A 110,224-nucleotide genomic window follows, 5' to 3' on the forward strand; every position below is an offset into this window, starting at 1 on the left:
GCGGTGAATACCGTACCACCAAAGATAATGCGCAGAAGCCCTCATTTGGTCAGGGTACCCTGGCCTGGGGCGTGTCAAACACGCTTACTCTTTATGGCGGCATGCTGGGCGCAGATAACTATCTTGCCGGCGTACTGGGTGCGGGCTTAAGTTTTGGTGAGATCGGGTCGCTTTCTGCGGATGTTACCCTGGCCGACAGCAAGCTTAAACAGGACGAAGTCAGGCGAAGCCGTGGACAATCCTATCGGGTGCAGTATTCGAAAACGGTGACGACCACTGATACCACGGTAACGCTGGCCAGCTACCGATATTCCACCGAGGGGTTTTATACTTTTCAGGAGGTAAACGACTACGCCAGCCAGCGCTACAACAAACGAAGCCGACTACAGCTTAATCTTAATCAGTCCTTGATGAGCTGGGGGAGCTTTTATATTAGCGCCTACCAGCAGGACTACTGGCGACGGGAAGGGTATGAACGCAGCATCAGTACGGGCATTAACACCAGCATCAACGAGATCGGCTATTCGCTGAGCTACACCTACAGCGAAACCCCTGGCGTGGCGCAAAAGGATCAGATCCTCGCCTTCAGCTTGCAGGTGCCGCTCAGTAAATGGTTGCCGAAAAGCTGGGCCAGCTACAGCGTGAACGCCCAAAAAAAGGGCGGCGAAACGCATCAGGTGGGGCTGAGCGGTACAGCGCTTGCTGATAACAATCTCAGTTATTCGCTTCAACAGGGGTATACCTCATCGGGGAGCCAGTCCAGAAGTTCGGTCAGCGGCACCTATAAAGGCGGCTACGGCACCGTCAGCGCAGGTTATAACTACAGCCGGGATAACAGCCAGCTTAACGTTGGTGTGCAGGGCGGTATTGTCGCTCATGAAGACGGCATCACGTTCTCGCAACCGCTCGGCGACACCGTTGCGCTGGTGAAGGCCGAGGGGGCATCAGGCCTGAAGGTGCGCAATAATCCGGGGGTGAAAACCGACTGGCGCGGCTACGCGATTGTTCCCTATACCAGCGCTTATCAGGAGAACCGTATCGCTATTGATACCCGTTCGCTCGGGCCTGATACCGATATCGCAGAATCTGTGGTTAACGTGGTACCGACCCGCGGCGCGGTTGTGCGCGCAACGTTCAATGCCAGAACGGGCTACCGCGCGTTAATTAAACTGCGCTACAAAAATGGGCCCGTACCCTTTGGATCAATGGTCAAGCTGGAGAGCCGTGACGTGATGAGCATCGTTGGTAATGATGGTGAGGTTTACCTGAGCGGTCTGAATAACGGCGATCGTATTTCAGCGACCTGGGGTCAGATAAATTGCCAGACAACGATAAAACATGAAAACCGCCCCGGGGCTATTCAACGTATAACCGCGCTATGTCAGTGATAAAAAGTCAGAGAAGGAGTTATTGCGAGGATAGCTAACAAATTTTATACGCGGTTTTATAGATGAATATCGCTTCAGTGATGTTGTGGAAAAGCATTTTCCGCAACATTGCCAGACATAATTAAGGAATTCGCTGTGCGCACATTTTTTAAAATTATTATCCTCATTGCAGGCAGTTTTATCTCAGTTGATACTTACGCTTTATGTACAGCATCGGATGTCAACGTTAACTTCGATCAAAATATTCTTATTCAGCGGGATGTACCCGTCGGAAGTGTGCTGGGTTCGGTAACGGTTAGCCATCCCATCAACTGCGATGCGAAAGGTCAAACCACAGCGGAAGGGTCCTGGTTAATTCAGCTGGCACCAACAAATATTGACAATGGTGCTTCAGTGATAGCGGGCGTACGGGCCACAAACGTTGAAGGAATTGGGTTACGCTGGAAAAACTATTCCAGTACCACCGGGGCTACGGGCACCGTTACTAACGGTTCGCTGAACCTGAGCACCTGGCAGCGAGGCATATCGCAAAAAGGGGCAACCTTCAATGATACCTTTGAGCTGGTCAAAACGGCGTCAACGCCCAGGACGGGCATAATTTCCCCACTCGTCATTGCGATTCAGTACAGCACGCCAGTAAGTAAAAGCGTACAGCGACAGCCTCTGTTTAAATACCTTATATCAGGCATCAATACCAATACCGTTTCGTGTCTGGTACAGGATAGCAATTTAAATATTGATATGGGATTTGCCGTTGCCTCTAAATTTAATGGCGTTGGCAGTACCCAAAACCCAGTGAATTTTAATGTATCGCTTGATTGTGATGCACAAACATCTGTGAACGTAACGCTGGATAATGTCTCGGCACTTGCGGACGCCGCCAACGGAGTATTAGGCCTTAGCAGCGCATCCACTGCCAGCGGGGTTGGCATTCAGATTTTACATCAAGATTCTCCAGTGAAATTTGGCAGCATGATCAATCACACTACCACGACTTCGAATGGGGAAATCGTGAATATTCCATTTAAGGCTGCCTACTATCAGACGGACAAAAACATTCAACCCGGAACAATAAACGCTACGGCATCATTCACGATGACCTATCGATGATAGTTGGGTCTAAATACGTGGCAAAGACTTTTAATATAATTTAGCGCGCACGCTTATATAAATTATCAATGTCAAAAGTGCGCCTGTATAAGCAAGGGAGTAATAATCAATATGGTGGTCAGCTGCCTATCCCATTTTAAGCGAAAGCACGGGATGTACATTGTGCTTTTCATGCAGCCAGGACTGGCTGCGGGAAGTGAGATGAATACGAACGATCGCGCCATGACGGTCAGGGAGAGTGTCTATCGCGCGCTGCATGAGGAAGAAATCAGCCGTGAAGAAACCCTCTTCCGGGCAAGGGCTGGCGCAGGCGCTAAGCTGGCTCAAGTGCTGGGGCAGGACGCTTCCGCCGATCGCATCAGCGCCGTCGGCGGCAGCATGGCCTCAGGATTATTCAGCTCGGCCGTTCAGCAAAGCCTTTCTTCATTTGGCACGGCAAGAGTGAAGCTGAATTTAAGCAGCGCGCACCTTGACGGCAGTGAATTCGATTTTTTACTGCCCCTTTACGAAAACCGCAGCCATCTGTTTTTTTCCCAGACGGGGATTAGGCGGATCGACGACAGAACCATGGCGAATCTCGGCATGGGGTATCGATTCTGGCCTTCTGACTCAGCCATGTTCGGTGCCAATATGTTTTATGATTACGACGTCAGTCGCCAGCATAAGCGCCTGGGCACAGGTCTTGAATATGCACGCGATTTCTTTCGCGTTTCTGCCAATGGCTATTACCGGCTCAGCGACTGGAAGCGCTCGCGCGATCTCACAGACTACCACGAACGCGTCGCTAATGGCTTTGATATCCGGACAGAAGCCTGGCTACCGGGTTTGCCTCAGCTTGGCGGAAAAATTACCTGGGCTCGGTATTATGGCGATCAAGTCGGTATTTTTGGCCCGGATGATCTTCAGAAAGATCCTCAGCTGCTGACCTTAGGTCTGAATTACACCCCTGTCCCCCTGGCGGGAATTTCACTGCAAAAAACGGTTAACACGCGTGGCGGCGGTGACGAATTTTCCATAGGGTTGAACCTCTCCTGGCAGTTTGGTTTGCCGCTCAAAACGCAGCTTGATCCGGAGCGTGTTCGCTTTAACCGCACGCTGGCGGGCTCTCGCTATGATCTGGTGGACAGAAACAACGTTATTGTTCTGGAATACAAAAAGGATCGCCTGTTTTCCGTGGCTCCGCATCACAAGGTTTCAGGCGTTGAAAGCAGCCATCTCGCGTTAAACCTGGACATCTCTTCGCGATATGCCGTGGCCGGAATTGGCTGGCAGGGTCAGGATTTCTTCGCCGCAGGTGGCGATATCACCAATGTAAACGGCGCTTATGTCATCGTTCTGCCCGAATGGCAAACAACCGGCAGTAATCACTATCTGCTGGAGGGGCGTGCCATTGATGAAAAAGGCAACTTATCAGCGCCGTTCCGCGTTGAGGTGGATGTTTTGCCATTGGATGTCAAAATCTCGCTGGCAGGCGACCTCAAGGGTGAAGAGGAACAAACGCTGGCCCTCGGCCTTAATGTTCGCAGTACCGGCACCATCGGTAAAGTTGACTGGAAGGCACCGGAATTTCTTGCCGCCGGCGGCAAGTTTATCCAGACGCGTGCTCCAGAAGCGGACAATCTGAGCCTGAACTATAGCGTCGTTCTGCCACCCTATAAGGCTGGCGGTGAAAACAGTTATCCCATTGAAGTAACGGTGAGTGACAGCGAGGGGAACGTTTCTAACATCGCTTCAGCCCGGATCGTGGTTGAACCGCGCTCTATTGTGCTCACCGTTCCGCCAGAGGTGGAGGGTAACGAAGGAGAGCGTATTGCGCTGCCGCTGACGATTGATGCAAAAACCGCCGTCACCCGGCTCGACTGGGAGGCGCCCGAGTTTGTTGCCCATGGGGGTAAAGTCACCGTTGAAAAAGATAAAGTCTGGCTGGATCTGCCTGCATGGTCGGACTCGGGCTCCAACCAGTATGCAATTACCCTTACCGCAGGTGACGACCAAAACCACCGTTCCGCGCCGGTTACCGCCACGGTTTCTGTGGCTTCAGCGGCCATTAACCTTGTTCTTGATGAAAATCTGACGGGTAACTCTGGTGAGGAACTCATCGTTACGCCGCAGGCCAGCGCCCAGTCCAATATTGATCGCATCGAGTGGCAGGGTGAGGCATTTTTCAGCGCTGGCGGAAAAATTACGCAGGACGGCACAAATGCCTGGCGGTTCACCCTGCCCTTATGGAAAAAAGAGGGGGCCAACCGCTATTCCGTGCGCGCTGTCGCGTGGGATAAGTCTGGCCACTCATCGACACCGGTCACCCTGACAATTGTGGTTGAGCCTGGCGCGATTGTGCTCACCGTTCCGCCAGAGGTGAAGGGTGATGAGGGGGAGCGTATTGCGCTGCCGCTGACGATTGATGCAAAAACCGCCGTCACCCGGCTCGACTGGGAGGCGCCCGAGTTTGTTGCCCATGGGGGTAAAGTCACCGTCGAAAAAGATAAAGTCTGGCTGGTTCTGCCTGCATGGTCGGACTCGGGCTCCAACCAGTATGCAATTACCCTTACCGCAGGTGACGACCAAAACCACCGTTCCGCGCCGGTTACCGCCATGGTTTCAGTGCTTTCAGCGGCCATTAACCTTGTTCTTGATGAAAATCTGACGGGCAAGTCAGGTGAGGAGCTTGTCGTTACGCCGCAGGCCAGCGCCCAGTCCGGCATCGATCGCATCGAGTGGCAGGGTGAGGCATTTTTCAGCGCTGGCGGAAAAATTACGCAGGACGGCACAAATGCCTGGCGGTTCACGCTGCCTTTATGGAAAAAAGAGGGAACCAACCGCTATTCCGTGCGCGCTGTCGCGTGGGATAAGTCTGGCCGCTCGTCGACACCGGTCACCCTGACGTTAGAGGTGCAGCCTGTCAGCATTGCCGTTTCGGCGCCCGACACGCTGACCGGAACCGAGCAGGAAACGGTGGATACCACCATAAACGTGGTGTCAGAAGGAACCACCATAAGTGATGTCCAGTTCAGCGCGGAGGATTTCCTTGCCGCAGGCGGTAAGATTACCGGCACACTGCCTGACTATCATTTTGTCATGCCCGCATGGCAGGCAACGGGAAGCAACCACTACAACATCACGGTTACCGGAAAGGATCCGCACGGCAATATCAGCGAGCCGACGAAAATAGAGGTTGTCGTCAGCCAGGCGCCCTTCACCATCACCGCGGAGACGGCTGTCACGGGCTTTGAAGGCAGCACAACCGAGGTAACGCCGGAGGTTCAGAGCCTGTACGGCGTCGCAAATTACCAGATTGAGGCTTCTGCCTTCAAAACCGCCGGCGGCACCATTACGGAGAAAGAAGGGACCTTCATGCTGACCTTGCCGGGCTTTATCGTGGGCGGCGAAAACCGTTATCCCGTTACGATCCGCGCCGTTGACAGAAAAGGCACGGTATCCTCGCCGCTGGAGCTGAACGTTGTCGTCACCACCCAGCTACTTGATGCAAACGGTCAGTGCTCTGTCGTCGGTGGCGGAGAAGGCTATGCGAGCCAGATAGATAAAGACAGCGTGAATTATCAGGAGGCTACTGACTATGCCACACTAAAGGCGCTGGTCGATGCCGGCACCCCCTATATCTATATTCCCGGCGATGTTGAAATTGAATTACCGGTCCGGCAAAACGCGCTCTTCATCAAAAGCGGAACCACTATTTTTAGCGATCGTGGGGCAAACGGCAGCGAGGGAGCGCGCCTGAGTATTCCTTACATGAGCGAAGAAGAAAATAAATTCCCGATTATCATGATGGACAGCAATACGCGTATTTCGGGTATCCGATATGAAGGCCCTTACAAAGGAATCCTGACGAACAATACCACTATTGGTATCCAGACCGTTGAAGGCAGCCATAATGTTGAGGTCGACAATATGGAGCTCTGGGGATGGCCCTGGGCTGCGGTGAGCGTAAAAAAATCAACGAATGTGCGGGTTCACCACAGCTATATTCATCAGAATATTAAAAAAGAGCTCGGGTATGGAGTGGTTGTGCAAAACGGTAACGCCACGGCAGAGGTTGCCTGTAACCTGTTCAACAGTAACCGGCATTCAATTGCCGGAAGCGGTATGGCTGGAGAAGGTTACGCGGCGCACCATAACCTGGTGCTTAACGGCGGCGGAACCGGAGCTTATCATCAGTTTGATATGCACAGATATCAGTCAGCAGGCGCCGGTGCGTTTATGGAAGTAACGCAAAACTGGTTTGATTATGGGCGCTACGGTACCAGCAATCGCTCCTCAATTGGCGTGCGTGGTCAGCCTTCAAGAGGGCCTATTACCGTGACCGATAACTGGTTCAGTCAGCCCTGGAAAAATGGAACCCAGTATGCCGTCGCGGGAGAATATGGCACCTGGGTTCCTACCGTTGAATCAATACTGGCAACCAATAAATTCAGTGTTAAGTTCAACTATCTAAATAAAGGGAGCAACCAGTGCGTTATTGACTGGTTAAGTTATAGCCAGAGCATTAACTGTGCAGCGGTAAATTAACCGTGCACACGTGACACGCCCATCCACACGGATGCAGATTCGTAGTGAGTATGGGTAATGCCGATAACGCGCTGAGTAAAATAATAATACAGGGAGGTTCCCTGTATTATTATTGCGGCGGCTCATTGCCGTCCGGTCGTAGAAATTCCCGCCCTAAAGAGCGGAGAGATTGTCAAAGGATTTTCAATGTTCAAACACGTCAAAATATTTGTATTAACTTTTTTTTATTCAATTTCGTCGTATGCTTTATCCCTCGAAAATTCAGCTATCAGGTTGTTTTGCCCAATGCGCGGTCAGATCGAGGTCATCCTTCACCGCTACGAACACTCACAGGAATCATGGGGGGGAAATCAGTTTGAAACAGGAGCAGGACACTTTCGCAAGGGTTCACTTCTTATCTTCCCCTTTGCTAATCTTGACCAGATGATTTATAACCAGACCACCGGGCAATTTTCTTTCTGGTATGCAGACAGTGAAAAACTGGTACGCTGCCGCCTGATAACGCTCACAAATACTTACCCTGTCGATATACCTTATTTCCGCAATTGATGCCCCCTGTCCTAAAAAATGCCGGTCAATTTTCGCGGAGCCCAACCTAAGCTGCGTAAGTTTGAGATCATATTTTCACTCTACGGTTTACATGCTCTTACATACCTAAACGCTGTGTCCAATGAAAGCATCTATACTTTTATTTCACGTTGTGGGGCAATATCTAAGTACATCAGGAGATGTGACATGGCAGACTTTAATAAAGATGATCTCTCAGGTTTCACTGGTAAACACCTTGTCTATACTTATGACAACGGCTGGAACTACGAGCTTTACATTAAAAATGAAAACACGATCGATTACCGAATTCACAGCGGTATGGTCGGTGGCCGCTGGGTCAAAGACCAGCATGTCTACATCGTTCGTGTCGGTAAGGAGATCTATAAGGTATCCTGGACCGAGCCAACGGGTACTGATGTCAGTCTGATTGCCAATCTCGGAGACAAGCTTTTCCATGGAACCATATTCTTCCCTCGCTGGGTTATGAACAATCCAGAGAAAACGGTTTGTTTCCAGAACGATCATCTCGACAAAATGGAAGAGTATCGCAGCGCGGGTCCTGCCTATCCGACTGAAGTCATTGACGAGTTTGCAACCATTACATACGTCAACGACAGCGGTGTAAATAATGAATCTGTTATTAATTGTCCGCCTGACCAGTTGCCCGATAATTTTCCAGAGAATCTAAAAAAATAACTCTCGCGTATTGTTAATCTGATTTATTAAAAAGGCTGCTTCATTGCAGCCTCCATCACACTGTTTTTTCGTGCATTAAATCAGTCTTCCAATCCCCCCTCCCGCAACCCGGTACGCCGCAATAACTTCCCTGGTCATTCAGAAAATCCTTTTGTAGAGAGGGCGTGATTTGCCGTAGATTCAGCAAAGCGATTATTTTCATCCTTACGAATCAGATACGCTTTCTGCGGATGAATTAATGACGGTCGAACCGGAACCAATCAGCGCAATCGATGGAAAGTCAGACATAACTCACTCCCCTTTTGCACATATACCACCACGAGACGAGCGCGCCACGCCCATTGTCTATACTCAACACACAACAGACAACGGAGTGCGCCATGCCTTTACCTGATTTCAAATCGTCTGAACCCTACACCCTCGGCATCGAGCTTGAACTCCAGGTGGTTAATCCGCCTGGATACGACCTGAGCCAGGACTCTTCCGCGCTTATCGCTGCCGTCAAAGACGACATCAAAGGGGGCGAAGTCAAACACGACATCACTGAAAGCATGCTCGAAATCGCCACCGGCGTGTGCCAGAACATTGACCAGGCGGCGGCGCAGTTCTCGGTGATGCAGCAGAGCATCCTGCGCGCGGCGGCAGAGCATCACATCCAGATCTGCGGCGGCGGAACGCACCCCTTCCAGAAGTGGCAGCGTCAGGAAGTTTGCGCCGATGAGCGCTATAACGTCACGCTGGAGCGCTTTGGCTATCTGATTTTGCAGGCGACGGTGTTCGGACAGCACGTGCACGTCGGCTGCCGGACCGGGGATGACGCCATTTATCTCCTGCACGGCCTGTCGCGCTTCGTGCCGCACTTTATCGCCCTGGCGGCCGCCTCGCCGTACATGCAGGGCACCGACACGAAGTTCTCCTCGTCGCGGCTCAATATCTTTTCGGGGTTCCCGGATAACGGCCAGATGCCGTGGGTTAACAGCTGGCAGGAGTTCGAGGGGCTGTTCCGACGCCTGAGCGCTACCAGCATGATCGACAGCATTAAAGATCTGCACTGGGACATTCGCCCCAGCCCGCACTTTGGCACCGTCGAGGTACGGGTGATGGATACCCCGCTGACGCTCGGCCACGCGATTAACATCGCCGGGCTGATCCAGGCGACGTCCCACTGGCTGCTGACCACGCGGCCCTATAAGCATCAGGAACGGGATTTTCTGCTGTACCGCTTTAACCGTTTTCAGGCGTGTCGCTATGGGCTGGAGGGGGTTCTGACGGACGTGCATACCGGCGAGCACAAAACCGTGGCGGACGATATCGCCTGGCTGCTGGAGCAGGTTGCGCCGTCGGCCGAGAAGCTCGGCGCAACGAGCGCCATCAAGGAAATTGCCCTGCTGTTAAAGCAGGGCAAGAGCGAGGCGCAGCGCATGCGGGACTTCATCGCCGACGGCGGCTCGCTTATTTCTCTGGTGCAGAAGCACTGCGAGCTGTGGGCGACGAGTCCGTAAGACCGTGGCCCCACTCGCGCAGGCGCTGGAACAGCACGAACAGCGCGGGGATAAACACAATCCCTACCACGGTTGCCACCAGCATGCCGCTGAACACCGTGGTGCCAATGATGCGGCGGCTCTGGGCACCCGCCCCGGTCGCCAGCATCATCGGCAGAACGCCGATGATGAACGACACGGCGGTCATCATCACTGCGCGGAAGCGGCGCGATGCCCCTTCCCGCGCGGCATCGACAATCGCCATCCCGTCCATCCGCCGCGCGCGGGCGAACTCCACGATCAGAATCGCGTTTTTCGCCGCTAACGCGATCAGCAAGACCAGACCGATCTGCACGTACACGTCGTTGGCGTAGCCCGCCAGCCATAGCCACACCAGCGCCCCGCCGATGGCGAACAGCACCGAAAGCATCACGCTCGCCGGGAGCGTCCAGCTCTCGTACTGGGCGACGAGGAACAGCCACGCCATCACCACCGCCGCCAGCACAATCCATACCGCCTGGTTGCCGGTCTGCTGCTCCTGATACGACATGCCGCTCCAGGCGTAGTCGTACCCGGCAGGCAGGCTCTGCGCCAGAATTTCGCCCATCGCCGCCATCGCGGTGCTGCTGCTTACCCCTTCCGCTGCCGAACCGCTTACCGATACCGACGGGAACTGGTTGTACTGCTGAATAAATGGCGCGCCGACGGTCGGCGTGATGGTGACGAGGTTGCTCAGACGCACCCGCTCGCCGCTGTTGCTGCGCACGAACAGCTCGCTGATTTGCTCCGCGCGCTCACGCCACTGCATCTCGTTCTGCATCACCACGTGGTAAACACGGTTGTTGACGCTGAAATCCCCGGCGCGGGTGCCGCCGAAGGCGGTTTGCAGGCTGCTGAAGATGCGCGACACCGGCACGTCGAGCCGGGCCGCACGCTCGCGGTCAACGGTCAGCGTTAGCTGCGGCACGTTGCTGCTCCAGGTGGTGAACACGCGGCTCAGCTGCGGATGCTGGTTGGCTTTCGCCAGCACCTCACGCGTGACGCGCTCCAGTTCCGCCGGGCTCTGCCCCGCCTGTGCCTGAATGCGCAGGTCGAAACCGGAGGCATTACCCAGCCCCGGCAGCGTCGGCGGCGCGAAGGTCATGATGGTCGCTTCCGGCAGGGCCAGCAGCTGGCGCTGAAGGGTGCCCATCACCTCGTCCAGCGGCGGGCGCTCGCTCCAGTCCTTCAGCATGATGGAGATAAACCCGCCGTTGGAGGCGCTGGTGCCGTTAAGGATGTTAAACCCGGAGACCTGAATCACGTCTTCTACCGCCGGGTTTTTAGCGATCAGCGCGCGCGCGGTGGTCATTACCGCTTCGGTGCGCTCCAGCGAGGCCGCTTCCGGCAGCTGGACGCTGGCGAAGAAGTAGCCCTGATCTTCCTGCGGAAGGAAGCCCTTTGGCATCGACATAAAGCTGAACGCCACTACCGCCGCCGCGCCTGCGGTGGCCAGCAGCGCCAGCCACGGACGCCGGTTAAACACGCTCACTATCCGGGTGTAAAGCGTGCGCGTGGCGTCTAGCCCACGGTTGAACCCACGGAAAATGGCGGCAGGCTTCGCCGGACGCGGGCGCAGCAGCATCGCGCAGAGCGCGGGCGTCAGGGTCAGCGCCACCAGGCTTGAGAGCGTGACGGCGGTGGAGAGCGTCACCGCGAACTGGCGGTACAGCTCGCCCACGATCCCCGGCAGGAGCGCCACCGGCACAAACACCGCCAGCAGCACCAGCGTGGTGGCAATCACCGGCCCGGCGATCTGGCGCAGTGCCAGCGCGGTCGCCGCCGTGCGGCTCTGCCCTTCCGCCATCAGGGTTTCGACGCTTTCCACCACCACGATGGCATCATCCACCACCATGGTCAGCGCCAGAATAATGGCGAACAGGCTCAGCGTGTTAGCGGAGTAACCGAGCGCGTAGAGCACCGCAAAGGTGCCCACCAGCGACACCGGAATGGCGAGCGCGACAATCAGCGTCGCACGCCAGCTTTGCAGGAACAGGGACACCACGACCACAACGGCCAGCATGGTCAGCGCCAGCGAGACGCCAATCTCTTTAATGGTGGCGGCAACGAAGGTGGTGGTGTCGAATTTTACCTCGTAGACCAGGTCGTCCGGGAAGCGCGTCGAGAGACGCTCCAGCTCCGCGCGCACCGCGTCGGCCACGCGCAGGGCGTTGGCGGACGGCGTTGGGTAGATGCCAAGGTAAGCAGAGTCATGCCCGTTCAGCTGGGCGCCCGAGCTGTAGCTGCGCGAACCGAGCTCGATGGTGGCGACGTCCTTCAGGCGCACCAGCTGGCCCATCTCCCCGGCGCGAATAATGATGTCGGCAAAGTCTTCGGCCTGGCTTAAGCGCCCCAGCCCGTTGATGGTCAGCGTCTGCTGCTGGCCGTTGAATACCGGTGGCGTACCGATCTGGCCCGCCGCCCCCTGCACGTTCTGCTCGCGCAGCGCCTGCGCCACGTCATCGGTGGTCACGTTCAGGGCGTTCATGCGGTCCGGACGCAGCCAGATGCGCATGCTGTAGTCGCGCGCGCCGAACATCTGCACCTGCCCCACGCCGGGCAGACGCGACAGCGCCTCGCGCACCTGGGTGCTGGCGTAGTTGCTGACAAACAGCGGCGTGTGGGTGTTGTTCGGTGAGTAAAGACTTACTCCCATCATCAGGTTGGTGGCGCGCTTGCGCACCTGCACGCCGTTTTGCTGTGCTTCGGTCGGCAGCTGCGCCACGGCCTGCGCCACGCGGTTTTGCACGTCGATGGCAGCAAGGTCCGGATCGGTCCCCGCCGCAAAAGTGATGTTCAGGCTGTAGCTACCTTCATCCGAACTGGTGGACTCCATATAGAGCATGTGATCCACCCCGTTAAGCTGCGTCTCCAGCGGCGTGGCGATGGCCTCCGCCACGTCAGCCGAGCTGGCGCCCGGCCAGCTGGCAGAAACATTCACCACCGGCGGGGTGATCTGCGGATACTGCTCCACCGGAATGATCCTCAGCGCGATAGCCCCCAGCAGGGTGATGACCAGCGCAATCACCATCGCGAAGCGCGGGCGTTTGATGAAAAACGTCAGCATGATGGCTCCTTAATTGAGTATCTGGACGGCAGCGCCGGGCTGCACGCGCTGCGCGCCGTCGGTAATCGCTCGCTCACCGGTCTTCACGCCGGAGGCAATCTGAAACTGCTGGCCGATCTGCCCGGCCACGTTCAGCGGGCGCCTTTCGGCTTTGCCGTCGGCGTTAACCACCCAGGCGAAGAACCCGTCGCCGTTCTGCTGGACCGCGGCGGCGGGCAGCGTCAGCACCGGCTGCTCGCTCGCCGGACGCAGATAGACATTCACGTTGCCGCCGGGCAGCAGCTGGTGGCGCGGGTTAGCGAACTCGGCGCGCAGCATCACGCTGGCGGTGCGCGGATCGATGCGGTTGTCCACGGACGTCAGTTCCCCGCCGACGCGCTGACCGTTGCTGTCGATCAGCGCCTGCCAGGCCTGCTTCATGGCGCTGATATCCGCGTGCTGTCCGGCTTTGGTGGCAAACGCCCCCTCTTCCAGCGCAAAGGCGATGCGGATGGGATCGAGCTGGACCACCTCCACCAGCACGCCGCTGGCAGGATTCACCAGGCTGCCCACATGGAACTGGCTGTGGCCCACGCGACCGTCAATCGGTGAGGTGATGCGGGTGTAGTTCAGGGTGACGCTGCGGGTGTCGAGCCGGGCTTTCGCCTGCTCCAGCGCGGCGCTCGCCACGTCGCGCTGCATGCGGGCGTTGTCCACGTCGTGACGGCTGATAGCGTTGCTGCTGCCCAGACTTTCGAAGCGGGAAAGCTGCTGCTGCGCCTGACGCAGCGTGGCTTCGGCGCTTCTCACTTCGGCCTGCGCCAGACGCAGGGCGGCACGCGGCTCGGCGTCGTCCAGCTCAAACAGCACGTCGCCTTTTTTCACGTACTGCCCGTCGCGAAAGTTGATTTTCGTTATCACGCCTTCCGTACGCGCGCGCAGCTCAACGGTGTGAATGGCTTCGATGCGGCCCGGGATCTGGCGCTCGGCGGCATGGGCGGTCTGCTCCACGGTGGCGACGCGAACGAGAATAGCCGCGGCGAATGCGGGCGGCAGCGTGCAGGCGAGGAGTGCGAACAGAAGCGGGAATTTCATTAAGAAGTACCTCAGTGTTTTCCCCTCACCCTAACCCTCTCCCCAAAGAGGAGAGGGCCGGGGTAAGGTTTTCGTTATGCAGCCTTACGGAACCTGCGGGTCAGTCGCTTCTCGATTTCGACGATGAAGAACATCACCCCAGCCACCGCCAGCGTGACGAACCAGTAGCGCAGCGGCAGCGCTTCGGTGCCGAACAGCATCTGCATAAACGGCAGGTAGATAATCGCTGCCTGGAGCAGGAACAGTACGCCCGTCACCAGCCAGATCCCTTTGTTCGCCAGCAGGCCGCGGTTCAGGGAGAACCCTTCGGTGTTGCGGCAGTTAATCATGTACACCCACTGGGCGCAGACCAGCATCTGGAGCAGCACGGTGCGGATAAACTCCGCGCTGTGGCCGCGCGGGGCCAGCCAGGCTTCAAGCGCAAAGGCGGCGATGGCAATCATGGTACCGACGAAAGCCACGCGCCACACGGCGTAGGCGTCCATCACGTGCTGTCCGGTCTGGCGCGGCGGGCGGCGCATAATGTTGCGCTCGGCAGCCTCAAAGGCCAGGCCGAAGGAGAGCGTGGCGGAGGTCGCCATGTTCATCCACAGAATCAGCACCGGCGTCAGCGGAATGATATTCCCCGCCAGCAGCGCAATCACAATCAGCAGCCCCTGCGCCAGGTTGGTCGGCATAATGAACAGGATGGTTTTCTTCAGGTTGTCGTAAACGCGACGCCCCTCTTTCACCGCGCTGGCGATGGTGGCGAAGTTATCGTCCGTCAGGACCATGTCCGCCGCCTCTTTGGTGACTTCCGTGCCTTTGATGCCCATCGCGATGCCGACGTCCGCCTGGCGCAGCGCCGGGGCATCGTTTACGCCGTCGCCGGTCATGCCGACGATTTCGCCTTTATCCTGCAACGCTTTCACCAGGCGCAGCTTATGCTCCGGGCTGGTACGGGCAAAGATGTCATATTTCACCGCCGCTTCCGCCAGCTCGGCATCGTCCATTTTCTCCAGCTGATAGCCGGTGACTGCCTGCTCGCTGTTGGTGATCCCCAGCATCTGGCCGATGCTCATCGCCGTCTGCGGGTGATCGCCGGTGATCATCTTGACGCGGATCCCCGCCTGCTGACAGGCGTTAATTGCATCAATCGCTTCCGGGCGCGGCGGATCCATCATTCCGGCAATGCCGAGGAAAATCAGGCCGTGGCTCAGGTCGTCGTGCGTTAACGCCTGCTCGCCGTTCGCCGGCTTGAAAGCCGCAGCAACCATGCGCAGCCCCTGACGCGCATAGCGCTCCATCTCCGTTTCCCAGTACGCGCGGTTGAAGGCTTCCGCGCCGTTGCGCGTCTGCTGCTGGTTGCACAGGGCGAAAATGACGTCCGGCGCGCCGGTAATCAAAATCTGCTCCTCACCGCCAATCTGGTAGTGGGTGCTCATATACTTGTACTGCGAGTCGAACGGGATCTTGTTGATAAGGGTGGTCATCACCGGCGCGAGGTGGGCTTTCGCCGCCAGCACCTTCAGCGCGCCCTCGGTCGGCCCACCGGTAATGCCCCACAGGCCGCACTCGTCATGAATCAACTGGCTGTCGTTGCACAGGTCAACGGTGCGGAGGTACTGCTCGAGCACGGTGCCCGGCTGGATCTGTACCGGCTCATCGCTGCCTTCCAGGTAGATATTGCCCACCGGCTCGTAGCTGTTGCCGTCCACGCGGTAGCAGGTATCGGCAGTGATGATGGCTTTAACCGTCATCTCGTTCATGGTCAGGGTGCCGGTTTTGTCCGAGCAGACCACGGTCATCGCGCCCAGGGTTTCAACCGTCGGCAGCTTGCGGATAATCGCCCGCTTTCGCGCCATCGCCTGCACGCCCAGGGAGAGGATGATGGAGATAATCGCCGGCAGGCCTTCCGGTACGGAGGCGACCGCCAGGCTAATGAGGGAGAGCAGCAGCTCGCCCATCGGGATCTCGCGGAAAACCAGGCTGAAGACAAACAGCGCGGCCATCATCGCCAGAATAATGGCGAAGATGGCTTTGCCCAGCTTGTCCATCTGCACCAGCAGCGGGGTGCGGTGTTTTTCAATGCCCGCCATCATCTGGTTGATGTGGCCGAGCTCGGTCTCCTGACCGGTGGCAATGACCACGCCCACGCCGCCGCCCGCGCTTACCGTCGTACCGGAAAAGACCATATTGGTGCGGTCGCCCAGCGGTAATTCGCCGTTAAGCGGGTTCGTGTGTTTATCCACCACCGTGGATTCGCCGGTCAGGATCGCCTCTTCCACGCGTAAATTATGCGCTTCGATTAAACGCATATCCGCCGGAATACGATCCCCTGCGCGCAATACAATAATATCGCCCGGGACGATTTCCGTCGTCGGGATAGTTTCATGGTTGCCGTTACGAATTACCCGCGCCTCGCTGGAAAGCATATTGCGAATACTCTTCAGCGATTTTTCCGCGTTGCTTTCCTGAATGTGGCCAATTAGCGCATTGATGACCGCCACGCCCAGAATAACCAGCGTATCAACCCAGTGGCCCATTACCGCGGTTAATACGGCAGCCGCCAGCAGGACGTAAATCAGCACGTCGTTAAAGTGCGCGAGAAAACGCAGCCAGCCCGGCTTGCCTTTTTTCTCCGGCAGCGCGTTTGGGCCATGCTTTTGCAGACGCGCCTGCGCCTCGGCGCGGTCAAGGCCGCTGGCCTGGCTTTGGGTGTGGGCAAGCACCTGCTCTATGTTCTGCTGGTACGCCTGTCCGCCTGCGGGTGGCATATTCTGTGAGAAATTTTTTTTGGTCATGGTATTTTTCCTTCAATATCCGGTGGTCGGAAGCCGGAATTCCTTTCTGGCTTTAATTAATTCATTTTTAAGACTTGCGGGTTAAATTGATCTACCGCAATATAATGACGACAAGGTTATTCAAAACTGATTTAAATTATTTCGATACACTGATTTTTACAAAATATTTCTAAACCAACACTAAACGAGGAGGAACCATGTTTGGTATTTATCGCGGACGGCGCCTGGCGTTATACATTGTCGCAGCCATTGTTATTGCGACGTTAATTGGATATAGCACCTATAGCTTTGTAAAATTATTTTCGTAAAAAAGACGTTTATTTACATTACGCGATATTAATTTAATCGCATCGGCGTTTATATTCTTTTTTGGCTATTTATTCGCAGAATAACGGTGGGCTGTGTCTTAATTTTGCCAGCCGGGATGATATTGCTTTACGTTTCAGGATGCCGGACAATGACATTTTTAACTGACGATTAACATTACGATGAAACACCCGTTAGAATCGCTGATTACCGCGGGGGGCATTTTACTGATGGCCCTGCTCTCCTGCCTGCTGTTACCTGCGCCGTCACTTGGGCTGGCGCTGGCGCAAAAGCTGGTTCAGACCTTTCATATGGTCGATCTGAATCAGCTTTACACCATTCTGTTCTGCCTGTGGTTTTTACTGCTCGGCGCCATCGAATTCTTCATTCTGCGTTTCGTCTGGCGCCGCTGGTTTTCACTGGCGTCGTAGGCCGGTGAAATCGCGCATCCCGTGGATCAGCGCTTCGCACCAGGCCGCGTAGTCGTGGCCGCTGGACCACGGATGGAAACTGACGCGATAGCCTTTTTCCCTCAGCACCTGTTCAAAATCCTTCGTGGTGCGATAGATGCCACCGCCCGGCCCCGCGGTTTCAAACTTCCCGGCCTGTAACCAGAAGCGCACCGGATACGGCGGAGACTGTTGGTACTGACGCGTCAGCCAGCCGGGGGCTTCACCTTTTGGCGCCCACCAGTAGGAGCCGGAAAGACTCAGCACGTTGCCAAACAGCCGCGGGTAGCGTAGTGCCACCCAGGAGGAGGCGATTCCCCCGTAGCTTGACCCTGCCAGCACCGTTTTCTGCCGCTGCATCGCGATGCCCTGTCCGCGAAGCCACGGCAGCAGCTCGTGCGCCATGAAATCGGCGAAATCCGGGTTCGGCGGCAGTTCCTTGCCGCGTCGGGCATGATCGAGGCTGTCGATAAACACCACGTTAATGGGTGGCAGGTGGTGCCGGGCAATCAGGCCATCCAGCACGTTGGCAAAACGGTACTCGTCCTGATAAATTTGTCCGTCGAAAAGGATGAGCGTCCAGCGCGCGGGCTGTGCGCCGCGCGGTTTGTAGATCATCACTTCACGGGAATTGCCGAGGATAGTGCTGCTCAGCATCTGGCGGCTCAACGTTCCGTGCACCAGCGGCTGTGCCGTAGCCTGAACGGAGCAATAGCGCGCCGGGCTGAGATCGAGCAGGGATAAGCGATTCCAGCGATCCGCCTTCTGTTCGCCAAAGGTGTTCGGGTTAAGCGGATCGGCCTGCGCGCTCACCAGGATCGCGCGGCGCCTGTCGTGGGCAGAACCTTCCACGATCGGTACATCGGGGGCGAGCTTGTACTGCATCACCGTATCAGCGGGCACCACGTAGCTGCGAAACCAGACGTCGCTGTTGCCCAGGCGGAACAGCGGATCGTGATCCCCCGCCGGAGAGCCGAGAATGAAAACGTTATCGCGCGCGCCGCGCCACAGAAAGGTCACGCGCTTATGGTGTGCGTCTACCGGCTCCACCATCGGCGTGTCCTGCCGACGCTGCGCCTGCCAGAACGCCTCGGTACTGCCGCCGGCAGAAAGGTCGTTTGCCAGCGCCTTCAGCGTCGGGCTTTCAGGCGCCAGCCTCTGTACGCGCGGCAAGGCGGAGGTCTCTTTCATCCGCCACTGAAAACGCCACGGCTTTCCCGCTTCGCCGTGCAGCACCAGCGAGGTGCGCTCTTTCACCGGCAGGGCAAACAGCAGCGTGTGTTCGCCGTCGGCAGGCCCGCCTTCGACAAGCGTGCGAATGCGGCGATTTTGTCCGTCCAGCAGGCGCGCATCCGTCACGCCGTTTAGCGTGGCGGAAACGTAATTTTCACCCAGCTCGGGCAGCAAAAAGCAGACTTCGCCGCTGGCATCAAACTTTCCCTGAACATCCCCCAGCAGGGACGACTCCTCGCACGTGGCCGCCACCGCGGGCAGCGCGCCGATCCCCACCAGCAACCCACTCCATACGCTCTTCATTACCGCTTGTTTCCCAACGAAATTTGGCATCAACGCTAATGCAAATGGTAATAATTTGCAATATCACCTACAGCGTTTTACCGGTGATGTCAGGACGATCGCAGGTGGCGGCATGGGTTACAACGGCAGCGAGGCAATAAAAAAGCCGGGTGGCGGCTACGCTTTACCCGGCCTACATGCCGTCAAAATTAATGTGTCTGGCTGTGATTTTCTTTGCGGTACGCGCCGGGCGGCTGGTTGAAGGTGCGGGTGAAGATGCGCGTAAACGTCTGCTGCGAGTCAAAGCCGTAGCGCAGGCAGATGTCGTACACGCGTTCGTTTGATTCTCGCAGGTCGCGCGCCGCCATCAGCAGCTTGCGTTCACGGATATAGCGCCCCAGACTTTCACCTTTGTATTGCATAAACAGCCGCTGTAAATGCCACTTTGAGTAACCCGCATGGCGGGCAATCTCTTCAATACGTAACGGCTGGTGCAGGTTGTCATCGATCCATTCGACAATCGTATCAATGACCTGAGCGGAAATCGTCATACTGCTCTCCCCCTCTGATTCTCGCTTAAACATTATTCCCACCACTCGCGAAATTTTTGCGTGGAATCACTCACCCGGACAGGCTCGCCCAGCTCCGGCGTCAGCAGCCGGTAGTTTTTATCCTTACTGGCTTTCGCCAGCTGGATCAGCGGATCGTTCCAGGTATGTTTCGCCAGCACAAAACGCCCGTTATGGCCCGGTACGATCGCTTTAGCATTGAGATCTGTCGAGGCCTGCGCCGTTTCTGCCGGGTGCATATGGATGTACTTCCAGTCCTGGTCGTACTGGCCGTTTTCCATGATGGCTAAGTCAACTCCGCCAAACTGCTCGCCAATCGCTTTGAAGTGCGGGCCGTAACCGGAGTCTCCGCTGTAGTAAACCTTCCGCTCCGGGGTGACAAACATAAAGCTGCCCCACAGGGTCTGGTTACGCTTAATGCCGCGCCCGGAAAAGTGGCGTGCGGGCAGCACGTGAACCGTCAGCGCATCGCTGATGTGCACAGACTGATTCCAGTCCCGCTCGTCAATAATGTCCGGGTTCATGCCCCAGTAGCGCAGGTGTGAGCCCACGCCGAGCGGCGTGACCACGCGCTTCACCTTCGGCAGCAGCGCCCTGATGGTGGCGTAATCCAGATGGTCATAGTGATCGTGAGAGATAATCAGCAGGTCGATCTCCGGCATGCTCTTTGCGCTCCACGGGTACTCCCCCGCAAATGCTTTATTGAGGAAGGAGAACGGCGCGGCGTAGTTACCCAGAACCGGATCGATCAGGATGCGTTTTCCCGCCAGCTGCATATACCAGGAGGAGTGGCCGAGCCACACCAGCGTGTCCTGTTCAGGCGACAGGCTGGCCAGTTCGGTTTTCACCAGCGGCAGCGGCTGAGCAGGACGGGCGTTTTCGGTTTTACGGGTAAGAAACTGCCACCACGCCACCAGCATATTTTGTTGCCCGGTAAAGCCCGGCGTAGGGAGCGTGTTGTGGAATTGCCCGTCGCGATAGTGCGGGGAGGCTTCCACTTCAGAGAGCTGCGCACCCTGCGGCGGCTGACCAAATCCGGCATTCAGTACAAACGGTAAACTCGCCGCTGAAGCAATAATCATGACTAACACCACGCAGATGAATAGAGGCTTTTTCATTTCCTGACCCGCCAACGCGCCCCTTCCGATGGTTTGCGCGGGTGACACTTGATTATGAGTGAGTAAGCACTCATTATAGATAGGATGCTTACGCCGTCAAGAAGGTTTTCGATCTTTGACATTCCGCGTTGCAGCGTAACAAAGCACGTGTTTCAATCAGGGCTTTTACAATTGACGGGAGGAAAAATTTAGTGGCACGTCCGAAGAGTGAAGATAAAAAACAGGCCTTACTGGAAGCAGCAACCGCTGCATTTGCGCAGTCAGGTATTGCCGCCTCAACGGCGTTAATTGCCCGTAATGCGGGCGTCGCTGAAGGGACGCTGTTTCGCTACTTTGCTACCAAAGACGATCTGCTGAATGCCCTCTACCTCCATCTTAAGCAGGATCTTTGCCAGACAATGCTGGCGAACCTCGATCGCACCATTACCCTGCCGAAAGAGCACACCCGCAATATCTGGAACAGCTATGTGGACTGGGGTATTCGTAACCCCGTGGCGCATGCGGCTATCCGCCAGATCGGCGTCAGTGAAAAGCTGAACGCGGAAACGGAGCAGGCGGTGAAAGACATGTTCCCTGAGCTGCACGAACTGTGCCGCCGTTCGATTCGCCAGGTATTTATGTCCGACGAGTTTAAGACCTTCGGTGATGCCATGTTCTTATCGCTGGCAGAAACCACCATGGAGTTTGCTACCCGCGATCCGTCCCGTGCCGTCGATTTTAAAGCGCTGGGCTTTGAGGCGATGTGGCGCGGGCTTGCTGAGGAGGATAACGATGGACGGTAAAACCTTGCAGTCGCACGCAAAACGCGTCGCACTGGAGATGCCCTTCACCGAACATTGCTGGCCGTTTGGGCCGGAGTATGACGTGTTTAAGGTGGGCGGGAAAATTTTCATGCTGATGGCGACCGTGCGCGGTCGGCCCCACGTCAGCCTGAAGTCCGATCCGGAAACATCGCTGCTCAATCAGCAGATCTACCGTGGCGTGGAGCCCGGCTACCATCTCAACAAGAAGCACTGGATTTCCGTCTACGGCACCGACGACGTTACGCCTGAGCTGGTCACCGACCTGATTACGGACTCGTGGAACCTGGTCGTCGACAAACTGCCGAAAAAAGACCAGAAGCGGATACGGCCGACCTGATTGTTCGCCTGAGGCGAACAGTATAAGCGCTCGAATCGCACTTATCTTTTCCCGCTTCGCGCGGTAATCTGCTTTCCTTTCAAGCCCGCCTACGGGCGAATTTCATCACCAGGAGTTGTTATGGATATTATTTCTGTCGCCCTGAAACGCCACTCAACCAAGGCGTTCGACCCCGCTAAAAAACTGACCGCAGAAGAAGCGGAAAAAATCAAAACCCTGCTGCAATACAGCCCGTCCAGCACCAACTCCCAGCCGTGGCACTTTATTGTTGCCAGCACTGAAGAGGGTAAAGCGCGCGTGGCAAAATCCGCGGCGGGCGCTTATGTGTTCAACGAACGCAAAATGTTGGATGCCTCTCACGTAGTGGTGTTCTGCGCAAAAACCGCGATGGACGATGCCTGGCTTGAGCGCGTTGTCGATCAGGAAGAAGCCGATGGCCGTTTCAACACGCCGGAAGCCAAAGCCGCGAACCACAAAGGCCGCTGCTACTTTGCCGACATGCACCGCGTGGATCTGAAAGATGACGACCAGTGGATGGCGAAGCAGGTTTACCTGAACGTCGGTAACTTCCTTCTGGGCGTGGCCGCAATGGGCCTGGACGCGGTGCCGATTGAAGGCTTTGACGCGGCTATTCTTGATGAAGAGTTTGGCCTGAAAGAGAAAGGCTTCACCAGCCTGGTGGTGGTCCCGGTTGGGCATCACAGCGTGGAAGATTTCAACGCCACACTGCCGAAGTCTCGTCTGCCGCTGAGCACGATTGTGACCGAGTGCTGATTCAAACGGGCCGCTGCACGCGGCCCGTTACGTTTTACTGATGACCAGCCTGCGATGCGGATGGACATCGCGATCGCTTCCCCAGGCAAAAGCAATCCAGCGCTCTTCCAGCTCAGCGTAAGAGTTTACGGGCGTTAACGTCCATTCTTCTCCCACCGTACCGTCTGCCACGCTAATGCGATAGTTCATGGTGAACGCCCAGTCGATCATGCGCAGCCAGAACCGTTGCCCGTCCCCCGTTTGCTCGCTGTCGGAGACTACGATGTCGTATTCGCTAAGCACCCACTGGAAAAATAATTGCGGTAATCCGCTTATTACGCGCTGGTGGACGGCGCGCGGGGTGCGCCATACCATCACCTGCGTGGCGGCACCGTGGGGAAAGGTAATTTCTTTATGAAATGTAAGCTTCACGGCATACGCCGTATAAGGCTTACCGTCATCGGTAGTCACGAGACGATATTCATCACCATAACGCGATTTTAAAAGCCGGTATCCGACAGGTAGCAAGAACCCCGGCAGATGAAAATCCGCAGTACCCCGCGCCAGAAATGCTTCGGTATGTTCGACGTTTCGGGAGATAAGCCCGAGTTTTTGGCTGAACTCTGCGGAATCAATCATCAGTGGCGACATTCGTTGTTTCTCATCGCATAAGTATAGTCAACTTAACTTCCAATAGAAATCGCGTAAATTCAGCAAGTTGATTAAGCGTCAATAAAGCGTAATCTGCGGATGCTTTACCCCACACACCAGCGCATAACGCGTTAATGTATCGAGACTCGCCCTGGTAATATTCGCTTCCATTCTTGATACCGTTGGTGCGCTGACGCCCATCCGCTCCGCCACCTGGGCGCGCGTCAGGCCAGCATGATTGCGCCATTGCGCCAGCATCTCCCGCAGACGCTCCTTGCGCTCTTCTGCATCAAAGGAAGCGTGAACCTCTGAATCGCTTAACAGTTCAGCCCTGAGTTCATCCCAGTCAATAATCTTCTTGCTCATCCAACATCTCCTGTTGTCGCTTCAGTGCCAGACAAAGTTCAGCAGAGGGCGTTTTTTGCGTCTTCTTAACAAACACGCGCAAAAGAAAAATCGTCTTTTCCCGCTGGTAAACATAGATACCTCGGGTATGGATCAGCCCAACGGTCCTTATTTCAAACAGGCCATGCGGCAATGGTTTGCTGTCAGGTTCCTGAAGAGCCGTCGGGTTTAAACGCAATTTATCAAGCTGGCGAATCAGCTTCGCCTTCACCCCAGCAGGCAGTAAGAGAATATCTTCTCTTACCGCCTCATGAACGATATGTCTGAACACGATATTTCATCCCTGATGATATTAGCATATAAGGCAATTTGCATTAAAGGCTAATTTAGCTTTTCGTGTCCCACCTTACCCATTTTTAACAGGAAGAACCGGATCCGCTTTGATTCCCTGAAAGCGCCTCGCAAAAAACTTAATTCCCCTGCCCGGCAAGCCACGCCATCGCCCGCTCTCCCGCCTCGTCTACCGGGAGATACACCAGCAACCGCGATCCGTTTCGCGGCGCGGAGTACCAGTACATCTGCTGGAGATGGAAATCCCCCAGTTCTGGATGGGTAAACAGCTTGAGCTGATTCTCCACGCCGCGCACGTCGTTGCGCTGGTGCCACAGGGTTTTGAACTCCTCGGAAACCGCAAAAAAACGCGCCAGCTTCGCTTCCCAGAGCGGGTCGCCCCGGTGTTCGGCCATTGCCGCGCGGAAGTAGGAGACGAAAATCGGCAGCACGTCGTCACGTTTGCCAAGCCGCGCGCGCCACGCCGGATGGGTGAGGAAGAGATAAATACAGTTGCGATCTTCCGGCGGTATGGCGTTGAAATCGACGCCCATGAGATGCCCGAAGCTGTCGTTCCAGGCCACGATATCGAAATTCGGTTTCTGAATGCTGGCGGGTTTTGGCATCAGCGTATCCAGCAGGCGGCGCGTGCCTTCGCTGATCCCCTCGCAGCAGACCGCCTGCGGGGCTTCACCCGGCGGCAAACCGGCGAGCACAAAAAGATGTCGGGCTTCGGTTGGGGTGCATTGCAGCGCTTTTGCGATGGCGGCCATCACCGCGCTGGACGGGTTGACGTCCCTGCCCTGTTCCAGCCAGGTGTACCAGGTGACGCCGACGTCCGCGAGCATCGCCACCTCCTCGCGGCGCAGGCCCGGCGTGCGGCGGCGGCCGCTGCGCGGTAAGCCGAGGCGCTGCGGGTCGAGGCTTTCACGCCGGGCACGTAAAAAGGCGCCCAGCTGCTTGCGGGTGTCATCCTGGAGAGAGGTGACAGGTTCAGACATCAGCGCCATAAAATCTCCTGCATGGTAGTGCCAGTACCAGTATAAGCAAGAACTGGTACCCGTTTATCAGATGGTTGATGCTACGACTCTACGCTGTTTGACGCAATGGAGTCACCATGAATACGTCAGTTGTTTCACCGGGTCGTGCGGGCCTGATACTGCTGTTAACCGGCCAGATGCTGCCGCTGATTGATACCTCAATCACTAACGTGGCGCTGGATTCCATCACCCAGTCGTTACACGCCACTGCTACCGAACTGGAGCTGATTGTCGCCCTCTACGGCGTGGCCTTCGCCGTCTGCCTGGCCCCCGGCAGTAAGCTGGGCGATAACCTTGGCCGCCGTCGTCTGTTTATGTGGGGCGTGGCAAGTTTTGGCCTGGCCTCGCTGCTGTGCGGCATGGCGGGCAATATTGAACAGCTGCTTGCCGCGCGCATTATTCAGGGCGCGGGCGCCGCGCTTATCATGCCGCAAATACTTGCGACGCTGCACGTCACGTTAAAAGGGACGGCTCACGCCAAAGCGATCAGCCTGTTCGGGGGTATCGGCGGGATTGCGTTTATCGTCGGCCAGATGGGTGGCGGCTGGCTGGTGTCGGCGGACATTGCCGGGCTGGGCTGGCGCAACGCCTTCTTTATCAACGTGCCAATATGTCTGGTGGTGCTAACGTTAAGCCGTCGCTACGTGCCGGAAACCCGCCGCGATACGCCGTCGCGCATTGACTGGACCGGAACCGTCCTGCTGACGGCGATACTGTGCTGTCTGCTGTTCCCGATGGCGCTCGGCCCGCAGTGGCACTGGTCCTGGCCGCTGAAGGCCGCGCTGATGGCGATTGTGCCGCTGGCCGGGTTAATGGTGCTGAACGCGCGCAAAAAAGAGCGCGAGGATGCCCATCCGCTGATTGCGCCGCGCCTGTTGCAACTGCGCAGCATACGCTTTGGCGTGCTGATTGGGATGCTCTTTTTCAGCGTCTGGTCCGGATTTATGTTCTGCATGGCGCTGACCATGCAAAGCGGTCTGGGGATGGCGCCATGGCAGTCCGGGAACAGCTTTATCGCGCTCGGTGTGACCTATTTTATCTCTGCCTGGTTCGCCCCACGCCTGATTGCCCGCTACAGCACCAGCGCGATCCTGCTGACCGGGCTTGCGATTCAGCTTGTCGGCCTGGTGGCGCTGATCGCCACGTTCCGCCACTGGGGAATGCACAATACCGCGCTGACGCTGGCCCCGGCTACCGGGCTGGTGGGTTACGGGCAGGCGCTGATTGTGAACAGCTTCTACCGCATCGGGATGCGCGATATCCAGCCTGACGACGCGGGGGCCGCAAGCGCGATTTTAAGCACCCTGCAACAAGCTGCGCTGGGGCTTGGCCCGGCCATTTTTGGCGCAATTTTGCTGCACGGGCTGCACACTCATCACGGCGATTACACCCAGGCGGTCAACGTCTTTCTGATGGTGGAAACGGTCATGATGGTGGTGCTGGCGCTGGCCACGCTGCGCATGCGCTATCGCCTGAGTTTACCGATCGTCAAGGCCTGCCCGACGACAAAATAAAACAGCCGGAATTTGCATAATAGATCCGCAGCCGCCATTATGGGGCTGCATCAATACAGGAGACGTTATGCAGGAATTAATTGCTCAGGTTGAAGAGTTAGGGATTGAAATTAATCACACCACCTCTTTAGTGATTATCTTTGGTATTATTTTTCTTACCGCCATCATTGTTCATTTTATTCTGCACAAAGTGGTGCTGCGCGCCTTCGAGAAACGCGCGCAGGCCAGCAGCCATTTATGGTTGCAGATCATTACTCAGAACAAGTTATTTCACCGCCTGGCGTTTACCCTTCAGGGGATAATCGTCAACGTTCAGGCGGTACTGTGGCTGCAAAAAGGCAGCGAAGCAGCGGAAATGCTCACCACCTGCGCAAAGCTGTGGGTGATGGTATATGCCCTGCTCTCTTTCTTCTCGCTGCTGGACGTGATTTTTAATCTGTCACAGAAAATGGCCACCGCGTCGCAGCTGCCGCTGAAGGGGATATTCCAGGGCATCAAGCTGGTGAGCGCCATTCTGGTGGGGATCTTAATTATCTCCCTGCTGATCGGCCAGTCTCCCGCCATTCTGATAAGCGGCCTGGGTGCGATGGCTGCCGTTCTGATGCTGGTATTCAAAGATCCGATTCTGGGCTTAGTGGCCGGCATTCAGCTCTCCGCCAACGACATGCTCAAGCTTGGTGACTGGCTGGAAATGCCGAAATACGGCGCCAACGGCACGGTGACGGATATCGGCCTGACCACCGTTAAGGTGCGCAACTTCGACAACACCATTACCACCATCCCGACCTGGGCGCTGGTCTCTGACGCGTTCATCAACTGGAGCGGCATGTCCGCCTCCGGCGGCCGCCGCATTAAGCGCAGCCTGAATATCGACACCACCAGCATTCATTTTCTCGACGAGCAGGAGCAGCAGAAGCTGATTCAGGCGAAACTGCTGAAGCCCTATCTGGCCGCGCGCCATGAGGAAATTAACCTGTGGAATCAGCAAAACGGGGAAGGAGAATCGGTATTAAACCTGCGCAAGATGACCAATATTGGCACCTTCCGTGCCTACCTGAATGAATATTTGCGTAACCATCCGCGTATTCGTAAAGATATGACGCTGATGGTGCGCCAGCTGGCGCCGGATGCCAACGGGCTGCCGATTGAAATATATGCCTTTACCAATACGGTAATCTGGGCGGAATACGAAGATATTCAGGCCGATATCTTCGACCATATTTTCGCGGTAGTGGATGAGTTTGGCCTGCGTATTCATCAGTCACCCACCGGGAACGATATTCGCTCCCTGGCAGGGGTTATTGCCAGATAATCAGGCGCTGGCGCGGGAAATAAAGCGCCAGCCCATCATCACCCTTTCCGTGGGCGCATCCGGGTTGTCGATTTTGTTTAAGAGCAGATTGACCGCCTTGCGCCCGATATCCCGCGACGGCTGTTCGATGGTGGTAAGTGAAATCATGTCCGCCAGCTCCGTACCGTCAAAGCCGACCACGGCAATATCCTCCGGCACCCGCAGACCTGCCTGCTGAATGGCGCGCAACGCCCCCGCCGCCAGCGTATCGGAAACGGCAAATACCGCGTCCGGCGGATTATCTTTTAACAGGTTTTGCATCGCCGCCATGCCCGCTCTGGAGCTGAGCTCACTGGCGTACTCCACCGCCTGATAGTCCAGACCCCGCAGGTGGATCACGCTCTTATAGCCGCGCTCGCGCAGGCGGGCATATTTGTAGCTGAGGTCGTGGTTGATCAGCGCAATGCGTTTGCGTCCCCCGTCGGCCAGCTGGCTGACAACGTGCTGGGAGGCATCGACATCGTTTATCCCCACGCAGGAAACCGCGCCCGCATCCGCGTATTCGGCGCACTGCACCCACGGCGCAGAACCAATCAGCGCCGCCAGTTCCGGCAGTTTTGAAAATGCATCCATGGTAATGATGCCGTCGACGATTTTGCCCGACAGCAGGCTTAAGCCCGAGCGGGAGCGCTCAATGTCCGAGCCGGAGTTGCAGAGCAGAATGCGATAGCCGTTCTTTTCCGCCTCCGCTTCGATGCCCTTCACCACTTCGGCGCAGAACGGATTAGCGATGTTCGAGACCATCACCAGGATCATATAGCTGCGGGCGGTGCGCAGCTGACGCGCCAGCAGATTGGGCTGGTAGTTACTCTCCTGGATCGCCTGCAAAACGCGCTCGCGGTTTTTCGCCTTCACGGTATCGCTGTTGTTCAGCACGCGGGAGACCGTTGCCACGGAAACCCCGGCCAGCTGGGCGATTTTCTGAATTGACATAGCGACGATACATCCTGCGGTTAGCGTTTTGTGCAGGCTATCATAAATTCGTTGCCCGGCGAACCGGGCAGTGCGTCAGCGTTCAAGGCGCACCCAGCGCTGCTGCTGATGACTTTTCACAATAGCATCAATGATATACATCACGTTTGCGCCATCGTGGAAGGTGGCAAACTGCGCCGCCTCAGGCATTACACCGGCCTGCACGGCACGGTAAAACTGCGCCATCATATTCTTAAAAGCATCCGGCCAGCCTTCAATGTGCCCGCCCGGGAAGTGGGCGCTGTCGGCCACGTCACGGTTCATCAGGCCCGGATCGTCGGTGAGCGTCTGGTTTGCCCGATCGCGATGGCCGATCCACAGCTGCTGCGGGATCTCCTGATCCCATGCCACCGACCGCTCGCTGCCGTTGATTTCAAAGGTCAGACGGTTTTTTCGCCCGGCGCTTACCTGCGAGACGCTAAAGTTGCCTTTGCTGCCGTCGTCAAAGCGGAACAACACCGAGCCGAAGTCTTCGGTCGTGACCGGTTTGTCTTCATACTCCGCCTGTTCGTCATGGGAGAAGGTTTGATTCCCGCCCTTGCTGGCCCTGCGCGTCGACCAGACGATGGATAAATCAGCCATCACTTCGGTAATGCGCCTGCCGGTCACATACTGCACCGTATCGCACCAGTGGGAGCCGATATCCGCCACCGCCCGCGATGCGCCGCCGAGCACGGCATCCACCCGCCAGTTGTAGTCGGTTTCCAGCAGCATCCAGTCCTGGAGGTAGCTGCCGTGTGAGGCAAAAATCCGCCCGAGGCTGCCCGCGCGCAACATGCTCGCCGCCTGACGCACCATCGCAAACTGGCGATAGACGAAGCTCACGCCGTGCACCACGCCCGCCTGCTCCGCCAGCGCCACCAGCTCGCGCGCCTCCTCAGGCGTCATGCAGAGCGGCTTTTCGGAAAACACGTGCTTCCCCGCGCGCAGGATCTGGCGGTTAATCTGTGCATGCAGGTGGTTCGGCGTGCAGTTGTGCACCACGTGCAAATCAGGGTGCGCGAGCAGCTCCTCAACGCTGCCGTACGCGTGCGGTACGTTTAGCAGGCGCGCCTTTTCCTGCGCCTTAACGAGCGAGCCGTCGCACAGCGCGACCACCTGGACAAAACCGAGGCGCCTGAGCGCCTCGATATGTGCCGGGCCAATAAACCCGCTGCCGACGATCCCGACGTTAATCATGGCTGCCCCCTGCGGCGAAATCGTCAAACGCCCGTCCGGAAACGGGAATGATATGCCGGCGGATAAATTCGCTGCCTTCACTGGCCCCGGTATCGCCATCCTTCAGGCAGCACTCCCACTCCAGCACCGCCCAGCCGTCGTAGTCGTACTGGGTCAGCTTGCTGAAAATGCCTTTGAAGTCGATCTGCCCGTCGCCGGGCGAGCGGAAGCGTCCGGCGCGGTTGATCCACGGCTGGTAGCCGCCGTACATGCCGCTGCGCCCGCTGGGGCGGAACTCGGCATCCTTCACGTGGAACGCCTTGATGCGCGCATGGAAGATGTCGATAAAGGCCAGATAGTCCATCTGCTGGAGCAGCATATGGCTTGGATCGTAGAGAATGTTGCAGCGCGGATGGTTGTCTACCAGTGCCAGAAAACGCTCGAAGGTGACGCCGTCGTGCAGATCTTCCCCCGGATGCAGCTCAAAACAGACGTCCACGCCCTGCTCGTCGAAGACATCGAGAATTGACCGCCAGCGATCCGCCAGCGCCTGGAACGCCTCCTGAAAACGCTGCTCGTTGTGCGGCGGCCACGGATAGAAAAACGGCCACGCCAGCGAGCCGGAGAAGGTGGCGTGCGCCTTCAGGCCTAATCTTGCCGAGGCGACCGCTGCCTGCTTCAGTTTTTCGGTTGCCCACGCCCGGCGCGCCGCCTCGTTACCGCGCACGGCGGCGGGTGCGAAGTGGTCAAACGCCTCGCTGTAAACCGGGTTCACCGCCACAAGCTGCCCTTCCAGATGGGTCGACAGCTCGCTGATAACCAGCCCGTGTGCAGCCAGCTTAGCGGCGATGTCGTCGCAGTAGGCCTGGCTCTCTGCGGCTTTCTCCACGTCAAAGATGTGCGGATGGTTGCAGGGGATCTGCACTGCCTTATAACCTTTACCTGCCGCCCATTCAGCCAGCCCGTCGAGCGAATTAAACGGCGCTTCTGCGCCAATAAACTGCGACAGAAAAATGCCGGGTCCTTTCATCGTCCTCATACCACCTCCTGAACGTTACGCCTTGTCATCGTCATACTTAAACGTGAGAAGGAAAATCAGCGCGATCGCCGCGGCCGCTACCGCCGGGATCCACCAGAATGTCACCCACGCCTGCGGCACGGTCTGCCCTGCCACCAGGCGGTTATAGAGCGCGCCGGAAATCTGCGAGCCGAGCAGCATGCCGATGCCGTAGGTGAACATCACGATCATGCTCTGGGCCTGGCCTTTCACCTTTTCGCCCGCCACCCGGTCGGTGTAGATAAAGCCGACGACAAAGAAGAAATCGTAGCAGACGCCGTGGAGCAGAATGCCGAGATACAGCAGAATGCGCCCTTCCTCGCTGACGCCCAGCGCGAACATGGCGTAGCGCACGAACCACGCCAGCATGCCGATCAGCAGCATGACCTTCACCCCCAGGCGGCGGAACAGCAGCGGAATGACCAGCATGAAGACGATCTCGGACATCTGCCCGAAGGACATGGCAGTGCTGACGTCGGCAATTCCTGCATCCGCCAGATACGAGGCGGTGTAGGCGTAATAGGTGCCGAGCGGGACGGAGATCAGCATCGCGCAGACGGAGAAGACGAAGAAGTGGCGGGTTTTAAGCAGCGCAAACGCATCCGCGCAGAAGAGATCCCGCACCTGCACCGGCAGGCCTTTCGCCGGGGCTGGCGTGTGCGGCAGCGTCAGGCTGTATAGAGCCAGCAGCACGGAGCTGACTGCCGCCACCTGGAAGATGGTGACGCTGGACGCCACGCCGGTGACGCCGATGAAAATGCCCGCCACGATCCAGCCGATAGTGCCGAACACGCGCACCACCGGGAAGGTTTTATCCACGTTTGCCAGGCTATGAAACGCGATGTTGTTGGTCAGCGCCAGCGTCGGCATGTAGCAGAGCGTGTAGCCAAACAGCAGGCCAATCAGCAGCGCGCCGTTCCCGGCAATCAGCGCTCCCGGCACGAACCAGAGGATCGCCGCGCCCACGAGGTGCATCACCGCCATCACCTTCTGCGAGGCGAAGAAGCGGTCCACCAGCATCCCGAGCACGAACGGCGAGAGAATGGAGGCGATGGGCCCGGCGGAGAACGCATCGCCAATCAGCAGAGACATGTTGTGCTGGGTCATCACCAGACCAAGCGTGACCGACCAGCTACCCCAGATAAAAAATTGCAGAAACATCATCAGCGACAGCCGCGGCACCAGCAGCCGGTGCTGTGTTATCGCCTTTTCACTACCGTCAGTTGACACCATGATAAGCCTCACCCGGAAAAAGTAATCGATTACAAAACAACTCAAATGAAAAGTAATCGATTACAAAATAAAGATCCTGTGGATCGTAGAAGATTTGGGAGGGGGGTCACGATAAAGATGAAGCAGTGTTTGTAGGCCCGGTAAGCGCAGCGCCACCGGGCGTGAAGGCAGGTGCGGTCTGGTTTGGTGCGGTCTGTTGCCCTCACCCCGGCCCTCTCCCACAGGGAGAGGGAGAAAAACGGGTTACTTTTTGCGTGAGAGCTTAAACGCGATAAACAGGAACACCACCCATACCGGCAGCAGCATTGCTGAAAGTCGCATCTCATCCATGGTGCACATCAGCACCAAAATCAACGCCAGGAACGCGATACAAAGGTAGTTCCCCGCCGGATAAAGCAGCGCTTTGAACTGCGTCTCGCGTCCCTTACGGCGCATCGCCGCGCGGAAACGCAGGTGCGCGAGGCAAATCATGATCCAGTTCAGTAGCAGCGTCGCCACAACCAGCGCCATCAGCAGGCCAAAGGCCTGTTTCGGCAGCAGGTAGTTGATCAGTACCACCAGCGAGGTGATAGCGCCGGAAAGGAACAGCGAATTGACCGGCACGCCGCGACGGCTGACGCGGGTAAGAAATTTTGGTGCGTTGCCCTGTACGGAGAGGCCAAACAGCATACGGCTGTTGGAGTAGACCCCGCTGTTGTACACCGACAAAGAGGCCACCAGAATGACGAAGTTCAGCGCCGAAGCCACCACGTTGCTGTTCAGATCGTGGAAAATCATCACGAACGGACTGCTGTCGGATTTCACTTCCACCCACGGATAGAGCGCCAGCAGCACCACCAGCGAGCCGATGTAGAACAGCAGAATACGGTACACCACCTGGTTGACCGCTTTCGGTATGCTTTTGTGAGGGTCGCGCGCTTCAGCAGCGGTGATGCCAATCAGCTCCAGACCGCCGAAGGAGAACATAATGACCGCCAGCGAAAGGATAAGCCCTTTCCAGCCGGTCGCCAGGAAGCCGCCGTGCTGCCATAGGTTGTCGATAGTGGCTCGCTCGCCGCCGTGGCCGGAGAACAGCAGCCACAGGCCAAAGCCGATCATGCCGATAATCGCCAGCACCTTAATCAGCGCAAACCAGAACTCGGTCTCACCATACAGGCGCACGTTCACAAGGTTAACGGCGTTAATGATGATGAAGAAGGCCGCCGCCCAGATCCACGTGGGCACGTCCGGCAGCCAGTACTGCATGTAGATGCCGGCGGCGGTCAGCTCTGCCATGCCCACCAGCACAAACATCACCCAGTAGTTCCAGCCGGAGAGGAAGCCAGCGAACGGGCCCCAGTATTTATAGGCAAAGTGCGCGAAGGAGCCTGACACCGGCTCTTCAACGACCATCTCGCCGAGCTGGCGCATGATCAGGAAGGCGATGATGCCGGCGATGCCGTAACCCAGCAGAACCGCGGGGCCGGCCATCTGAATGGCGGGGCCGATGCCGAGAAACAGCCCGGTACCAATTGCGCCGCCGAGGGCAATTAACTGAATATGTCGATTTTGCAAACCACGTTGCAGCGTCGGATTCTGATCCGACGAAGCTTCAGCGCTACCATGGCCTGAAGCGGATGACGCGTCTTTCACGCCCTACCCCTGTCTCTTTTTTAGAAGGGGCACGTTTTAACACTTCATGCTGGTGGTAGCAAGCTTAACGCCGGGCCAGCGCATGCGCCCGGCGCGTAAACATCACGAGCCGATGATCCCGCCGTCCGCTTTCACGATCACCACCGTGGACGATCGCGGGCGTCCGTTCGGGCTGGCGTCCGGCCAGTCAGAGACGGCGCGAGGATTGGCCGGATCGGTAATATCATCCCCGCCCTCCCCCGGATGCTGAATGTTGATAAACAGCGTGCGGTTGTCCGGCGTAAACGCAATGCCGGTGATCTCACACCCGCGCGGCCCGGTCAGGAAACGGCGATACTCGTTGGTGCCCGGAATGGTCGCCACCATCTGGTTATTGCCCATCCCCTCGTACGCTTTCTTATTAATGGTGCTGGAGGAGACGTCGGTCTGGATCCACAGCACGCCCTGGTGATCAAACGACAGGCCGTCGGGGCTGCCGAATGCCGCGCCCTGCATGGAGCCTTTGGCCTTCGGATCGTCGCCGTCGGTGCGTCCGGCCATGACCAGAATATCCCACTTAAAGCGCGCGGCAGCAGGATCGGCCCCGTCTTCATGCCAGTGCATGATATGCCCAAACACGTTGTTGGCGCGCGGGTTGGCGGCATCCACCGGTGCTTTCCCCTCTTTCCCGCGATCGCTGTTGTTGGTGAGCGTACAGTAGACGCTGCCGCTGGCGTGCGGATCGACGGCGATCCATTCGGGGCGATCCATTTTGGTCGCCCCCACCGCGTCGGCCGCCAGCCGAGTTTTAATCAGCAGATCGCCCTGGCTTTCAAACCCTTTACTCTTATCCAGGCCATTTTGCCCGAAGATCAGCGGCAGCCAGTCGCCGCTACCGTCCTCGTTGAACCTGGCGACGTACAGCGTGCCGGACGTCAGCAGCTGCATACTAGCTTCCCGGTTCGCGGGATCGTATTTTTTGTCCGAGACAAACTTATAGATGTACTCGAACTTCTGATCGTCCCCCATATAGACCACTACGCGATTATCGGCGGCGAGCGTGACGGCAGCCCCCTCATGCTTGAAGCGACCGAGCGCGGTATGCTTGCGTGGCGTAGAGGTCGGGTCGTAAGGATCGATCTCCACGACCCAGCCGAATCGGTTAGGTTCGTTAGGGGTTTTATCGACGCTGAACCGGTCATCCACTTCGTTCCAGCGGTAGGACTCATCGCTGTCGCTGATGCCGTAGCGTTTTTCCAGCGGATTGAGATCGGCTTTTTTCACAAAAATATCCGACCAGTTCTCCTCGCAGGTGAGGTAGGTGCCCCACGGCGTATGGCCGTTAGCGCAGTTTTGCATGGTGCCCAGCACGCGCTCCCCCTGCGGGTCGGCGGCGGTTTTCATTAGGTCCTGATGCCGCGCCGGACCGGTAAGCTGCATAGGCGTATTGACGGTAATACGGCGCGCGAACGAAGACGGACGAACCACCTCCCAGCCGCTGCCCGCTTTTTTCACTTCCACCACCGACACGCCCATCGCGTTCTGCCCCTTGCGGGCCTTGTCGAGGCTCCAGTTCGCCGTACCGTCGGTAAACAGCATCCCGTTGTCGATGTATTCATGGTTCATCGCCAGCAGGCCATGCTCCGGGCTTTGCCCCCCCTGCGGCAGGCTAAACCACGCCATGCCGTCGTGATGCATGCCCGCCTGCGCGGCCTGTTCGTCCGTGGTATTGCTGGCATCCGGCTTAAAGGCCGGCATGTTGTCTTTGAGACCCGTCGGATCGCCCCAGCGATAGAACGGGCGGGCAATATAGCCTTCCGGCACCCTGACCGTATCTTCGGTGGAAACAGAGATGCTGGTAAACCCAAGCGACACCGCTTTTGCCAGCGCGGACGGTTTTGAGACCGCGGCAATGGCGTTCTCAGGTTTGATCAGAAACGGGAATGATACGGCGGCCCCCGCAACGGCCCCCATCTGGAGAAAACGTCGGCGGGAGAGGAACATCTTCGCAACCTCGGAGAATACCGGGTTAGCGCTGCGGTTACTGATATCGTCTTGATGTTCTTTTTTGAAAACGGATTTGAGGGGTCTGCCCATAGCGGCTTCCTGTCATTGGCCAAGAGGTAAAAGAGTTGGCGACCAGTGTAAGAAGCTTTTGTTACAATTTTATAACACGATAACGAGGGGATTGGGGCGTCCCTGCCCCGGATAACGAGGTGGAACGCTTAGAACTCGTAGCCCACCGAGACCTTAAAGGTTCGCGGCTCGCCCTGAGTGATGTAGGTACCGGAATCGTCCACGCTTGACCAGTAGTTTTCGTTGGTCACGTTGTCGATGCCTGCGCGCACCGTCATCTGGTTTTCATTGTGGTTTACCGCGAAGCGATAGCGCATGCCCAGATCCAGCGTGGTGTAGCTGTCTAGCTTTTTGCTGTTCGCGAGATCGGCATACTGCGTGCCAGAGTGGTTAACGCGCGCGGTGGCCGTCAGCCCCTCAATCGGCCTGATATCGTACTCCGCGCCCAGCACGGCGTAGAAGTTCGGAATACCGATCGCATCGTTCCCCTGATTCACGCCGTTTTTGGTTTTGGTCAGCTCGGCCTGAAGCCAGGTGGCGCTGGCATTCAGACGCATCCCCAACATGGGCTCGCCGAAGACGTTTAGCTCCACGCCACGGTTGCGCTGTTCAGCGTCCAGGCCATAGTGTCCGCTGTCGTCGAGGATCGCCGACGGCATTTTGATTTCAAACAGCGCCAGGGAGCCGCCCACGCGGCCAAAGTCTGCCTTCACGCCCACTTCATTCTGCTTAGAGTGAACGATACCGGTGCTCTGGCCGTAGTTGGTGGCGGTGTTAGGTGCAGTTTCTCCGGGCTGTAACGCTTCGGTATGGTTAGCGTAAAGGGAGATTTCCTCCCACGGTTTGTAGACCACGCCGTAGGTTGGCATCCAGCGGCTGCCGTCAAAACCGTCCGCGTCGTTCTCTGCGCCGGTGATTTTGTTGTACCCGCGAACGACCACTTTCTGATGGCGCGCGCCTGCGGTGAACAGCAGCTTGTCATCCAGCACGCCCAGGGTATCGCTCAGCAGCCAGCCCTGGGTGCGGGTGCGCCCGCTGGTCAGCGGATCGCTGTATTTACCGCCGGAGCCGTTGAAGTTGGTGCTGTCCGGCATCGCGACGCCGGTGTTGTGGTAGATGTTGGTGGTCGGGTTATCCGCCGTCGCCGACATTTTCCAGGCGATTTTTTCGTTTTTGGTCATCGCGGAGTACCCCACGTTGACCTTGTGCGATACGAAGCCGGTAGTGAAGTTACCGCGAATGCCCGCCATCCCGCTGACGGAATCGCTGATGCGGTTGGTGTCGAGACGGCTGACCGTTGCGTTACCGCTCTTGTCCACCAGCTTCGGCGCGCTGTAGATCCCTTCTTCGTGCGCGTGCTGCGCACCGAGGCCGGTATAGGCCGTCCAGCTGTCGGTGATGTCATACTCGCTGCGCCACATCCCGAACTCGTTTTCGATATCGCTGTAGGCCCACTTCTGCGAGAAGTTGCGATCGTTTTTCGGCGGTTCAGGCACGAAGTCCACCGCTGAGATGTTGACGCTGGTCGGGCTGCCGTGGAAGGTTTTCTTCTGATAGCCCAGATCCAGCGAGGTGCGGAAGCGGTCGCCTTTGTAGTCCAGGCCGGTGGAGAGCAGCGTGGTGCGGCGGCGGTCGTTCGGTACGCCGGTTTCGCCTTCACGATGCACGAGGTTCACGCGCGCGCCGAACTGGTCGTTATCGCCAAAGCGACGCCCCGCATCCAGCGTGGTGCCAATCTGGGAATCCGAGGTGTAGTCCACGCCCACTTTCGCCTGCGGTGTTTCCCCGGCATGCTTTGGCTCAAGGTTAATCATCCCCCCCACGCCCGAGCTTGCCGCGCCGTTCATCAGGGCGTTTGCCCCTTTGAAGATCTCAATGCGGTCGACCATCTGGGCATCCACCACCTGACGCGGCAGCACGCCGGAGAGGCCACCGAAGGTCATGTCGTCGCCGTCAAACTTCAGGCCGCGAATACGGAAGGTTTCCGCACTGTTGCCGTAACCCTGCACAAACTGCACGCCCGCGTCGTTTGCGACTACGTCAGCAATGGTTTTTGCCTGCTGATCTTCCACCAGCTTCGAGGTGTAGCTGATGATGTTGAACGGCACGTCCATGGCGTTCTGCTGACCGAGCATCCCCATCCGTCCGCCATTGGCCACCTGCCCGTCAAGGAAGGCGGGCACCAGCTGATCACCGCCGGGTTTAAAATCACTCCCTGCGGTGGACTGGACAACGATGGTGTCTTCTTTTTTTTCATCCGCCGCAAAGGCGGAGTGGGTAACCGCGCCAATGGCAATCGCCAGCAGCGTTTTGTGCATTGTGGAGTTGTTCATAGTTAACTCGTTTAACGTGCGCGCAAAAATGACCCGTTGTCGGGCCTTAGAATTTATTGAGAGAAATGCAAATGAGAACTATACGTATTATCCATGCGTTATCAAGCGTAAACGCACATTCCGTTCTGTGTAAACGGTGAAAGTAAGACGGGTAGGTATGCAGGCGGGGAAAGCTTGACGCACAGCCACCCCGCGTACGGGGGTGGCTGCTCAGGTATTATTTTTTCTTGTAGATATCGGCGGTGCCGTGAATTTTGTTGTTGGTGTTACCGGAGGTCAGCACCAGCACATCAGCGCCTTCTTTATCGGCTTTCTCGACCAGCTCTTTTTTCGCATCATCGACAGAGACTTCGTTAGCGGTGCTCACGGTACCGATTTTTTCGTACTGCGATTCAACTTTTTCGAATTCGTTTTTTGTCATCATTTCAGCCGCAAAGGCATTGGTGGTAAACAGAAACGCGGTGCCCAACAAAATAGCAGTCGTTTTTTTCATAACCTTTTTCCTTGAGATTAATGAGCAACTACGAAAAGGCCCCACGCGAAACGGTGAGGTGTTATGAGCATGGTAGAGGATTGGCGAAAATGCCATAGCGTAAGAAAAATACTGTTATAACAGTCAATTATGCTGTCAAAAATGTGAATTAACGCTTTTTTTGGGATTGTTGTCCCAAATATGTTCAACAGCGGAAATCAGGAGAATGTGAAGGAGGCTTAAGTGTATGATATTTAATGGCACGCCCTGTAGGATTCGAACCTACGACCTACGGCTTAGAAGAACGTAGAGTACTGTTTAACGCACTGTAATATCATTAGTTTTACCGCGCTCGCACCGCGTTTGTGTCATAACGTGTCATTACATGCTGTCGTATTTCCTTCTGATTCATCCATGCATGACACAACTGTGACACAGAGAGTACACAGCCATGCCTCATGGTATAGCTGTGTAGTTTCCTTCAAATCACCGGGCAATCATCAAACTCGCCTGTGCGTGCATCATTGATGATGTAAGTGATGACTCCGAAAACCGGGCTCTCTATACCTTCAAAGTGACCAGGTAACTTTTCCTTCCTGCCGTTCAATGCGTTCTCAAGGTGAGGCTGAGGATATGTCCGGTAAATCTTCACCTTGAACTCACCGCCTATCTCACAAACCAGCAATGAGCCATCACATGGGTTTAGTGACGAGTCGATGACAAGCAGCGCATCTTTCATGATGCCGCAGCGGTAGATAGTCTCTGACGCCTTCATGTAGTACGTAGCAGAAGGTTTGTGTATGAATCGCTCATCAAGCGACAGGCGGTTCTCAACGTAATCAGCAGCCGGGCTCGGGAATCCCATAACTCACCTCCGATAGTTACTGTATATACATACAGTATTATCGATCGGCTAAACTGATCAAGTGATCATTCTCAACCATGTGGTAAACTGATTTTTTTAAAGGAGAAAAAGATGGAGTGGCTACTCATCATGGCTGTCGTGCTGTTCGTCTTTGCGTTGCCCGGTACTGATATATGAAGGGTGGGATAAACCTACCCAGAGTGTTGGGTGTCTCGATGGTCTGCTTGCTTGTCACTGGGTCCGTAGATAACAAGTGGGTTGTGGCCATATTCTTGCTGCTTATCGCTGCCTGGCTGGCGCTTGAAGTAACTAATAAGATGAAGCGTTAGATGCACCCCTCGATATTTGAGGGGTGCATTAATAGGTCAAGCGGCTTTCTTTGGGATAATAGATGAGGCTACTTTGAATAAAAGGTACACAAAGCTTACAACAATTAGGTTTTTAAAGTAGATGAACATAAATAGCTCAAGGCTTTCTCGGGCCATAAAGAAAGTGAAAGGCACCGTTACGAAACCTGCTATTGACATAACTGTAAGTTTATTGCTGTTTATTATTATATCCAACGTCCTTACAACCAGACCTGATAACGCATAAGCCAGCCAATAAAAATATCCTCCGAACAGAACTAGTGATGATCCTAGCAATGTCGAGGCCATGTTCAATCCGCTACTCATACCCAGTATGTTCGTCGTAAAATAGTATGAGCTATTCATTGTAACGATTGGCTTCTCCTCCCAAAGGAAGCGCGGCACAAACCCAGAAAACTGACTAAACATGTAATATATGCCGCCAACAGCGTCAGGATTAGTTGTATTATCGTAGTATTTTACCGCCTCGTACTGGTAGTTTATTGGAGAGAGGCTGTCAGTGAGGTACTGTATAGCTAGACTTAGCGCGGCACCGGAGCTGGACATGGAGTTTGAGTAGCGAAGCATCCCGAGTGCCGCCACAAGGAAAAGCCCTATGCATCCAATAATCAGAAACTTAAATTTATTTATCTTCCCTGTTACGAAGCATATCAATGTTGCCATTAATAACGCTGAGAACATTACGTTCCTTGAACCGCCTATCAGTATATAAAACGCAACGCCAAACAGGATAGAAATGCCACATGACTTAGCAAATGCATATTTTGATTTAGATGTGAAGCTATAGACAATAACGGCGGGAACAAAAGCTGACATAGGCATAAGCAAAAGGCCGCTTCCCGCATTTTCCCCTAATTTAGATGCGTAGTTATCTGAGTCGAATGATGAACCTTTGGTTATGTAGAAGATGATCATTGCAAGGATAGATACCGACAATGATATTGCTACAAATAGGTTTGCAGATCCGAAAAATATCTTCCCTCTCGCCATTCCTCTTGGCTTAGGCGATAGTAAATGAGATGCCAGATAAAATATTATGATTCCGATGAATGATTTTAGTGAAACATCATTTATATACTCTACTGGCATATATACTTCAGCGGGAACAAGCGCATCAACACGGAAAGGTAAAGACGCATAGCCAACGAAATGAGTTATCACAAGGAACATCATACCTACAGATTTGAATCTGATCCCGTTCCTGATGAAAGAATGAGCAGCAAGTAAGAAAAGTATAGTGAAGTATATGATCGGAAATATGTACGTAAATATCGATGTGTAATCTGACATTTGCAAGCACCAGACAGCAAATCACCGCATTGTATCCCATGCCGATTGCAAGTAAAGCCAAATCTGGTCAAAGCATGCCTAATTCGCATCAAAAGATAGGCGGCATTAGCCGCCTTTTCTTACTTCACGCTATTACCTGGAATGTTGGCGGCGTTCCGGCAAAGTCCCCTGACTGCGAACATGACCACCCATACTTGATGGTTGTTCCTGGACTTATGAGGATTAGTATGTCACCGCTTGTCCATTTTCCGGCTGTAGGCAGGGCTGTTACCCTGAACACCCTTGAGGGGGTGTTAATTGCTGACGTTATGAGGGGAGACCCTGACACGTTAACCTGAACGGCCTGCCCTGAGGCCACCTCGATTGTTGAATTGCTTAGGTTCGTCATCCTAACAGTTGCTGATGATGTAACATACCTTTGCATCCCAATCTTACTTCCTGCTGCCTGTGTGCTCGTTGGTAACGCGAAATATGCAATATTTGACGAAGTTAATGTTCCTGTTTGGTCTACAAAATTGATATTCCAGTTACCTAGAACAATTCGTGAACAAGCTGTAAAGTCAGCCAGCCCCAAGTACGAACCTGTCACGTAATTCAATGTGACATTCATATCCCCAATGCTCAAATCTGTAATGCCTTGGGTAATGGCAAACATTGAGTTAGAGATAGAGGCTGTTACAAATCCAAGGACAAACGTGCCTTCGATCTTACCAATACTAACAACACTGTTGACGTTATCTGGACGAGAGCGAAGCAGAGGCATTGCAGAGCTGACAAGTGTTTGTTCCAGAACTAGGTGGTCTATACGCAGGCGCCCACTGTAAGAATAGGTTATGCCAAACCCCTGACATTCTTTAAGCTTCATTGTTCCGACAGTACAAATACCACCGGCGTTAACAAATGGCTCGCCAAGCACGTTATCACAGACCATCGTACCGATTGTTTGACGGCTGTTTTCCAGGGCATAAAAGCCATTATCATGTACGTATCTGGAAATTATCTCACCAAATACAGCTTCATCTGTTGAATTCCCTATGATACCGCCCTGACTGTCATAAATATCTACGTAAGGGTAATACCCTTTCGAACCGTAAGCAGTAAAGGCAGCCGGCTGGGGATCCACTCCAGAATCTCCTTTCTTAATATTTCTGACAATAACTGACATGTTATTACGGATGCCACCATCTGACACAGCGTTCTGAAGTCCATAAGTGGTACGGTTGGCTCCGTAAATATTTGATACCTTAATTCGGCCTACAGTATCACTTCCAAGATTAAGGAACCCGCCCGCCCCAAAATTCTGCATGTCGATATCAATATCATATGTGACATTAGCACCTGTGAGTGTCAGAAGAGTGCGGCCATATGCAGTAGAAAAGTCAGCGGTAGAGGCCTTCATCTGCCCAGTTAAATTGAAACGGCTGGAAGGAATGGTAACAACGTTATAATTCTCCCCCATCATTTTAACGTCAAGACCAGAGGCGCATGCCTTTAGCAGGCGTGCAGAGTTATCAGATCCTGTATTCCCATCCCAGCACCCATACTCTTCAGTGCTTACCTGTTTGTTTTTTACGCATCTACGCCACACGGCGCCGCCAGTGGTTTTGATATACAGGCCACCATCGTCTGCCAGTGTTCCGGGGTTAACGCTGCGGAAGAGCCCGCCACCCCCAAATTTGTCGGAATAGTAATTTTCTATTCTTATTAACTGGCCAATGTTCTTTGGCTCAGTTGCTTTTAGAGTGGCAATGTCTGGGCATTCTCCAAGAAGCCTAAAACCATCAACATCACTTAGCTCAGCTCTAAGCAGGCTATCGCTTACTACACCCCAAGAGACATCGCTAATACCTCCAGTAGAGGCCGGGCTTGATGCGGCAGGAACTTCCTTAGGAAGTGTTCCTCTCCAGAAATACCATGACTTACTATCTTCATCCCAGATAAAGTCAGAGCGAGAGCTTAACGAGGCCCCGGCAGCAAACGTATTCGATCCATCGATAAAGCCAGTCAGCTTATCATTTACTTCATCTACTGAAGGAACATCAAGATTCGCACGAGCCTGGCCAATGTCTGCAAGTTCTGAAAGGTTGTTTTTGGCGCGGAGGAAATGCGTTACAGGAAGTTTTTGGTCTGTGCTGTTCTGGTTTATCAGCAACTGTGCAGTATCAATGGTATCTGTTGCTGCGGGTAAATCGGTTAATTTTACTTTCTGTTCGGCCATTTATGCAGTCCTGTACCATCCGGCAAGTTTAACGTATTGGTTCGTTACGGAGAATGGAGCACCATCTCCAGCACTTCCTGTGTCACCCTTTACAGGGTGGTCATGAGCACCAATCGCTACGGTATGGGCATGTTGATAACTGGATGTGCTTGTTGATTGAGATGAGCTGATATCGTCGCTGCTTCCATCCTGTGATCCTCCCGTCCATTTGCCGATGCTTCGCAGTGGAACCGTATGGGAGTGGTTATCCTGACTTGTGTTTTTTGTACCGTAGTCAAACTGACCGGTGCGTAAATCCACCGGGTGTACATGCGGTGCAACATTGGCATTAGTGAGAGTTACTGAATCACTCCCGCCCTGTTGGAGAACGTCACTTCCAGTGCTGTTTGCGAGTCGAATGGTTTTGCCCGCGCCAGGAATCCGTGCCCAAGTAGAGCCCTGCCAGATTGCATTTGGGTTGACGTCATTTGCGAACCACTCTACTTTTCCAACCGGATAGCGCATGTTGAATAAGGCTGTCGCAAGAGCATCAAGAGTAATTGAGCGATCGTTGCCGTTCTGATTGATATGCATCAGGTCTGTTGATTCTGCATCTGACGCGGATGGTAAATCTGTAAGGTACTTAAGAGTAATGTCGGCCATTAAGCCCCCTCAAGCGCTGTAACGCGAGCCTTCAGGTCAGCTATTTGCGCGTATAAGTCGTTTAATAGTGTGTTGAGATGATTTGCTGCGAGCTTGCTGCCTGCCGAGATTGAACCATCAGGCATGCGCACTGGAGGCACGAACCCGCTGGAAAGGATTTCATCTGGTACGGGCTCTTTATTTTTCTGCCCGTCCGCATAAGTGACGTCAGTATCTGCAAATGATGTGATAGCCATTTAATTTCTCACTTAGGCATAGCGCCGCAAAGCATCGTCCCGGTGACGCCATAGTCACGGGAGAAGATAAGAAGGTAATCGTCGTCAGCGACGCCGAGATATGAGCCGTTTACTTCAAGTACACCTGACACGGACCCAGCCGCATCAAGATATGAGCCAGCAATGAATACAGACCCACGGTTAAGTCCAAGTGCCGTGTCGGTGTCTACCTGCATTGCTGTGTTATCGCCGACCTGTAACGCTTGCCCTGAATTGGTGTCTATTCCCGCCAGGGAGAAACCGTTGAGTCCATAATCATGTGTTGAATATGCTCTGACACCCGCCACAGATGCGCGGTCGACGATGGCGTTGATGTTTGTGGGGACATAAGGTCCGGTTGCGTGAACGCTGAATGCGGCAGGATAGAGCTCAACCAGTTCGACATTAGTACTTGAAGTAGTGGTTGCCGTTACGACCATGACGTTATCTGGTGTTCCGCTGAACGCAGTCGCCAGTTTCGCCTGCATGATTGCCCTGCGATAATCATCGTCAGACATTCCATCACGACCGACATCAACGTACTGTCCGAATCTGTCCAGCTCTATGCCGTGTGCGTTGTATATGCTTTGCGTCAGGTAGATGTATTTGGCGCGCACTTCAATTTCAGGATGAAGTACGCCAACAGCAGCAAAGAGATCTGGAACCTGCCCGCCTTTTTTAAGCCAGTCAGTAGGCCTTTGTCGTATCAACGCAAGAAAATCGATATCAATCCAATCATCAGACACCTGTGACCTCCACATTGGCAGCGGAGAACGAAGCAAATGAGTTTTCAGCAACGGAAATGTTACTTTCTGCAAACGTAGTTCCGTCAGTGCTGACGGTGATGGTCATTTTCCCGATGCCAGTTGTATTGGCGTAGATGTAGCCGTAAATGCGCTGGGTAATAACGTCATCTCCAAGACCAAGCGTCGCACCGTAAGCCACAACACCCTGCTTGATAGCATCCACAACAGTCGCAGGTAATGGCTCCTCAGTATCAAGAAGAACAACGTCAACTTTGACGTAAATATCCACTTCTGTTGGACGTGAGAAGTTAACCAGATGGGGTCTTTCGTACCGGTCATACACGGTGATCGCAATTGAGCCGTATGTCGATATACCTGCACCTTTGTACTTCCAGATTGCGTCAGCAATGTCCTGCTCAAGGCCGCCAGAAACGATAGTGTGGATGGCTTTTGGAGGAATGCTGTCCACTGTCGTCATGGTGTCGTTTTCAATGACTTTGGCTAAGGTTACGCCGCTGACTTCCGTAATCAGGCGAGTCTCAATTGCTGGGATGGTTGCCGCACCGCCAGATGATGCCCTGCTCTGGTATAAACGTTGGCGGTAATCTGTGTCTGATTCGCGATCTGAACCGGTGGCCCCCTGAACTAAGTTATTAACTCCAGTCCATCCTGTGATGGCACTAACCGGATTATTCAGCCCACCAACAGGAACGACAATCGGACCTGCTTCAGTAGCCTCAAAGATTGCCGGTGAACCAATTAACTGCCAAGCCAGCCCAGAGCTAAGCGAAACTGCATAACCTTCAATGAGGTTTTCAGAGGTGAGTCTGATTACTGATCCGTTTGCTGTGGCTGAATACTGGCTTGTTGAGTCCACTACTGCGGCAAGGCCTGTAGCAATGGTGTTTACCGTGTCTCCTGCGACTTTCGTGTAGGTATGATCAACGCCAGCAATCCGTACCGTGTAACTGGTTTGCGTGTTGTTAGATACCCTCACCTCTCCATCCAGAAGCGTCGAGCGTGAGATGGTATAATCTGCCGTCAGTCTGAACTGGTAATTACCGAAAGACGCCAAAGAACCAGCAGGAACTAGTCTTGATTCAGAGCCATAAATAACGGCGTTAACTTTTGTCGTGGTTTTGCCATGCCGGGTAATCCCACCCATCCAGTCGCCAAGAGCATCAAGGGCGAATCCCTCAGCAAAAGCAAGAAACCGGCTAGCCCACAACTCCTCTTCAGTTTCGAAGTGAATTGCGTTCTGCTCAGCTTCAATTCCGATCCACTGTCCGGTGGTCGAATCAGCCTCTCTGTTAATCGGTCCGACGACCGTTTCCATTGCATCACCGATTTCCTGAACCATCTCCGGTAATGTCGGCTTGTCAAAGCCTGTCGCAGTAATGTAATCAGCCATATGCACCTTATTTCAGGCATAAAAAAGCCCCGCACATTGGCGAGGCATATTGAAGGGGTTATTTATCAGGGGTACTGCACCAACCCGTACTCAGTGTTGGCTGTAAACTCTATGCTAAGCTTTCGTTCGGCACGGTCAAAGTTGTAGGAAAACTCAACTATGCCGGTAACACCTTCTACCGCTAGTATTTCTGTACGGATGGCTGATAGTGCACCATTAAGCGTTACCTGCTTCCCAAGAACATCCTGTAGGTAAGGCGTTCCGAACTGGCTATCCAGGAACCACTCTCCGCGCCACAGATTAAGCCTGAACTCCACCTGTTGCCTGACGCGCTCAGCTCCATCTACGTACTGAAGCAGGCCGTTAGTGAACACGACTTTATTATCGGTAATTCTGAAATCTATCATCTGGGACCTTATAATAAAAAAGCCCATATTTATGGGCTTATTCCTGGATCAATTTCGAGATTATTTCTAATCATCAAGGAGCCCAGACTTTGGTTCAGGCTGGTTTTTCCCTTTGTATATCCTTGATAATTCAGTTATGTCCTCATCCATTGAGCCTACACGGGAGCTGACCTTTTCCAGAAGGGAGATAATCTGCTTCTGATTGTCAATGTGCTCCTGGATTTTCCAATACCACAGGTTGAATTTCCTGAATACGATGAAAAGAACTATAAGAACTACCAGAATAATCAGCGCGTTTTCCATGTTGCCCCGTTAGTTAATAGGCTCTCCAGTGGTTCCACCACTATCGCCAGGATGTTTGTGAGTGCCTATTTTAATACCATTTATAACTACGTCACCAATTACCTGCATCGTCCCTGTAATGGTAGCTACCGATGTTTCACCGCCCGAGCCAGTCATGCCGCCCTGGTAAGTGAACAATTGCTCAACAGTCATGCTTCCTTTAACGGTATGCAGCGGGGTTGTTTCTTCCACCCCACCTGGAGCATTAATAGTCATTTTCCCGTTGGCGTCGATAGCAATGAAGGCATCGCCAAAATACATTCTCACGTCATCGTTGCCAGGAACAGCATCACTATAACCAGCACCAGGAATAACGTATGAGTCGATGATGTCGAATCGTCTTGTGTCGTCGCTTCCATCGGTTGCCTGCTGGCAGACCACCAAAAGGCATTTATCTCCTGCCTGAACGGGTCCTTTTAATCCTGCCTGTCCGTTTGCAAACTGGGGCCAGACCATGCGTAAATCGCTGAGCACCGGATAGGCGTTTGTATCGCCATCTGCGTATATTTTCTCGCCATCTGGCTTTACCGTTACCTTTCCGCCTGAGTAACTCACCACGGTACATGGAAGTGCAGTGTTTACCGTGTCCATTTCCGAGCTGACAAGCCGTCTGAGCGCTTCTACTACATCACTGTTATCAGCCATCAGATAAACCTCAATAGCGCTTCCACGCTCCATTCCTGCCCGTGTGTATCACCGGTGTAATGTGCTTCTTCAACTCTGAAGAACTCCCCGTCTATGCCGCGTGATTTAACCTGCACATAAGCGCCGGGATAAATGGCAGGGTTTAGCAGTGATTTCACCCGGTATCCCTGCACTTCAAGAGTTACCCGGTCTTTGAGCTTCGCCGTTGGGTCTTCGACATCCACCACCGTCCTGACGATACCTTTCTGACCATATTTGATGCCCTGCTTGGCGGCAGTCTTTTCGGTCATGGTTTTAGCTTCACGGCGGGGATATCCGATCATGCCAGTGTCTTTCGACAGCACGACTGCCGTGTCTGCATAGACGCCACCCTTTTTGATAATCTGTATTTCGCTATCCTGAGCGCTCCACTCCAGCCCAAGATAATTACAGACTCTGTCCATGGCATCACGAACCCTGCCGTTATAGGCATATCCGCCGACGTACTGCTTATCCTGAACCTTGCTAATGCTCTTCTTGATTGGCAGCCCGAAGTTCTTAGCCACTCCATCCAGAACAGTCATTGCTGAGGTATTTGGAGGGAAGGAAACGCTTATCTTGGCGTCACGCAAAGGTATGACACTATCCCTTAACTCCATCTCTGTGATGATGTCAGGCCCATCCTGATACGTCAGGCTGCGGCAAGTGGTGCCAGTGAAGATGGTGATAGCGCCGATATCATTGACGTAGCCAGCCTTGATGATGACCACGTTATTTACGGTTTCCATCAGAGTGATAGTTGTGGGCGCGGCGTTGTAGATTTTGAGTGATGCTTCGTTGGCGGTTTTGCTGGCTGTTTTGGTGATGTCGAACTCAAATCGCAGGTCTTTAATGCTTACTGCCTCACCCTGAGGCTGACCTACTATGATTTCACCCGTTCGCAGAAACAAACTCATCTATTTCTTCCTCAGTGGCATACACCAACAGGTGATCGCCTCCAATCGAATCGATATCAGGACGAACCTTTTCACCATACGTACGGATGAAGTAGATATCGCCGGAGAAGTTATCGAAACTGAAGTTCTTTAGAAGCGGGTAATTCTGTACAAGCTTAACTCCAGTTATGATCGGCAATGACTCACGGTCATAGATACCAAGCGACCAGAAGCCAAAGCGCTCATTCCATCGCAGGCGAAGCGTAACCGGTGTATCGTCGAAAACAGCCTGCAATGTCTGGTCAGTAAATCCAGCCTGAAAATTTAGTGGGGTCATGGGGTGACATTACCTATGATGTTGCCGAGATATTCCTGAAGTTTACCGCCCGAGCCGGATAACCCATCCAAAGCCTGACTCAGAATTGAACCCGTATTCTTGCCAACGTTTTTGGTTGGCGTAGCCCGGTTAGCCGTAGCTGGGTCTGATGAGTTTGATGTCCCGGCTTTAGCGGTAGCGCCATTACTGGTCGCATCCGTTTTCCTGACTCCTACACCAGGCGGAACCTCTGTCGTAGCTGTGCTGACGATATTTGCCTGAACAGCATCTATCGTAAAGTTTACCGCATCACCATCATCCACCCTTCTGGGAATGTTAATTCCCTGAATCAGCATATTCTCGTAGGTGTAATTTTTGGTGTAGATGGTTACCAGTTCGTTTGAAAGATAGAGCGAATCGAGCAGCTTGATAGCTGTGTTTACCCTGTCTTCACCATCGAAACCGCTAGCCAGAGCGTTTGCTGCCTGAGTTAATACTCCCGTCACCGGTGCGTTGCTTATCATGCCGGCAACGGTAATCTTTTTCGGCTGACGGATGATGTGATCGGATATTGGCGACCCGTTTTCTACGGGATTCATTGTCACATCGCGCGTCCACTCATGGGTCTCCTGGTCCAGCGTGTCGAACTCAAGATTGCCGACGCCCGGGTCATTAAGCCTAAAGGTGCTGTCGCCTGACGAGTTCCAGAGGAAGCCAAGCACATCAGTTGCCATGCTAACCTCCAGTGTTGAAGTTTAATGTGTTACCCAGCGCATTCCATCCGTAGTCACTGAATGCTGATTTGGCGCTATCCTGAAGGAATTTAACCTGCTCGTCAGACGTTCCGGCTGGCACTGAGATGTTGCCAATATTGACATCAATCTTAGGCCCAGCCGCTGCTGATGGCGGGGGCAGTGAAAGAGATTGGTAACTAGGGAGTAAAGTATTTCCACCTTTTGCGTCCTCGTTGAAACCTCTCACCCCTGCAAGCGTATCTGACCACATCCTTGGGATATCAAAAGCACCGTTGGTTTGTGCATTGCCCCATGACGCCCATTTACCCAAGTCCTCAACAAGCCATCCGGCCTTTTCTTTCAACCATGGACCGAACTTAGTAGTCCCTAGCTTATCACCCCACTCCTGCGCCTTATCCTGGCTGGAGTTAAAGAAGTTGGTAAGGCTTTTGAGGACGTTTAGCGCCCACACGGCCATGTCCTTCATGTCTGTAAGGGCCACTTTCAAAGAGTTGATTGAATCGGTGTACTCAGAAACCGGCCCGATCATGTCTCCAAGAAGCGACTTATTGCCATTGAGCCAGGAATTAATGTCCTCACCAACAAGGAACAGAGCAGCAAGTGCAGCTATCACCAAAAATACAGGACTTGTCAGCGCGGTAAATGCTGCGGATAAGAGATAAACAGAACCTACAAGGCCTGCTGCGCCAAGAGCTACTCCAAGCAGTTTTACGGCATTCTCTGCGCCACCAAGAGCATCGATAACTGAGTCCAGTGCATACTCGATTTTATCAGCCATCCACAGGAACTTATTTGCCACCCATGTGACCGCTCCGCTGCTGCGGTTAAGCCTGTTGATAAACATCGACCATCTGTTATTTACAAGAACAAGCGCCTGACCAATAGTCATCGGCATTTGTTTAAACTGGTCGACGAATTGAGGCAGTACCTTAATCAACCCCTCAGCAAGCATTTTCCCGGTAACCTTACCGGTAGAGATGAAAGACTTAAGGTTATTGTTCGCCCCTGGAATGGCTTTACCAAGCGCTCTGAACAGGTCAGGAGCCACATCGATAAGCGTGTTCATCTCTTCCATCTGGACGGTTGGAGAACCAATTGCCTGACCAAGCTGGAAGAAGGCCTGTCCCTGCGCGACTGCTGTTGAGCCAGAAGCGGCAAGCGCTATGGATACTGCATCGGTAAGCTGTAAAACCTGCTCCTGGTCTTTATAGAAATCCTGAGTGGCGTTACCAGCCTTGATGTAAAATGATGCGTACTCTTCAATGCCTTGCCTTGCTGCACTTGCCCTTTGAGCCACAGTGTCGAATGCTTCTGCACCGGTAGTGATTGTCTGCGGCAGCATTCCAATGCGTGCCTCCAGAGACTGCATCTCGTCAGCAGTTTTGGCAATGTTTGAGATCGTTACAGCACCGAATACTGTAGCAAGAACACCGCCAAGCGCATTGAATGACTGAATGGTTTTATCGACCTTCCCGTCTACCCTGTCCAGCCCTCGCCCCACACTATCTGAGCCAGTGAGCCCGAGACGGATAAGTAACTCTCTTATGACCATTTACTTCTCCATTGGCGTGTTCAGATAGTCGGTCATCTCTATGAGGGCATTAAGCTTTAGCAGGTCTTCGCATGTGATAAGGCCTGACTTAACCTCTGCAACCGTACACATATTTCTCATTATTGGACGCCATACCCATAGCTCTGTTTCAACATCTTCCCTTAGCTTTCCCGGGTCGCGCTTTTCGCCAGTGACTGAACCCGATTTGCCAGCTCTTCTGGGCTTAACCCAAACAGGGTGAGAACTTTCGTAAAAAAAGGGGTGAAGTTGAGCTTCAGCACTTCCCAGCACAGCTCGAAGAAGTCGAACAGCGTGTCTACGGTGAACACAAGGTTCATTGCGTTAGGGCTGTCGATTTTCTTCTCGTCTGTAACGCTGAATGTTGATGAGTCTCGCAGGATAGGAATGATGACCTCCTCCAGCGTTTTCTCATCGATGCCGGCCAGTAACTGAATTGCGTTTGCATCACCGCCTGAAGCCAGGCCTTTATCAAGCAGCGTCTTCAGTTTTACTAAGTGCTTTGCCGCAGCGAAGGCGTTCATTTTGGCGGCTTTGAACTCTTTGTCACCGATATGGAAAGTTGCGAATTCCTGAGACATATGGACCTCAAAAAAACCGCCCGAAGGCGGCATTGTTAAACGTTGTTACCACCGAGGGAGAATTTCAGGTCAGCACATTCAAAGGTGTAAATGCGTTCACCAACCTCGTTAGTTGAGAAGGCCACGTCGCCGAGCTGATAAAGCCAAGCCTGTCCTGCTGCAATAACAGTACGGCCAGAGAAGTCAGTTACTGATACCGGATAAACTGCCTTGCCGTCCTGCGTTAATGAATCAAGGTTCATCAGTGCAGATAGTTCGTCATTTGCTGCGGATGTCTGCAAAAGATGCAGTTCGATCTGCCCACGCTTATCCGTTACTCGCGCGCGACCTACTGAGCCATCGAGACCAGCGCGTGATTCATAGAAGTTGGCATTCTTACGAGCCGTAATGGAGTCTCCATCACTGAAGCCGGTTAGTAGCAGTGGGCCGATAGTGACAAATACTTCTGAGCCGTCATAAGAGCCAGTTAATTCAGCAGCCATAATTAGCCCTCGTAGCTATAGGTAAGTGAGCCGGTGATTTCGACCACCTGGATTGCGCCAGCCAGAAGCGCCACAAACTCGATATAAAGAGTGCGGGTAGCTTTGATATCAGCAGATACGTCGGCTGCATTTGGGTAAGTGATACGGAAGCCAGGGATTGTGTTCCCTTCGCTGTCTCGCTCATCAGGAGCGATGCCGCCTGCCTGCTGCCCCTGAATAAGTGAACCGTTCAGGTTGTTGACGATGAGGGCAATGCCGCCATTGGTGTAAGGAACCTTCTTCTGGCGGATAATCAGAGAAGCCATGTTCTTCTGAATTGTGTCTACAAGCCAGTCACGGAATCGCACAACATCAATCCATTCGCCAGATGCAACCTTGCCTTTGTTAATCAGGTAGGTGTTTTCTGCGTACTGTTCATAGGCGTTGGCGTTCTTCTGGAAGATGTAGCTCTGCTCTGTGTCGCTGAACTTGCTCGGCGTGATAGCAGCCAGTGTTTTAAGTGCCCACGTTTCGCCACCGGGCGCGATGGTGAAGCATCGACCCATCCATGCCATTTCAGGGTACTCAGTCGCGGCTGCCTTGTGAGCGATTAGTGCTGTACGCAGATATTGAAGGTCCTGCAACTGCGATGCGATATCTTCATTGGCAGAAGTCCAGATATCAACAGTGTCGCTACATGCGAAGAACATTTTGGTCTGTGTCTCAGCCCATGCTGCTGCATCCTGAATCAGTGCGTCACCACGTTCTACCAGAGCAAATCCGTACCAGCCTGGGTCTTCCTGCTGAATTGCATTAAGGTCCGCATCCAGTCCGTCTGCTGAGCCTGCGGTTGCGATTGACAGGTTGGTCACTGGCTTAACGATGGTTGCTGTCTCAGGAGCTTTCACTACCAAGTGCAGACCTTCAGCATCAGCAGTGCTGGTAAACAACGCATCAACTACAGATTGTGCCGCCAGCGCTGTTTTCAGGCCGGTATATACATCTGACGCATCATCACCACTCGCCGCTGTGTACGTTACGGTGGTGCCATTGACGCTGAATGCGAAAATGTTGCCCGTTGTGATCGTCGAATTGGTTACTGTCAGGTCTACAGAAACGGCGTTTCGGCGACCTACCCATGCCTGATTTGGGCGCGGCGTCTGACTGAATACTGCTGAGAGCGCTTTGAGCGTCTGCGGGTCAAGTCCGTCCTGCTGCGCCGCGCTGTAGCTTGAATATTTACGGATTCGCTCACTGAATGCCGTTGTCGGCGAAACTGCAAGTGGAATGCCGAATGACGCCTTCGCGATACTCGCTGTGTCCAGCGAAATATTCACGTTGGCAATCTGGCTTAGATTTGCCATTGATGAAACTCCGTGTTGATTAGTCGGATGTGGCGGCGATAGTGAGGTGTGTTTCTATTCCGCCGATGTCGCCTGTCGCATCAACGGTTTCTATGAGCCCTACGTTATCCGTGTACTTACCGGTGTAGCGGAATGTAAGGTCTACATTCGCCATCGCTTCGAAGTTTGCTTCATCTCGCAGGCCTGTAAGGTCGTTAACCTGTGTGCTGTTTGCGATAATGAATTTTTCTCTGCGCATCAGGTAGCGTGATGTGGTTTTACGGATGTTATTAATCAGATCGTCGCAATGCTCTCGTGCGCTTCCGCCGTACACATTAACCATCACCGTTCCTTCTCTAACGCCGTGTGACGGCATTACACCCTCATCATCTACTTCTCCATGCTCATCTCTGCCTAAGGTCGTGCGCGTTGATACACGAAGCGTGGCATAAGGCAGAGGGAGCCGGGAGTTATTCTGATTGGCGTAAGCGAGAGGTACGGGTAATAGCTGGGACAAAACACGGTAAGCGGCAGACTCTACAGCATCAGGAACGAAATTTGACACTGTGGTTTCAGCCATCGCGTTTCCTTACCACATAGTATTTATAATGGGGTATGATTCCGTTTTGCCATGGTTCTCGGTGCTTAACTTCGTAGTTAAAACCATCAATAACGACAAGTGCAGGCTGAGCCATGGGGAAATCATCAGTAATCTGAAGCTTAGTGTCGCTGTACAGCCGGCGATAATCAGTTAATCTCCTCCCTTCCTCCAGGCTTTCAATCTCCTGCGTATCTTTTATGCTTTGCACGCTGAAGTAAGCGGTTGACTCCGTCATTACCCCATCAACAATCACGCCGTTAACCAAAGTCGAAGGCGATGGAGTAAATACCTGATAAGGCCTGCGAAACGGATTGCTCATTGTGACCTTCCGTAATCATGAATGGCGAAGGTGACTGAATTAAGCATTACGCCAGTGTCTATAAGCGGCTTTGATGAACCCTTCAAAACTATCGTAACCGGAGAGTTTGGAGTCCAGGCACCTCCAGAGATGCTCTTCTTGACGCCATCTACCATAAATACGCCTGCCGCATTCAGAAACTGAGAGAAGTTTGCTCTGCCGAGGAGGATTTGCGTTACTCCATTTGTAGCGAACCTTTCCAGCCGAGAGACCGATGTGTCGAAGTATGTGCGCATGAATGGGCGTGATGGAATTGTCCTCGTGCCGAATTCGTTCCATGCGGCGTATTCAGCGACAAGAACTCCATCATTGACCTCACCCTTCTGGATGCCGACAACCACCTCTTTGCTTCCGGCTGCCTTGAGCTCTCGCTTGAACCTTTCCCATTGCCGCTTGTTGTCTGTGATTTTTACGGACACAAGCATCCCCCCACGACTCCGCGAGTCATAATCGAGAATCCTGCCCCCCTCTTCTTGCGGAGCAGTTTCAGCAGGTTTCCATATGTAGTCCCGCTGAGGTAACTGGAATCCCCTGATACGTTGCCATAAGTGATTGCCAGATCACCTTCCTTGCGTGAGAGGATGCGACCAGATGATGTAGAGCCGTTATCAGAGTAACCGCCAGGCGATGCCATGATATGGGCCGCCATTAGAGCCAGAGCTACGTTATAGGCGTCTCCGTACTCGTCTTCGCAGACAAACAGTGATGCAAGGTCGATGTAACCCTGAACAACCTCATCAGGAACTGCCGCAAATTCAGGCGCTAGCTTGCGGAAGATTTCCAGAGGCGTAAGACCTTCAAATGCGGCAATGTTCATTACTTCTTGTCCTTCTCTTTTTTCTCTACCTGGCTGGCGGTTACGGCTTCATCTTTATCAGCGAGTCGCAGCTCACCTTTGGTGATGGATGCCTGCACCGTTTTATTGTCCTTCCAGGAATCATCTACTTCGGCAGTCTGACCAGGAGCCAGTTTCTGGCCGGCGATGTAATACAGTCGTGCTGATGCGTTGGTAATCTTCATTGGTAATCCTTAAGAAAAGAGGCCGAAGCCTCTTAAATGCCTTTGATGAGATGCAGGGTCAGCGGCAGGTAAACCTGTACGCCAGTAGCGCGGCTGTGACATGGAATCTTGAACGCCAGGTTGTTAGCCTGAGGTGGCAGCTGTTCGAACGGCTGTGGGATTTCCATGGATGCGTTATCAGCGTTACGTTCCATTACCAGAGCGGCCTTAGTGCCTGCGCCATCGATGTCTTCCAGCTCGTTAACACGAATCCACTGCATACCAGGATACTGCTGGTTGAAGAAGGTCATGTAAGACGTGTTGGTGTTTGGCATCGGCTTGGAGAGGATTTTAAAGGCGCTTGGCGGCAGCGCGATTACGTTCGCAGAGTGCAGGCCTTTAGTTACCGTTTCGATTGCTGATACTGCATCTTCCAGTTCACCAGAAGCGATTTCGCCTGTAGTCCAGCCAGCAGAGGTAGTTACTGGAATGTTCGGGTGATCCAGAACGCCGACGATCTGATAATCATCATCGCCGTAGAACGCCAGGTCATTAACCTTCACGTCGTGCGCCCGACGGGCAGCGTTAGCCAGACGAGTAGGAAGATTCTTACCGGTTGCCTGTGATGCTCGAATTTCCATCAGGCTGTATTCGTAGAAGTTACCCAGGCTGAACACCTTGCCAGTTTCTTCACGATAGTTAACGCCGACATTTGGCAGGTCGTCAGAGTAGTCAGCGATGATACGCGCCATGCCTACGGCATCCCATACGCCGTAAGTGAACGTTTTGGCGTATGAAGGGATTTCTGATGTGACCGGGAAGAGAGTGGTCGCAGTCAGTGCAGGGTATTCGACTTCGTAAACCTTGGTTTTAACGTAGTCCAGCTCACGAGCCAGGAAGATTGACTCGCCTTCATCCAGTCGAATGCCGTTAGCCGCCGCACCGTGTTCAATAGCGAACAGGTCCGCTTCGTCGTAATTCATCTGTTCCATTATTGTTCCTTATGCGGTTGGCTGTGTGGTCTGGTTGCGGATTTGAACTTCAGCCAGGTTAACTGTTGCGCCAGCGCTATTTTTGAAAGTGGTGAAACGACCAGTAAACACCCAGCCGAGAGCCAGGGAGCCGCCAGTTGCTGCTACCTTGCCTGCGTCTGCACCAGAGGTCAGAACGTTAACGCCTGTACCCATGGTTGGTGCTGCTGATAAGGTGGTTACAGCCCAGATTCGGCCCCATGTCATCACGTTGACGGCATCGCCATCTTCATACTGACCTGTGACGCAGCCGTAGTGGCTGAAGCGGCAGATACCCATCAGGTTTGCCGCATCGCCAGCCGCTGATACTTGCTTAACTACGCGCTTGTCGTTAGCCACTGATACGCGAGCTACCACATAGCCAGGCTTGATGGCGCCTTGTGCTGCGTTGCAACCGTCTGTAATTTGATGGGTTGAATCTGAACGCATGCCGGGCATTGCGATCTGCATGTCGTTATCGTAGGAAGTCTGAACAGGCATTATGCTGTCTCCTTTTTGCCGTGCAGGCGGTCGAGGTATTTTTGGCGAGCAGCGGCAGAGCCTTTTGGTTCAGCGGAGTCACCGCGAGTTTGAGCTTTGTCCTGATTTACGATTTTTCGCTGCTGCTCCATAGGTGCGGACTCAATCGCCATGTCGAACGCGACATTGATGTAGGTGTCGTCTTTACCGTCGAGCTTGATGGATGGCTTCAGCTTGGCTACAACCGCTTTCTTGACGGCAATATCATCCAGTCCATCACACTTGATGCCGTGTTTCTCTGCTTTTGCTTCGAGTTCGGTGCGAGCTTTAATGGTTTTCTCTGCATCTTCGCGAGCCTGCTTCAGCTTGTTTTCAAACTCTGCTGCGTCAGCTTTCAGAGTGTCGCGCTCTGCTGTGATGGTGGAAATGGTTGTTTGCGCTTCGGACAGCTTGGTATTAGCGTCCTCTGCATCCTGTTTAAGGGCGTTGAACGCCACGACGACTTCAGGAGAAGCATCGTACTCAAGCCCGTTGTCGAGTCGCAATTTCTGCATTGTTTTACCTTTTGGTTGGTTGTCGTCATCGTCTAAGGTGATTTCTTCATCACCGTCGAGATTCAGTGTTGCTACATCACCGGCCCGGGCTTTAGATACGAGGGCTAGATGATTGATGCGGATGTTTCGCTGAACGGCGTCATAGGGCTGACCATTCCACTCCCCTGGGGTCTCATCGAGGTCGAGTCGGTAGCCGAGGGATAGTTGCTTTGTCCTGCCGCTGGTTGCTGAGTTAATAGCACTCTCGTCATACACCATGATGGGCACTTTGACGTTTTCACCATCCTGTCTGCCAGGCTCAAGCATGGTTCCGACCATGTGCTTTTTAGCGTTGCGGGAATTAACTGCCCCCGGGTGACCGATAGTGATTGGCTTGCCTTTGAAGCTAGCCAGTGAGTCAGCGTTGAATACTTCTTCAGGTGGTCGTAACTCACGACGCACTGAGCCGTCTGGATTTCGATATAACTGGATGCCAACGCGACCTACTACCGGCACGTCCTCAAGATAGCCATCCTCGTTTACGGACGCACGAAGCTCTCCCACATCGAAGCGAGATACTGTTTTCATGTTTTTCTCTTACGGTGTCTTTGGTGTTGTGAAGAAATGGAGGTATAAGTACCTTGCCCTGCTCCGCCAGCCATACAGATAAAAGTGAGCAGTAACCCTGCAATGACGATTACTAAGGAGAGCATTCTTTAATCTCCGATTTCGAAAACTGAACCAGACCAGTCGGGCTCTGCGTAACACCGACACCGAACAGGTTGCCCGGGATGTCCATCAGGAGGTGGATTGCTCCACTTGTAGGAATTGCCTTCTCGCGCTCTGTGCTCAGGCCTCTCGCGTTCATCAAGTACGCCTCGCCATTTGTAGCCAGTTATCCCAGCATCGGCCTGACGCTGCTTTGTGAGCGCTGAATTAGCTTTGCCTATCTGGTCAACTGCGATCAGCTTTGCGCGTCTCTCAGTGACGCCATAGCGCTCCTGAATCTGCTTCTTGATGGTGTCAGCGCTTGAGCCATTCATTACACCGCGCTGGATTATGCCTTCCATATCCGACAGTTCGTCAGCAGGAATGGATTTAATCAGCCTGGTGTTCTCTGAAACCCATAACTCCTGCATCTCTCTCAGCCATGGCTCAGCGCGATAAGCATCAACACCAAGCACGCCAGATGAGACGGGAACAGTGGTCTGTCCGGCAATAACAGCCTGCGATGGCGGGATGTCGTAGCCAGTGCCACCTTTCACAACAAGCCGCCATTGTTTGTCGTTAAACTGGCTCGTTAGCGCGAAGAATGTCGGCAGTCGTTCAATTACTGGCTGGAAGATGCGGTTTCCAGCATTGCGGAGATAAGCCAGTACAGCCGACATATCGTCCTGCCAGCCATCGAACCGGATATCGCCATAGGCTGAGTTGATTTCTTTGTTGAATTGCCTGGTGGCCTTTACAAGCGCGTTGGTGTAGTCGCGTTCTATGCCGTAGGGATGAAGCCAGACTTTAGCCATTGCTCATCTCCGGATAGACGTAGCCTCCACGTTTTTTCAGTGTGGCGACACCTTCATCGTTGCTTACCCATCCAAGCTGCGAATAGCGTTCATCAGCCTGTGACCACTGGTTAGCCGTCTCTGCCTGCTCTTTCTCTGTTGGTACTGAGAGAGGATTGAACTTAATCGTCCATGTTTTATCCGTGGTTAGGAAGTTGACCGCCTTTTCTATTGCAGGTCTCGCCTCATCCTTCTGTTTACGCCCAATCAGCTGTTTCCATGACTCAGGCACGGTGGTTTTATCCGCACCCTGACCAGATGGCGTTTTGGTGAACAGGATTTGCTCATCGATACCGGTCAGCGCTGATATGCGTAACTGCTTGCGGTCCTGTACATCGACCACCCCCTCAAGAGAGCCATTAAGCAGCTCGTATTTCTCCGTGTTCGCATCCACGCCGATCGTGTTACCGTTGCTGCGCGTCATGTCGACCATGTTGAGGCGAGCCTGGACAGCATCGCGACCTTCACCGTCTTTGCAGAGGTCAGCCAAATCAGCAGCAGACCAGACACCCTGCTGTTTGCGCTCAAGCAGGCTTGTAGCGTGTGCGTGGCTCATACCGTAATCAGTCAGCGCCTGATAGACGCCCTGCAAGCACGAAGCGCCCCACCCTTGATTCTGATGACGAATCTGGTTTGGTAGTCGCTCGCCGTCGAACACATGGCATCTGCTGGCGTGAACGTAGTAAGGCGTTCCTGATATCGGGTTAATCTGGTACTGAGTGATCTCGCCGTACGTTGCGCTTTCAGGGTTGGTATCGCGCAGGAAAGGTTGAACCTGATAGCGGTCGTACACACGGACAAACTCAAGCTCACCCTCGCCAATTTGCGACTGAAGGTCTCCGCCATCATTAACACCAAATAGCATCAACGAGCCGCCATATAAGCGAGCCCATGCCACTGCATCTGTAAACTGCTGAGTGAGGTTAAGTTCATCCCAGCGAGACTTAATCTCAGGCTCATTGTTTGCGCCGTCTACTGTGAAGCCAGCACGAAACATTTCGTCGGCTACCACGTCGATAATGCGACGACCTAAACCGTCACCGAGATAGATGCTGTCGAGCGTTGCTTTGGTTAACAGGTGCGCTGTACGGATACGGCTGTATGCTGACCTGTCACCGCCTGTTCCGATGTTCATGAACACGTTTTGATAACTGTCCATGTTCATCTTCTTGTCGATTTTCTTTTGCTGTCTGTTGTTGCGTTTAGCCATGTGAGTTCTCAGCTTGCAAGCGCCTTGAGTCTGCGTAGGGCATCACTGCCAAGGAGTAATTCCTCAGTCACGGCGTCGATAAGGTTATCCACGATGTCGTCGTGGTCGTGAGTGTCGTCGTAGGTGAAAGCACTGTGCTCAGCGATAAACTCTGAGGAGAATGAGGCGTCAGCAGGAAGATAGACACGCTGTGCTTTGACTACCGGCAAAACGTCCATTGCCCTGGTGACTTTGTCTTTGTTTCGCTGAAGAGCGGTTATCTTGATTGGAAGCTTCTTCTCAAGGTTCTGAATAAGAGCCGTGCCACTGGATTTATCTTCAACGTAGATTTTTCTCAGCGTCCCCGCTTCCCGATTCTTACGCCACGCCTGAGAGATAAACGCTTTGAAGTTTGTTTCTAGCTCTGGTGCTTTCCACTTGCCGCGCTCCATGTGGATGAGATAGAGATCGTCTTTGTATACGCCCCACTCGCACAGTACTGACCAGTCGTTATGGTTAGCCGTCTTCTGCGCTGTGTCTGCGGTAGTGAAGCGGTATTCGAAGCGTTCAGGCTCCGGTTTATCTCCGTCAGGCCCATATGTCTGCCACCATGAACCATCAAATACGTTACCGCCTAGCTTGATAGGCTTCTGCATCCCCTGAGACATGAACGTGTATTCATCCGTGTCCCATTGGCGACACAGATCGCCTACATATTCGTTGGCAGGCCAGTATGACCAGTAGCCTCGCATCTTCTCGCTGTTTTTGACGTCATTCCAGCAATGCTCCTGAAGCCATTCTGGTAATGACTCGATATAGGCTTCATCAATAAGCGCAGGGATGATGACGTGCTCAAAGTCGATACCCATTGCACCAGACAGCATGAATGCACTGCTGTCGTCTGTGTGCAGCCGCTGCTGAATGGCGACGATTGGTGTCGGATTCTCTTTTGACTTATTGGCACGACGAGAGCGGATGGTGTTGGTTAATGTCTGCTGTGCCTTTTTGCGCTTCACCTCTGAGAAAACATCAAGAGGCTTGTCGAAGTCATCAAGGTTTATCCAACCTGAAAAGCCTGGCATCTGATAACCGCCGCGCGATCCGGTAATCTGACCACTTGCCGCACGGCTTACTACTTCGGCTTTAACCTTGCCGTCATCGTTCAACAATTGCCATTCGTCAGCCTGATTTACGCCTAGCGAGTGAGGCCATAGCGCCTGAAACTCAGTTGACGTGATGATTTCTCGGCTTCTGCGGCTGTTACGCTTTGTCAGGGTGTCGCTGAAGGAAATATTGAGGTTCCTGACCTTCTGGCAGTTCAGCATTGTCCACACTGGCGCATGGATGCTTAACATCTCTGTTTTCCCACTGCCTGGAGGAACGTTGAAGACCACATTACGGCGTTTGCCGGCAACGATATCTTCAATCACCTGCGCAATGTATCGGTGATGCCAGTTAACTGACCACTTTTCGCCCTGCAACAACTGAAAGAATATGCGGTTAAAGGCCAGGAATGAGCGCTCGGACAGGACTTTGATGGCTTGGCGTTCTGCTTCGCTCAAATCTTCCCATTCGAGTATTTGGCTCATAGTTTGCTCAATATGCTGTTAAGCGCTTTTTCGTCTACAGCTACGTTATGGTTGTGCTCAATTGGTCCGCCACCGCTACCTGAATGTTCCATGGGCTGAGTGGCTTTACCGTAGGCGCGATCCATTATTTCTTTTGCTGCTGATACCTTTGCTGCGGCAGGTGCTTCGTCGTCACGTAGTATTTTCACCAACGCCTTAACCGCTTCCTCGCCGTAGGTCTGGGCAATCAATTTGACGTCCGCGGTCACCTTGTTTGGTGTTCCTTTTTGGCGGCCACCAGTCTTTGGGGTTCCTGCTGGCCTACCTGGTTGCTTATTAGTAGGCATTTCTATGTCCTTCTAAAATAGAAATTGTCATTATCGAAGCCCCTCGCAAGGAGCTTCTGTAATAACTCTGCTTCGTCTACCGCAGCGCAGATTTGCTGCCATGTGCGTAAACCCCGCGTTATGGATTAAGCGGGTAAATCGCGGTATGCCCTGTTATTGATTAATACCATCCACTCGCACGGAGGGAGACCGCTTAGGCGGCGTGGTCTTCGTTAAGATGGTGAGACAGCGACAGGACGACGCGGGAGAAAACTATTAGAGGTAATTAGCTACCAATGAGGAGTTCTGGCTGAGTGACCTGCATGATGTGTTCATGCTCCAATGCTAAAACGCGCTTCTCTTTCTTCCGTTCGTTCATCAACCGACTGCCGATCGTGCCTTTCAGCTTTGAGCGCGTTTCTTTAATGGCGTAGCGGTGCTGCATTTCTTCACCCATCGCCATGCGTCGGTTTAGCTGCTCGGCCATCCAGTTAAAGGCATTGATATAACACTCCTTTACTGCGGCAGCTGTTTTTCCAGTGAATCCCATCACTAGCATCATGCATCCGTCTCGGGTGATGTTATACATAGGCTGAACATCGCCATTTTTATCAATGAAATCAATGGGCGCAAAATTGCGCTGGGTGAAGTCATCGGAGCATTTCAGGTTACGTATGGCACGCAAAACGTCTTTGTGTCGCTTGCCAAAGTAATCCGCCACCTTGAGTGATGTGGTGATTATCTTGTTGTCGAGGGTCGTGACCATTTCGCGGAAGTCGAAGGCCGGAATAACTGACGGATTATTCATAGCGTTTACCTTATCTTTGAAATGAACCGTTGCCGCATAGGAAGTCAGTCCACCGAGGCTCGCCAGCACTAACTGATATCCTCAACGGCTCATTCCAAAGGGTTTGGTTCGGTGGTTTATATGCGCATGCGGTGCGCGGTGAAATTCGGAAACAAAAAGCCCCGCGGATGCGAAGCTGTGAGAATTTGCTACGGTTAAAGTCCAGAGGAGAGACTGTGTCAGATGCTCATGGATGAGCTTCTATCTCTCTTATGGTCCGTATCTGTCCATTGCAGATATCCAGAGAAGTAAGAAGGTTGATGTTCATCTGGATGCTGTCACCGAACGTCATCTGCTCAGGAACTACTGGCACAGGGCATTCAGTCAGAAGATTTGCCGGAATCGGTATCGTCGGCGCTTTTACCGTTTCGTACTGAATCTGCTTGTCGGCGCAACTGGTCAACGACAGAATCAGGAATAAGCTCGATAGAGCACTTATTGTTTTTGAGCGCATCTTTCACTTCTTCCTGTAGGCGTTGTGATTTCATCTCTGCTGCTGACCGGCGACGAGCTTCTTTGTCTACAAGCTTATTCATATCGCCTACGCGGTCAGCGAGGTTCTGCAAGGTATTAGCCAGATCGTCGTTTTTGCTGTGCAGCTGCTTAGCCTCTGCAATCAATGCAGCATTGCTGATTTTAAGCTGGCGGTTATCCGTGCCTAACTTAACGATGAAGCCAATGATGATTGCAGCAAAGAAGAACGGGATGAGGTTCTTGATGAATGTCAGGTTCATTGGAGGGCACCTCCATAGGAGATGTACTTATTCACCAGATCATCAATTTTGTGCTCATGCTGCCCATAACCAGCTCCCGGCAGAGATGCCCAGATGTTTGAGCATTTGGTAATTGCCGCTTTGATGTTTCCCGATTCAATGTCAGGTAAAGCGCGGCGCTCTTTTATCTGCTGGATGGCAATAGCGTCCTGGCTGGCAGGTGAAAAATCTTTCAGCCCTAACTGCTTTTTGTAGGCATCGTAATATCGCGACAGAAGCTGGTATCTTCCGGCTGCTGTGGATTTAATTCCAAGCTTCGGCAGGCTTATCAGTTTGCGAGGGTGATCTGCATAACTGGTAAAGAGTGAGCCACCAACGACAACGTTATACCCGTTATCGCTACCCTTGATTCGGCTGGTCCCTTCAGACCAGGCAAGCATGTCGAGAAACGCTTGCAGATTACTGCTTATCTTCATCGACTACTCCAGACGCCTTGTTCAGGAATCTACCTTCAAGGGCTTTGATTAGGGAAGAACCTGACCACCCAGCCATGCCGCATACGCCACCTGTGACCTCTTGAGGCCAGCCGTAGTGGATTGCGATCATGATCATGAGGAGTCCCGCGAATATCGACACGATGAGCTGTAGGCACATTGTCCTCCAACTAAACGCTTCACCGTTGAGGACTTTGAAGGAGTAACTGGCTATTGCGCCGACTAGAGTCATGCCGAAAGCGATTAGGATCGACCAGAGGTTCGGATCGCTTTTATATGGCATCTTGTTCATTTCCACCCCCAGATTTCGGGGATCTGTTCAAATTAGGAATTAACGTGGTTGTTGCATGAACAAATCCAGGATACGGTTATCTGTAACGTGGTTTGTTCGCGATTAACGGCGTGAGCAAATCTGGCAGGGGGCTGCGTCAACAGCTTCCTGCCGCCCACTTCACGAAGCCCAGCCAAGCGCTGGGTTTTTCTTTTGTGTAAAACGTCCTACCCCGTCGCCACGATTGTGCAAGGGTATCTGGATGTGTTCTGGTGATAGGTGATAGGACGCTTTCAGAAAGGTCGTGAGGGATATGGCTTAGCATCGCCAGAGGCCATACCTCTGTTAGTAGTCCGTTTCGTGGACAATTCCGGTCAGCGATCAACCTGACTCCGATATGGGATTTACTAAGCCGATATGACTGTTGTTACCCACGGTTGAAAGCACTTGTCGCCCGGATGGCATTAGTCGCGTCTACCGGTTTTCGCCTTGTTAAATGCTTTCAACCGTGGGTGCCCATTATTAATCACACCGGGCCAGTGCGCCGAATTCTTTGATGAGGAGTCGGAATACCTCACTGGTGTTTAGCCGTTAGGCTACTGCCAGGAATTGATCATCGTTTGCATTTATCTTTGTGGTCCGTTTCTTAAAAGTCCGCAAAGTCGCTAACGTGACGAAAACTGGAAAGAGCATTGATGTCTCGCATCGCAGGAAAAAGCCCACGGAAGAGAGTCGAACCCTTCCAATGCCCTTACCAGATTTCGCCAATAAAAAACCCCGACATTTCTGCCGGGGCTCATTATTTCCTGATACCGCAATTTCGAACCGTCAGGAGCGTTTCCTCATAACCGTTTAGCGGATTACGTCTGCTCAGTTCGCTTTTGCTCCGAGCATACACAAAATGTACTACTTCAATTTTGCGAAATCAAGTTATTTAGGAAAGTTTACCTAAATATTATGCTGCCTGTGGAAATTCCTTCTCAATTTCGCGCCTCATCGCATAAAAGATTTCTGAATCCAGCACGTTCTCGCACCAGACAACCCTGCGCCTGCAAGACTGGATATCCATTCCAGTGACTGCATTCATCACTCTGGCGATATCTTGCGTGCAATTGCGATTGCAATATCGCTTAATAGCTACATCGCGGACGGGGCTTTCACGGTGAAACGTCTTGACCATCACACGTTCAACGAAAGCAGCATCATCGGATTCTTTGGCGAGAGCGATGATGTTGCTGAACGATGATTGAGGGATGACCAGTTCGCGAGCTTTCTGATATAGCGCATCTCCACGCAGTCCATCTTCTTCGTAAAGGCGCATGACTACAGACTCAATCTGTTTGGCCTTGTCATCACTCCACTGACTGCGAATCATCAGGCGACCGATAACGTTGATTGCACCACCCGGGGAATCATCTCCTGCGTTGACCTTGCCCCATACCTGTAGCATGTAGTGAACCCATGCTTTCTGGCGTGAGTTGATGGTTTTCTTCGGGTGCTTCCATACGCGGCGGAAATGAGCATCGTCGAGGAAGTTAACCATGCCTAATATCGGTGTGCGTTTCACAATAACTCTCCTTTAGGCCAGCTACCCTCTTGCTTGATGATGTATGGCTTATAGTCATCGCTCTTTGTTTCCTTATGCGCGAGATTACCTACCTCGTTGGTCTCGAACATTCCTAGCGGGAGATATTGACGAGGGAATACCTTGTGCCATTTTCCGTACTCTGTATCTTCACCGTCGCTGTATTTCACCGGTCCACACGCGCTGCATAGCCTCATCCCCTTTCGTTCTGGAGCATATGACCAGTCGTATAACTTCTCGAAAAATCCATTGAACCCTTGCGATGAAAGCGCCGTATTTTCTACGCAACCACAATTCTCGCACTGGAATAGGCTCATGCTGCATCTCCTCCAGTTGGCTTATTCGTTCCCAGCCGATTACGCACTTCGCGCAACTGCTCGCGCACATAATCAAGACTGCGCTCAAGCTCATGCTCTTTGCCAATAAGCACCTGCTCGGTGTGCATATCGCGCTGACGCTGCCACTTGACTTGCTGGATGTTGGTTACGCTGCACATACGGGTTCTCCTACTAAGCTGTCTAACTGGCGACGCATCATCTTCAGTGCTCCATCAGGGAATGGCTGACGGGCTAAACCTGCGAAGATGGCGCGGATTTTCTTGTCGCGGATGCGCTTGAGTAACTCGGTCACTGTTGCGCGGATGGTGGCGTTAATCTTGCGGTCTTCGAGCTGTGCGAATCGTACGGATAGCTCTACTGTTACCAGCGCATCCAGATATTCCTCACAGACTTCTCTGCTTATGTCTGTCATGCTGCCTCCAGTAGTTCTGTAATCATTGGCAAGCTACCGCACGTCTCAGTTACTACCAGCACAAGCATCCCGCCTTTAATCGCCTGACAACGCTTAATGCGCATATCGTCTATCTGACCGTCGTCCAGCCATAAGCCCGCACTGGTGAGTGCGTCAAAAACGGCTTTGGGCAGATTGTCCAAATCTCGTTTGCGATTATCGGGAGGTGCTGCGTGGATGGTGATTCTGATGCGAGGTGTGATTTTGATGTCTAACTGTTGTTGCTGGATTATTTCGATTACTTCTTTTCGGTATCTCTTTCCCCAATCGCTGATGTAGTGGATGCCTCGTGAGTGTCGCCAGTACTTGTTGACCGAAGGTGGCCATGGAAGCTTGATAATGTATCTAGGCATAAACGTCTCCATCATTAGCGAACTCTCCATGGAATTTTGCACGTGCTTCTTTCGCTACTAGTTCAGCAAGTTCGATATCATCAAAAATTCCAAGAAAAATCCTGCGATGATTTACGCCTATTCTTACCTCCCATCCATTCCTTCCCTTTTTACGGTTAACACCTTTTACACCGGAGGTATTTCTCTTTTGCATCCCTCTATTTCTAAGGTTTTCAGCCGTGGTCACCACCCGCAGATTATTTATGCGGTTATCCTTTTTGTTGCAGTTGATATGGTCAATTTCGCCAGAAGGGAAATCTCCATGCGTGAAAAACCAAGCAAGCCTGTGGGCTTTATATAGCTTTTTGTTAAAGAATATCCCTATGTATCCACCCGTCATTTCATAACCGGCCACCTTCCCTTTCCTTGCTTTCCCGCGGCTAACGTTCCATGTAAATAACCCGCTTTCTGGGTGGTATGTCAGTAGCTCTAGAAGAATTTTTTCGTTCATCGCACTGTTACCCTCCCTTCGCGTGTTAACTTTTGCAGCGTCAAGACAATGGCTCTGTCCATTTCAGCCCTACGTTCTTCCCGGGTCATGTCCTTTCCGTTGTCTATGCGCGTATGGCATTGTTCGCATAGCGCCGCCGTTAAACAGTCATCAACCTTCATTCCTATTCCTTTCCCTTCGTTGCGATGTGCCGCCTGAACTCCATATCGACCACACAGAACGCAGCAATCTATCTCCCTGACTGCCTGAAGCCATTTACTGCTCCGGTATATTGCCATCTGAGATATCTCCGTTCGGATCACGATAAATCAGCCACTCATCCACGCATTCAGTACATGCGTAGGTTTCCTCTGGCGTTAGTTCCTTCGTGCAGCCGGCGCACAACGTTCTACGTATGCTCCAGTTTTCGTACTCTTGAGGCCATGGAGTAAGCATCAGTGAAACCTCGCTGTTTGTTCTGCTGGCTCAATGGAAATGACAAGGTCTTTGTCGCCTAACTGCCAGATAATCCCTTGCTCGTCTTCGCCCTCTGTCATTGCCTCCACATAAGCCATCAGGTAATTCATCATGATGTTTATGCCGTCGACTCCTTCGCTTTCTGCATCTTCCATGAGGTCAGAGAAACGCTCGATGTAGTCTTCTTCTGCGCTCATAGCTATTTCCTCGCGCGGTCACGCAGCCAGCGTATATCCCACAGGTGCGCGGTGTAGTTGAAGGTTGTTACGTCTGATTCGGTAGGTACTGGCTTGGGTTTGTTTCTGGAGCGCTTGGTGGGGATGAATATCATATTGTCCATTGCGATTTGAGTTATGCTTCGTCGCTGTTTCTTCATGCCGCATCTCCAAATCTGGCTTTCCACTCAAGCGCTAATCTGGCTTCATCAGACCACTTAACATTCTTCTCAGCGCCAAATGCCTGGATAAGCTCAAGAAGCTCTCCGAACTCGCTAACGCGCATCTTGCTGGTTGACTGGCCTATCACCACAAAACCGTTGCCAGCGAGGTTAGGCACAACGTCCTGCTGCTTTAATGCTGCGGTGAAGATGCACTTCCAGCTTTCAGAATCCAGCCATCGACCATGCCATTCGACCTGACGCGAGACATCACCCAGACAAGCCCAGAGTTTGCGATTCTGGTCTATACTGCGGTTGCGCTCTTGGATGGTTACGATGATTGGCTTGGTTTGGTCGGGGAAGATTTGCTGTATTGCTTGAATGGCGTTCTGCTGATGAATGGGGCTTCTTAGTTCAAACGTTATTTTCCTCATGGCATTCCTCGTCAGGTGTTAGTTCCTCAATCGCCCATGATGTGAATCCGTTACGCTCTACATAATCCCGCGCTTTGCTATAAGTGGTGAAAGCGGCCATTGACTCCATTTCACCCTCGAATCCCAAGGCGCAAACGACAAACACAGATTTACTCATACTCACTCCTTAACTTTGATTCCAGCGGCGCGGATGACTTCATCAACCTCGTCACGGTCGTACACAGCAATAGCATCACTGACAAACCATGCAGGCAACTCAATCTCGATAGCGGCGCGAGATGCCTGCCATGCATGCCATGCACAGTTTGTAGTTACTTCTGCGTACTCTCCATTGCTAAGAATTGCCATATTTGCAAATTCATTATTTGCAATCCGCCACTGCTCAAACTTCTTTCTTGATTCGTCCATATTCCTCTCCATCACATTGTCATCAAGGCGTAACCAATCAGACCATACAGCGCCATGAAAATTACGTTCATCCTGATTACTTTATTAATGCCAATCGATTTGAATTCGTTACGCCAAAGCACAAAACTCATCAGTGCCAGAGAGCCGTTAGTTATTACGAATCCGGCTACTATGCTCATCAATACTGCGTTAATCATCATTACTCTCCATCAGCGTGCTGGGGTGTTAGTCGCCTGTTTTCATGTGCGTACTGCCGGCAATCAAAATCACTGCGAACAGAAGCCATCCCCATCCGGATTTCTCGTGGTACATCAGAAATGCCACGCTGATGAACCCGCTGATCGGAATAGCTGCGAAAAATGCTAATGCAAGAATGTCTCGTAATTCCTTCACGTCCTTACCTCTCTTAATGCCTTGTTCATATCTTTCGGCTGGTAGTTGTTGCCTATTAGTTGCATCTCACATTGCGACTTATGAATTGTCGTTCTCAACTTTTTATTTGAACGTAAATTTAGAGCGACAAATTCTTCTGAATTTTTGCAGTCACTCTTAACTATGTAGTATTTGCCTGTAAGCCAAGATTGAACTAACTGACCCTTCTTAAACACTTCGCACCTCTCTCAATCTCTGGTTGATAAATGCAGTCAGTGGGTTGGCTAAGCCAAACGTAAACGGTGCATTCTTGCGATACAGCCAGACCTTCTCACGGCCTAACCATTCCCGATAAACCTCACCCTGCTTGCTCAGTGATGCCAGAATCTGAGCTGTCATTTGCAGGTCTACTCCTGTTGCTTCTGAGATAACCGATGACGTGCCCTCTCTGCCACTATCCAGCCAGTCCAGAATCGCCTGGCGACGGTTAGCATGAAGCTCAGTCAGCCGATAACGCTTTATGCCGTTATGGACGCTGTGGATTTCAAGCTGACCTGATTCTGTGAGTTCGCGGAGTAGTTGGGTGATGCGGGATTTTGGTGCGCCGGTAAGTTGGTGAAACTCTCTTGCTGATGTTGGTTTGTTGCTTTCGAGATGGTTGAGTATTTTGTCTCGTGTGTTCACTAGAATCCCCCTTTCTTTTTGGGTTTATCTTCTTGCTCCCTTCGGCGGGCCTGAGCTGCTTCCTGGTCACAGTCGTAGATAACTCCGTTACGCTGATTGCAATAAACCACACCGGTTTCGCCATGACGGTTCAGTCTCAGCCCTAACTCAGTTTCACTTTGGTCAATGCTTTCATCGTATGCTCCTGGTCGGTAGATATAGGTCCAGTAGTCGCAATCCTGTTCTATCTGCCCGGTATCTCGCGAATCGCTAGGCAGTGGGCGCTTATCAACGCGCTTTTCAAGCTCTCGGTTCAACTGAGTCAGAAGTACAACTACACAGTCCAGTTCTTTGGCCAGCATCTTGAGACCTTTGGTGATCATCCCGTAGGCCAGGTCATTCCTGTCAGCTTTCTCTGCGGTCATCAGGGTGAGGTAGTCAACCAGCACCATCCCAACCTTACCGCGCTCTCGTTTAATCCTGCGGGCCTCTGAAACTATGTGAGCAAGCCCTATGCCAGGCGTGTCATCAATCAGCAGGTTGTTCGTCGCGATAAGAGAACTCATGACACCGGTTGCTTTCTGCATGTCGCTATCCCAGTCTCCGCGATAGCCAAAGTCGTCCTTGCTCATGTCCGGGTAAAAAAGATTTGGGCTGATACGTCCTTTCTGAGCGGTAATCTTCTCGACCATCTGGCTCTCAGGCATCTCCAGAGAGAACATCAATGCAGGCTCGTTCTCCACTGTGGCGCAATTAACCGCCATCTGTGTGTAGAACGTTGTTTTACCCATCTTCGGCCTTGCACCGATAATAAACAGGCTTCCTCTGACGATTTTCTTCACGCCGAGCTTGTCATCGAACGACTTAATGCCCGTAGAGAGACCTCGTGACTTTCCGTCAGGCTTAACTCGCTCATCAAACTCGTTAGACCAGGACTCAACTGCATCGGCGAAGGTTCTGAGACCTTTGCGTGATCCAGTTTTTGCATGGTCAGAGAGTTGGGTGAAAATAGATTGAATTGCCTCGTATTTCTGGGTTGCCGTCATTCCGTTTCTAGCATAGAGAAGCTCTGCCGCTTCCGTCATTCGTTGAATGCCGTAACGCTCCATAGCCGTTTCGCGCACCTGCATAGCGTATGCAACGATGTTTGCAGCACTTGGGGTATTCTTTGCGATCTCTGCGATGTAGGCAAAGCCACCAACAGATTCAGTCAGCCCTTTGCGTTCAAGCTCGTCAAACAGGGTTAGTCCGTCGACTGGCTTCTGCTCTCGGTACATGCGGGTCATTTCTTCGTACAGGAGTTTGTGTGGTCGGCTGTAGAATGACTCAGGCTTGAGAATGGAAAGAACCTTCTGCGTCCTCTCGCTGCTGTCGTCATCCAGAAGCAATCCGCCAATCACCGCCTGCTCAGCTTCAATGCTGTGAGGTGGCGCAAACACGTTATCTGTCATCGTGCTCTCCCTCGCGTACTTTCAGGTAGGTGTTGTCATTCAGAAGGAAGTCAAATCCCTTTTTGTGCCAGACAGTTCCTCGCTGCGGATTCTGTCTTTCTTCAAACATCCAGCGGCAGTTTGAAGCGACATAGTTCAGGTAAGATTTCCAGTCTTCCAAAGTGAAGCCATGACCATCAAGCTGACGGGTGATGACTCCGGCTTTTCTCCAGAACGTCTGAATCTGGTTTTTGCGTTTGTCATTTAGCGCCCTGACTCTTGGTGCTTCAGGTATTAACTCGTGGTAGACATCGACGACTTGCTGACAACTGATAGATGATTTCTTCTTCTCAGTTTTTGGTGCTGCTACGGCACTCTCTTCTACGTTAGTAGAAGAGATATTATTAAATTCTTTATCTGTGGTAATTTGCTGGTAATCTGCTGGTACAGTGTCGCTTGCAGGCATTGGTATAACTGGCTTCGCGCTGGTAATTTGCTGGTACTCTGCTGGTACAAAATTTGACTGATAATCGTCATATTTTTCTACCGAGAAAACTGAGAATTTACCGTGTGAAACCCAGTCAATCATGCCGAGCTTCTTAAACTTTCTCAGCAGGTACTGAACGCGATCAGGATTGAGTCCTGTCTCAAACGCCAGAGCGTTTCTTCCGCTAAGCAGCTTCCCTCTGCCTACCAGAATTTCTCCTGCGTCAGTCATCACATGCTCAGGTGCATGCTTTGCTTTCAGGATTAAGTGAACCCACAGATGTGATGCTTCAGCGTCCTTGTAAAACGGCACATCCATGATTTTACGGTGCAGCAAGGCATACCCCTTACCGCTGCTTTGATGCGGTTTCTGGAGCCTTCTGGCCTCTCTGGCTTCGGCTAGATTAGATACGTTACTCATGACCTTTCTCCTTCTGCATCAGCTTCACTTTCTCCAACTCAGCCCGAAATCGACCAGGCTGCTTGAAGCTGGACAGGAAGCGATCACGTAGTATGTTTTTGTGCATTTTGTCCTGGTAAGGACTGAGTGGTTTTGTCATAATTACTCCTGTTACTTGGCGTAACACAGTGTCTCTAGAATTCGATGCTGATTTGCTCAGAGCGTCCGGCCACCACCGGGCGCTTTTTGCTTTCTGGCATCACAGCTGCAATAGCCTGTCTTGCCACTTCACGAATAAGGCTTGTCTCCCATACCTTCTCCAGAAGAACGAACGTCACCGCCATATCGTGGATGTTTAATCTACTCACCTTTGAATCAGCCCATCCCGCCATCTTTGCGAAATTTGTCTGACCCATTGAAACGAGTCGGGCACGAAGCTCTGTTTCCACTTCGCGTACCTTTTTGCTGTGATTTGCTAGTTCCATTACGTATGATTTCCTTAGTTAAATAGTTGAATACGCATCGGTTGATGCGTTGGTTGTCCTCAGATTCTGAGGGGCAGATTATTAAAGAGCGGTACTGCTTATGCTGCTTTTTTGCGTGGAGGGAAAAGAGAATCTAGGTTCGTTTTTCCACCAAGCTTATTCAGTGCCTTAACCAGGCTTCGGCATGACTCTAAATCTGGAGCCCGGATACCGGCCTCATAGTTGGCTAAGCGCGACTGGTTCCAGCCACATGCGCAAGCCAGCGCAGATTGAGTGATGCCAAGTTTTTTCCGTTCATTGGCAATGTTGTTCATAGTTTTCCTTAAAATCTGGGTCACTCAACATACATTAAACACAAATTGTGATTAACAGTCAACACAAATCGTGTAAAGCCACGCAACACGGAACGTGATATAAAATGCGCATGAAAAGAACAGAAACTATCGCCGCGCGAATGAAGAGATTGCGAGAGACAAAAGGCCTTTCTCAAAAGGCTTTGGCGGAGCTTTGCGGCTGGGCTTCACAATCTCGGATCGGAAATTATGAATCAGGCACAAGAAGCGTTAGTGTTGAAGACGCGGAAGTGATCGCAAAGGCATTGGGAGTTGCCACGGCTGAGCTGCTTTTTGGCGACGACTATCAGGGACAATACAAGCCAGGGGTAAAATTCCCATTGATTAGCTGGGTTAGCGCAGGTGCCTGGTGCGAGGCCGTGGAACCATATAACGCACAAACAGTCGATGAGTGGTATGAATCAGATTGCCACGTCGTTGGAGACGCATTCTGGCTTAGGGTTCAGGGTGATTCTATGACTGCACCTACAGGATTAAGCGTTCCAGAAGGAATGCTGGTTCTTTTCGATACAGGCAAAGAGCCAGTAAATGGTAGCCTTGTAATAGCCAAACTAACCGATGCAAACGAAGCTACATTCAAAAAATTGATAATCGATGGCGGAAGCAAGTACCTTAAAGGCCTTAACCCAGCTTACCCCCTGATTCCTATCGATGGTAATTGCAAAATCATTGGTGTAGCAGTGCAGATGATGATGCGTTTCTCCTGATATAACATCGCATTAAAACACCACAACCCGCTTCGGCGGGTTTTTTATTATCCCGCTAAAACTAAATTCCCTTAAAAATCAATGCAAACACGCTTCGTGATAAATATAATCACAATTCGTGTTGACACAACAAACACAATCTGTGATTATCTAGCCATCAGCAGGAAGCTGAATGCGAACAAGGAACTGGGTTCGTGGCTCTTTAAAAATTTAATCCTCAGAATCTGAGGCCGAAGTGAATGCTTCGGGATTGGATGAATGCGCAGGCTGATGCGCAGGAACATAACATCGACCGAATCAGGTGGCGCGCCCTTGCCCTGATTCATGCCAGATATCTTGTAAGCGGGTCGGGACGGCTAGGTATCTATGCAGGAGATCAGCGCCTGCCATCCAATCACCAAAGCATTCACAGGAGGTATCCATATGAACAGAAATCAAGCTCGTCGCCTTGCAGCTTTCAACGCAAAGAAGGCAGCAGAGAAGTTAGAGATGAAAGCCTACTGTAAAAAGATTGACCGTGCATTTTCACGGCTGTCGGAAGGCTGTAGTGAGCGTGTTTCAAGAGCCATTTCGCTTGCCGGAACGCGTCAGAAGGAAGTTGAAGGTGGCGCTGTTTGTCTGCCAGAAGTGGCGCTTTTCGCAGCTGGTCATCGTAAGTCTAATAACGTTACAGCGAGGTAAATATGGGTAAGCAGGTGCAGTTATCAGGGAAATGCACATTGAAGATTGACACCATCGTTGGCAGCACAACGATAGATATTCCGAAGGTCAATCGTGAAGGTGAAAACAACGCTGATGCGTTAATTCGAAATGTTATCCACTTCGGTGTGATGCGTCATGGCAAGGCAGACTTGCGAAAGCTGATTGAAGAAAAGCTCGCTAATTATGGCGACGAATATGAAAACAAAGGCCTGAGTTACGACGATGAATAGGCCGCATAGTCGGCCTTCTTTTGGCAGCAAGTATCCGCATGATAGAATTGGCGCAACTTACACGTGAGGGGAAAAATGAAAATCATAATTCAAGTTACCGAAGCAGAGTTGGCAGAGGTTGAGATGTCTGCTGAAGAGTTAAAAGCTAACGTGATTGCTGACCTTGATGATGCAAGAGACTATCCCGGATTCAACGTCGAGATAGAAATTGAATAAACCCGCTACGGCGGGTTTTCTTTTGGCAGCAAGCCACAGAGGTGAATATGACAATCAACATTATACCTCCAGAGGAAGCAGTGAAGAGACTGAAAGAGAAAGGAATCACAACAGACACTGAAGAGTTAATAAGTCTCTACGGGATAGACCAGGCTGCACGAATCAGGAAGGGGGACAGGCTATGGATTGTGAATGATTCATCTACAAAGTTTGAGAGCGCATATGGACATACGCTATCTCACGCCGTGCATATTTTCGTGTTGAGCTATGAAGAAAACAGGAATTCATTATTTGATTAGCGCCTAATGCGGATTCACCGATTCCGCATTGTGAGCCAATCCGCGCTCGTACTATTGAGGACGACTCGATAGTGTCTGATTAAATACCCCTTGTTGTCATCTTGGCCTCTTCGTGAGGCCATTTTTTTACCTGCATATCAGTGAGCATTTATTCAGGTGCTCAGTCGCTATGCAATCACATACAACATAAGGAACTACCCATGCAGACATTAAATCTCGCAGGGGCTACCCCGATGGGTAGCTTCCATGCCATCACGTCCATTCAACACTCGCGCCGCAATATTCTGACGGGCGCTGACTTCAAGCAGCCTCGCGTTAAGAGCTTGCTGGAGCGTCTGGTTGAGTTTCTGAATCAAAAGGTGCAGCCGTGAGCATTGCAGATACCTGGTCAGAAGATGCCTTTGTCCGCCTTATGCAGGACATGTTGAAACAGCAGAATGAGGATGCAGAAGATGCGCCTGACGATGACAGAAAAAACAGAGATTAAGCAAATCATCGCTAGTTTTAGCGACGCTGACAATGCAGCGATTGATAAGCAGGTTGAGATGCTGTGCGCGAACATGCGACCGGTGCTCAACATGCTCGAATCACACAGGCCTGATGACTACACGAAAGCAGCTGTGGAATGGCTTGCCGAAGACGACTGCAACTATCAGGAATTCGCCGGAGAGGTTATGTGGGACATATTCAGACCGCGCGTGGAAGTGGAATATGCAATGTCTATCTTTATGCGCCGTCATACATTCGAGGATGCAGCATGAAGCCTGGCGTATATTACGGCATGTCGAATGAGGACTATCACGCTGACGAGGCAATAGGTTCTACGACAGTCAAAGCCATCAGCGTAAGTCCTGCTAACCACTTCTTCAACAAATTCACCGGCAGTAAATCAGCGCACATTGGAAGTGCGATTCATGCAGCGTTGCTTGAGCCTGATGTGTATCAGTGCCGGTATGCAAAGCGCGAAGAAATAACATCTCGTGCCAGCAAAGAATACAAGGAACTCACGAAGCAATTTCCAGCTGATTTTATCCTTATAGGTAGCGAAGTAGATACCGTACAGAGGATGTATGAGTCTTCGCGATTGAATGATGACTTCATGGACTACATGAATACCAAAGGGAACTCAGAGGTATCCATGTTTGCAGAGTGCCCAGAAACGGGCCTGATGCTTAAATGCCGCTTCGACAGGCTATCTGACACCCTCGTATACCCTCTTGACGTTAAAAGCTGTAGAGACGCTTCTGAGCGCGGATTCAGCAATGCTTTTGGTCAGTATAAGTACCACATTCAGGCAGCCTTCTATCTCTACGTTCTCAGGCTGGCAACGGGCATCGAATATAACCAGTTCGCCTTCTTCGCTATCGAGAACTCACCGCCATATCGCAACTGCATGTACTACATCGGCGAGGAATCGCTTGAGCTTGGGTATCGCGAAATGTACGCAGCTTTAGACAAGCTTGTTGCATGCAGAAAAAACGAATCAATGAAGTACGAAGGAATTGTGCTTCCATCCAACGAAATTAACGTTCCGGCCTATTTGCTGGATAATGAATACGATGACGAGGTAATTCTATAATGGACCTTTCACGCACAATCATTCCAAAGTCCGACCAAATTAACTTTGAAGATGTTCAGACTCGAAGCATTACGGCAGTCATTAAAGCTGTCAGGGCCGGCAATTCAGAGCAGCCAGTATTTATCGACCTTGAAGGTTACGATGGTCGTCCGTACAAGCCGTCTAAATCGATGCGTCGCGTGTTAATTGGCGGCTGGGGTGCAGATGGCCATTCGTGGGTTGGACGCTCTCTTACGCTAGTTGGTGATGCCTCTGTGAGGTTCGGTGGTGTAGCGGTAGGCGGCATCAAGATTTATGCAATGAGCGACGTTGAGGCTGATTTCTCAATGATGCTTTCGGTATCACGTGGTAAGCGGCAGGAGCACCGGGTTCGAAAGCTTGAGGTAAAACCGCAGGCTACACCGGAAACGGCGCTGAAATGGTTCTCTGATAACGCATTAAGCATGGATTCAGCAAAGCTTGAAGTTGCTTACAACAGAACTAAAGGCGTCATCGGCAACAATGATGAGCTGCTTTCCAAGCTCGACGAAATACACAATCTGCATAAGGCGGATTTAGCTAACTCCTGATTTTACACAATGCGAAAGCTAAACATCACTCCGGAAGAAATGACGGCGGTGTGCGGTCGTATGGTCGCATGCCGTGCCGCTGACCGTTTAGGCATCACCATCTCACAGTTTTATTACCTCGCGCAGAAATACTCGCTTTCAACCGCATTCACTCAAAAGGCATGGAGCTCACAGGAAGACGCTCTCCTGATGAATCTGTATCGGGACGGAATTCAGCAAAAGGACATAGCAAGCATGCTTGGTCGGCGATTTGAGTCAATCAGAGGGCGAGTGGCTCTGCTACGTAAGCGCGAAAAGAATATGAGGAAAGTAGCATGATCGGATTAACGTACGACCCGGGCATCACTCCAAACGAGCTCGTAGCCCGCCACCGCTTCAAACCCATCAACGATATCCCACGCGAAGAAATGCTGAAGCGTCAATCATTCCCGAGCGTGAACGAGAACAAATTCCTGACAGCGTGGTTAAACCAGAGGGTGAAGAAATGAGCGTGACGAGATATGGAATCAATGCGCAGGGATTATTTACCAATCTGAGAGATGGTGGATACGTAAGCTATCAGGACTACGAGAAGTTGGCTGCGGAGAATGCGGGGCTGAAAGATGCCATTAGCTGCCATGCGGCTGGGTTTACTGTCTGCGAAGCATGTGGGGAAGAAAACATATCCGGGAATGATGATGTTTGTCGTGCCCTGGACGAAACCCCGGCTACCGACGCTTTCCTTGCTGAAGTGCGGGCGCAGGGTGTGGAGATGATGGCCTCTGAAGCCGAGCAACTGATGGATGAGTTTGGAGATGACAGCTACATAGTGATGGTTACCGCAGATTTACAGCGTTTCGCCAATGCATTCGCCGCCCAGCTTCGCAAAGGAGTGCAGTCATGAGCAAGCGCCTTGAGGTTCTTAAAGCATCCCTTTCCAAAAAAGAAAAGTTATTCAGCGATAAATTGCAGCAGCATTTCGATACCGTGAAGCAGGCCAACGGTCAACCGCTCAACGACAAGCGAAACGGACGCGCAACTCTGAATAAATGGGATAAGCAAAGCGATGCTCTGCGGAATCTTGAAAACAGCATACAGAGAACAAAAGACGCCATTGAGCTGGAGGAGATGAAAATCGCATTCGGCGATTCGGTGGACATTCCTGACTTCATGCAGAAGGCGATAGAAGATGGATTAATCATCCAGTGGCGAAAACACCCTCGTTTTTTCTTTGTGACGGGCGTGAAGCACGGGCGCATTGTCCTGGATGAAGAAACCGGAATGATTGCTCATCGATATTTAAGCAAAGTTTCCAAGGAAGAATATCCAACATTTCGGGATGTTTTTAACAAACTCAATAAGCAATGCCGTGAAAAGCAGGAGTCCGCCCAATGAGCATCATCGACAAACAGGATCTGCGCCTAACAGCAGAAAAGGCGAAAGATAACTTCATGCCGAACTTCATGGTACCAACTCGCGATTTACTGGCGCTGCTGGATGAGCTGGAAGACGCAGAGAGGCGGATTGCTGAACTGGAGTTGCGGGAGGAACTATTTTTACGTGCAAAGGCTCTTATGCACCAATCTGGCGGTGCGCCGATTGAGAACTCTTTAAACCCGATAGATGCATGGCTTTATGACGCAGAACGCGCCGCAGCAGGCAAAGGAGTAGCAAATGTCTGATGTTGTCTCTCTTGAGGAACTTAAGCGTCTTTTCTTTTATGACCCTGAAACTGGAAATTTTTATCGACTAAAAAGCATTCGGAATCTAAGGAAGGGAGATATCGCAGGGAGCCTAAACAAGTCGGGATACATCGAAATTTATATTAACAGCAAGAGATATAGGGCTCACAGACTGGCTATTTTTTATATGACTGGAAGGTGGCCTAAAGCGGTTGATCACAAAAATAGGATAAGGAATGACAATCGCTGGTGCAACATTCGCCCATGCACGCTTGCTGAAAATAACCAGAATCCAGGCATCAGCAAAAGGAATAAGTCCGGTGTGATAGGCGTTCATTGGCATGGACGGCAAAAAAAATGGATAGCCGCAATACAAGTTGATGGCAAGAAACTGCACCTTGGAAGCTTCTCAACAAGAGAAGAGGCAATGTTGATCGCCAATACCGCCAGCAGGGTAAGGGATGCTTTGCTAGACAGTGCACTTTACAGGAAATACGCAGCATAACAAACCCGCACCTCGCGGGTTTTTCTTTATCCGGAGTCACCATGCACGCCAACCCAATTATCTGGCTCATAGTCGGAATTATGGCTCTGAGCGCTATCTCTTCACTCATTCACATGTCAGAGGGCTTGTTATGGCTAAATTTGCTGTGGGCGCAATCGTAAAGCACAAGTCAGGCGATATCAAAGGAGTGGTTGATGGCGTCACGGAGCAGGAGAACAGGCCGACATGGTATCGCATCGCGTGGGACTCCGGTGATTACAGTTCTCACGCAGAGCATGAACTTCGCGCGGCTACTGTTGATGAGCCTCGCGTGTATAAGAAATTAGCGTAAGGAGATGGATGTGAAACTGATTGATATTTTGGTGCGGGAATTGCCGAAGCGTGGAGGCTGGCCAGAGGGCGCAGACCATATAGCAACAAATGGGTACTGGAGAGTATTTGCTTATTGGGATGGAAGCTCCTTGAAGGGTATAGACCTTAACATTTCGTCTGATGCTGAAGGCTATGTCACCCGCGAGCAATACGAAGCTGCACTTGCAGCCAGCAAGCCAGAATGGGATGGAGATGGGTTGCCTCCTGTGGGAACAGAAGCAGAGGTGTCAGTGGATGGTGGCCGCACATGGTGCTTATACAAGGCTACTAGTGAACATAATGGAATGCGGTTAGTTGAGATAGGGGATTTTACGGAAGAGTTTCAAAGCAACAACTGGATGTTTCGCCCCATCCGATCAGAAGCAGATAAGAAGCGCGAGAATTTAGCAAAAGCTCTACATATCGCCGCGGGAGCAGCGCCTATCGAAGTGGTTGGAATTGGTCCTCTTTACCTTGAGCTCGCAGATAAAATACTCGCCGGTGAAGTAGCTGGCATCCGCATCGACTAGGCCGCCGCAATGGCGGTTTTTTATTGGAGATAGATAATGAAGAAAATAGAAGAAATCGCTTACCTTGCGCGAAGGATACTGCAAGATGCCCTTCTTCACTGCATGAACAAAGACAATACCAAGGGCGCCTGTTTGTATGGAGCTCATCTTGTCCACACTATGATAAGTCAGTTTACTGGTTTTCAATCAATTGTTCGCGGTGGTGACGGAAAGGATGATGGAGGGTTCTTTAAGGGTGGCGTTGGAAGTGGGCATTATTGGGTGGAGGTTGAAACGGCGGCAGGATCATTGATTGTGGATATCACAGCTGACCAGTTTGGTTCTGATGCGTTGGTTGTGAAGCAATGTGTGGATGCAAAATATTATCGCAACGGGAATCAGGATGTTGTCGATAGGCATTACGGAGAATTCATGCTTGAGATTGGGAAATTGGTGCCCTGTGACTTTGCCTTCAAGGAGTAACCATGGAATCACACAGCCTCACACTCGATGAGGCGTGTTCATATCTGATAAGACCGCCACTAGGCGGTTTCTTTTTGTCTGGAGTACATGATGGTTGAAGCCAAAACGCTAACCGCCAGACAGGCGGCAGACCTCCTTCTTACTTCGCCGCGAACAGTCTACAGGTTAATCGACTCAGGACAGCTTGCTGGCAAGAAGATCGGTAACAAATACCGCACCACCGACGTTGCCTGTATTGCGTATTTACATGACCCGCGCGATCCTGTTTCCGCGAGCGCGGGTGAACATAAAGGAGAGTTTTTATGTCAATCACCCTCAGAGGCGGAGTGTGGCACTGTCATTTCGTTACACCGTCAGGGAAAAGAATTAGACAATCTCTTGGCACGGGGGACAAGAAACAAGCTCAGGAGTTGCACGACCGGCTGAAGGCAGAAGCGTGGCGCGTGGATAAAATCGGGGAGTTACCGACAAGGACGTTTGAGGAATGCTGCATCAGGTGGATTCGGGAGAAGGAACATAAGCGGTCACTGGATGACGACAAGACCAAAATCGAATACTTCCTGAAGCATTTCTCGGGCAGGGATGTTTCGACCATCACAGCCGAGCAGGTATACGATGCTGTCTCGAAGATGGTTAACCGCAAGCATATTCAGGTCTGGGAGTCGAGAAGGGACGCGGCGATACGCAGAGGCAAGGAGCCGCCTCCGTATGTTGAAAAGCCAGTGAGTCAGGCTACAAAGAGCCAGCACCTGTCATTCATGCGGTCGTTGCTGAAGACGGCAGCTAATGACTGGGGATGGATTAAGTCGTCCCCGGTTATTAAAACCAAGAAGCCAATCAGCAAACGCATTCGCTGGCTAACCAGGGATGAGGCTGAAAGGCTTATAGCTTGTATGCCTGAGTCAATAAAGCCAGTGGTGATATTTGCTCTGGCAACCGGCCTGCGCCGCTCCAACATCATTGATCTGGAGTGGCAACAGGTCGATATGCAGAGAAAGGTTGCATGGATAAATCCGGAGAACGCGAAGGCGGGCAAAGCTATCGGCGTAGCTCTGAATGATACCGCATGCAGGGTGTTAAGGGATCAGATTGGTAAAAGTTCCAGGTGGGTATTCGTTCACACTAAGCCATCGACTCGACCAGATAAAACCGTCACGCCGGCTGTCCGTAAAATGCGGGTCGACGATAACAGTGCCTGGCGAATTGGTCTGGCAAAAGCAGGTATCGAGGATTTCCGTTTTCACGACCTCCGGCATACCTGGGCGAGCTGGTTAATTCAGTCTGGAGTTCCGCTGTCAGTTCTTCAGGAAATGGGAGGCTGGGAGTCAATCGAAATGGTCCGTCGATATGCTCACCTGGCACCGAACCATTTAAGCGAACACGCACGGAAAATTGATGCCATTTTTGGCAACCATGACACAAATACGACACAAGGAGAAAATCAGGCTGGTTTGAAACTGGCGTAAGTGTATGATATTTAATGGCACGCCCTGTAGGATTCGAACCTACGACCTACGGCTTAGAAGGCCGTTGCTCTATCCAACTGAGCTAAGGGCGCACGGAGAAGAGTATACTTCGCGGTGGTGAAACGCCTGGAATTATACGGTCAATGCGTAGTGAGTCAATGCCTTTTCCGCCTTCTCTGCCGATAATGACTAGCTGATTGTAAATACGGCTGTTTTTTCAACATTTATGCTCCTTTTACGGGCTGCGAAAAGGCTTAGCCGCTTTTAAGTAACGCCTGCTGTTTTCCTGTTTACTTCGCCGTCACACTGTCCTGCGGTATCCCGGCCACCTGGAGGCTGGAAGTGAACAGGACGACGGAGTGACAGCGCCAGACCAGACAGGTTTCCCCTCGTGCGTGCAGCACATCTCACGCGACATTACAGGCATCAAGCTTGAACCCATTGTCGCCCTCTCCTCTTCTCGCACAATTGGGGCCGAAGTGCTCAGCGTGCTGTCACCGCATCAGCAAAGCGAAGACTTTTTCCGCGACTGGTCCGCCGCCCGGGCGCTTATGCTGCTGGAAGCCCAGATCGCTGCGTTAAAAAACCCCTCTCTCTGTGACAACCTTTTCATAAATGTGCCGATAACCGTTCTGACCATCCCGGATATGTTCCAGCGCTTACTGCAACTTAACAGCCCGCCGCTGAACATTGAACTCGTGGAGCCTGCCTCGTTCTTTTCCCTCTCAGACCCGACACGTCTGAAGGTAAGTTGTGCGCTTCAGCAGTTGACGGCGCAGGGGCATCGGATCTGGCTGGATGATATTGATGAAGCGTCAGGGCGCGCATTTTTATCCTGCCGTCTGCCGTTAAGCGGAATCAAAATCGATAAGATGGCTTTCTGGCGACTACGTGCAACGCCAGCGCTGACGCAGCTGGTCGCGCTTTGTTCAAAAATTACTGCCAATGTGCTTATAGAAGGCATTGAAACAGAAAAGGATCGTGAGTGTGCGCTTCAGGCTGGCGCGCGCTTCGGTCAGGGATATTATTGGCCATCCTGGAGATGGCAGGAGGACTGAACGGTCATCGCCAAGAGGGAAGCTATGCGAATGACAGTACGCCGTTACCGGCGTCGTCGGACAGGAAGTGATTCACTGGGTTCTACGCACTCGCCTTTTGCTCTCCCATTTTTTGATCGTCTCGAATATTTGAGCCAGTCAATCAACCAGACCCGCAAAACCGATGCTCCCTTTATCGTTCTGGTCACACAGGATAACTTTTTCCGTTCCGGTTTTCTGAGCGGGCATTCGCCCCTGAGCAATTGCTGCGACTACTCCACGCTGGAAGCAGCCCTCAGCGATTTGAATCAATGGCCTTCATCACGTCTGGTGGTAGATGTAGAGAGTCGCGCCTCGCCGCTGATTGACCTGCTGGACCGATTACGACGCCACAGCCTGTACCCTCCCTTCCTGACCCCCTACCTGCTCATCCGCGCCGATGATTACGATACACGCCTGTTTTGCAAAGCGGCTGGCCCTTTTCACGTGCTTGAACGGCAGCTTTCGTCGCTGGCTATGCAACAAACGTTGCTGGAGCCGCCGTCTCCCGTCGGCCACCAAAAAGAGTGGTTTTCCAGGGAAGAATGGCCAATCTTACAGGCGCTTTCGCAGGGTAGCTCCCTGCGTCAGATCGCGCAGATACAGAATCGCCCCTATAGCCGCATTATTTACCGTCTCAGCTGCATCCTGGCGAAACTTGGACTGAACCATCGTCACGAGTTGCTACATCTTCTCAACAACCTCTCAGATTTCACGTATTAACGTATTCAATAACCCCTTAATTCCTAAAGACCTTTAGGAATATACTTAGGATATATGTTAAATTTTTGTGTTTTTTAACAAAACCTTCGATTTTATAACTATTCCTAATTCTTCGCCCTCAACCGCGCGAAATGCTGTTTATATGCTCAATCAGAGTACTTTTATCCAGGGGTTAAGGACCTGACGTTTTCGTTAACAGAGTGATAATGGTGTAAAAACAAGCGATTTACGTGTAAATAAACGCGATGAGAGGTGAAGAAAACAGCAGATAGTGCTGTTCATACGCCGGGATCTTAAGCCTGGCCTGAGGCGTTTATAAAGGGGCGATGACGTGCGAAAGCGCGGATATCAGGGGTGGCGAGCGGGCAGGATGACCTCCGTCACAGACTTCGTATTGTTAACATTTTAGCAACATACAGTAATATCGTTTATTTTTTGTTATTACATAAAGATGAAAGTGTGTGGTAAATGCAATATCAGGACATTTTTGCTAAATTTAAAAAGGTAGCGATTCAGATCCAGAAGATAATAATCAGCAATATATGGATATTAATTTACAGGCTTTTCGGACATTACTTAAACGGTATAATAAGACGTGTTTGACACACTAATAAGAAAAATCATTTTGCCATAACCAGCCTTATGAGATAACTGCGCTGAGGCATCGATATCACACTACGTAAACAAGGATGCTTTCGCTCTTCCCCGGGACATTTACCGTAGAAGGATCTGCGCAATTATCCTTCCGGCTTTTCGAGAGTTTTTACAAAACTCAGCATAACGCTTTTAACAATCTGAGGCATAAAAAATGAAACCGGCATCCGTTATCATTATGGACGAACACCCTATCGTCAGAATGTCGATAGAAGTCCTGCTACAGAAAAATAAAAACATCCAGGTAAAACTGAAGTCAGGCGACAGCCACGAAGTCCTTGACTGTATACGCAACCACCCTATCGACCTGGTCATTCTGGATATTGAAATGACGGGCACGGATGGGTTCGTATTATTGAAAAGAATCAGAAACTTAAACAAAGACATTAAGGTGCTTTTCCTCTCTTCAAAATCAGAAGCCTTCTATGCCGGCCGCGCCATTCGCGCCGGGGCCAATGGTTTTGTCAGCAAGCGAAAAGATTTGGGAGAAATTTATAACGCAGTGGAAATGATACTGATGGGCTATTCTTTTTTCCCGTCAGAAACGTTGAGTTTTATAAATCATCTGGGCTCCCGGACAGGCGCCGCTGTGGATATGCCTTTATCGAATCGTGAGGTGACGGTTTTGCGGTATCTGGCGAACGGATTATCTAATAAGGAGATTGCCGATCAATTATTACTTAGCAACAAAACAATTAGCGCCCATAAGTCTAATATCTTTTCGAAGCTGGGCGTGCAGAGTATCGTTGAATTAATTGATTACGCGAAAGCGCACGAATTATTGTAACCTGACACTCTCCCTGCAACGGATAACCGTTACAGGGAGAGTGGATTTAATTAATTATAATTAATCATGAACGTTGCATCGGCGTCAGCCCGGCCCGGCTGCGGATTATCCGCCGTAGCGATATAATTGGCATAAAACGACAGCTCTGCATTTCCCTGCGCATCCACCGATACCGTCTGGCTGGCCTGCTGCAAGGCGAGGCGCGTTTTATCCCGGTCAAGGATCTCCACGGCCACGTTGCTGGCCGCGCTGGCATCATTCAGCGCCAGCAGGCTGTTATCATGCCCGTCAACCTTCCCCGTAAACGTGACCGAAGCCGCCCCGGGAGGGCATCCGGTCAGCTTGAGGGTGAACGGCACGGGCTGCGTCCGGCTTCCCATAGTGCGAAGCTGTTTCGTTGGCCAGGTGCCGAGCGTGACGGTCTTATTGCTGTCGTCCCCCTCCGCCACGCAGGTAAAGTCCACAATATTGCCGTAAAGCTGAATGTTAATTTCCCCAAGCGCCGTCTCTGCATGCGCATGTGCGCAAAGCGTCAGGAGCGCCAGAGAGAGATACCGCATCCCGTTTCGCATTCCTGCTCCTTAATCGTAGTCGACGCGTAGATAGCCGCGAGAGGTAAAACGCCCCTCGGCAGGTTTTTTACCGGTCACGCTGACGGGCCATGCACGGATCCCAACCTGCGCCTGCGCGCTGTCGTCCAGGCGGAACGGAATTTTGCTGGTCAGGTTGTTCGGCGTCAGCGGCACGCCATTGCTGTTGGCAATCACAAAGCCCACATCCGCGTTATCGGAGACCAGCGTGCTGCCTGAAACCTTCTCCGCTTCGACGCGCATCGTGAGCATGGCGTTCGCCTCAACGTTGGTGCATTTTATGCCGATGGTTTTGCTTTGCGCTGAGACCCCCTCCGGCTTATTCCCAATACCCGCTTTGCTGAACAAGGAGGCGCCGATGTCCCCGAAATCGAACTCCACCACATTCCCGGCATTAATTTCACAGCTTTGGGGCACCTGAATGGTCCCGCTGTAGCTGATGGTATAGACCGGCGTGGTGAGCGGATCCGAAGAGGTGGTGGTAACGTAAACCCGGAACATGGTTGCCCGCGGGATCACCACCATATTGATAAAGCGCCGGGTCACCTTAAGCCGAAAGACGAGGCTGGAATCCTGAACGCCGAACGGTTTGTTTTTAGACACGTTCGGGTGGCTCCCCATCTGGATGTAGTTTTTGGGGGGATAAAACGTGCCCGCGTAGCTGTCGGTGATTTTCATCGCCCCGTCCAGATAGTCGTTAAGCTTCAGGTACTGGTAGCCATCGCTGGTGCCCGTGACCGGGAAATCGGTCACATAGCTGCGCTTGGTGGTGTTCCCGGACGTTCCCTTAGGGCAGACAGCGTTTACGCCCACCCACTGGGATTTCTCGCTGAGCGTAACCACCTGCCCCACCTGGTTATTGGCGCTGTTGAACTTATCCGTCAGGTCGTAATAGACCTCCGTCGGCACGCCTTTTTCATTGACGCAGACGGTGGCGAGCGCGTCAGTTACCGGCAAAAACGCCAGAAGGGATAACCCCAGATAATGGATTTTATTCACAGCGGATCCCCTTAAGTGTGATCGCCTGTTGCAGGCTCTGTTCTGGCAAGCTGTAGGGCGCACGACACTGGGACTGCTTTCCGTCTCCCCACTGAATCAGCAGTTCCCCTTCCAGCGGCAGCCCGCTCAGGTAAATCTGCCCGTCATCGCCCACCATGCTGGTTACGCCGCTCTGCGTCTCACGCACCACCGCACCAAACGGTACGGGCTGGTTATCGCGCTTCACGGTCAGCAGCGCGCGCACGCCGATGCGGGTGTCGAAGCTGGCGCGCACCAGCGCGCCGTTCGTCGGCACGACGCTGGACACGTTATTTTCAATGTCGGTGTTGTTACTCATGGTGTTGGTATCAAGCGCCACGCGGTTGTAACGGTACACCGTGGCGTACGGCATCACCGCATAGCCACGCCAGTCGGTTTTCACCCCAGTCTGGTTTTCGACGCTCACGCCCGACGCGCCCGGCGCTTTGATCAGCACGTTGGTATCGCCCAGCGGCTGGCTGAACGTTACGCCGTCGGAATGCCCTACCACGCCGCCGGAAAGCTGCCAGTTGAAATCGTGCTGATCCCGGGTGTAGTTGTAACCCACACCCAGCGTGCCGTAAGTTGCCTGCCAGTTGGCGCTGGCGCTACCGCTTGCGCCGTTATTGCTGGCGTGGCCCTGGGTGACGCTATAGTTCAGGTTGCGATCTTTCAGCAGCGTTCCGCTTATCCCGGTCTGCCAGCTGGTATCACCGTTGCTGTTTCGGCTGGAAGAGGCCGTGGCATAGGCTCTGTCGATCGCGCTATCGCGACGGAAGCCGTGACGGGTGAACAGGCTGAACGGTACGGAGACGTTGAACGAGGCGATACGGTCGGTTCCGTCAATGCCGACGGCCTTGTTCCACGACCAGGATAAGGCATAGCTGACCCCTTTCACCCCGCCCGCATAGCCGAGCTGGTACCAGACGTTGGACTCGCTGGTGCCCCAGTAACTCTGCTGGCTGCCTGAAACGTACACCGAGCCGTAATCGCCGAGAGACTGGGAGATATTGAGCTGGAAACGCCCTTTTTTATTCAGCGTCAGGTTGTGATAGCTCTGCACGTCCGGCACGCCGTCATCATCCTTATCGTCGCCATACTGATAGCCTTCCATTGTGCGCCAGGCCACATCGTCGAGGGTGTAGAAGCCTTTGGTCGAGTAGCGATAGCCCAGCAGCTGGAAGTTGGTGCCGAATCCGTTAAGGGATTTTGCGTACAGGAAACGCAGGGACTGGCCTTCATGGCGGCTGTCATCCGCCAGCTGGCTGCGGGCGTGCGTGAGGTCAAGTGAGACCGCGCCCCAGTCACCGAGGTTTTTCCCCGCGCCAATGGCGATTGCGGTATACCGCGAGGCCAGCTGCGTACCGCCGTACAGCGTGTAGCCGTCGGCAAGGCCGGCAATCATCGTTCCTTGCGTAAAGAACGGCGTGTCCTGCTCGCTGTTGCCGCTGCGATAATCCCCCGCCACCAGATCGTATTTCCAGCGTCCTTCACGCTGGAGCAGCGGTACGGTGGAATACGGTACGGTGTAGCGCTGCTGGCTCCCGTCCTTCTCTTCCACCGTCACCTCAAGGTCACCGCTGGAGGAGGTGGGGTTAAGGTCGGTAATGGCGAAAGCACCCGGCTGCACATAGCTCTGGTAAATCACGTAGCCGTTCTGGCGGATCACCACTTTGGCAGGGGTGCGGGCGATTCCGCGCACGGTAGGCGCGTAGCCTTGCAGGCTGTCCGGGTACATGCTGTCGGAAGAATAGAGCCGACCGCCGCGAAAACCGACGCTGTCGAAGACATCGTTGCCGGTATTGCTGTCGCCGAGCACCAGCTCGCTTTTCAGCGGAATGACCGTACGCTGCGCCCAGGTGCCGATATTTTGCCAGCTGCTGTGCCGCTGGCCGTTGCTTTCGGTATAGCGCCACGCGCCGTTATTGCGTAATCGCCACGCGCCATAGTTCAGCCCACTTTGCAGGTTCAGATAATAGCTGTCGTCTTCGCTGCCCCGGTTGCCGGTAAAGCTGTAGTTCACCAGCGCGGCGGGGATGCCCTCGTCCCACTGTTCAGCCGGAATATATCCCCGGGCGCTGTTTTGCATCGCCACCTGAGGCAGGCTGACGTTAAGGCGCAACGAGGCGAAGTTGAACGCCGTTTCGCTGCCGGGAATAGCCGTGGTAAGCGGAACGCAGGTATCGCCCTGCACTTTGCTGAGCTCCGGGAAGGCGGCGATATTCACGCCAAAGCGATCGAGCATCGCGCGCGTAATACACGGCGACAAACCGCCCGCGACCGGCGGCGTGTTGTCGGCTTGCTCAAACCGCACGTCCTGGGTGCCGATAAATTCATCGTTACGCCAGATATCGACGCGATAGACGCCCGGTGCCTGCTGGTGGCCCTTTTCAAAACGCGACAAATCCGCCACGTTCGCCGCGTCATCGGAGAGAAACGCCGGGTTAAAATAGCTGTCGCCCCAGCCAGCGTGTGGCCAGAGCGTTGCCATCAGCGCCAGCGCAACCGGGCAGTAACGCCATTGAGTGTTCATCGCCCTGTCTCTGCTCACAGGCTGACGCTACGCGCCGGCGTAATGGCACCGTAGTCGTTCACGCTCTGCCAGGAGAGCGTGCCGCTCGCGGCGGCGGGCAGCACCTGCTGCGCCGAGCTTTTAGGCGCAACCATCAGGTTATCGAGCGTCTGGCCGCCGAGCTTCAGGTTGACCAGCGTTACGTAATACGGCGAGGCATTGCTCACCTTAAGGTGGTTGCCGACGCGCTCAAAGCGCAACTGCGAGAGCGCCTCTTCCGGCGGCATCGCCAGGTTAGCCGGGCGTACAAACAGTTTGATGCGTGACAGAATGGCCAGTTGCAGGACGTTATTGCCGTCCTGGTGCGTTTTGCTGACCGATGGAATCGCTTTGACGTTCATGTAAAAGAGGGATTCGCGATCGGCGGGCAGCGCCGGGCCTGCGTAAATAATGCGCAGGGTGTTTTCGCTGGCCGGCTCGCTGACAAACAGCGGCGGCGTGACGACAAAGGATTTTTCCTTTTGCCCGCTGGCGTTTTCTATCCACGCGTTAATTAAATAGCGCTCTTGTTTATTGCTGTTGGTGATCGCCAGCGACGTTTGTTTTGCATCGGCCGGATAAATAACGCGCGTCGCGCCCAGCGCAATTCCGCCGGACGCATTTGCGCAGGCAGACATCATCATCAAAATAAAACTTAAAAACAGTCCAGGTTTAATCAGGGTGTTCATCACAACCGTACCTTTAATAATTAGTTCGCAGGCGTCAGGGATAAATCAACGTAAACCAGACATTCGACTGAATAGTGCCTGGTACCAGGTGTTCGGAAATAGCCCGATAGCGGGCGCTAAAATGAAATGCCAGTTCGCGGGTATCAATGGGTAACCAGCTCACCGCCGTCGCGTTCGGGATGATTTGCCGTTGCTGTTCGTCAAAAAGCGCCAGCCCGACACCGCTGCTGACCGCGTTTTCCCCTGGCCGCGATGTCGCCAGGAAAACCTGCGGATCTTCTGCCGGTGTGACGCCCTGGAACTGGATCCCGACGGTGCGGGAGACGTCCACGCTACAATCCAGCAGACGTACGGTGAAAGGCACGTTAACCGTGGAAAAGCTGCCGACGCCGGAAAAGGCGTTTGTGCGGTATTGCCCCATATCCACGCGCATATTCTGGCTGTCCGGGGCCACCGCGCAGCCGCCGTTGACCAGCTCTCCTCTGAGGTGAACTTTGCCGCCGTCGATCACCACGGTATGTGCGTTTACCGCTGAGGCAACGGCAAGGGCGCACAGCAATATCCCAGTCCTTGTCATCCTTCGCTCCCGGTATAAGCGATTAAAAGACCTCTTCCCTGAGGCCAACCACATCCCTGTACAAAGGCATTACTCGTATTTCATTACGAATGTTGCGTCCGCGTTTGCCTGGCCTGGCTGGGTGGTCGCAGCCGTAGCTTTATAGCGCGCGGTGAAGTTCAGGGTGTTAGTCCCTTCAATCAGGCTCTGTGCCGCAGAGAAGGTGGCACCGTCCGGGGTCAGCGTGGTGGATTTGCTGTCGAGGATCTCAATGCCCACGCCCTTCGCGGAGTTGTCGTTGTTACCGGAAGTTACCGCCAGCAGGGTTTTGTCGGTGGCGTCGATCTGACCGGTGAACGCAACAGCAGCGGTTTTCGCTACCGCAGGATCGCAGTCGTTCAGTTCGATGGTGAACGGAATATTGGAGGTGGTGTCACCTACTTTAGTGAATTTCGCGGTACGGTACTGGCCGAGATTAACGGTCTGCTCAGAAGAGTCAGTATTTACTGAACACGCGGCATTGACTAATTCACCTTTAAAATGCACCGTACCACCGTTAACAGATACAGGCGTTACAGGATCTTCTGCGTGAGCGGCACCCGCGACCAGGGCCAGAGTTGCAATAACAGTAGAAGCAATGTTGCTGAGTTTCATGTCTATTCCTTTAAAATGTAAATAACCCTTCCCGCACATATTCGGGAATAAGAAATACGTTCAATTAAAAAATTGAAGGCTTATTTCGGAGAAGACAAAGTAGCTCAGGAATCTATTTTGTAATATGTCAAAACGCTGCCATTTTACCAGGTCACATCCTAATCCCCCCTAAGAAATTGGCCATGCCCTGAGAAGGGGTTTTGCAGGCTATCGGTGAAATCTCGTAAAGGGTGACTGACAGCGGCGCTCGCTTCTGACAAAATACAGGCAATCCCCCCTTCTAACGTTACAGACGGAATCTTCTCTCTGATGGCAGCAAAGATTATTGACGGTAAAACGATTGCGCAGCAGGTGCGCTCTGAGGTTGCGGAAAAAGTGAAGGCGCGTACAGCCGCTGGATTTCGCGCTCCAGGGCTGGCCGTTGTGCTGGTTGGCAGCAACCCGGCTTCGCAAATTTATGTCGGCAGCAAGCGCAAAGCGTGTGAAGAGGTAGGCTTCGTCTCCCGCTCCTACGATCTGCCGGAAACCACCAGCGAAGCGGAGCTGCTGGAACTGATTGACACCCTGAATGCTGATAAAGCAATCGACGGCATCCTGGTTCAGCTGCCGCTGCCTGCGGGCATTGACAACGTAAAGGTGCTGGAGCGCATCGCACCGGACAAAGACGTTGACGGTTTCCACCCGTATAACGTGGGCCGCCTGTGCCAGCGCGCGCCGCGCCTGCGTCCGTGCACTCCGCGCGGCATCGTGACGCTGCTGGAGCGTTATAACATCGACACCTACGGCCTGAACGCCGTGGTGATTGGCGCCTCCAACATCGTGGGCCGCCCGATGAGTATGGAGCTGCTGCTGGCGGGCTGCACCACCACCGTGACCCACCGCTTCACCAAAAACCTGCGTCACCACGTTGAAAACGCCGATCTGCTGATCGTCGCGGTCGGCAAGCCGGGCTTTATTCCTGGCGAGTGGATCAAAGAGGGCGCCATCGTCGTGGACGTGGGTATTAACCGTCTGGAAAACGGCAAAGTGGTCGGCGACGTGGTGTATGAAGATGCCGCGGCGCGCGCGTCTTACATTACCCCGGTCCCGGGCGGCGTAGGCCCGATGACGGTAGCAACACTGATTCAGAATACCTTGCAGGCGTGCGAGGAGTATCACGACGTAGAGGACGCGTAATCATGGCAACTTTTTCTTTAGGTAAACACCCGCACGTTGAGCTGTGCGATCTGCTGAAGCTGGAAGGCTGGAGCGAAAGCGGCGCGCAGGCGAAAATCGTTATCGCCGACGGGCAGGTGAAAGTGGACGGCGTGGTGGAAACCCGCAAGCGCTGCAAAATTGTTGCGGGTCAGACCGTGAGTTTTGCAGGACAAAGCGTGACCGTGACGGCGTAAGCCGTTTGATGCCCGGTGGCGCTGCGCTTACCGGGCCTACGTACTGTCTCCGGTTGTAGGCCCGGTAAGGCGAAGCCGCCACCCGGCAATTTTGTCTCTATCCCCTCACACCCATCGCGGTTATTTATCGATCAACTTCAAATAATCACTATTTCATCTGTTGAAAGGTGAGAATTCAGTTGCGCGCTTTTCAGACTTTCCCCACGATGAGTAGAACGTTCTACTAAAACGTTCTACTCACAATAACAGCGCGAAAAAAGCGTATTCGGGGGAAATCAGCATGAGTCTGATATCAGGGTTTGTTAAATCGTTGTCTAAGCTGTCGATGATTGGCCGCGCCTTAATGTTGCCAATTTCACTGCTTCCCGCTGCGGGCCTGCTGCTGGCCTTCGGCGATAAGTTCCATCTGCCGCTGATGATGAACGCCGGCGGGGTTATCTTTGATAATCTGCCAATGCTGTTCGCCATCGGCTCTGCTGTCGGTCTGGCCTCGGAATCCGGCATTGCCGCACTCTCTGCGGCGGTCTCAGTGTTTGTCACCAATATCACCATCAGCACGGTGCTGAGCATTACGCCGGAAATGGCCTCTCAGGGCGGGAAATACGCCATGGTGGTTGGCATCCCGACGTTGCAGATGGGCGTCTTTGGCGGCCTTATCTGCGGCATTCTCGCGGCCTGGTGCTATAACCGCTTCCACACCATGCAGCTGCCGGAGTTCCTTGGCTTCTTCTCCGGGAAGCGCTTTGTGGCGATCGCGACGGCGTTTCTTTCGTTCCTGCTCGGCCTGCTGCTGCCGTACGTCTGGCAGCATATTCAGTCCGGGATCGACGCCCTGTCCGTGGTGGTGAACGGCGATAACCAGGCGGCCTCGACCTTTATTTTCGGGCTGGTGGAGCGCGCGCTGATCCCGCTCGGCCTGCACCATATCTGGTATCCCTCCTTCTGGTATTCGTTTGGGGATTACACCACTCAGGCGGGTCAGGTGATCCACGGTGACCAGACCATCTGGTTCAAGATGCTCGAAGAGGGGGTAAAATCCTTCAGCAGCGACACCTACCAGAACGCCGGGAAATTCATGCAGGGCGAGTTCCCGCTGATGCTGTTCGCGCTGCCTGCCGCGTGCCTGGCGATGTACCACGAAGCGCACACGAAGAATAAGAAAATCGCAGCCGGTATTCTGTTCTCTGCGGCGCTGACCTGTTTTCTGACGGGGATCACCGAGCCGGTGGAGTTCACCTTTATCTTCGTGGCCCCCATCCTTTATGTCTTCAACGCCATCATGGCGGGGCTGGCGTATATGGCCATGTACCTGATGCATGCGCATATCGCCAAATCCTTCTCCGCGGGCTTTATCGACTATCTGTCGTTCGGGATCCTGCCGTCGTTTAACGGCTATCAGACCAACTTCCTGAGCGCCATTATCATCGGCATTCCGATGGCGCTGATTTACTACTTCACCTTCCGCTTCGTGATCCGCCGTTTCGACGTAAAAACGCCGGGGCGCACCGAAGTCACCGCCAGTGCGAATGACAAGTCCGATTCCGAACTTGCCACCGAAATCATCGGCCTGCTGGGCGGTGCCCAGAACATTGATTCCGTCGGCTCCTGCATAACGCGTCTGCGTCTGGAAGTGGCGAAGAGCGATGCGGTGGACAGAGAGGGCCTGAACGGGCTTGGCGCGCGCGGCGTGGTGTTCGTGGGTGACAACGGTATACAGGTGATTTTCGGGGCCAGAGCACAGTTTATCGCCCAGACCATGTCCACCATGATTGGCAAATAATAAGATGCCTGGAGAAGGCGTCTCCTGTACGCTGGGGGACGCCTCTTATCTGGCTGATAATCGGTAAATTTCAGGGAGCGGTTTTGAAGAAAGTCAGCATTATTGATGTTGCAAAGCATGCGGGCGTGTCGGTTTCTACCGTTTCGCTGGTGCTGCGCCAGAAAGGGAAGATCTCAGAGGCGACGATCGGGAAGGTCAATGCCGCCATCACAACGCTGGGCTATGTTCATAACGTCGCCGCTGCCAACCTTCGCGCCAACACCTCCAATTTAATCGGCTTGATCCTGCGCGACTTTAGCGACAGCTTTTCCATCAAAGTGATGGCGAGCATCGTTCAGGAGCTGGAGAAACAGGGTTATATGGTTTTTCTCGGTCAGCCGCTGAACGACGGCGAACATCTGGAACGCACCCTGCTGTCGTTTAAGCAGCAGGGCGTCGCGGGCGTCATCTACCTGGCGTCGGATACCCGCGCCGCCGCTCTTCCGGAACACATTCGCCACTGCCCGCTGCCGCTTGTCGCGGTTTCGCAGTCGTTGCTGGAAGAGAAATGCAACCTGGTGATGCGCGATAACCGTCAGGCGGCGAACCTGGCCGCGCGGTATCTTATCGAGCGCGGGCACCGCAACATCGCCTACATCGGTGGGCGCGACGGATGTCGTATCCGCGAGCAGCGTCTGCTCGGTTTTCGCAGCGCGATGACGCAGAACGGGCTGGTCTGGCGTGAGGAATATTTTCCCGCCTGCACCGATGATACGCAGGCGGCGACCATGGCGACCCGCCAGCTGCTGGAGAAGAACAATACGATTACCGCCCTGCTCTGCCACTCGCCGGATGCAATGCTCGGTTCAATCTCCGGCATTCACCAGGTGGGGCGCACGGTGGGTAAAGATGTTTTCCTGACTCAGCAGGTGGCGCTGATCGGCTTTGAAGATATGCTTCACGTAAACCTCACGTCGCCGTCACTGACTTACGTTTCGTCAGCCAGCGAAGAGACAGGCCGCCAGGCGGCGGGGCTGATGATCCGCAGGCTCAAAGAGCCGGATCTGCAAACCCAGCGCATTACCCTCTCCGGGCAGCTTATCGCGCGGGAATCGGCGTAAAATCAGAATTTGACACGGGTTTACTGCGGCGGATCCACTGCTATATTCCCATGATTTGCCATGGATACATGCAATGCCTACCGTTATCACCCACGCTGCCGTACCTCTGTGTCTCGGCTTAGGGCTCGGAACCCGCGTCATCCCACCCCGCCTGCTGTTTGCCGGGATCGTCCTCGCCATGCTGCCCGACGCCGACGTACTGGCGTTTAAATTCGGCGTCGCTTACGGGAATATTTTTGGCCACCGCGGTTTCACTCATTCGCTACTGTTTGCCTTTGTGGTGCCAATACTCTGCGTGCTGGCCGGGCGACGATGGTTCAGGGCCAGCCTGACGCGCTGCTGGCTGTTTTTAACCGTGTCGTTGCTGTCGCACAGCCTGCTGGACTCCGTTACCACCGGCGGGAAAGGCGTCGGCTGGCTGTGGCCGTGGTCAGACGAGCGCTTCTTTGCGCCGTGGCAGGTGATCAAGGTCGCGCCGTTTGCGCTGTCGCGCTATACCACGCCGTACGGGCATGAGGTCATTATCTCGGAACTGCTGTGGGTGTGGCTGCCGGGGGCGGTGCTGATGGGGATGTTATGGTGGAAAAGAAGGTAAAAAAAGCCGGGTGGCGGCTGCGCCTTACCCGGCCTACGGTCGTGCTTTTGTAGGCCCGGTCAGCGAAGCGCCACCGGGCATTAAAGACTTACTTACGACGCCAGGTCGTCCCCTGCGGGCCGTCTTCCAGAATGATGCCCATCTCGGTCAGACGGTTACGTGCCGCATCCGCCGCCGCCCAGTCTTTCGCCTGACGCGCTTCCAGACGCGCTTTGATCAGCGCTTCAATTTCTGCCACTTCGCCGTCGTCTGCCTGCGCGCCGCTTTGCAGGAACGCGTCCGGCTCCTGCTCCAGCAGGCCGAGCACGGAAGAGAGCTTACGCAGATGAGACGCCAGCGCATTCGCCGCCGCCATATCTTCTGACTTCAGGCGGTTGACCTCACGCGCCATGTCGAACAGCACGGAGTAGGCTTCCGGCGTGTTGAAGTCGTCGTTCATCACCTCAACAAAGCGCGCTTCAAATGCTTCGCCGCCCGCCGCAGGCACAGATTTGTCGGTGCCGCGCAGCGCGGTGTACAGACGCTCCAGCGCAGCGCGCGCCTGCTTCAGGTTCTCTTCGCTGTAGTTCAGCTGGCTGCGATAGTGACCAGACATCAGGAAGTAGCGCACGGTTTCCGCGTCGTAATACTTCAGCACGTCGCGCACGGTAAAGAAGTTGCCCAGCGATTTAGACATCTTCTCGCGGTCAACCATCACCATCCCGGAGTGCATCCAGTAGTTCACGTACTCGCCACCGTGGGCGCAGGTGGACTGCGCGATTTCGTTTTCGTGATGCGGGAACATCAGATCCGAACCGCCGCCGTGAATGTCGAAATGGTTGCCCAGCTGCTTGCAGTTCATCGCTGAACATTCAATGTGCCAGCCCGGACGCCCTTCGCCCCACGGGGATGGCCAGCTCGGCTCGCCCTCTTTGGACATCTTCCACAGCACGAAGTCCATCGGGTTACGCTTCACGTCAACCACATCCACGCGCGCGCCAGCCTGAAGCTGGTCCAGATCCTGGCGGGAAAGCGCACCGTAGGTTGGGTCCGTGGGCACTGAGAACATTACGTCGCCGTTGTCCGCCACATAGGCGTGGCCGCGTTCGAGCAGCTTTTCAGTGAGCTCGATGATTTCATGGATATGGTGGGTCGCGCGCGGCTCGCTGTCCGGGCGCAGAATATTTAAGGCGTCAAAATCCTTGTGCATTTCGGCGATCATGCGATCCACCAGCGCGACGAAGCTTTCGCCGTTTTCATTAGCGCGCTTGATGATTTTATCGTCGATGTCGGTGATGTTGCGCACGTACTTCAGGTTATAGCCCAGGAAGCGCAGGTAGCGTGACACCACGTCGAACGCGACAAAGGTACGGCCATGGCCGATATGACAGAGATCGTAAACCGTAATACCACACACGTACATGCCGACTTCCCCGGCATGGATAGGTTTAAATTCCTCTTTTTGGCGCGTCATTGTATTAAAGATTTTTAACATCGAAGATTCCATGTAAACACGTGTGTGGATTGTTTGTTCCTTATAATACCCATAATTGGGAGCACGGTCAGCACACAATGCAAGGTGATCGTGTCCTGTGGTTATGCTATAACAAGCCCCTATATGTGACCCGAGCACGGGTCGACGCACCACAATAACGGAACAGGATGCAAAAATGGTTACTTTCCACACTAATCATGGCGATATCGTAATCAAAACCTTTGATGATAAAGCGCCTGAAACAGTTAAAAACTTCCTGGACTACTGCCGCGAAGGTTTCTACAACAACACTATTTTCCACCGTGTGATCAACGGCTTTATGATCCAGGGCGGCGGTTTCGAGCCTGGCATGCGCCAGAAAGAGACCAAAGAAGCAATCAAAAACGAAGCGAACAACGGCCTGAAAAACACCCGTGGTACGCTGGCAATGGCCCGTACTCAGGCGCCACACTCTGCAACCGCACAGTTCTTCATCAACGTAGCGGACAACGACTTCCTGAACTTCTCTGGCGAAAGCCTGCAAGGCTGGGGCTACTGCGTATTCGCAGAAGTGGTTGAAGGGATGGACGTGGTCGACAAGATCAAAGCCGTTTCTACTGGCCGCAGCGGTATGCACCAGGACGTTCCTAAAGAAGACGTTGTGATTACAAGCGTGACCGTCAGCGAGTAATTCGTGGCGACACTCTTTATTGCAGACCTGCATCTGCAAACAGAAGAACCGGCGATAACCGCCGGTTTTCTGCGTTTTTTACGCGGTGAAGCGAAAGGCGCCGACGCGCTGTACATTCTGGGCGACCTGTTTGAGGCCTGGATCGGCGACGACGACCCGAACCCGCTGCACCGTGAAATGGCAGCCGCCATTCACGCGCTGGTGGATTCCGGCGTGCCCTGCTATTTCATTCACGGCAACCGTGACTTCCTGATAGGCCAGCGCTACGCCCGCGAGAGCGGCATGACGCTGCTGCCGGAAGAGCAGGTGCTCGATCTCTACGGTCGCAAGGTGCTGATCATGCACGGCGACACGCTCTGCACCGACGATACCGGCTACCAGGCGTTTCGCGCCAAAGTCCACACCCTGTGGATCCAGAAAGTGTTCCTCGCCCTGCCGCTGTTTATCCGCAACCGCATCGCCGCCAGAATGCGCGCGGGCAGCAAAGCCGCCAACAGCAGCAAATCGATGACCATTATGGACGTCAACCCGCAGGCAGTGGTTAACGTGATGGAAAAGCATCGCGTTCAGTGGCTGATCCACGGCCATACCCATCGCCCGGACGTGCACTCCCTTATCGCCAACGGCGAGCCCGCTCACCGCGTGGTTTTAGGGGCATGGCACAGCGAAGGTTCGATGGTAAAAGTCACGCCGGAAGGGGTGGAACTGATCGCCTTCCCGTTTTAACGTCTTCCCGTCTTTTCGCCCATTTCTCGACCACGCAACCGTTTTCCTTGCCGGTATTACATGCTATTCTCTGTGCCCTCGAAAGCAGTGTGTTTCGCACCACAGGAGTTTTAAGACGCATGTCTTCCCGCAATAATCCGGCGCGTGTCGCCATCGTGATGGGGTCCAAAAGCGACTGGGCTACCATGCAGTTCGCCGCCGAAATCTTTGAAATCCTGAATGTTCCGCACCACGTTGAAGTGGTTTCCGCACACCGCACGCCGGACAAACTGTTCAGCTTCGCCGAAAGCGCCGAAGAGAACGGGTATGAGGTGATTATTGCCGGTGCGGGCGGCGCAGCACATCTGCCGGGCATGATTGCCGCCAAAACCCTGGTGCCGGTGCTGGGCGTGCCGGTGCAGAGCGCTGCGTTAAGCGGTGTCGATAGCCTTTACTCCATTGTGCAGATGCCGCGCGGTATTCCCGTCGGTACGCTGGCGATTGGCAAAGCGGGCGCCGCCAACGCCGCGCTGCTCGCCGCGCAGATCCTGGCGACGCACGATAAAGCGTTACATCAACGCCTGACGGAGTGGCGTAAAGCCCAGACCGACGAGGTGCTGGATAACCCGGATCCGCGGGGTGCAGCATGAAGCAGGTTTGCGTTCTGGGTAATGGTCAGCTTGGCCGCATGCTGCGTCAGGCTGGCGAACCGTTGGGGATTACCGTCTGGCCCGTCGGGCTGGACGCCGAGCCGGAAGCCGTGCCGTTCCATCAGAGCGTGATCACCGCCGAAATTGAACGCTGGCCGGAAACCGCCCTGACCCGCGAGCTGGCGCGCCATAACGCCTTTGTGAACCGCGACGTATTCCCGATCATCGCCGACCGTCTTACGCAAAAGCAGCTGTTCGACAAGCTGGGCCTCGCAACCGCGCCGTGGCAATTGCTCTCTGATAAAAGCGAGTGGAATGACGTGTTTGCGATGCTGGGCGAACTGGCGATCGTGAAGCGTCGCGTCGGCGGCTATGACGGTCGCGGGCAGTGGCGTCTGCGGGCGAACGACACCGCCGAGTTGCCGGACGACTGCTACGGCGAATGCATCGTTGAGCAGGGCATCAACTTCAGCGGCGAAGTGTCGCTGGTTGGCGCGCGCGCGCATGATGGCCGCACGGTGTTTTACCCGCTGACGCATAACCTGCATCAGGACGGCATTCTGCGTACCAGCGTTGCCTTCCCGCAGGCGAACGCTGGCCAGCAGGCGCAGGCGGAAGAGATGCTCTCCGCCATTATGCACGAGCTGGGCTACGTGGGCGTGATGGCGATGGAGTGCTTCGTCACGCCGTCGGGCCTGCTGATCAACGAGCTGGCGCCGCGCGTGCACAACAGCGGCCACTGGACGCAAAACGGCGCCTCCATCAGCCAGTTCGAGCTGCACCTGCGTGCCATCACCGACCTGCCGCTGCCACAGCCCGTCGTTAACAGCCCGTCGGTGATGATCAACCTGATCGGCACCGATCTGAACTACGACTGGCTGAAGCTGCCGCTGGTCCATCTGCACTGGTATGACAAAGAGGTGCGCCCGGGTCGTAAGGTCGGTCACCTGAACCTGAACGATATCGACACGGATCGCCTGAGCGCTACGCTGGAAGCGATCGTCCCTCTCCTGCCGCCGGAATACGCAAGCGGTATCGTCTGGGCACAGTCAAAGCTCAAGTAAGACATCTGCGCCGGGGAGTTGACCTTCCCCTTCCCCGGCGTACAATTCCCGCCCATTGCTGCTCAGTTTTCTTCTGGAATCACCATGAACGATGGAACGGACTATCGCGCGATCCTCGCGTCCGATACCCCTTTAATCGACGTTCGCGCGCCGATCGAATTTGCCCAGGGTGCGATGCCCGCCGCACTCAACCTGCCCCTAATGAACGACGACGAGCGTGCCGCCGTGGGGACCTGCTATAAGCGCCAGGGACCCGACGCCGCGCTGGCGCTCGGCCATAGTCTGGTGAGCGGCGAGACGCGGGAAGCGCGCATTAACGCCTGGCGCGAAGCCAGCCTTGCGCACCCCGAGGGCTATCTCTGCTGCGCCCGCGGCGGGCAGCGCTCGCATATCTCCCAGGCCTGGCTTAAGGAGACGGGTGTAGATTACCCGCTGATCCGCGGCGGCTATAAAGCCCTGCGTCAGACGGCCATTCAGGTCACGGTCGAGCAGTCGCAAAAGCCGATGGTGCTTATCGGCGGCTGTACCGGCAACGGTAAAACGCTGCTGGTGAAGCAGCACGCGCAGGGCATCGATCTGGAAGGGCTGGCGCACCATCGCGGCTCGTCGTTTGGCCGCACGCTCACGCCGCAGCTTTCCCAGGCGAGCTTTGAAAATCACCTCGCCGTTGAGCTGCTGAAAAAAGACGCGGCGCGCTGGGTGCTGGAAGATGAGGGCCGGATGATTGGCTCCAACCATCTGCCGGCGTGCCTGCGTGACCGCATGGCTGAAGCGCCTATCGTGGTGGTCGAGGATCCGTTTGACGTTCGTCTTGAGCGCCTGCGTGAAGAGTATTTCGACCATATGTGGGCGGACTTTTCTGCCGCCTACGGTGAAGACGCGGGCTGGAAAGCGTACAGCGAATACCTGCATCACGGACTTTTTGCCATTCGTCGCCGTCTGGGGCTGCAACGCTTCGCGGAATTTACCGCCCTGCTGGACGCCGCGCTCGATGAGCAACAGCGAACGGGCAGCACTGACGCACACTTCAGCTGGCTTGTGCCGCTGCTGAACGACTATTACGACCCGATGTACGGCTATCAGCTGGAGAAGAAAGCGGAGAAGATTGTCTATCGCGGGACGTTCGCAGAAATTGCCGAGTGGCTTAATCGCTAAAAAAAGCCGGGTGGCGAGGTAAAAGCAAAACGGCAACCTGGGTTGCCGTTTTTAATGTTTTTTCCCTCTCCCCGTGGGAGAGGGTCAGGGTGAGGGCATCAGGCCGCACCCTACATGACAACTTAGAAGTCGTAACGCAGACGCACCAGGTTCATGTCGCCCAGGTTGTCGGTGCTGGAGGTGAACACGTGTTCGTAATCCACACGGAAACCGTAGTCCAGCTGGAAGCTGATACCCACGCCGTTGTCGATGCGCTGGTAGTTACGGCCGTTCACGTACTCAATGCGGTCACCCATGAAGTAAGGCTGGATGGATTTCACCGCATACTGGCCGACCGGGAATTTGTACCCTGCGAAGTATTCAATACCCCATGCGTCACCGGCGAAGTAGTCGTTAACGGACACTTTTTTGGTGGTCATGAAGTTCTGATACCAGCCGCCGCCCGCGGAGAAGGTCCAGTTATCCGGGGTCCAGCTCAGCGCAGTACCGACAATGTTCTGGTCGTAGGATTTGCTGTCGCCGTTGTCCGGGTTACGCATGTCCGCGCGGGTGTAGTTCCACGCTGCGCCCCAGGTCAGATCGGTGGTCAGGTGGTAATCGATACCCAGCGAGCCGCCGCCTTTACGCTTGTAGCGCAGGCCGTTGCCCGGCAGGTATTCACTGTCCTCAAACAGGTAGGATGCATAGATATCCGCATCGCCCACGGTTTTCTTGTACTTCAGCATCTGGCGTGAACGGTAAGAGCCGTCGTAGTCGCCGTTGATCCCGTTACCCGGCGCCTGGCCGATCATGTCGTAGTCCCAGATATCGGTTTTCGCGCCCACCACATCATAGTACACGCTGTTCTGCTGGCCGAAGGTCAGCGTGCCCCAGGTGTCGCTCTTCAGGCCGGTGTACAGCATACGACGTGAGGTGTCGTGCGCGCCGTCGGCGTAGTGGTTATCCCAGTTAAACTGCGCCGGAATGTTCACACCCAGCTCGTAGTAGGTGATCCAGCTGATGTCATCGAACAGGTAGTAGTCTGCCGCGAAACGGAAGCGGGTACCGCCGTCAAAGCCGTTACGCTTGTAGCCGTTTTTGCCGTCATCGCCGGTCATGTTCTGAAACTGAGGACGAATACTGCCGCCAACGGTGAAGTTCAGGCGGCTCAGCGGGTTACCCGCCTGCGGATCCTGTTTCAGAAGAGTGATTTCCGCCTGGGATGCGAAAGAAGCCAATGCCACTGCTGCGCCGATCGTTGTCGCCAGCGCTGTTTTTCTTATAGTCATTCTTTTTCCTTGATAGACACGCTGCTAAATATTTAGCTGGTGAATATTAACCGGAAATATTCGGGCTGTGTGGGCGGGTTTTTAATGTTTTGTGCTACTAAATGCAGGGTCATTAACGATTTGTGCCGTTAAGGGGTGACGCACCAGCAGATATGCCGGTGCGTCATCATCACGTCAGTAAACTAGCTGACAAACTGGCGGAACAGCGCTTTACCTTTCAACAGCCGGGTGCCGAGCCAGCCGCCGCACAGGGACAGCAGCACGGCGCCGCAGACGGGCAGCGTTACCCACAGCCGCCAGTCAGGCTCCCACGGGAAGTCGAAGACTTTCGTCTGGAGCACCGCCAGCGCGGTTTCCGCACCGATGGCCGCCACCAGCCCCGCCACCAGCCCAAGCAGCGCAAACTCGCTCCACAGCGTGGCGCGCAGCAGTCGCTTACCGGCGCCCAGCGTGCGGTAGACCACCAGCTCCTGATGCCGCTGGCGCATGCCGACCTGCACCTGCGCCAGCAGCAGCAATATGCCGCAGATCGTCACCAGCACCACCATCACCTCCAGCGCGCGGCTTACCTGCTCCAGCACCTGCCCGACCTGTTTAAGGATCGCGCCGATATCCAGCAGGCTCACCGTCGGAAACTCCCGGTTAAGCTGCGTCAGCATGCCGTTGCCGTTTTCCCAGCGGAAGCTGGTCAGCCAGCTCTGGGGCTGTCCGTCCAGCGCGCCCGGCGGGAAGATGAAGAAGAAGTTTGGCCGCAGGCTTTCCCAGTCCACCTTGCGCAGGCTGGTCACTTTGGCGCTGAAATCCTGCGTATCGCCGGTAAAGGTCACACTGTCCCCCAGCCCCACGTTCAGACGCTTCGCCAGCCCCTCCTCCATCGACACTTCCCCCGCCTTTGGCGGCCAGCTGCCAGCGACGATCGGGTTATGGTCCGGACGCTTCTCTTGCCAGGTCAGGTTCAGCTCGCGGTTGAGCGATTCGTCTTTGTTTCCCTCCGTCGACTGGCCGTTGATCTGCGTCAGGCGGGCACGCACGATCGGATAGAACGACTCGGGAATAATGTGATGCTCGGACAGGAAGCCCTTCAGCGGCGTCACCTGCTCGGGCGCGATGTTGATCAGAAAATAGTTCGGGCTTTCCGGTGGAAGCTGCTGCTGCCAGCGATCCAGCAGATCCCCGCGCAGCACCAGCAGGAGCGCCAGCAGCATAAACGACAGCGAGAACGCCGAAAGCTGGCTGAGCGTGGACCACGGCTGATGCAGCAGACGATTAATCGCCAGACGCACCGGCAGCGATTTCACCGTCAGCTTTTTTAGCAGGCTGAGCAGCACCCAGCCCAGCGCGCCGCACAGCAGCGCCAGCACGACCGCACCCGCCAGCACCGCCCACAGCAGCGTACTGCCGCCCATCAGCCAGGCCAGCAGCCCGACCGCCACCGCAATAATCACCGGCAGGTAGAACTTCATTGGCCAGACGTTGGCCACCACGTCGCGGCGCAGCACGCGCAGCGGCTGGGTGGCGAGCAGCAGCCGGTACGGGCGCAGCCCCACCAGCAGGGAGATCACCGTCATCGCGCCAATGGCCCACAGCCACGGCCAGAGGCTGGCAGGCGGCAGCGCGGCGGGCAGTACCGGTTTGAGCAGCACCATCAGCAGTTTTTCAAACAGCAGTCCGATCGCCCCGCCGGTAATGGCCGACAGCGCCAGCACCATCAGCCACTGTCCGACAATCAGCTTGCGCAACTGCGCCCGACCCGCGCCGAGGGTTTTGAGGATTGCCACCAGATCGTAACGGCTGCGGCAGTAGTGCCCCATCGCCACGGCGACGGCCGCAACGGCCAGCAGCAGGGTTAACAGCGCCGACAGCAGCAGGAACTGCTGGGAACGTTCAAGAGATTTGCCTAGCGCCCCTTCATCCTGCTCCAGCCCGTACCAGCGGTGTTCCGGCTTGAGCTGCGGCAGAAGCCATTTTTCATACGCCTCCAGCTGTGCGGGCGTACCGCCAAACTTATAGCGCCAGGTGACGCGGCTTCCCGGCTGGACGGCGTTGGTTTTCGCGACATCGGCGGTGTTCATCAGCAGGCGCGGCGCGAGCTGGAACGGGTTAAAGCCGGAATCGGGCTCCTGCACCACTTCCCCGGCAATTTTCAGGGTGGCATCGCCAACGTCAATACTGTCGCCGGGCTTCAGGTTAAGAAGCGCCATCAGACGCGAAGCCAGCAATACCGTACCGGAGGCCGGTTTTAGCCCCGGCGGGCTGGTTTGTAGCTCGCCGTACATCGGGTAGATGTCATCCACGGCCTTCACGCTGGCAAGCTGCGGCGTGTCGCCCGCAAAGGTCATGGTCTGGAAGGTGATTTGCTCCCCGACCTTCAGCCCTTCCTTGCGCGCTTCTTCGATCCAGCCCGGCGGGACGGGTCGGGAACTTTGCAGCGCCCGGTCCCCCGCCATAAATTCGCGGCTCTGCTGGCTAAGCCCTTTTTCCATGCGATCGCTGACGCTGCCGAGCGCCAGCACGCAGGCCACAGCCAGGCTTAACGCCAGCCAGACAATCAGCAGCGAGGGCGAGCGCCATTCGCGCCAGAACCAGCGGGCAATCATGCTTCCTCCTGAAGAATACCGTTCACCAGCCGCAGGCGGCGGTCGCAGCGGGCGGCCAGCTGCGGATCGTGGGTAACCAGAATCAGCGTGGTGCCGTGCTCACGGTTGAGCGAAAACAGCAGATCAGCAATTTTATCCCCGGTTTTACGATCGAGGTTGCCCGTTGGCTCATCGGCAAACAGCACTTCCGGGCGTCCGTTAAACGCCCGCGCCAGCGCCACGCGCTGCTGCTCGCCGCCGGATAGCTGCGCCGGAAGGTGGTCGAGCCGCTTCCCCAGCCCAAGCTGTTCCAGCAACGCTTTGGCGTGATCGCGGCTTTCGCGGGTATTTTCGCCGCGCAGCAGGCCCGGCAGCTCGACGTTTTCCAGCGCGTTGAGGGTTGGGATCAGCATAAAGGACTGAAAGACAAACCCGATATGCCGGGCGCGCAGCGCGGCGCGCGCCTCTTCATCAAGCGCATGAAGGGGCTGGCCGACCAGGTTCACCTCGCCGCTGCTGCCATCGTCCAGGCCGGCCAGGATCGCCAGCAGCGTGGACTTACCGGAACCGGATTCGCCAATCAGCGCGATGCTTTCGGCGCGTTTGACAACGAGTTCAACTCCGGTAAGGATGGAAAGCTCGTGTTCTCCCTGACCGACGGACTTCTTAAGACGATGAACTTCAACAATGTTTTCCGCTGGCATTTGCCCTTCCTGTTTTTGATGCTGATGACCTTCCGCGCGGCGGCTGCGGACACGTTACTGGTGCTGGGCGACAGCCTGAGCGCGGGCTATCGTATGGCCGCCAGCGCGGCCTGGCCCGCGCTGCTCAATGATAAATGGCAGTCCGGGACGTCTGTCGTTAACGGTAGCATCAGCGGCGATACGTCGCAGCAGGGCCTGTCGCGACTGCCTGCCCTGCTCAAACAGCATCAGCCGCGCTGGGTGCTGGTCGAACTGGGCGGCAACGATGGCCTGCGAGGCTTCCCGCCGCAGCAAACCGAGCAAACGCTGCGAACCATTTTGCAGACCATTAAGGCCGCTAACGCCCAGCCGCTGCTGATGCAAATTCGCCTGCCCGCTAACTACGGCCGTCGGTATAATGAGGCGTTTAGCGCGATCTATCCTAAGCTTGCCAAAGAGTTTGATATTCCGCTGCTGCCATTTTTCATGGAAGAGGTCTATCTCAAGCCCCAGTGGATGCAGGACGACGGCATTCACCCCAATCGCGATGCCCAGCCGTTTATTGCCGACTGGATGGCAACCCGGCTGGCACCTTTAGTAAAACATGACTCGTCAAACAGCTGAGAACCTGACAGGTAAAGTTATGCAAAAATCGGTCTTAATAACAGGATGTTCCAGCGGAATTGGCCTCGAAAGCGCCCTTGAGCTGAAGCGCCAGGGGTTTTGGGTGCTGGCAGCCTGCCGTAAACCCGACGATGTCGAACGCATGAGAGGGCTCGGTTTTACCGGCATCCTGCTGGATCTGGATTCGCCGGAGAGCGTGGAGCAGGCCGCCGATGAGGTTATCGCCCTGACCAACAACCGGCTTTATGGCCTGTTCAACAATGCGGGCTATGGCGTGTACGGTCCGCTACAGACCATCTCGCGGGAACAGCTGGAACAGCAGTTCTCCGCTAACGTTTTCGGCGCGCATCAGCTCACCATGCGCCTGCTTCCCGCCATGCTGCCGCACGGCGAAGGGCGCATCGTCATGACCTCCTCGGTGATGGGCCTGATCTCCACCCCGGGCCGTGGAGCTTATGCCGCCAGCAAATACGCGCTGGAGGCGTGGTCCGATGCGCTACGCATGGAACTGCGCCACAGCGGCATTAAGGTCAGCCTGATTGAGCCCGGCCCCATCCGCACCCGGTTCACGGAAAACGTTAACCAGACGCAGGCGGACAAGCCGGTCGAAAATCCCGGTATTGCCGCACGCTTCACCCTGGGACCGGAGGCGGTGGTCGCCAAAGTGCGCCACGCGTTTGAGAGCGACAAGCCCAAAACGCGCTATCCGGTCACGCTGGTGACCCATGCCGTCGGCTGGTTAAAACGCCTGCTGCCGGGACGGATGATGGACAAAATTTTGCAGGGTTGAGTTGAAGCGATGACGCTTACCCCCATGTAAAGAGTAAACCGACAAAAGAGAATGCCGCATGTCCGTACAGAATATCGTCAACATAACTGAAGCTAACCTGCAACAGACGCTCGAACAGTCAATGGCTAAACCGGTGCTGTTCTACTTCTGGTCTGAACGCAGCCAACACTGTCTGCAACTGACGCCGGTCCTGGAAAGCCTTGCTGCGCAATACAACGGCCAGTTCATTCTGGCGAAACTGGACTGTGACGCCGAACCGATGGTGGCATCCCAGTTTGGCCTGCGCGCGATCCCGACCGTCTACCTGTTCCAGAACGGTCAGCCCGTCGATGGCTTCCAGGGACCGCAGCCGGAAGAGGCGATCCGCGCCCTGCTGGATAAAGTCCTGCCGCGTGAAGAAGAGCTGAAGGCGCAGGAAGCGATGGCGCTGATGCAGGAAGGCAAATACGACGAGGCGCTGCCGCTGTTAAAAGACGCGTGGCAGCTGTCGAATCAAAACAGCCAGATTGGTCTGCTGCTGGCAGAGACCCAGATTGCGCTGCACCGCCCTGAAGACGCGGAAGCCGTTCTGAAAACCGTTCCGATGCAGGATCAGGACACCCGTTATCAGGGTCTGGTGGCGCAGATTGACCTGCTGAAACAGGCGGCGGATACCCCTGAAATTCAGCAGCTTCAGCAGCAGGTTGCGGACAACCCGGCGGATGCGGCGCTGGCAAGCCAGCTCGCGCTCCAGCTGCATCAGGTGGGGCGTAACGAAGAGGCGCTGGAACTGCTGTTCAGCCATCTTCAGAAAGACCTGGGTGCCGCAGACGGTCAGGCGCGGAAGATGTTCCAGGAGATCCTGGCCGCGCTCGGTACCGGTGACGCCCTGGCGTCGAAGTATCGTCGTCAGCTGTACGCGTTGCTCTACTAACAAAAATGCCCGGTGGCGCTAACGCTTACCGGGCCTACAAAAGCCGATATTACCCCGTCTTTTTCAACGGCGTCACCACCAGCTGGTGGCGTGCGTTGTAGAACTTCCGATAGGTCAGGTAGCAGGCAATAATCGTCGACAGGCTCGCGGTGGAGAGCAGCATAAACGTCACCATTATCTGATACTTAATCGCTTTAACCGGATCGATACCGGCAAAAATCAGCCCCGACATCATGCCCGGCAGACTGACCAGCCCTACGGTTTTTGCTGAATCCACCGTGGGGATCAGCGAGGAACGAATGCTGTCGCGAATCAACCGCGCCGAGGCCACCTTCGGCGTCGCCCC

At 53.8% G+C, this 110,224-nt stretch carries 130 protein-coding genes and 1 tRNA gene (1 of these 131 cut by a window edge); 47 read left to right on the forward strand and 84 right to left on the reverse strand.

Going from position 1 to position 110,224, the window contains the following annotated elements:
- From A3466_RS16825 to A3466_RS16850, 6 genes are all read left to right on the forward strand, one after another.
- Positions 1-1,388: fimbria/pilus outer membrane usher protein (locus tag A3466_RS16825; RefSeq protein ID WP_131797721.1), on the forward strand; the 1,388-nt coding region annotated here is incomplete at its 5' end.
- 135 nt (positions 1,389-1,523) lie between these two features.
- Positions 1,524-2,498: a fimbrial protein gene (locus tag A3466_RS16830; protein ID WP_120286601.1), complete on the forward strand. Its 975-nt coding sequence runs from the start codon at positions 1,524-1,526 to the stop codon at positions 2,496-2,498.
- Between the two features lie 201 nt (positions 2,499-2,699).
- A complete protein-coding gene (locus A3466_RS22900; protein WP_165602761.1) occupies positions 2,700-7,025 on the forward strand; it encodes an inverse autotransporter beta domain-containing protein in 4,326 nt (1,441 codons plus the stop codon).
- A 186-nt stretch (positions 7,026-7,211) separates the two neighbouring features.
- Complete coding sequence (locus A3466_RS16840; protein ID WP_063451543.1) at positions 7,212-7,574, forward strand: hypothetical protein; 363 nt, start codon at positions 7,212-7,214, stop codon at positions 7,572-7,574.
- A 186-nt stretch (positions 7,575-7,760) separates the two neighbouring features.
- Positions 7,761-8,270, forward strand: coding sequence for a phenolic acid decarboxylase (locus tag A3466_RS16845; protein ID WP_063451544.1), 510 nt, complete (start codon positions 7,761-7,763; stop codon positions 8,268-8,270).
- Between the two features lie 380 nt (positions 8,271-8,650).
- Positions 8,651-9,772 (forward strand): YbdK family carboxylate-amine ligase, encoded by a 1,122-nt coding sequence (locus A3466_RS16850; RefSeq protein WP_063451545.1) that lies wholly within the window; start codon positions 8,651-8,653, stop codon positions 9,770-9,772.
- On the opposite strand, the gene A3466_RS16855 is transcribed toward A3466_RS16850, so the two are convergent.
- From A3466_RS16855 to A3466_RS16865, 3 genes are all read right to left on the reverse strand, one after another.
- A complete protein-coding gene (locus tag A3466_RS16855; protein WP_063451546.1) occupies positions 9,723-12,857 on the reverse strand; it encodes an efflux RND transporter permease subunit in 3,135 nt (1,044 codons plus the stop codon). The two genes, A3466_RS16850 and A3466_RS16855, sit on opposite strands and share 50 nt — an antisense overlap.
- Before the next feature lie 9 nt (positions 12,858-12,866).
- Positions 12,867-13,931 carry an efflux RND transporter periplasmic adaptor subunit gene (locus A3466_RS16860; protein WP_063451547.1) on the reverse strand — a complete coding sequence of 355 codons (1,065 nt, stop codon included), beginning with the start codon at positions 13,929-13,931 and terminating at the stop codon, positions 12,867-12,869.
- A 74-nt stretch (positions 13,932-14,005) separates the two neighbouring features.
- Entirely contained in the window at positions 14,006-16,714 is a 2,709-nt protein-coding gene (locus tag A3466_RS16865; protein WP_063451548.1) for a cation-transporting P-type ATPase, read from the reverse strand.
- Positions 16,715-17,202: 488 nt separating this feature from the next.
- On the opposite strand from A3466_RS16865, the gene A3466_RS16870 reads away from it, so the two are divergent.
- A complete protein-coding gene (locus A3466_RS16870) occupies positions 17,203-17,451 on the forward strand; it encodes a DUF1158 domain-containing protein (protein ID WP_063451549.1) in 249 nt (82 codons plus the stop codon).
- Here A3466_RS16870 and A3466_RS16875 read toward each other — a convergent pair.
- The 3 genes from A3466_RS16875 to A3466_RS16885 all read right to left on the reverse strand — a co-directional run bounded on the left by A3466_RS16875 (position 17,437) and on the right by A3466_RS16885 (position 20,671).
- Positions 17,437-19,005: an alpha/beta hydrolase-fold protein gene (locus A3466_RS16875; RefSeq protein ID WP_063451550.1), complete on the reverse strand. Its 1,569-nt coding sequence runs from the start codon at positions 19,003-19,005 to the stop codon at positions 17,437-17,439. The two genes, A3466_RS16870 and A3466_RS16875, sit on opposite strands and share 15 nt — an antisense overlap.
- A gap of 188 nt (positions 19,006-19,193) precedes the next feature.
- Complete coding sequence (locus A3466_RS16880) at positions 19,194-19,535, reverse strand: RamA family antibiotic efflux transcriptional regulator (RefSeq protein WP_063451551.1); 342 nt, start codon at positions 19,533-19,535, stop codon at positions 19,194-19,196.
- A gap of 32 nt (positions 19,536-19,567) precedes the next feature.
- Complete coding sequence (locus A3466_RS16885; RefSeq protein WP_063451552.1) at positions 19,568-20,671, reverse strand: RomA family MBL fold metallo-hydrolase; 1,104 nt, start codon at positions 20,669-20,671, stop codon at positions 19,568-19,570.
- Positions 20,672-20,862: 191 nt separating this feature from the next.
- Here A3466_RS16885 and A3466_RS16890 point away from each other — a divergent pair, with 191 nt between their 5' ends.
- From A3466_RS16890 to nfsB, 3 genes are all read left to right on the forward strand, one after another.
- Positions 20,863-21,453 (forward strand): TetR/AcrR family transcriptional regulator, encoded by a 591-nt coding sequence (locus A3466_RS16890; protein WP_063451553.1) that lies wholly within the window; start codon positions 20,863-20,865, stop codon positions 21,451-21,453.
- Positions 21,443-21,811 carry an MmcQ/YjbR family DNA-binding protein gene (locus tag A3466_RS16895; RefSeq protein WP_063451554.1) on the forward strand — a complete coding sequence of 123 codons (369 nt, stop codon included), beginning with the start codon at positions 21,443-21,445 and terminating at the stop codon, positions 21,809-21,811. Before A3466_RS16890 ends, A3466_RS16895 begins: the two co-directional genes overlap by 11 nt.
- Before the next feature lie 120 nt (positions 21,812-21,931).
- Positions 21,932-22,585, forward strand: a complete 654-nt coding sequence (gene nfsB, locus A3466_RS16900) for an oxygen-insensitive NAD(P)H nitroreductase (RefSeq protein WP_063451555.1) — start codon at positions 21,932-21,934, stop codon at positions 22,583-22,585.
- A gap of 27 nt (positions 22,586-22,612) precedes the next feature.
- On the opposite strand, the gene A3466_RS16905 is transcribed toward nfsB, so the two are convergent.
- The 4 genes from A3466_RS16905 to A3466_RS16920 all read right to left on the reverse strand — a co-directional run bounded on the left by A3466_RS16905 (position 22,613) and on the right by A3466_RS16920 (position 24,900).
- Positions 22,613-23,215, reverse strand: coding sequence for a hypothetical protein (locus A3466_RS16905; RefSeq protein WP_045260722.1), 603 nt, complete (start codon positions 23,213-23,215; stop codon positions 22,613-22,615).
- 78 nt (positions 23,216-23,293) lie between these two features.
- The gene (locus A3466_RS16910; protein WP_063451556.1) at positions 23,294-23,581 is read right to left on the reverse strand and encodes a helix-turn-helix domain-containing protein; all 288 of its coding nucleotides are present in this window, start codon (positions 23,579-23,581) and stop codon (positions 23,294-23,296) included.
- Positions 23,562-23,891 carry a type II toxin-antitoxin system RelE/ParE family toxin gene (locus tag A3466_RS16915; RefSeq protein WP_063451557.1) on the reverse strand — a complete coding sequence of 110 codons (330 nt, stop codon included), beginning with the start codon at positions 23,889-23,891 and terminating at the stop codon, positions 23,562-23,564. The genes A3466_RS16910 and A3466_RS16915 overlap by 20 nt, the downstream gene beginning before the upstream one ends.
- 139 nt (positions 23,892-24,030) lie before the next feature.
- The gene (locus A3466_RS16920) at positions 24,031-24,900 is read right to left on the reverse strand and encodes a helix-turn-helix transcriptional regulator (RefSeq protein ID WP_063451558.1); all 870 of its coding nucleotides are present in this window, start codon (positions 24,898-24,900) and stop codon (positions 24,031-24,033) included.
- Positions 24,901-25,007: 107 nt separating this feature from the next.
- On the opposite strand from A3466_RS16920, the gene A3466_RS16925 reads away from it, so the two are divergent.
- A complete protein-coding gene (locus A3466_RS16925) occupies positions 25,008-26,444 on the forward strand; it encodes an MFS transporter (protein WP_063451559.1) in 1,437 nt (478 codons plus the stop codon).
- Positions 26,445-26,511: 67 nt separating this feature from the next.
- Positions 26,512-27,756 (forward strand): mechanosensitive ion channel family protein, encoded by a 1,245-nt coding sequence (locus A3466_RS16930; protein ID WP_022647326.1) that lies wholly within the window; start codon positions 26,512-26,514, stop codon positions 27,754-27,756.
- Here the strand turns inward: A3466_RS16930 and A3466_RS16935 are convergent, their stop codons facing one another.
- The 62 genes from A3466_RS16935 to A3466_RS22575 form a co-directional block, all read right to left on the reverse strand.
- Positions 27,757-28,728, reverse strand: coding sequence for a LacI family DNA-binding transcriptional regulator (locus A3466_RS16935; RefSeq protein WP_063451560.1), 972 nt, complete (start codon positions 28,726-28,728; stop codon positions 27,757-27,759).
- Positions 28,729-28,803: 75 nt separating this feature from the next.
- Complete coding sequence (locus A3466_RS16940; protein ID WP_063451561.1) at positions 28,804-29,946, reverse strand: Gfo/Idh/MocA family protein; 1,143 nt, start codon at positions 29,944-29,946, stop codon at positions 28,804-28,806.
- Positions 29,939-30,964: a sugar phosphate isomerase/epimerase family protein gene (locus A3466_RS16945; protein WP_063451562.1), complete on the reverse strand. Its 1,026-nt coding sequence runs from the start codon at positions 30,962-30,964 to the stop codon at positions 29,939-29,941. The genes A3466_RS16940 and A3466_RS16945 overlap by 8 nt, the downstream gene beginning before the upstream one ends.
- A 15-nt stretch (positions 30,965-30,979) precedes the next feature.
- Complete coding sequence (locus tag A3466_RS16950; protein WP_063451563.1) at positions 30,980-32,215, reverse strand: MFS transporter; 1,236 nt, start codon at positions 32,213-32,215, stop codon at positions 30,980-30,982.
- A gap of 243 nt (positions 32,216-32,458) precedes the next feature.
- Positions 32,459-33,847, reverse strand: a complete 1,389-nt coding sequence (pheP, locus tag A3466_RS16955) for a phenylalanine transporter (protein WP_063451564.1) — start codon at positions 33,845-33,847, stop codon at positions 32,459-32,461.
- 102 nt (positions 33,848-33,949) lie between these two features.
- Positions 33,950-35,923, reverse strand: coding sequence for a PhoX family protein (locus A3466_RS16960; protein WP_063451565.1), 1,974 nt, complete (start codon positions 35,921-35,923; stop codon positions 33,950-33,952).
- A gap of 128 nt (positions 35,924-36,051) precedes the next feature.
- A complete protein-coding gene (locus tag A3466_RS16965) occupies positions 36,052-38,235 on the reverse strand; it encodes a TonB-dependent receptor (RefSeq protein ID WP_063451566.1) in 2,184 nt (727 codons plus the stop codon).
- Positions 38,236-38,452: 217 nt separating this feature from the next.
- Positions 38,453-38,728: a DUF1471 family periplasmic protein YahO gene (yahO, locus tag A3466_RS16970; RefSeq protein ID WP_022647318.1), complete on the reverse strand. Its 276-nt coding sequence runs from the start codon at positions 38,726-38,728 to the stop codon at positions 38,453-38,455.
- Positions 38,729-39,188: 460 nt separating this feature from the next.
- The gene (locus tag A3466_RS16975) at positions 39,189-39,572 is read right to left on the reverse strand and encodes a S24 family peptidase (protein WP_063451567.1); all 384 of its coding nucleotides are present in this window, start codon (positions 39,570-39,572) and stop codon (positions 39,189-39,191) included.
- A 365-nt stretch (positions 39,573-39,937) separates the two neighbouring features.
- Positions 39,938-41,230 carry a WzyE family oligosaccharide polymerase gene (locus A3466_RS16980; RefSeq protein WP_063451568.1) on the reverse strand — a complete coding sequence of 431 codons (1,293 nt, stop codon included), beginning with the start codon at positions 41,228-41,230 and terminating at the stop codon, positions 39,938-39,940.
- A gap of 124 nt (positions 41,231-41,354) precedes the next feature.
- A complete protein-coding gene (locus A3466_RS23735) occupies positions 41,355-43,448 on the reverse strand; it encodes a hypothetical protein (protein WP_063451569.1) in 2,094 nt (697 codons plus the stop codon).
- Entirely contained in the window at positions 43,449-44,090 is a 642-nt protein-coding gene (locus A3466_RS16990; RefSeq protein ID WP_063451570.1) for a hypothetical protein, read from the reverse strand.
- Entirely contained in the window at positions 44,090-44,326 is a 237-nt protein-coding gene (locus tag A3466_RS16995) for a hypothetical protein (protein ID WP_063451571.1), read from the reverse strand. Before A3466_RS16995 ends, A3466_RS16990 begins: the two co-directional genes overlap by 1 nt.
- Before the next feature lie 8 nt (positions 44,327-44,334).
- A complete protein-coding gene (locus A3466_RS17000) occupies positions 44,335-45,090 on the reverse strand; it encodes a hypothetical protein (RefSeq protein ID WP_245167770.1) in 756 nt (251 codons plus the stop codon).
- Positions 45,083-46,501: a baseplate J/gp47 family protein gene (locus A3466_RS17005; protein WP_063451573.1), complete on the reverse strand. Its 1,419-nt coding sequence runs from the start codon at positions 46,499-46,501 to the stop codon at positions 45,083-45,085. The genes A3466_RS17000 and A3466_RS17005 overlap by 8 nt, the downstream gene beginning before the upstream one ends.
- A gap of 65 nt (positions 46,502-46,566) precedes the next feature.
- Positions 46,567-46,935: a hypothetical protein gene (locus tag A3466_RS17010; RefSeq protein WP_209445940.1), complete on the reverse strand. Its 369-nt coding sequence runs from the start codon at positions 46,933-46,935 to the stop codon at positions 46,567-46,569.
- 39 nt (positions 46,936-46,974) lie between these two features.
- On the reverse strand, positions 46,975-47,211 hold the full coding sequence (locus A3466_RS17015; protein ID WP_063451574.1) for a hypothetical protein: 237 nt from the start codon (positions 47,209-47,211) through the stop codon (positions 46,975-46,977).
- 9 nt (positions 47,212-47,220) lie between these two features.
- Entirely contained in the window at positions 47,221-47,895 is a 675-nt protein-coding gene (locus A3466_RS17020) for a Gp138 family membrane-puncturing spike protein (protein WP_063451575.1), read from the reverse strand.
- Complete coding sequence (locus A3466_RS17025) at positions 47,895-48,830, reverse strand: phage protein (protein WP_063451576.1); 936 nt, start codon at positions 48,828-48,830, stop codon at positions 47,895-47,897. Before A3466_RS17025 ends, A3466_RS17020 begins: the two co-directional genes overlap by 1 nt.
- Positions 48,805-49,146 (reverse strand): phage baseplate plug family protein, encoded by a 342-nt coding sequence (locus tag A3466_RS17030; protein WP_047722018.1) that lies wholly within the window; start codon positions 49,144-49,146, stop codon positions 48,805-48,807. The genes A3466_RS17025 and A3466_RS17030 overlap by 26 nt, the downstream gene beginning before the upstream one ends.
- On the reverse strand, positions 49,143-49,859 hold the full coding sequence (locus tag A3466_RS17035) for a phage baseplate protein (RefSeq protein WP_063451577.1): 717 nt from the start codon (positions 49,857-49,859) through the stop codon (positions 49,143-49,145). Before A3466_RS17035 ends, A3466_RS17030 begins: the two co-directional genes overlap by 4 nt.
- A gap of 1 nt (position 49,860) precedes the next feature.
- Positions 49,861-51,432 carry a tape measure protein gene (locus tag A3466_RS17040; protein ID WP_063451578.1) on the reverse strand — a complete coding sequence of 524 codons (1,572 nt, stop codon included), beginning with the start codon at positions 51,430-51,432 and terminating at the stop codon, positions 49,861-49,863.
- A 161-nt stretch (positions 51,433-51,593) separates the two neighbouring features.
- Positions 51,594-52,031, reverse strand: coding sequence for a phage tail assembly chaperone (locus A3466_RS17045; RefSeq protein WP_063451790.1), 438 nt, complete (start codon positions 52,029-52,031; stop codon positions 51,594-51,596).
- 35 nt (positions 52,032-52,066) lie between these two features.
- On the reverse strand, positions 52,067-52,513 hold the full coding sequence (locus tag A3466_RS17050; RefSeq protein WP_006809752.1) for a phage structural protein: 447 nt from the start codon (positions 52,511-52,513) through the stop codon (positions 52,067-52,069).
- Between the two features lie 2 nt (positions 52,514-52,515).
- Positions 52,516-53,856, reverse strand: a complete 1,341-nt coding sequence (locus tag A3466_RS17055; RefSeq protein WP_063451579.1) for a DUF3383 family protein — start codon at positions 53,854-53,856, stop codon at positions 52,516-52,518.
- Positions 53,857-53,875: 19 nt separating this feature from the next.
- Complete coding sequence (locus A3466_RS17060; protein WP_063451580.1) at positions 53,876-54,415, reverse strand: phage neck terminator protein; 540 nt, start codon at positions 54,413-54,415, stop codon at positions 53,876-53,878.
- Positions 54,408-54,755 carry a hypothetical protein gene (locus tag A3466_RS17065; protein WP_006809755.1) on the reverse strand — a complete coding sequence of 116 codons (348 nt, stop codon included), beginning with the start codon at positions 54,753-54,755 and terminating at the stop codon, positions 54,408-54,410. Before A3466_RS17065 ends, A3466_RS17060 begins: the two co-directional genes overlap by 8 nt.
- Positions 54,752-55,219: a hypothetical protein gene (locus A3466_RS17070; RefSeq protein WP_063451581.1), complete on the reverse strand. Its 468-nt coding sequence runs from the start codon at positions 55,217-55,219 to the stop codon at positions 54,752-54,754. Before A3466_RS17070 ends, A3466_RS17065 begins: the two co-directional genes overlap by 4 nt.
- A complete protein-coding gene (locus A3466_RS17075; protein WP_063451582.1) occupies positions 55,204-55,611 on the reverse strand; it encodes a DUF4054 domain-containing protein in 408 nt (135 codons plus the stop codon). Before A3466_RS17075 ends, A3466_RS17070 begins: the two co-directional genes overlap by 16 nt.
- Entirely contained in the window at positions 55,611-55,814 is a 204-nt protein-coding gene (locus A3466_RS17080; protein WP_006809758.1) for a hypothetical protein, read from the reverse strand. Before A3466_RS17080 ends, A3466_RS17075 begins: the two co-directional genes overlap by 1 nt.
- Before the next feature lie 32 nt (positions 55,815-55,846).
- Positions 55,847-56,785 (reverse strand): DUF2184 domain-containing protein, encoded by a 939-nt coding sequence (locus A3466_RS17085; protein ID WP_063451583.1) that lies wholly within the window; start codon positions 56,783-56,785, stop codon positions 55,847-55,849.
- Positions 56,786-56,794: 9 nt separating this feature from the next.
- Positions 56,795-57,304: a structural cement protein Gp24 gene (locus tag A3466_RS17090; protein ID WP_063451584.1), complete on the reverse strand. Its 510-nt coding sequence runs from the start codon at positions 57,302-57,304 to the stop codon at positions 56,795-56,797.
- Positions 57,304-58,404: a DUF2213 domain-containing protein gene (locus A3466_RS17095; RefSeq protein ID WP_063451585.1), complete on the reverse strand. Its 1,101-nt coding sequence runs from the start codon at positions 58,402-58,404 to the stop codon at positions 57,304-57,306. The genes A3466_RS17090 and A3466_RS17095 overlap by 1 nt, the downstream gene beginning before the upstream one ends.
- A 128-nt stretch (positions 58,405-58,532) precedes the next feature.
- Entirely contained in the window at positions 58,533-59,339 is an 807-nt protein-coding gene (locus A3466_RS17100) for a phage head morphogenesis protein (protein ID WP_063451586.1), read from the reverse strand.
- Complete coding sequence (locus A3466_RS17105; RefSeq protein ID WP_063451587.1) at positions 59,332-60,588, reverse strand: phage portal protein; 1,257 nt, start codon at positions 60,586-60,588, stop codon at positions 59,332-59,334. Before A3466_RS17105 ends, A3466_RS17100 begins: the two co-directional genes overlap by 8 nt.
- 8 nt (positions 60,589-60,596) lie before the next feature.
- The gene (terL, locus tag A3466_RS17110; protein WP_063451588.1) at positions 60,597-62,156 is read right to left on the reverse strand and encodes a phage terminase large subunit; all 1,560 of its coding nucleotides are present in this window, start codon (positions 62,154-62,156) and stop codon (positions 60,597-60,599) included.
- Positions 62,153-62,482, reverse strand: coding sequence for a hypothetical protein (locus A3466_RS17115; protein ID WP_063451589.1), 330 nt, complete (start codon positions 62,480-62,482; stop codon positions 62,153-62,155). The genes terL and A3466_RS17115 overlap by 4 nt, the downstream gene beginning before the upstream one ends.
- Positions 62,483-62,747: 265 nt before the next feature.
- Positions 62,748-63,269 carry a Rha family transcriptional regulator gene (locus A3466_RS17120; RefSeq protein ID WP_063451791.1) on the reverse strand — a complete coding sequence of 174 codons (522 nt, stop codon included), beginning with the start codon at positions 63,267-63,269 and terminating at the stop codon, positions 62,748-62,750.
- Between the two features lie 226 nt (positions 63,270-63,495).
- Complete coding sequence (gene lysC, locus A3466_RS23930) at positions 63,496-63,711, reverse strand: Rz1-like lysis system protein LysC (protein WP_432416611.1); 216 nt, start codon at positions 63,709-63,711, stop codon at positions 63,496-63,498.
- Positions 63,629-64,042 (reverse strand): hypothetical protein, encoded by a 414-nt coding sequence (locus A3466_RS17125; protein WP_063451590.1) that lies wholly within the window; start codon positions 64,040-64,042, stop codon positions 63,629-63,631. The genes lysC and A3466_RS17125 overlap by 83 nt, the downstream gene beginning before the upstream one ends.
- A complete protein-coding gene (locus A3466_RS17130) occupies positions 64,039-64,497 on the reverse strand; it encodes a glycoside hydrolase family 24 protein (RefSeq protein ID WP_063451591.1) in 459 nt (152 codons plus the stop codon). The genes A3466_RS17125 and A3466_RS17130 overlap by 4 nt, the downstream gene beginning before the upstream one ends.
- A complete protein-coding gene (locus A3466_RS17135) occupies positions 64,481-64,798 on the reverse strand; it encodes a phage holin family protein (RefSeq protein ID WP_063451792.1) in 318 nt (105 codons plus the stop codon). Before A3466_RS17135 ends, A3466_RS17130 begins: the two co-directional genes overlap by 17 nt.
- A gap of 943 nt (positions 64,799-65,741) precedes the next feature.
- Positions 65,742-66,329: a hypothetical protein gene (locus A3466_RS22905; RefSeq protein ID WP_432416618.1), complete on the reverse strand. Its 588-nt coding sequence runs from the start codon at positions 66,327-66,329 to the stop codon at positions 65,742-65,744.
- Positions 66,330-66,684: 355 nt separating this feature from the next.
- Entirely contained in the window at positions 66,685-66,867 is a 183-nt protein-coding gene (locus A3466_RS17150) for a hypothetical protein (RefSeq protein WP_063451593.1), read from the reverse strand.
- Positions 66,855-67,121: a hypothetical protein gene (locus tag A3466_RS17155; protein ID WP_063451594.1), complete on the reverse strand. Its 267-nt coding sequence runs from the start codon at positions 67,119-67,121 to the stop codon at positions 66,855-66,857. The genes A3466_RS17150 and A3466_RS17155 overlap by 13 nt, the downstream gene beginning before the upstream one ends.
- Positions 67,118-67,513 carry a crossover junction endodeoxyribonuclease RusA gene (rusA, locus tag A3466_RS17160; RefSeq protein WP_063451595.1) on the reverse strand — a complete coding sequence of 132 codons (396 nt, stop codon included), beginning with the start codon at positions 67,511-67,513 and terminating at the stop codon, positions 67,118-67,120. The genes A3466_RS17155 and rusA overlap by 4 nt, the downstream gene beginning before the upstream one ends.
- The gene (locus A3466_RS17165) at positions 67,506-67,907 is read right to left on the reverse strand and encodes an HNH endonuclease (RefSeq protein ID WP_165602762.1); all 402 of its coding nucleotides are present in this window, start codon (positions 67,905-67,907) and stop codon (positions 67,506-67,508) included. Before A3466_RS17165 ends, rusA begins: the two co-directional genes overlap by 8 nt.
- 92 nt (positions 67,908-67,999) lie before the next feature.
- Positions 68,000-68,281 carry a hypothetical protein gene (locus tag A3466_RS23740; protein ID WP_063451597.1) on the reverse strand — a complete coding sequence of 94 codons (282 nt, stop codon included), beginning with the start codon at positions 68,279-68,281 and terminating at the stop codon, positions 68,000-68,002.
- Positions 68,259-68,438, reverse strand: a complete 180-nt coding sequence (locus tag A3466_RS23935; protein ID WP_074161073.1) for a NinF family protein — start codon at positions 68,436-68,438, stop codon at positions 68,259-68,261. The genes A3466_RS23740 and A3466_RS23935 overlap by 23 nt, the downstream gene beginning before the upstream one ends.
- Positions 68,438-68,656, reverse strand: a complete 219-nt coding sequence (locus tag A3466_RS17175; RefSeq protein ID WP_063451598.1) for a hypothetical protein — start codon at positions 68,654-68,656, stop codon at positions 68,438-68,440. The genes A3466_RS23935 and A3466_RS17175 overlap by 1 nt, the downstream gene beginning before the upstream one ends.
- Positions 68,657-68,658: 2 nt before the next feature.
- Positions 68,659-68,835, reverse strand: coding sequence for a NinE family protein (locus A3466_RS17180; RefSeq protein ID WP_063451599.1), 177 nt, complete (start codon positions 68,833-68,835; stop codon positions 68,659-68,661).
- Positions 68,832-69,269 (reverse strand): recombination protein NinB, encoded by a 438-nt coding sequence (locus A3466_RS17185; RefSeq protein ID WP_063451600.1) that lies wholly within the window; start codon positions 69,267-69,269, stop codon positions 68,832-68,834. The genes A3466_RS17180 and A3466_RS17185 overlap by 4 nt, the downstream gene beginning before the upstream one ends.
- The gene (locus A3466_RS23460) at positions 69,250-69,426 is read right to left on the reverse strand and encodes a hypothetical protein (RefSeq protein ID WP_165602763.1); all 177 of its coding nucleotides are present in this window, start codon (positions 69,424-69,426) and stop codon (positions 69,250-69,252) included. Before A3466_RS23460 ends, A3466_RS17185 begins: the two co-directional genes overlap by 20 nt.
- 2 nt (positions 69,427-69,428) lie before the next feature.
- Positions 69,429-69,677 (reverse strand): hypothetical protein, encoded by a 249-nt coding sequence (locus A3466_RS17190; protein ID WP_063451601.1) that lies wholly within the window; start codon positions 69,675-69,677, stop codon positions 69,429-69,431.
- Positions 69,678-69,688: 11 nt separating this feature from the next.
- Entirely contained in the window at positions 69,689-69,877 is a 189-nt protein-coding gene (locus A3466_RS17195) for a hypothetical protein (protein ID WP_063451602.1), read from the reverse strand.
- A 25-nt stretch (positions 69,878-69,902) separates the two neighbouring features.
- On the reverse strand, positions 69,903-70,070 hold the full coding sequence (locus tag A3466_RS23465; RefSeq protein ID WP_165602764.1) for a hypothetical protein: 168 nt from the start codon (positions 70,068-70,070) through the stop codon (positions 69,903-69,905).
- A 207-nt stretch (positions 70,071-70,277) separates the two neighbouring features.
- Complete coding sequence (locus tag A3466_RS17200; protein WP_063451603.1) at positions 70,278-70,733, reverse strand: hypothetical protein; 456 nt, start codon at positions 70,731-70,733, stop codon at positions 70,278-70,280.
- Complete coding sequence (locus tag A3466_RS17205) at positions 70,733-72,163, reverse strand: DnaB-like helicase C-terminal domain-containing protein (RefSeq protein ID WP_063451604.1); 1,431 nt, start codon at positions 72,161-72,163, stop codon at positions 70,733-70,735. Before A3466_RS17205 ends, A3466_RS17200 begins: the two co-directional genes overlap by 1 nt.
- The gene (locus A3466_RS17210) at positions 72,153-73,049 is read right to left on the reverse strand and encodes a hypothetical protein (RefSeq protein WP_063451605.1); all 897 of its coding nucleotides are present in this window, start codon (positions 73,047-73,049) and stop codon (positions 72,153-72,155) included. The genes A3466_RS17205 and A3466_RS17210 overlap by 11 nt, the downstream gene beginning before the upstream one ends.
- Positions 73,042-73,188: a DUF2740 family protein gene (locus A3466_RS23235; protein ID WP_088130987.1), complete on the reverse strand. Its 147-nt coding sequence runs from the start codon at positions 73,186-73,188 to the stop codon at positions 73,042-73,044. Before A3466_RS23235 ends, A3466_RS17210 begins: the two co-directional genes overlap by 8 nt.
- 34 nt (positions 73,189-73,222) lie before the next feature.
- Complete coding sequence (locus A3466_RS17215) at positions 73,223-73,513, reverse strand: CII family transcriptional regulator (RefSeq protein ID WP_062677034.1); 291 nt, start codon at positions 73,511-73,513, stop codon at positions 73,223-73,225.
- A 98-nt stretch (positions 73,514-73,611) separates the two neighbouring features.
- Complete coding sequence (locus tag A3466_RS22575; RefSeq protein WP_074161074.1) at positions 73,612-73,827, reverse strand: helix-turn-helix domain-containing protein; 216 nt, start codon at positions 73,825-73,827, stop codon at positions 73,612-73,614.
- A gap of 104 nt (positions 73,828-73,931) precedes the next feature.
- Between A3466_RS22575 and A3466_RS17220 the strand changes: the two genes are divergently transcribed.
- From A3466_RS17220 to A3466_RS17300, 19 genes are all read left to right on the forward strand, one after another.
- Positions 73,932-74,573, forward strand: a complete 642-nt coding sequence (locus A3466_RS17220; protein ID WP_063451606.1) for a LexA family protein — start codon at positions 73,932-73,934, stop codon at positions 74,571-74,573.
- Positions 74,574-74,939: 366 nt separating this feature from the next.
- Positions 74,940-75,254, forward strand: coding sequence for a hypothetical protein (locus tag A3466_RS17230; protein WP_245167772.1), 315 nt, complete (start codon positions 74,940-74,942; stop codon positions 75,252-75,254).
- Between the two features lie 2 nt (positions 75,255-75,256).
- Positions 75,257-75,505: a hypothetical protein gene (locus tag A3466_RS17235; protein ID WP_063451609.1), complete on the forward strand. Its 249-nt coding sequence runs from the start codon at positions 75,257-75,259 to the stop codon at positions 75,503-75,505.
- A gap of 75 nt (positions 75,506-75,580) precedes the next feature.
- Positions 75,581-75,721 carry a hypothetical protein gene (locus A3466_RS23470; protein WP_165602765.1) on the forward strand — a complete coding sequence of 47 codons (141 nt, stop codon included), beginning with the start codon at positions 75,581-75,583 and terminating at the stop codon, positions 75,719-75,721.
- A 47-nt stretch (positions 75,722-75,768) separates the two neighbouring features.
- Positions 75,769-76,020 carry a hypothetical protein gene (locus tag A3466_RS17240; protein ID WP_063451610.1) on the forward strand — a complete coding sequence of 84 codons (252 nt, stop codon included), beginning with the start codon at positions 75,769-75,771 and terminating at the stop codon, positions 76,018-76,020.
- A 200-nt stretch (positions 76,021-76,220) separates the two neighbouring features.
- Entirely contained in the window at positions 76,221-76,391 is a 171-nt protein-coding gene (locus A3466_RS23475; protein ID WP_165602766.1) for a hypothetical protein, read from the forward strand.
- 81 nt (positions 76,392-76,472) lie between these two features.
- On the forward strand, positions 76,473-76,781 hold the full coding sequence (locus A3466_RS17245) for a hypothetical protein (RefSeq protein WP_063451794.1): 309 nt from the start codon (positions 76,473-76,475) through the stop codon (positions 76,779-76,781).
- A complete protein-coding gene (locus A3466_RS17250; protein ID WP_063451611.1) occupies positions 76,778-77,599 on the forward strand; it encodes a PD-(D/E)XK nuclease-like domain-containing protein in 822 nt (273 codons plus the stop codon). The genes A3466_RS17245 and A3466_RS17250 overlap by 4 nt, the downstream gene beginning before the upstream one ends.
- A complete protein-coding gene (locus A3466_RS17255; RefSeq protein WP_063451612.1) occupies positions 77,599-78,168 on the forward strand; it encodes a hypothetical protein in 570 nt (189 codons plus the stop codon). Before A3466_RS17250 ends, A3466_RS17255 begins: the two co-directional genes overlap by 1 nt.
- 314 nt (positions 78,169-78,482) lie before the next feature.
- Positions 78,483-78,656 carry a DUF2737 family protein gene (locus tag A3466_RS22580; RefSeq protein WP_074161075.1) on the forward strand — a complete coding sequence of 58 codons (174 nt, stop codon included), beginning with the start codon at positions 78,483-78,485 and terminating at the stop codon, positions 78,654-78,656.
- Positions 78,653-79,051, forward strand: a complete 399-nt coding sequence (locus tag A3466_RS17265) for a hypothetical protein (RefSeq protein WP_063451614.1) — start codon at positions 78,653-78,655, stop codon at positions 79,049-79,051. Before A3466_RS22580 ends, A3466_RS17265 begins: the two co-directional genes overlap by 4 nt.
- Positions 79,048-79,542 carry a hypothetical protein gene (locus A3466_RS17270; protein WP_063451615.1) on the forward strand — a complete coding sequence of 165 codons (495 nt, stop codon included), beginning with the start codon at positions 79,048-79,050 and terminating at the stop codon, positions 79,540-79,542. Before A3466_RS17265 ends, A3466_RS17270 begins: the two co-directional genes overlap by 4 nt.
- Positions 79,539-79,829, forward strand: a complete 291-nt coding sequence (locus A3466_RS17275; protein WP_063451616.1) for a hypothetical protein — start codon at positions 79,539-79,541, stop codon at positions 79,827-79,829. The genes A3466_RS17270 and A3466_RS17275 overlap by 4 nt, the downstream gene beginning before the upstream one ends.
- Positions 79,822-80,334, forward strand: a complete 513-nt coding sequence (locus A3466_RS17280; protein WP_063451617.1) for an HNH endonuclease — start codon at positions 79,822-79,824, stop codon at positions 80,332-80,334. Before A3466_RS17275 ends, A3466_RS17280 begins: the two co-directional genes overlap by 8 nt.
- Before the next feature lie 130 nt (positions 80,335-80,464).
- Positions 80,465-80,665 carry a hypothetical protein gene (locus tag A3466_RS17285; protein ID WP_063451618.1) on the forward strand — a complete coding sequence of 67 codons (201 nt, stop codon included), beginning with the start codon at positions 80,465-80,467 and terminating at the stop codon, positions 80,663-80,665.
- Between the two features lie 10 nt (positions 80,666-80,675).
- Entirely contained in the window at positions 80,676-81,215 is a 540-nt protein-coding gene (locus A3466_RS17290; RefSeq protein ID WP_131797722.1) for a hypothetical protein, read from the forward strand.
- A gap of 36 nt (positions 81,216-81,251) precedes the next feature.
- Positions 81,252-81,677, forward strand: coding sequence for a hypothetical protein (locus tag A3466_RS17295; RefSeq protein ID WP_082830951.1), 426 nt, complete (start codon positions 81,252-81,254; stop codon positions 81,675-81,677).
- A 90-nt stretch (positions 81,678-81,767) separates the two neighbouring features.
- Positions 81,768-82,103, forward strand: coding sequence for a helix-turn-helix domain-containing protein (locus A3466_RS23240; protein WP_074161076.1), 336 nt, complete (start codon positions 81,768-81,770; stop codon positions 82,101-82,103).
- Positions 81,986-83,143: a tyrosine-type recombinase/integrase gene (locus tag A3466_RS17300; protein ID WP_245167779.1), complete on the forward strand. Its 1,158-nt coding sequence runs from the start codon at positions 81,986-81,988 to the stop codon at positions 83,141-83,143. The genes A3466_RS23240 and A3466_RS17300 overlap by 118 nt, the downstream gene beginning before the upstream one ends.
- A gap of 15 nt (positions 83,144-83,158) precedes the next feature.
- On the opposite strand, the gene A3466_RS17305 is transcribed toward A3466_RS17300, so the two are convergent.
- Positions 83,159-83,235 (reverse strand) — tRNA-Arg (locus A3466_RS17305).
- A 303-nt stretch (positions 83,236-83,538) separates the two neighbouring features.
- On the opposite strand from A3466_RS17305, the gene A3466_RS17310 reads away from it, so the two are divergent.
- The 3 genes from A3466_RS17310 to fimZ all read left to right on the forward strand — a co-directional run bounded on the left by A3466_RS17310 (position 83,539) and on the right by fimZ (position 86,383).
- Positions 83,539-84,201: an EAL domain-containing protein gene (locus A3466_RS17310; protein WP_063451621.1), complete on the forward strand. Its 663-nt coding sequence runs from the start codon at positions 83,539-83,541 to the stop codon at positions 84,199-84,201.
- Between the two features lie 24 nt (positions 84,202-84,225).
- Positions 84,226-84,942 carry a helix-turn-helix transcriptional regulator gene (locus tag A3466_RS17315; protein ID WP_063451622.1) on the forward strand — a complete coding sequence of 239 codons (717 nt, stop codon included), beginning with the start codon at positions 84,226-84,228 and terminating at the stop codon, positions 84,940-84,942.
- Between the two features lie 808 nt (positions 84,943-85,750).
- The gene (gene fimZ / locus A3466_RS17320) at positions 85,751-86,383 is read left to right on the forward strand and encodes a fimbria biosynthesis transcriptional regulator FimZ (RefSeq protein ID WP_063451623.1); all 633 of its coding nucleotides are present in this window, start codon (positions 85,751-85,753) and stop codon (positions 86,381-86,383) included.
- A gap of 50 nt (positions 86,384-86,433) precedes the next feature.
- Here fimZ and sfmF read toward each other — a convergent pair whose 3' ends face one another.
- From sfmF to fimA, 6 genes are all read right to left on the reverse strand, one after another.
- A complete protein-coding gene (gene sfmF / locus A3466_RS17325; protein WP_063451624.1) occupies positions 86,434-86,955 on the reverse strand; it encodes a fimbria assembly protein in 522 nt (173 codons plus the stop codon).
- 9 nt (positions 86,956-86,964) lie between these two features.
- Positions 86,965-87,972, reverse strand: coding sequence for a type 1 fimbria D-mannose specific adhesin FimH (gene fimH, locus A3466_RS17330; RefSeq protein ID WP_063451625.1), 1,008 nt, complete (start codon positions 87,970-87,972; stop codon positions 86,965-86,967).
- The gene (locus A3466_RS17335) at positions 87,965-90,523 is read right to left on the reverse strand and encodes a fimbrial biogenesis usher protein (RefSeq protein ID WP_063451626.1); all 2,559 of its coding nucleotides are present in this window, start codon (positions 90,521-90,523) and stop codon (positions 87,965-87,967) included. The genes fimH and A3466_RS17335 overlap by 8 nt, the downstream gene beginning before the upstream one ends.
- Before the next feature lie 14 nt (positions 90,524-90,537).
- Positions 90,538-91,230, reverse strand: a complete 693-nt coding sequence (fimC, locus tag A3466_RS17340) for a type 1 fimbria chaperone FimC (protein ID WP_063451627.1) — start codon at positions 91,228-91,230, stop codon at positions 90,538-90,540.
- A 34-nt stretch (positions 91,231-91,264) separates the two neighbouring features.
- The gene (gene fimI / locus A3466_RS17345; RefSeq protein ID WP_063451628.1) at positions 91,265-91,807 is read right to left on the reverse strand and encodes a type 1 fimbrial protein subunit FimI; all 543 of its coding nucleotides are present in this window, start codon (positions 91,805-91,807) and stop codon (positions 91,265-91,267) included.
- A gap of 69 nt (positions 91,808-91,876) precedes the next feature.
- Positions 91,877-92,440: a type 1 fimbrial major subunit FimA gene (gene fimA, locus A3466_RS17350; protein ID WP_074161078.1), complete on the reverse strand. Its 564-nt coding sequence runs from the start codon at positions 92,438-92,440 to the stop codon at positions 91,877-91,879.
- Between the two features lie 309 nt (positions 92,441-92,749).
- Here fimA and folD point away from each other — a divergent pair, with 309 nt between their 5' ends.
- The 5 genes from folD to A3466_RS17375 all read left to right on the forward strand — a co-directional run bounded on the left by folD (position 92,750) and on the right by A3466_RS17375 (position 97,306).
- Entirely contained in the window at positions 92,750-93,616 is an 867-nt protein-coding gene (gene folD, locus A3466_RS17355; protein WP_063451630.1) for a bifunctional methylenetetrahydrofolate dehydrogenase/methenyltetrahydrofolate cyclohydrolase FolD, read from the forward strand.
- 2 nt (positions 93,617-93,618) lie between these two features.
- The gene (ybcJ, locus tag A3466_RS17360; RefSeq protein ID WP_063451631.1) at positions 93,619-93,831 is read left to right on the forward strand and encodes a ribosome-associated protein YbcJ; all 213 of its coding nucleotides are present in this window, start codon (positions 93,619-93,621) and stop codon (positions 93,829-93,831) included.
- A 280-nt stretch (positions 93,832-94,111) separates the two neighbouring features.
- Positions 94,112-95,611 (forward strand): PTS transporter subunit EIIC, encoded by a 1,500-nt coding sequence (locus A3466_RS17365; protein ID WP_063451632.1) that lies wholly within the window; start codon positions 94,112-94,114, stop codon positions 95,609-95,611.
- Between the two features lie 83 nt (positions 95,612-95,694).
- The gene (gene malI / locus A3466_RS17370) at positions 95,695-96,711 is read left to right on the forward strand and encodes a Mal regulon transcriptional regulator MalI (protein WP_063451633.1); all 1,017 of its coding nucleotides are present in this window, start codon (positions 95,695-95,697) and stop codon (positions 96,709-96,711) included.
- 73 nt (positions 96,712-96,784) lie between these two features.
- The gene (locus tag A3466_RS17375) at positions 96,785-97,306 is read left to right on the forward strand and encodes a metal-dependent hydrolase (RefSeq protein ID WP_063451634.1); all 522 of its coding nucleotides are present in this window, start codon (positions 96,785-96,787) and stop codon (positions 97,304-97,306) included.
- Between the two features lie 88 nt (positions 97,307-97,394).
- On the opposite strand, the gene cysS is transcribed toward A3466_RS17375, so the two are convergent.
- Positions 97,395-98,780, reverse strand: coding sequence for a cysteine--tRNA ligase (gene cysS / locus A3466_RS17380; RefSeq protein ID WP_063451635.1), 1,386 nt, complete (start codon positions 98,778-98,780; stop codon positions 97,395-97,397).
- Between the two features lie 175 nt (positions 98,781-98,955).
- Between cysS and ppiB the strand changes: the two genes are divergently transcribed.
- From ppiB to mnmH, 5 genes are all read left to right on the forward strand, one after another.
- A complete protein-coding gene (ppiB, locus tag A3466_RS17385) occupies positions 98,956-99,450 on the forward strand; it encodes a peptidylprolyl isomerase B (protein ID WP_000256009.1) in 495 nt (164 codons plus the stop codon).
- Positions 99,451-99,453: 3 nt separating this feature from the next.
- On the forward strand, positions 99,454-100,176 hold the full coding sequence (gene lpxH, locus A3466_RS17390; protein WP_063451636.1) for a UDP-2,3-diacylglucosamine diphosphatase: 723 nt from the start codon (positions 99,454-99,456) through the stop codon (positions 100,174-100,176).
- A gap of 119 nt (positions 100,177-100,295) precedes the next feature.
- Positions 100,296-100,805 carry a 5-(carboxyamino)imidazole ribonucleotide mutase gene (gene purE / locus A3466_RS17395; protein ID WP_063451637.1) on the forward strand — a complete coding sequence of 170 codons (510 nt, stop codon included), beginning with the start codon at positions 100,296-100,298 and terminating at the stop codon, positions 100,803-100,805.
- Positions 100,802-101,869: a 5-(carboxyamino)imidazole ribonucleotide synthase gene (gene purK / locus A3466_RS17400; RefSeq protein WP_063451638.1), complete on the forward strand. Its 1,068-nt coding sequence runs from the start codon at positions 100,802-100,804 to the stop codon at positions 101,867-101,869. Before purE ends, purK begins: the two co-directional genes overlap by 4 nt.
- Before the next feature lie 84 nt (positions 101,870-101,953).
- Positions 101,954-103,024, forward strand: coding sequence for a tRNA 2-selenouridine(34) synthase MnmH (gene mnmH, locus A3466_RS17405; protein ID WP_063451639.1), 1,071 nt, complete (start codon positions 101,954-101,956; stop codon positions 103,022-103,024).
- 122 nt (positions 103,025-103,146) lie between these two features.
- On the opposite strand, the gene A3466_RS17410 is transcribed toward mnmH, so the two are convergent.
- The 3 genes from A3466_RS17410 to ybbA form a co-directional block, all read right to left on the reverse strand.
- Positions 103,147-104,292, reverse strand: a complete 1,146-nt coding sequence (locus A3466_RS17410) for a porin (RefSeq protein WP_063451640.1) — start codon at positions 104,290-104,292, stop codon at positions 103,147-103,149.
- Positions 104,293-104,474: 182 nt separating this feature from the next.
- Positions 104,475-106,889, reverse strand: coding sequence for a putative ABC transporter permease subunit YbbP (ybbP, locus tag A3466_RS17415; protein ID WP_063451641.1), 2,415 nt, complete (start codon positions 106,887-106,889; stop codon positions 104,475-104,477).
- Positions 106,886-107,572 carry a putative ABC transporter ATP-binding protein YbbA gene (gene ybbA, locus A3466_RS17420; RefSeq protein WP_063451642.1) on the reverse strand — a complete coding sequence of 229 codons (687 nt, stop codon included), beginning with the start codon at positions 107,570-107,572 and terminating at the stop codon, positions 106,886-106,888. Before ybbA ends, ybbP begins: the two co-directional genes overlap by 4 nt.
- Between ybbA and tesA the strand changes: the two genes are divergently transcribed.
- The 3 genes from tesA to A3466_RS17435 are packed head-to-tail and all read left to right on the forward strand — an operon-like array spanning position 107,543 to position 109,878.
- Entirely contained in the window at positions 107,543-108,175 is a 633-nt protein-coding gene (gene tesA, locus A3466_RS17425; protein WP_063451796.1) for a multifunctional acyl-CoA thioesterase I/protease I/lysophospholipase L1, read from the forward strand. The genes ybbA and tesA overlap by 30 nt on opposite strands.
- Positions 108,156-108,965, forward strand: coding sequence for an SDR family oxidoreductase (locus A3466_RS17430; protein WP_102749832.1), 810 nt, complete (start codon positions 108,156-108,158; stop codon positions 108,963-108,965). The genes tesA and A3466_RS17430 overlap by 20 nt, the downstream gene beginning before the upstream one ends.
- Before the next feature lie 58 nt (positions 108,966-109,023).
- Positions 109,024-109,878 (forward strand): co-chaperone YbbN, encoded by an 855-nt coding sequence (locus A3466_RS17435; RefSeq protein ID WP_063451644.1) that lies wholly within the window; start codon positions 109,024-109,026, stop codon positions 109,876-109,878.
- Positions 109,879-109,927: 49 nt separating this feature from the next.
- On the opposite strand, the gene fetB is transcribed toward A3466_RS17435, so the two are convergent.
- On the reverse strand, positions 109,928-110,224 hold the end of the coding sequence (gene fetB / locus A3466_RS17440) for an iron efflux ABC transporter permease subunit FetB (RefSeq protein ID WP_047051105.1). 486 nt of this gene lie beyond the right edge of the window; only the last 297 of its 783 coding nucleotides appear in the window; its start codon lies off the right edge, out of view; it ends in the stop codon at positions 109,928-109,930.

This window comes from Enterobacter genomosp. S (assembly GCF_001631805.1).
GTDB classification, from domain to species: Bacteria; Pseudomonadota; Gammaproteobacteria; order Enterobacterales; family Enterobacteriaceae; genus Enterobacter; species Enterobacter quasihormaechei.

Bases quoted from the DNA above. Each gene is read 5' to 3' on its own strand.
- A3466_RS22900 (WP_165602761.1), top strand. From the start codon at position 2,700: ATGAATACGAACGATCGCGCCATGACGGTCAGGGAGAGTGTCTATCGC.
- A3466_RS16840 (WP_063451543.1), top strand. From the start codon at position 7,212: ATGTTCAAACACGTCAAAATATTTGTATTAACTTTTTTTTATTCAATT.
- A3466_RS16845 (WP_063451544.1), top strand. From the start codon at position 7,761: ATGGCAGACTTTAATAAAGATGATCTCTCAGGTTTCACTGGTAAACAC.
- A3466_RS16850 (WP_063451545.1), top strand. From the start codon at position 8,651: ATGCCTTTACCTGATTTCAAATCGTCTGAACCCTACACCCTCGGCATC.
- A3466_RS16855 (WP_063451546.1), bottom strand. From the start codon at position 12,857: ATGCTGACGTTTTTCATCAAACGCCCGCGCTTCGCGATGGTGATTGCG.
- A3466_RS16860 (WP_063451547.1), bottom strand. From the start codon at position 13,931: ATGAAATTCCCGCTTCTGTTCGCACTCCTCGCCTGCACGCTGCCGCCC.
- A3466_RS16865 (WP_063451548.1), bottom strand. From the start codon at position 16,714: ATGACCAAAAAAAATTTCTCACAGAATATGCCACCCGCAGGCGGACAG.
- A3466_RS16870 (WP_063451549.1), top strand. From the start codon at position 17,203: ATGAAACACCCGTTAGAATCGCTGATTACCGCGGGGGGCATTTTACTG.
- A3466_RS16875 (WP_063451550.1), bottom strand. From the start codon at position 19,005: ATGAAGAGCGTATGGAGTGGGTTGCTGGTGGGGATCGGCGCGCTGCCC.
- A3466_RS16880 (WP_063451551.1), bottom strand. From the start codon at position 19,535: ATGACGATTTCCGCTCAGGTCATTGATACGATTGTCGAATGGATCGAT.
- A3466_RS16885 (WP_063451552.1), bottom strand. From the start codon at position 20,671: ATGAAAAAGCCTCTATTCATCTGCGTGGTGTTAGTCATGATTATTGCT.
- A3466_RS16895 (WP_063451554.1), top strand. From the start codon at position 21,443: ATGGACGGTAAAACCTTGCAGTCGCACGCAAAACGCGTCGCACTGGAG.
- nfsB (WP_063451555.1), top strand. From the start codon at position 21,932: ATGGATATTATTTCTGTCGCCCTGAAACGCCACTCAACCAAGGCGTTC.
- A3466_RS16905 (WP_045260722.1), bottom strand. From the start codon at position 23,215: ATGTCGCCACTGATGATTGATTCCGCAGAGTTCAGCCAAAAACTCGGG.
- A3466_RS16910 (WP_063451556.1), bottom strand. From the start codon at position 23,581: ATGAGCAAGAAGATTATTGACTGGGATGAACTCAGGGCTGAACTGTTA.
- A3466_RS16920 (WP_063451558.1), bottom strand. From the start codon at position 24,900: ATGGCGCTGATGTCTGAACCTGTCACCTCTCTCCAGGATGACACCCGC.
- A3466_RS16925 (WP_063451559.1), top strand. From the start codon at position 25,008: ATGAATACGTCAGTTGTTTCACCGGGTCGTGCGGGCCTGATACTGCTG.
- A3466_RS16930 (WP_022647326.1), top strand. From the start codon at position 26,512: ATGCAGGAATTAATTGCTCAGGTTGAAGAGTTAGGGATTGAAATTAAT.
- A3466_RS16935 (WP_063451560.1), bottom strand. From the start codon at position 28,728: ATGTCAATTCAGAAAATCGCCCAGCTGGCCGGGGTTTCCGTGGCAACG.
- A3466_RS16940 (WP_063451561.1), bottom strand. From the start codon at position 29,946: ATGATTAACGTCGGGATCGTCGGCAGCGGGTTTATTGGCCCGGCACAT.
- A3466_RS16945 (WP_063451562.1), bottom strand. From the start codon at position 30,964: ATGAGGACGATGAAAGGACCCGGCATTTTTCTGTCGCAGTTTATTGGC.
- A3466_RS16950 (WP_063451563.1), bottom strand. From the start codon at position 32,215: ATGGTGTCAACTGACGGTAGTGAAAAGGCGATAACACAGCACCGGCTG.
- A3466_RS16960 (WP_063451565.1), bottom strand. From the start codon at position 35,923: ATGGGCAGACCCCTCAAATCCGTTTTCAAAAAAGAACATCAAGACGAT.
- A3466_RS16965 (WP_063451566.1), bottom strand. From the start codon at position 38,235: ATGAACAACTCCACAATGCACAAAACGCTGCTGGCGATTGCCATTGGC.
- yahO (WP_022647318.1), bottom strand. From the start codon at position 38,728: ATGAAAAAAACGACTGCTATTTTGTTGGGCACCGCGTTTCTGTTTACC.
- A3466_RS16975 (WP_063451567.1), bottom strand. From the start codon at position 39,572: ATGGGATTCCCGAGCCCGGCTGCTGATTACGTTGAGAACCGCCTGTCG.
- A3466_RS16980 (WP_063451568.1), bottom strand. From the start codon at position 41,230: ATGTCAGATTACACATCGATATTTACGTACATATTTCCGATCATATAC.
- A3466_RS23735 (WP_063451569.1), bottom strand. From the start codon at position 43,448: ATGGCCGAACAGAAAGTAAAATTAACCGATTTACCCGCAGCAACAGAT.
- A3466_RS16990 (WP_063451570.1), bottom strand. From the start codon at position 44,090: ATGGCCGACATTACTCTTAAGTACCTTACAGATTTACCATCCGCGTCA.
- A3466_RS16995 (WP_063451571.1), bottom strand. From the start codon at position 44,326: ATGGCTATCACATCATTTGCAGATACTGACGTCACTTATGCGGACGGG.
- A3466_RS17005 (WP_063451573.1), bottom strand. From the start codon at position 46,501: ATGGCTGATTACATTACTGCGACAGGCTTTGACAAGCCGACATTACCG.
- A3466_RS17010 (WP_209445940.1), bottom strand. From the start codon at position 46,935: ATGGGCTTTTTTATTATAAGGTCCCAGATGATAGATTTCAGAATTACC.
- A3466_RS17015 (WP_063451574.1), bottom strand. From the start codon at position 47,211: ATGGAAAACGCGCTGATTATTCTGGTAGTTCTTATAGTTCTTTTCATC.
- A3466_RS17020 (WP_063451575.1), bottom strand. From the start codon at position 47,895: ATGGCTGATAACAGTGATGTAGTAGAAGCGCTCAGACGGCTTGTCAGC.
- A3466_RS17025 (WP_063451576.1), bottom strand. From the start codon at position 48,830: ATGAGTTTGTTTCTGCGAACGGGTGAAATCATAGTAGGTCAGCCTCAG.
- A3466_RS17030 (WP_047722018.1), bottom strand. From the start codon at position 49,146: ATGACCCCACTAAATTTTCAGGCTGGATTTACTGACCAGACATTGCAG.
- A3466_RS17035 (WP_063451577.1), bottom strand. From the start codon at position 49,859: ATGGCAACTGATGTGCTTGGCTTCCTCTGGAACTCGTCAGGCGACAGC.
- A3466_RS17040 (WP_063451578.1), bottom strand. From the start codon at position 51,432: ATGGTCATAAGAGAGTTACTTATCCGTCTCGGGCTCACTGGCTCAGAT.
- A3466_RS17045 (WP_063451790.1), bottom strand. From the start codon at position 52,031: ATGTCTCAGGAATTCGCAACTTTCCATATCGGTGACAAAGAGTTCAAA.
- A3466_RS17050 (WP_006809752.1), bottom strand. From the start codon at position 52,513: ATGGCTGCTGAATTAACTGGCTCTTATGACGGCTCAGAAGTATTTGTC.
- A3466_RS17055 (WP_063451579.1), bottom strand. From the start codon at position 53,856: ATGGCAAATCTAAGCCAGATTGCCAACGTGAATATTTCGCTGGACACA.
- A3466_RS17060 (WP_063451580.1), bottom strand. From the start codon at position 54,415: ATGGCTGAAACCACAGTGTCAAATTTCGTTCCTGATGCTGTAGAGTCT.
- A3466_RS17065 (WP_006809755.1), bottom strand. From the start codon at position 54,755: ATGAGCAATCCGTTTCGCAGGCCTTATCAGGTATTTACTCCATCGCCT.
- A3466_RS17070 (WP_063451581.1), bottom strand. From the start codon at position 55,219: ATGCTTGTGTCCGTAAAAATCACAGACAACAAGCGGCAATGGGAAAGG.
- A3466_RS17075 (WP_063451582.1), bottom strand. From the start codon at position 55,611: ATGAACATTGCCGCATTTGAAGGTCTTACGCCTCTGGAAATCTTCCGC.
- A3466_RS17080 (WP_006809758.1), bottom strand. From the start codon at position 55,814: ATGAAGATTACCAACGCATCAGCACGACTGTATTACATCGCCGGCCAG.
- A3466_RS17085 (WP_063451583.1), bottom strand. From the start codon at position 56,785: ATGGAACAGATGAATTACGACGAAGCGGACCTGTTCGCTATTGAACAC.
- A3466_RS17090 (WP_063451584.1), bottom strand. From the start codon at position 57,304: ATGCCTGTTCAGACTTCCTACGATAACGACATGCAGATCGCAATGCCC.
- A3466_RS17095 (WP_063451585.1), bottom strand. From the start codon at position 58,404: ATGAAAACAGTATCTCGCTTCGATGTGGGAGAGCTTCGTGCGTCCGTA.
- A3466_RS17100 (WP_063451586.1), bottom strand. From the start codon at position 59,339: ATGGCTAAAGTCTGGCTTCATCCCTACGGCATAGAACGCGACTACACC.
- A3466_RS17105 (WP_063451587.1), bottom strand. From the start codon at position 60,588: ATGGCTAAACGCAACAACAGACAGCAAAAGAAAATCGACAAGAAGATG.
- terL (WP_063451588.1), bottom strand. From the start codon at position 62,156: ATGAGCCAAATACTCGAATGGGAAGATTTGAGCGAAGCAGAACGCCAA.
- A3466_RS17115 (WP_063451589.1), bottom strand. From the start codon at position 62,482: ATGCCTACTAATAAGCAACCAGGTAGGCCAGCAGGAACCCCAAAGACT.
- A3466_RS17120 (WP_063451791.1), bottom strand. From the start codon at position 63,269: ATGAATAATCCGTCAGTTATTCCGGCCTTCGACTTCCGCGAAATGGTC.
- A3466_RS17125 (WP_063451590.1), bottom strand. From the start codon at position 64,042: ATGAACCTGACATTCATCAAGAACCTCATCCCGTTCTTCTTTGCTGCA.
- A3466_RS17130 (WP_063451591.1), bottom strand. From the start codon at position 64,497: ATGAAGATAAGCAGTAATCTGCAAGCGTTTCTCGACATGCTTGCCTGG.
- A3466_RS17135 (WP_063451792.1), bottom strand. From the start codon at position 64,798: ATGCCATATAAAAGCGATCCGAACCTCTGGTCGATCCTAATCGCTTTC.
- A3466_RS22905 (WP_432416618.1), bottom strand. From the start codon at position 66,329: ATGGTTAACTTCCTCGACGATGCTCATTTCCGCCGCGTATGGAAGCAC.
- A3466_RS17150 (WP_063451593.1), bottom strand. From the start codon at position 66,867: ATGTGCAGCGTAACCAACATCCAGCAAGTCAAGTGGCAGCGTCAGCGC.
- A3466_RS17155 (WP_063451594.1), bottom strand. From the start codon at position 67,121: ATGACAGACATAAGCAGAGAAGTCTGTGAGGAATATCTGGATGCGCTG.
- rusA (WP_063451595.1), bottom strand. From the start codon at position 67,513: ATGCCTAGATACATTATCAAGCTTCCATGGCCACCTTCGGTCAACAAG.
- A3466_RS23740 (WP_063451597.1), bottom strand. From the start codon at position 68,281: ATGGCAATATACCGGAGCAGTAAATGGCTTCAGGCAGTCAGGGAGATA.
- A3466_RS23935 (WP_074161073.1), bottom strand. From the start codon at position 68,438: ATGCTTACTCCATGGCCTCAAGAGTACGAAAACTGGAGCATACGTAGA.
- A3466_RS17175 (WP_063451598.1), bottom strand. From the start codon at position 68,656: ATGAGCGCAGAAGAAGACTACATCGAGCGTTTCTCTGACCTCATGGAA.
- A3466_RS17180 (WP_063451599.1), bottom strand. From the start codon at position 68,835: ATGAAGAAACAGCGACGAAGCATAACTCAAATCGCAATGGACAATATG.
- A3466_RS17185 (WP_063451600.1), bottom strand. From the start codon at position 69,269: ATGAGGAAAATAACGTTTGAACTAAGAAGCCCCATTCATCAGCAGAAC.
- A3466_RS23460 (WP_165602763.1), bottom strand. From the start codon at position 69,426: ATGAGTAAATCTGTGTTTGTCGTTTGCGCCTTGGGATTCGAGGGTGAA.
- A3466_RS17190 (WP_063451601.1), bottom strand. From the start codon at position 69,677: ATGGACGAATCAAGAAAGAAGTTTGAGCAGTGGCGGATTGCAAATAAT.
- A3466_RS17195 (WP_063451602.1), bottom strand. From the start codon at position 69,877: ATGATGATTAACGCAGTATTGATGAGCATAGTAGCCGGATTCGTAATA.
- A3466_RS17205 (WP_063451604.1), bottom strand. From the start codon at position 72,163: ATGACAGATAACGTGTTTGCGCCACCTCACAGCATTGAAGCTGAGCAG.
- A3466_RS17210 (WP_063451605.1), bottom strand. From the start codon at position 73,049: ATGAGTAACGTATCTAATCTAGCCGAAGCCAGAGAGGCCAGAAGGCTC.
- A3466_RS23235 (WP_088130987.1), bottom strand. From the start codon at position 73,188: ATGACAAAACCACTCAGTCCTTACCAGGACAAAATGCACAAAAACATA.
- A3466_RS17215 (WP_062677034.1), bottom strand. From the start codon at position 73,513: ATGGAACTAGCAAATCACAGCAAAAAGGTACGCGAAGTGGAAACAGAG.
- A3466_RS22575 (WP_074161074.1), bottom strand. From the start codon at position 73,827: ATGAACAACATTGCCAATGAACGGAAAAAACTTGGCATCACTCAATCT.
- A3466_RS17220 (WP_063451606.1), top strand. From the start codon at position 73,932: ATGCGCATGAAAAGAACAGAAACTATCGCCGCGCGAATGAAGAGATTG.
- A3466_RS17230 (WP_245167772.1), top strand. From the start codon at position 74,940: ATGCAGGAGATCAGCGCCTGCCATCCAATCACCAAAGCATTCACAGGA.
- A3466_RS17235 (WP_063451609.1), top strand. From the start codon at position 75,257: ATGGGTAAGCAGGTGCAGTTATCAGGGAAATGCACATTGAAGATTGAC.
- A3466_RS23470 (WP_165602765.1), top strand. From the start codon at position 75,581: ATGAAAATCATAATTCAAGTTACCGAAGCAGAGTTGGCAGAGGTTGAG.
- A3466_RS17240 (WP_063451610.1), top strand. From the start codon at position 75,769: ATGACAATCAACATTATACCTCCAGAGGAAGCAGTGAAGAGACTGAAA.
- A3466_RS23475 (WP_165602766.1), top strand. From the start codon at position 76,221: ATGCAGACATTAAATCTCGCAGGGGCTACCCCGATGGGTAGCTTCCAT.
- A3466_RS17245 (WP_063451794.1), top strand. From the start codon at position 76,473: ATGCGCCTGACGATGACAGAAAAAACAGAGATTAAGCAAATCATCGCT.
- A3466_RS17250 (WP_063451611.1), top strand. From the start codon at position 76,778: ATGAAGCCTGGCGTATATTACGGCATGTCGAATGAGGACTATCACGCT.
- A3466_RS17255 (WP_063451612.1), top strand. From the start codon at position 77,599: ATGGACCTTTCACGCACAATCATTCCAAAGTCCGACCAAATTAACTTT.
- A3466_RS22580 (WP_074161075.1), top strand. From the start codon at position 78,483: ATGATCGGATTAACGTACGACCCGGGCATCACTCCAAACGAGCTCGTA.
- A3466_RS17265 (WP_063451614.1), top strand. From the start codon at position 78,653: ATGAGCGTGACGAGATATGGAATCAATGCGCAGGGATTATTTACCAAT.
- A3466_RS17270 (WP_063451615.1), top strand. From the start codon at position 79,048: ATGAGCAAGCGCCTTGAGGTTCTTAAAGCATCCCTTTCCAAAAAAGAA.
- A3466_RS17275 (WP_063451616.1), top strand. From the start codon at position 79,539: ATGAGCATCATCGACAAACAGGATCTGCGCCTAACAGCAGAAAAGGCG.
- A3466_RS17280 (WP_063451617.1), top strand. From the start codon at position 79,822: ATGTCTGATGTTGTCTCTCTTGAGGAACTTAAGCGTCTTTTCTTTTAT.
- A3466_RS17285 (WP_063451618.1), top strand. From the start codon at position 80,465: ATGGCTAAATTTGCTGTGGGCGCAATCGTAAAGCACAAGTCAGGCGAT.
- A3466_RS17295 (WP_082830951.1), top strand. From the start codon at position 81,252: ATGAAGAAAATAGAAGAAATCGCTTACCTTGCGCGAAGGATACTGCAA.
- A3466_RS23240 (WP_074161076.1), top strand. From the start codon at position 81,768: ATGGTTGAAGCCAAAACGCTAACCGCCAGACAGGCGGCAGACCTCCTT.
- A3466_RS17315 (WP_063451622.1), top strand. From the start codon at position 84,226: ATGCGAATGACAGTACGCCGTTACCGGCGTCGTCGGACAGGAAGTGAT.
- fimZ (WP_063451623.1), top strand. From the start codon at position 85,751: ATGAAACCGGCATCCGTTATCATTATGGACGAACACCCTATCGTCAGA.
- sfmF (WP_063451624.1), bottom strand. From the start codon at position 86,955: ATGCGAAACGGGATGCGGTATCTCTCTCTGGCGCTCCTGACGCTTTGC.
- A3466_RS17335 (WP_063451626.1), bottom strand. From the start codon at position 90,523: ATGAACACTCAATGGCGTTACTGCCCGGTTGCGCTGGCGCTGATGGCA.
- fimC (WP_063451627.1), bottom strand. From the start codon at position 91,230: ATGAACACCCTGATTAAACCTGGACTGTTTTTAAGTTTTATTTTGATG.
- fimI (WP_063451628.1), bottom strand. From the start codon at position 91,807: ATGACAAGGACTGGGATATTGCTGTGCGCCCTTGCCGTTGCCTCAGCG.
- fimA (WP_074161078.1), bottom strand. From the start codon at position 92,440: ATGAAACTCAGCAACATTGCTTCTACTGTTATTGCAACTCTGGCCCTG.
- folD (WP_063451630.1), top strand. From the start codon at position 92,750: ATGGCAGCAAAGATTATTGACGGTAAAACGATTGCGCAGCAGGTGCGC.
- ybcJ (WP_063451631.1), top strand. From the start codon at position 93,619: ATGGCAACTTTTTCTTTAGGTAAACACCCGCACGTTGAGCTGTGCGAT.
- A3466_RS17365 (WP_063451632.1), top strand. From the start codon at position 94,112: ATGAGTCTGATATCAGGGTTTGTTAAATCGTTGTCTAAGCTGTCGATG.
- A3466_RS17375 (WP_063451634.1), top strand. From the start codon at position 96,785: ATGCCTACCGTTATCACCCACGCTGCCGTACCTCTGTGTCTCGGCTTA.
- cysS (WP_063451635.1), bottom strand. From the start codon at position 98,780: ATGTTAAAAATCTTTAATACAATGACGCGCCAAAAAGAGGAATTTAAA.
- ppiB (WP_000256009.1), top strand. From the start codon at position 98,956: ATGGTTACTTTCCACACTAATCATGGCGATATCGTAATCAAAACCTTT.
- purE (WP_063451637.1), top strand. From the start codon at position 100,296: ATGTCTTCCCGCAATAATCCGGCGCGTGTCGCCATCGTGATGGGGTCC.
- purK (WP_063451638.1), top strand. From the start codon at position 100,802: ATGAAGCAGGTTTGCGTTCTGGGTAATGGTCAGCTTGGCCGCATGCTG.
- mnmH (WP_063451639.1), top strand. From the start codon at position 101,954: ATGAACGATGGAACGGACTATCGCGCGATCCTCGCGTCCGATACCCCT.
- A3466_RS17410 (WP_063451640.1), bottom strand. From the start codon at position 104,292: ATGACTATAAGAAAAACAGCGCTGGCGACAACGATCGGCGCAGCAGTG.
- ybbP (WP_063451641.1), bottom strand. From the start codon at position 106,889: ATGATTGCCCGCTGGTTCTGGCGCGAATGGCGCTCGCCCTCGCTGCTG.
- tesA (WP_063451796.1), top strand. From the start codon at position 107,543: ATGAACTTCAACAATGTTTTCCGCTGGCATTTGCCCTTCCTGTTTTTG.
- ybbA (WP_063451642.1), bottom strand. From the start codon at position 107,572: ATGCCAGCGGAAAACATTGTTGAAGTTCATCGTCTTAAGAAGTCCGTC.
- A3466_RS17430 (WP_102749832.1), top strand. From the start codon at position 108,156: ATGACTCGTCAAACAGCTGAGAACCTGACAGGTAAAGTTATGCAAAAA.
- A3466_RS17435 (WP_063451644.1), top strand. From the start codon at position 109,024: ATGTCCGTACAGAATATCGTCAACATAACTGAAGCTAACCTGCAACAG.